Below are 115,343 nucleotides of genomic sequence, written 5' to 3'. Positions count from 1 at the left end.
CCAATACTCTCACACCATTTATCTTCTTCTTGCCCAACAACAGTTTCAATATACCGGTTGGGAACAAGCGTCCTCTCTTTATCTTTCTAAGGATCTGGTTAATATCCGGGATAGCCAGGGCGAAACCTACCATTTTCCCATTCTCTTCCGCTATAATACCAAAATCAGGATCCAGGATCATTTTCAGATCTTTCGCCAGGTATTCGAACTCCTTCTCTGTCATCGGCACAAAACCAAGGTTCTTATCCCAGGCGCTGTTATAGATCGCATGGATGTTCTTTACTTCCTCATCAAAATTTTTCAGATTGACACTGCGGAAGGTGATATTACGCCTGGTCAGTCTCTCCTTCAATACCGTCATCACACGAAAAGGCCGGTCGTTCATGTACTGGGGAATGATCTTCCATGCATACATGGTGATCTTTGTTCCCAGCCCCGCTTCTTCAATTAGTTTGACATAGTAGGGATAGTTATAGGTCATCATCACCACCGGCGGACCGTCAAATCCTTCTATCAGCAACCCGCAGGTTTCGTTGGTAGAGAAGTTCACAGGGCCGATCATGGTGCTGAACTTACGTTCCTTCAGCCATTTAGTGGCTGCGCTGAACAAAGCCTGGCTTACTTCACTGTCGTTGATACAATCGAAGAAACCAAAGAAGCCATCGTTCGTTTTATTGAAAATATTGTGGTTTGTATTGTCGATAGCTGCTATCCTGCCCACTATTTCATTGCCGCGGAAGGCAAGGAATGCCTGCAGCTTTGAATGTTCATGAAAAGGATGTTTTCCCGGAGTCAGAAGGTCACGTTGAGCAATAAACAACTCAGGTACATAGTTTTCATCGTTCCTGTACAGGTCGTGCGGGAAATCGATGAACTGCGCCAACTGTTTTTTAGAGGTGACCGCTTGAACGATCACTTTTGGTAAACCGTTGGTTTGTTGAGGAGCATGTACCGTTTGCTGAGATGTCGTCTGCAATGTTTCCATTTATATTTTTTGCTTTAAAGGTATACCCGCACGCGTGAATGTCTCCGTCAATTTATCTATCGCGGTCTCTATCTGAGAGAACGTGTGTGTCGACATCAGTGAGAACCTGATCAGCGTAGCGTCTGGCTGAACTGCCGGAGGCACTACCGGGTTCACGAATACGCCTTCATCCTGCAGCATGCGTGTGATGCGGAATACGCTTTCTTCGTTCCTGATATAGATCGGTATAACAGGTGTTTCTGATACGTTGCCGGTATCGAAACCTGCTTCCTTTAATAAGTTGCGTGCGTAGTTGGTATTATCCCACAGGCGCTGAATGTGCTCAGGTTCTGTCGTGATAAGATCAAGAGTGGCAATTACGCTGGCTGCAGCTGAAGGGGTCATGCTCGCGCTGAAGATCAGGGAACGTGCAGAGTGCTTCAGATATTCGATCACATCTTTGTCGCCGGCAATAAAGCCACCCAGAGACGCAAAAGACTTACTGAAAGTACCCATGATGACATCCACTTTGTCAGTAAGACCAAAATGAGACGCTGTACCGGCACCATTCACTCCAATTACTCCCAGACCGTGTGCATCATCTACCATGATACTGGCACCATAAGTGTCCGCCAGTGCTACTATTTCCGGCAGGCGGGCAATATCACCTTCCATACTGAACACGCCATCCACAACGATCAGACGGATAGAAGACTGTGGAAGTGCTGATAATTTAGCTTCCAGGTCCTCCATGTTGTTGTGGCGGTACTTGATCACTTTCGAAAAGGACAGACGGCTACCATCTATAATGGAGGCGTGGTCCAGTTCGTCCAGAATGATATAATCATTACGGCCGGTCAGGCTCGATAAAGCACCCTGGTTAGCCAGGAACCCCGTACTAAAACACAGAGCGGCTTCTTTGCCTACATATTCCGCCAGGCGACGTTCCAGTTCCAGGTGGAGGTCAAGGGTACCATTGAGGAACCTCGATCCTGCACAACCCGTACCGTACTTATCAATGGCACGTTTGGCGGCCTCTTTCACCTTGGGATGATTCGTCAGTCCCAGGTAGGAATTTGATCCGAACATTAACACTTTCTTACCGTCAATATCAACTTCAGTGTCCTGAGAAGAAGAGATCGGTCTAAAATAAGGGTAGATCCCTTTTTCCTTGGTAGTGTAAACTCTGGCCAATGAGGCTTCCTTTGCACGTAACAATTTGCTCATTCTGATATATCTTAAGCTGTTGTATAATCTTTCTACTTTATGCGAAAGTATAAGATTATTGTTCTGAAAACGTTTTCAGATCCAAATATATAAATTGAACACTAAAAATTTGCAAGTGAATCGTGACGGTAAGCGATAAGTCCCCCGCAAACAAGCAGTGTTTAATAAATATGTCAATCAAATTACGTAGTCCGGCATAAGACGGATTCCATAACTCTAACAGTATGCTAGTTGCGGTTTAAACATGTAGCTACGGGTTGTAACTAAACAATAGGTGATAAGAATACGAAGGTCTAACAGTATATCTAGTTGTGGTCTAAGGTAGATCATAAGCTGGTTTTACAAATATCAAACCAGAATGACGGCACCAAATTAGGAAAAATTTTCAATTAAAACCTAAAAACATTAGGGATTGACGTCAAAATATTACATATATACAACAAAGTGATAATTTCATCATCTGTGTTAGTAGTGGTCTATAGATATCGTTATATGATTGATTATTAATTATATTGGCATAAAAACAAAGCCATATTTATCACTTTCCGGTCCCTTCTTCCCCTCCCGTTAAACCCTTCCCGTTTCAGATAGTCTACCTATATGTACTCATAGTAGTGACAGTAAAGATAACCGGGACCTATATTCCCCCGCATTATCAGGTGAACCCGGGAGTATCCCAAAAAAATAAGTACATGAATATCCGAAACTACTTTACCGCATGCATCGTATGCCTGGGCATGACCTTAACAGTATCTGCCCAGGAACAACCCGAACAGGATTCTACCGGGCTACCGGGCGATAATTTCAGCTTGCAGGGTGCACTGGACCTGTTTAAACAGTCAGCATCTCCCGAAGCATTTGAAAAGCTCCTGAACTCTGCCAACAGCAAAGTGAATAACCTGGACCTCAATGAAGATGGCAACACCGATTATATCCGCATCGTCAATAAAAAAGAGAATGATGTACAGGTCTTTATCCTGCAGGCACTGGTTTCCTCCACAGAAAGCCAGGATATAGCGGTGATCGAACTGGAAAAGAAAGGCGATAATAACGCCATCGTCCAGATCGTGGGCGATCCTGATATCTATGGCGAATCTGTTATAGCCGAACCGGCAGAAGAAGAGGACAATGCGTTTAACTATCCCCCCACCAGCCATGGTCCTGCGGCTTCCTCACCCGAGGGTATCGTGGTGAACGTATGGCTATGGCCCTGTGTACGTTTCGTATATGCGCCTGCTTATGCGGTATGGGTATCTCCCTGGACATGGTATAGCCATCCGGTATGGTACCGTCCCTGGCGCCCCCTGCCCTGGTATGCATACAGGCCGGTACGTTACACCTATGCACGCAGATATGTCGTAGTACCGGTACACAGGATCCCGCCTGCCCGGGTCATTTATCGCCCCGTGAGGGTTACCTCCGTGACGGTTATTAACCGTAACAGGGTGGTAGTGAACAATTACCGTACTACCAGGAATGTGAACCGGTATACCCCTCAGCGGACTAACAGTGGCGGCCGACAGTATCAGTCCAATACCCCTGCAAGGGCTGACAGGGGCAGCGCCATCAACAGGGGTGAAAGAGCAGACCGGCGCGCAAGGGTCAGTGAAAACCGTCCCGGTGGAAGGAACGGCGGAAACAGAACAAGAAGTGGCCGCAGAAAAGCCGACAGGGGGAATTAGACTTCCCGTATCATCAACAGAAACTACTCATCATAGTAAGGGGCTTATAATATATTGTCTTACAACGATATATTATAAGCCCCCTTCCCTTTTTCAAACCCGCTCCCATCTTAAATTACGGCACACATATTGCATTATTAAACTATTCGTACATTCAACTTCGTTTATTAGTTATATACTAAACATTTTCGTCATGAAGATCAGCCAATCCCTACCTGTACTGTTCATATCCCTGTTACCGGTACTACATGCCAACGCTCAGGATTACTATCCACGGCAACAATTACAGGAACAACCTGACGAATGGGATAATGCCAGCTGGACTCCTCCCGACCAGGATTCCACCGGGCTGCCCGGCGACAACTTCAGCCTACAGGGCGCTCTTACCCTCTTTAAACAGGCCAATAGCCCGGAAGAATTTGAAAGGCTGCTGAACTCGCAACAGAACAAGGTCAACAACCTTGACCTGAACGGGGATGGCAACATCGATTACCTGCGGGTGATCAATAAAAAGCAAAACCAGGTACAACTCTTTATCATACAGGCACTGGTATCCAACCAGGAAAGCCAGGATGTGGCCGTTATCGAACTGGAAAAGACCGGTGAGAATACCGCCGTTATCCAGATAGCCGGCGACGAAGATATCTATGGCGAAACAACCCTGGCAGAGCCGGTTGAAATATCCGACAGCGTGTATTCTGCGGAGGATAATTCCTTCGATTATACACCTTCCCGCACACATGGTCCCGCTGCTGATGTCAATACCTCCAGGTTCGCTCCTGCAGGTGTCATCGTGAACGTGTGGTTCTGGCCCTGCGTACGTCGGGTATATGCGCCGGCCTATGTGGTATGGACCTCCCCCTGGTCATGGATCAATCCTCCCGGATGGTGGAGACCATGGCGCCCGATGCCGGTATACGCCTATCGTCCGGTATGCCACCACTACCAGTATGGATATGCATATGCTCCCGTAAGAAGGGTCATGCCTGCCCGTGGGATGTATTATCCTATCAGGACCTATTCCGGCTATGTTTACAACCGTAATCGCGTAATAGTGACCAATTACCGTTCCACCAGAGCTGACCGCGGCTCTTACCCCGCCAGGTACAATAGCGGCCGGTATAACGGCTATTACAGGAACAGCTATAACGGCGGCAGGAATTACAACAACGGTTACAGCAACGGTTACAATAACGGTTACCGCGACAATCGCTCCGGCAGGAATAATTATGGCTGGAATGGCAACAGACCGGATGGACGTCAGGGATACTACAATGACAACGGCCGCTCCCGCAACGATGGCCGGATAGACGGCAGCATCAGGGGGGGATACCCTCAGGGTGGCAGCAGACCAGGCAATAACCAGGGTGGCCCCTGGGGTGGTAACTCACAAGGCGGTGGAAGAAACGAAGGCGGTTCCCGCGGCAATGCCCCGGGCGGTAACTCCCAAACCGGTGGCCGAAACGAAGGAGGCTCCCGTGGCAATACCTGGGGCGGTAGATCACAAGATGGCGGCAGCTCCGATGCCGGTCGTGGCGGTTCCCGGAACAACAATGCAGAAGGAGGCAGAACCGGTGGTCCTTCCAATGGAAGAGCCGGTCGCACCAGAGGCAATTAATACACTATAGTTCCCTCATAGATTGCTTCTGTGTAGGATATATTCCCGCTTCTTCCATATCACTATACCGTCATTTCCATATCACTTTACCGTCATCTCTATATCGAATCGATATAGAGATGACGGTAAAGTGATATGGAAATGACGGTGTAGCGATATGGAGATATAGGAACCAAAGCGAATTCTCACCTAACATTAGGCCTCCGCATGCTCTTGATGGCCAGGAAAATGCTCACCAGTACAAGTACCCCACTCACAAAAAAAGGAGCGCCCGGAAAGAGGAATGGCGCACTATTCCCGGTAAAGTAAGCAAAGAGACTTCCCATCAGCGGCGGCGCTACGATCGTCGTAACACTCATCAGGCTGGTCAGTCCTCCCTGTAATGCACCCTGCTCCCCGGAAGAGATCTGCCCTGTGATAATACTCTGCAGAGCCGGACTGGCTATATTCCCCAGCGAATAAGGCACCAGTATCACGAACATCATCCACCCGCTGGTGGCAAAGGCAAACAGCAACAATCCCAGGCTGTAAAACGCCAGCCCGACATACAGGCTTTTTTTAGTACCGATGCGGGGAATGATCAGCCGGATCAGGCCCAGCTGTACTACAGCTACCAGCAGGCCGCTAAAGCCGAGGGAATACCCTACCCAGGCTTCATCCCAGCTGAACTTATGCATACCATAAAATGCCCAGGTGGTCTGTACTCCATTATTGGCGATATAGATCAGCACCAGGGTGGCTATCAGCCCGTATACGGCCGGATATTGCTTCATCTGGACCAATGAGCCTACCGGATTGGCATGCTTCCATTTAAAGGCCCGTCTGTTCGTTGCAGGTAATGACTCCGGCAGCGCCAGGTAGCCATACGCTACATTCAGCAGACTCAAAATACCGGCCGCGATAAAAGGCGCCCTGGGGCCCAACTGCCCTAAGCCACCTCCCATCAGCGGACCGAGGATAAAGCCCAGTCCGAAGGCGGCGCCAATGATACCGAAGTTCTGGGTCCGCTTCTCAGGCGCGCTGACATCTGCTATATAGGCCGCGGCGGTCGTAAAACTGGCGCCCATCACTCCGGAGATGATACGGCCGGCAAACAGCCACATGATGGTCGGGGCAAATGCCATAAAGAAATAATCCAGTCCGAAACCCAGTAACGACAACAACAATACAGGACGCCTGCCGTAACGGTCGCTCAGGTTACCCAGCACCGGCGCACAGACGAACTGCACAAGGGCATAGGCAAACGTCAGCCAGCCCCCGATAGCAGCAGCTTCTCCCATATTGCCATGGATCAGTTGTTCTATCAGTTTGGGTAGTACGGGAATGATGATGCCCAATCCTGTTACATCAATCAGCAGTGTAATAAAGATGAAAATGAGCGCTGAACGCGATTGCGCCGGCGAGACTATTTTTTGCATATCAGATGCCCTGTCGTTTATATAAAAAATGGCTGATGAAGAGAGCAGGAGACATCACGTTAACAGACGCCATGCCTCCTGCATATCATTGAACAATGTCCCGTATGCCTGTTTATATAGCCGCAACAGCTGGTATGGATGCTGCCACGCCAAATTGCTGGAAAGCAATTCGTTTTTCCACATGGTAGATCTCCTCTCCCGCTATTGCATTGATAATACAGGAATTGCGGTAAGCGCCCATTCCCAGATCAGGCGTTACAAAACCATGCGTGTGCAGTTCTGCATTCTGCACGAAGATCTCATCGCCATGAAGATCTATAGCATAGTTACGCTGTACATCAAACAACTGGTCTTCGCGTCGCATGATACGTTCACTGATGCCCTCCAGGAACGCCGGCTCCCGGTATTTGTAACCAGTAGCCAGGACCACGAAATCTGTTTCCTGGGTAAATGATTGTTGCTGCTGTACCTGTGTCATATCAAGCGTATAACTATTTCCGTTATAGACAATATCATTGAGCTGTACATTCGGGCGTAGCTGTATATGTGAGATATCCTTATCCACACTCATCTCATATAGAGCATCAAAGATCTGGTTGATGAGATCGTAGTTAATACCCTTGAAGAGTGGATTCTGTCTGGCAAGCAACTCCTGCCTGCTTTCTGCCGACATGCTGTAGAAATAATCCACGTATTCGGGTGAAGTCAGTTCCAGTGTAAGCTTTGAATACTCCATCGGGAAGAACCTGTCGGGGCGGGTGAACCAGTTTAACTGCATGCCGTTTTCCGCCAGTGGCAGGAGGTCAGCAAATACTTCTGCAGCACTCTGTCCGGAACCTATTACCGTCACAGAACGCTTCCCTCCTATCTTATCTTTATAGTTGAGATACTCCGATGTATGGATCACATCCGGCAGTATACCCTTCTTTGCAAATGCAGGCAGGTATGGTTGAGTACCGGTACCTAACACCAGCTTGCGGGCATAGTGCAGTTCCGTTTTACCAGTGAGGGTATGTACTGTACTCACTGCATACAATTGCCTGTCAGGCTCATATTGTATAGTAGTAACCTTATGAGAGAAACGGCATGATGACAATCTCTCTGCAGCCCATTTACAATAGGCATTGTATTCTTTCCGCAGGATAAAAAAGTCTTCCCTGATATAGAACTTATACAATCGTCCTGACTGTTTCATATAATTCAGGAAACTGTATTCACTGGTAGGATCAGCCATGGTTACAAGGTCGGCCATGAAGGGTACCTGTAAGGTGGCATTGTTTAACATCAGACCGGGATGCCAGTCGAAGCCCGGCGCCTGGTCAAAGAATACAGCATTGATCCTGCTTACAGGTTGCAATAAGGCAGCCAGGCTGAGATTGAAAGGGCCTATGCCGATGCCAATAATATCATATGTATGTGGAATATTCATATTATGCGATTTCTCTTGTATCGTAAAGTGTTTCCCTGTGCTGTCTTATGTAAGTGGCGCCGTGTGACTTGATGATGGATAATAGTTTTGCTACATCATCCGTAGTAGTAAGCGGGTTCAGTAAGGTGAACTTGAGATAAAAAGCACCGTTGATACGTGTACCTGCCAGCAAAGCTGCACCATCTTTCAGCATCTCTTTTTTGATATGCAGGTTCACTGCTGTAACATCTGTTTCATCAAGGCGGGCGGGGAAATAACGGAACACCAACGCACTGATGTCTGAATAACTTACCAGTTCCAGTTCTGTATCCTGGCTGATCATATCAGCTACCTTCGCCGTAGTATCGATGATCGTTTCCATATAACTGCCCAGTTTCTGTTTACCCATCAGGCGCAGTGTGAACCAGAGTTTCAATGCATCAAAACGGCGGGTGGTCTGGATAGATTTATTTACCTGATTAGGTAATCCGTCTTCATCATGTTCCTTCGGATTGAGATAATCCGCATGGTGCGTCAGCAGGTCTAGAGAACGTTTGCTCTTTACCAGGAAAGCGCTGCTACTAACAGGCTGGAAGAATGACTTATGATAATCCGCCGTTACAGAGTTAGCGAGTTCTATTCCTTTCAACAGATGACGGTATTTAGTAGTAAGTAATAATCCGCAGCCATAAGCAGCATCTACATGGAACCATAATTTATACCGCGCAGCCAGTTGTCCTATTTCTTCCAATGGATCAATATTGCCAAAATCAGTAGTGCCGGCAGTGCCTACTACCGCAATAGGGATATTGCCTTCCTCCAGTTCCTGCTGAATAGCTTCTTCCAGCAATGCCACATCCATGCGGTAACCTTTCACCGGTATACTGACTACAGATTGTTCACCGAGCCCCAGTAATGCAGCGTTCTTCTGAATACTGAAATGTCCTGTGGCGGCTACGAATATCCTGAAGCGGGAAGACTCCGCAGGTAATCCCTTCTGCTTGATATTATAACGCAGGCGTTCCTTTGCATAATGATCTCTGGCCAGTAACAATCCCATCAGGTTACTCTGTGTGCCACCACTAGTGAACACACCATCACTGTTGCTATCGAAACCGATCTCATTGCATGTCCATTCTATGAGACGTTGCTCTATCAATGTACCACCTGCACTCTGATCCCAGGTATCAAGGGAGGAGTTGATGGCAGAGATCAGGACTTCCGCAGCAATAGCAGGGATCACCACCGGACAGTTCAGGTGAGCGATGTATTGTGGCAAATGGAACGTCACTGCATGATCGGAATAGAGGCGCTCTACTTCTGAAAGCAGGCTGTCATAATCAGGCAACGGTGTATTGAGGTCTACCTGTTCGAATGCTGTCTTCAGCTGTGCAGGTGTAATACCGCTGAATGGTTTCCTGTTCTTCTCCAGGAACCGTACTACTGAGCCACTGGCCAGTGCTATCGCTTTACTGTATTCATTGGCAGTGCCTTCATAAAAGAGGTCACTGTATGGGTTCATGATCATCGTTAATAAATTGGGAATTTGGAATGCTTTGCAAATGCTGCCACCGGGTTCTTCAAGGTTCCTACAAACTGAAGACTGCCAACCGGATCGGCCAGATCTACCATGCGTTCATTGTTACAGATCTGCAAACGGTTCAGGCAGGAACGGATGAACTCAGGCGCAAAAAGATCGTGTTGTCTGAACTTCTCTTTTAATTCGGGAAAGGACGCCTGATAAGCCAGTATACAATCTGCTACCAGTTCCCAGAACTGCTCTTCCGGATACGCGCTGTGTTCAACGAGGATATGTGCAATGTAACGGAAGATGTAGTCAAATACATCTGTAAAAATGGAAAGGATCTTCACCTCTTCCGGCATATCCACCGCCAGGCGTTTTACTTCATCCGGCAATACTTTCTCTTTGCTGATAACACATACTTCTTCTGTGATATCTTTCATGATCGCTCTTACCGGTACATTATTTTCCATAATGAGGATCAGGTTTTCGCCATGCGGCATGAATACCATATCATGATAGTAGAAACAATGCAGGATGGGGCTCAGGTATGCATCCAGGTATCGTTGCAGCCAGGAAGCAGTATCCAGTCCGGAGGTACGGATCAGTTCCGGTAACAGGGCTTTGCCTTCACGATCGATGTGCAGGAGTGCTGCCATCGTCATCAGACCTTGTCCTTTTTTTAACATAGGAATAGGACTTTCCCGCCAGAGCGCGGCCAGCATCTTCTTATACGGACTGTCGTTCTTTTCCGCTTTTTCGTATAACAGATTACGATAGCCTACTGTAGCCACTTCTCCTAACAGAATGAATCCTTTTTCCTGCAGGTATTTATCATCTCCCAGTTCATCTCTCACCCACTGGGTAATACCGGGTGTGGTACGCATGTAATAGGGAGACAATCCACGCATGAATCCCATGTTCAGGATAGACAGTGCCACCTTCACATAGAAACGTTCAGGCTTGCTGATGTTGAAGAAGGTGCGGATGGATTGCTGTGCTAAATAAGTGTCATCACTCACGCCGAGGAAGATCATATTACGGGTGGCAATATCCGCAGCAAAGATGTGGTTCATCTTGTTATACCATTGCCAGGGATGTACAGGAAAATACACGTAGTCTGCAGGCTCTAATCCCAGATCCAGCAGTACCTTATTAAACCGGGTTAGTGTAGCAGCATCCAGTTCCTGTGCCAGTAGTGTATCATAAGGCAGTTCAGCGGTAGCAGTATAAGTGGCCCTGCTACGGTGACCAGCAATCCACAACAGGGAAACAGGCGCCGCTGCTTCCGGTGCATAGGCCCTGTAGTCTGCCGCATCAAAACCGATACGCCCGTTGTTGGCTACAAAAGAGGGATGCCCTTCCATCATGGCATGTTCAATTACCTGGTAGTCGGCATGGGCCAATGCCTCTGAATTGGGGCCTTCCTGTGCACGCATATATGCGCTACCATATAAGGTACTGCAGATCTCTTCCAGGTACTTGGGCAGGATGTCGGGACGGATACCAATTGTTTCACTGAATTCAGCGATGAAACTGGCGGAATCCAACGGCACACTTTTACCATCTTCCGATTTTTCTATTGACCCATTTTCTATGTACCAGTGGTCAAGGTGCAGGATTTTCGCGCGGAAGCGGTATTCAATACCCGGCATATCTGCGGTGAGCACGTAGTAACCCCAGCCATCTTTTGTATACAACTCCTTCGGCTGTATTAAAAGTTCATGGGCAAATTCGCTGATAATTTTGCGTACATGCAAAGCGTTCGCTTTGCTCCAGATTTCAGGGCGCAGGTGTGCGACTCCGCTCCCGGGAGACAGTGCTGATGAGGGATGCATTATAAAGTTTTTATTAGATCCTTAAAAATTGCGGTTAAATGGTACCGGCAGATTGTAATTGCCGTTCTCTTTCCAATGCAGAGTTATATTGCTCTCTGGTACAAAAGGCCAGATGAGCGGTTTTCTCAGGAAGATTGATAAGGTGATGATATTCGAAGCCAGCGCGTTTATTGAGCAGGTGGATCTTTTCATTTCTGGCATCGGGCTCCACGATCAGCCGCTCTACCTTTTCCTCACTGAACATGAAGTCCATCAATACAGTAAAGACATTCCAGGTAAAGTGCCTGACTGGTGTCTCCGCTGGCGCCATGAGAATATGAAAGCCATAGTCGCCTGTCTGTACATCATAATACTCTCCTATCCTGTCTTTAAATGCCCAATAGAATTCTACCAGGAAGGCCGGCCTGTCATTATAAAATCCCATGAAAGGCTGTATATGTTCCGTGCGGATAAGTTCACTGTACATATTCCTTACTTTTTCTACTGTGCTATTTTGTAATTGCCAGTAGACGGCGTAAGGTTTATTCACCCATTCATGTATAAACGGAACATCTGTATCCAGCTGTAATGGCCGGAGATGAAAATGACCGCAGGAAGGAATCAAACTATCAAAGCAGGTGCCGCTTTCCGGGCATAGAAAGGCCGGTATGTGGTCACCACATTTATTACGCTTCTGTTGCATAATCAAAATAGTATCTATCGGTTTTTCCGCAATAGACGGTCACAGGAACTGATGAACTGCGACCTGCTAAAATGGTTTTTAAAACGGGTTAAATAGGTGTCTTTTATTTCATTAGATCGTGGCGAAGCTATTTCAAAAAGCTAAGGGTAGTTGATCAAAGCGGGAATTTCTTTTACGCAAACGGGAATAACAAATACATGACAAAATAAAAAGCCGCCCTTTTTATAGAGCGGCTTTCTCCTTTGACTTATGTTGCTTTATGCTTTTTTCGCTTTTCCTAATCCGACTTTAAAATTATCCGGTGTGCCCGTTACCTTAATATTCATAAAACGGATCTTTTTATCCTTATCGCGGTACTCAATGGCATCTACCTGGTCAGGGTCCACTTCTTCCCTTTTCCGGCCAAAAAGGGACTGAAAGCCGACCTGTGTGACCATCTTCATTGGTATACGCATGTAATACTCCATTTTCATATCCAGCGACTGCTTACCAGAGATCTCCATGAAGCCCAGGGAAGAGTTGATATTCATCTTTGGAATTTCCAACACACCATTCTTCAGCGTCAGTTTATTCTTCAAAGTATCAAAGCGGATCATGTTCAGGTTCTTGTCTTTGAAATAACCTGCCATTGCCTGCATGGGTGCAAAGTTTACCAGGCTGCCATTGCGGATATCAAGGTCCAGCTGCGCCTCACAGTTATCGATGATAGGCGTAAGGTCAGGATGCATCTGTATACGGCTTCTGATCTGTCCATTAAGACGGCCCTTTACATTCTTGTTGATCACATAGTCCTGCCCGAAGTGATCGAGCTTCAGCATCAGTTTTTCAATATTTACGTCAAATGCTCTTATCCTGCTGCGGAAGTATATCTTTTTCGGATCAGTACCATTGAAATGACCTCTCATCCCTATCTGACCTTCTGCTATGCCCATACCCAGTGTATCGAGATACAGGTGCTGGTTGGCCTGCATGCGGATGTTGCTGGTAACGTTCTTCAGCCACAGGCGGTGATATTTTACCCTGCCGATATTGACAGTAGCGCGGAAGTCGATGAATGGTATATTGAAGATATTAAAGGCGCCGGAATGCGTAGTGTCCTTGACTACAGCACGGCCTGCGGCAGGCGCTGCCACAACGGTTTCTTCATCTTCATTAGCCGTCAGTTTATAATTGGTCAGCTGGTCAAGGTCGAGGTTGCGGGAAGTGAATTGCAGGAAGTTTTCCTTCTTGCGTCTCGTCGTATCTTTTCCCATGTACAGGCGCATGCTGATGTCAAAATCAGTCTTGCCGATACGGCCTGTAAGTGTATCGAGTTTCAGGAAATTATCAGATCCGACCTTCACGGTACCTTTAATACTATCCACCTTGATCTTATGTTCCTGCAACTCTCCTGATACATTCGCCAGCTTCACTTTGGCGAATTTGAAGATGGAGTCATAACGCAGGTCGGCCTTCGCACGTAACCATATACCGGAAGCAACTTCCTTCTGGTAGTCTTTAGGCACGTAATTGCGGCTGATAGGTCCCAGTACATCTTTCATTGCCAGGTGCTGCGATTTCAGGTCAAACGCTACCTGCGTCTTTCCCCTCATCACTTTATCAAACCAAAGCTGGTAGTTGATCACCCGACCACTGAAAAGGATATCGCTGCTGTCTATCATACCGCCGAAGTTCCGCAGTAACAAAGCTGTATCATTGATATTGAGTTCGGCGCCGAAATCATGGAAAGCATGCGGATATTCTTTGAAGCTGGCATAGAGTTTCTCCATCTTAAATCTGCCTTTAGGCAATGGAGCAGGATGCTGCAGTTCTTTTACAGATGTTTCCAGAGACAGTCCTATGTTAAATCCGTAGATCTCTTCCTTTGCTTTCTTTGCCACAGTTGAATCGTACGACAGCAGTTCTTTCAGGATCATCTTCTTACTACGGGCATTGAATATCACCTTTACCGGCTTTTCCTGCTGATGGAACAGGGCAGGAAGATCGCTCAGGGAGCCATTCATGGCAAAGTCGGAGTTACCAAAGTAGAAGGACAGTGTATCGAGCTTTACGAAACCGCCCTTCATATCTGCATGTAGGTTGAGGTTATGAATAATATGTGGGTAGTTGGGTATACGGAAGGTCAGGTTGGTCACTTTCAGTTCACTCTGGATGCCCTCTTTCAGCTTACCCATAGACACTTCCGGTACGGTCATGTCTACCAGCTCATTAAAGTCCATCTTCAGGTTGATGTGTCCCGTGAGACGCTGCAGGTCAGCTATACCGAGAAATGCGCCTATAAACTCCAGTTCCAGCTCAGAATTGATCTGCATGATCATTTTCGGATCGGTAAAGTCCTTCATGACAAAGTTGGCCTTGAAGGTACCTTTTTCAGGGCGGGCGCTGACACTGAGCAGGTGCAGTTCTGAGGTTTTCAGGGAATGTTCTGCACCATTTGTATAGAAGCCTTTGAAGCCCAGGGAATCGATCTTTTTATTGGCGGTGGCGTTCAGCAGCCAGCCGTTCTCACATCCGAAATTGATCTTTATCAGCGGCAGTTGGTCGCCGGAGAGTTTTCCCCTGATGATCCCATCGAAGTAAAGGCGGCCATCATAACGGAACTGCTTGAGTTGTTCTGCGACTGATGCCGGTGCAAAGGACAGTAACTGGCCGATATCAGGCCTGTCTCCCTTCACTTTGAAGTTGACGTTATTACCATGTTTCAGGTCTGCCGTACCGGTTACACTAAAGCTGGCAGCTTCCAGTTTCAGACCACCTTCTGACAGGCTGACGAACTGATGGTCCTGGTCATATGTCAGCTGCAGGTCCAGTTCTACTTTTTTATGCCGGAAGAGGGACGTATCTATCGGAGTGGTATAGTCGGCGATCATGCCTCCTTCCAGGTGGGCAAAGATGGTTACGTTATCCATACGGAAAGCGGTTTTTACTTTCCCGATATGCGCGTTGACGTGCTGGCCGCTTTGTTTATCGGAAAAATCAATGTCCAGGTCTTTCAGTACGATCTTTTTGATGTCCAGGTCGAGAGATGCAGATTCTGTGGCTGTTGTTGTGATGGTATCCTGTTGTATCCTGTTGGCCTCAACGATATTCAGTTTACCATTTACATCCCTTACCAGGTCGAGGTGACCCTTTTTGAGTACTATAACCTTGACGTTGTATTTCTGTCGAAGGATATCGGGCAGGCTGAATCCGACATACAACTTTTCAAGCTGGTACATGGGCCTGCCGGTTTGTTGTTTCGTAGCGAAAAACCGGACGTTTGTCAGTCCTATGGAGATGTAAGGAAAGTTCTGGAATGGGGAGATGGTACTACCTTCTATGACCAGCTCGCCGGGTAGCTGCTTATTTAACTCTTTGATTGCCAGATTAATAAGGCGCTGCTGTTGGGAATACAGTACCCCTATTGCAATTCCGGCCAGTATTATCAGGATAGTAATAGGTATTAAAACGATTCGGAAAATCCTCTTTCGCATCTTGCCCGTCATGGTGTTGAGACTTGTCTTAAAGTAATAATGACGGCAAAAATAGAAAGCACCCCTATAAAATAAAAATATTTTATATGTACTGTCTTTTTCCTGCGACGAATCAGTAAAAAATACCATAAAGAAGCCGAATACCACCATAACGGGAGAAGGGCATTGAGCTACCTTTGATACAGCTAAAACAACTATTATATGTGTGCAGCGAAATTCGACAACAAGCCTAACCTGATGGGCAGTATCTTACAGAACAGGTGTCCTGCCTGTCGTAAGGGGAAAATATTTAAATCTGATAATGCTTATAACCTGAAGCACTTTACCGAGATGAATGAACATTGCCCGGTGTGTGGGGAGGATTTTGAAAGAGAGATAGGGTTTTATTTTGGAACCGGCTATGTTAGTTATGCGCTGACGGTGGCGTTCAGTGTGGCGACGTTTATTGCGTGGTGGGTGTTTATTGGTTTTTCATTGTACGATAACCGGATGTTCTGGTGGCTGGGAATTAATGCGGTATTGCTGGTATTATTGCAACCGCCGATTATGCGGGTTTCAAGGACGATATGGTTGGCTTTTTTTGTGAGGTATAGGCCGGAAACGCGTACGTTGGCATAAGTGCGGCTTTGGCGCCTGCTATGCGTGTTTAAAGAAGGACTGCGAAACCCTCCATCTCAGGAGGCCGGCAGTCCTTTTTTTATTTCAGTTCATAATTGCATTTCGCTGTTCTACGATATACCGTAAAAAACTTTGTTCATCCCAGATGCGAACTTTCTCATAGATAAGCTTTTAGTAGGATGGCCCCTGGTTTGCCATGTATGGTAGCGAAAACGGAATACCGGACACAAATAACCATTTACGTAAACCAGTTTATCTTATGAAGAAAACCTGTCTTGCCTTAGGCTTGTTGATAGCCATGCTATCTGCCTGTACCAAAAAAGAAAACAATACAGAAACAACACCACCTCCTTCGGGATTGACAGCTGATGCAGTGCTGAAAGGCTCCCCCCTTGGCGATGTGGTAGGAAAAGTGACCGTTGGCTACCAGGGGTGGTTCACCGCTCCTGGCGATGGATCAGCCGTTGACCGGTGGACACACCAGAACCTGGACATGTGGCCCGATACAAGAGAGTATGCAGTGACTTATCAGACGCCATTCCCTGCCCTGGGGAACGGACAACCGGCGAAGATGTTCTCCTCTTATGACCAGTCTACCGTTGATGTGCATTTCAGGTGGATGCAGGAGAATGGTATTGACTGCGCTGCGCTGCAGCGGTTCACGGGCGAATTGTCTGATCCTCCATTTAAGTCGCAAAGGGATGGTATGGCGCGGAAAGTAAGGGCTGCTGCAGAAGCCAGCGGCAGAAAGTTTTATATCATGTATGATATCTCCGGCGATGCGGAGATGCAGAGCCGTCTGAAAGCAGACTGGATCAATACCATTAAAGGTAGCCTGGACCTGCTGTCCTCACCCGCTTATGCGAAACAGAACGGGAAACCGGTGGTGTGTATATTCGGCATGGGCTATAAGGGAGCGAAAGAACCAGGTGGTGGCGACTCTGCCGCCTGTATAGATGTAGTCAACTGGTTCAAAAGCCAGGGATGTTATGTTATTGGCAGTGTTCCTATGGACTGGCGTACGCCGAATGTATTTTCCCGCACCAACTTCATGAAGGTCTATGAATCGTTCAACATGCTGGCTCCCTGGGCAGTAGCCGCTCAGGTAGTGGCATCTTATCAGCCATGGATACAGGGCGATTATGATTACTGTGAATCTCACGGTATCGACTACCAGCCGATTGCTTATCCCGGCTTCTCTTTTCATAACAGCAATGCCGGCAGTCCTCTTAACGAGATCCCCAGAAATCATGGCGATTTCATGTGGGCGCAGGTAGCGGTGATGAAAAAAGTAGGCGCAAAAAGTCTGTATATCGCCATGTTCGACGAAATGAATGAGGGTACCGCCATATTTAAAGTGGCTGAAAATGCTTCACAAAGTCCTACAGGTACTACGTTTGTTAATCTTGACCAGGATGGCGTGGCTGTCTCTTCAGATTTCTACCTGCGCCTCGTACATGATGCGGGGAGAATGATTAAAGGTGAGATTCCCTACCAGGCCACTCACCCCACACCACATATCATAGGTGGAAAAGGTCCGCTGGCTGATGGCACCTACCGGATCATTAACCGTAACAGTAACCTGGCGCTGGATGCAAAAGGACAGGGTACTGTCAATCAGACACCAGTACAGCAATGGGCCTATAGCGGAGGCGTTAACCAGCAATGGACCATCACCAGTCTTGGCGGCGATCACTATAAGATTATCGGAGTACAGAGTGGGAAAGCGCTTGATGTAGCCGGACAGAGCCTGGATGACGGTGCTAAGGTACAGCTCTACGACTATAACAGCGGCGCCAATCAACAATGGATAATATCGCCCACTGCTGGCGGATATTACACGATACTGTGTGTACAAAGCGGTAAAGTGATAGAGGTGCCTGCATTATCCACCGTGGCGGGAACGCTTATTGAACAATATGGGCTCAACAACGGTACCAATCAGCAGTGGATCATCAGTGCTCCCTGAATTATAGTTAATACTGTAAAATAAGAAACATGTTAAACAGATTAAGTGTAACTTTTATACTGATATTTTCCTTCCTGCTGAGTGCCTGCACAAAGAAGCATACCAATCAGGATATCATGAACACCACATCAGATAATATTGCTTATGCTTTGGCTGCTGCAGGTAGCGGCACACCTGATGATAGCAACATCAGGTATTTCGGGCGCTGGGATGTTAGTGATAACAGCCGTTATACGAGCTATTGGGGTGGTGCTTACCTGAAGGTGAACTTTACAGGCACTACTGTCAAATTAAAGACCGGCAACACCAGTAATTTCTATGCCCGGATAGATAACGGACCATGGATCTCTTATAAGAATGTGGGTGGCGTCATCAATCTTACACCTATGCCGCTTACCAGCGGCACGCATACACTGGCGGTAGCACAGGGAAGAGACTATGACTATGTATTCAGTTTTATGGGATTGATACTCGATGCGGGCGCTGTTACCAGCAAACCATCTACCGGTGCTTATCTCATCGAATATATTGGCGATTCCATCACCGCAGGCTACCTGAATGATCAGGCAAATGTGTCTGACTATGCATGGATCTGTTCAGAAGCACTGGGTGCCGAACATACGCAGATTGCTTATCCCGGCATTGCACTGGTGAGCAGTCAGCGACATGGAATAGCCATGGATGCGCAATATTTCCGTTTGCAGCCACCGAATTATCCGTCCTCTCCTTCCTGGGATTTTTCGAAATACACACCGCAGGTGATAGTGCTCAATCTTGGCACGAACGACAGCGACTACGAAGATTCCGACAGCACCTTCCGGGATGTTTATGCTGGGCTGCTAGCGGGTATCCGTTCCAGGTTCCCTCAGGCAGAGATATTTGTTATGCGTACCTTTCTCGGTATACGTTCACAGCCTACTGTAGCCGCCGTGGAAAACCGTATCATCACGGGCGACAAAAAAGTGCATTACATCAATACAGCGGGATGGCTTACGCAGTCAACAGCCGATTATCTGCCGGATAATCTGCACCCAAGTGAAGCCGGACATATAAAAGCGGCCGCTTTACTGAAAGATGTGCTGGCGCCATATACGGGAGGTAGTCAGTCTATACCGGACGGCATTTACAATATCGTCAACAAGAACAGCAATTTAGCACTTGACGCCACCGGCCAATCGACCGCCAATGGGACGCCTATACAGCAATGGACAGCCAACAATGGCAGTAACCAACAATGGCAGATCAGGCACCTGGGTAATAATCAGTACCAGATCAGCGGTGTACAAAGTGGCAAAACGCTGGATATAACGGGGCAATCCATTTTAAATGGAGCAGGCCTGCAGTTGTACGACTATAATGGCGGTGATAATCAAAAGTGGACCATTACAGCACAAAAAGACGGTTACTATACCCTTACAGGCGTACAAAGCGGTAAGGTACTGGAAATAGGGGCACAATCAACAGCTCCGGGCGCCCGCGTAGCGCAGTATGCAAACAATGGAGGTGATCATCAGCTCTGGCTGTTTAAGCGTATTTAATGTATCATGTTGTATAATACACAAACGGAGGGGCAATTGTCCCTCCGTTTGTGTATGCAGGTATGCGAGTGAACGATCATACACTCTCATTCACGATATTTCGTGAATTTATGCAGGAACCTAAAATTGCGGCGAAACGTAACATTTCTATAGAAGCGCTTTTATTGTGACTATGTTTGTTCCGGAACATAGTGAACAAGTATGGAAAAAGCATATACTTCCAGACAACAGCGCGGGTATGATACACCTGACAGCCATTTCCTTATTAAAAGCCTCGAACAACAGCGAAGAGAACAGGCCGTCCTGCTGAAATTGAGTAGCATCATCGCCGGAGCAAAGAACAGACAGGACCTCCAGACAGTCATCACCGACCAATTACCCGGGCTTTTCGGAGGAAGATATTATACCCTTTGCCTGATCAATGAAGACGGCGTTACACATTCTCCATTCCTATATACAGCGGAAAACAGTATTCCTTACCGGGATGAAACACCCATCATCGTATCCGGTCATCCTGTCAATGACGGTATTTTTGACAAGGCTCTTGCGTCGGAAGAGCCGGTGCTTATAGACCTACAGACCGCCATAAAGGCCAATACCGTTCCCAGGTATGTTTACCGCTGGTTCAATGCCGGTATCAGTGAAATGTTGCTGGTAAAAATATCAGGAGGAGGTATGCCTGTAGGCGTGTTATATCTCTACGGAGAAAAGAAAGGCGCTTTCCAGGCAGATAAGTTCGGGTTGTTTAAATGTATAGCAGATATACTGGGTACAGGATTTCGCAATATCCTGCTCAATGAGACCATGGAGCGGCAACTCCGGGAAATAAGAAAGTACCAGGAGCAGACAGACGGAGATGTTCCCGGGTTCCAGGGCAATACCAAACAGGATAATGGTATCAAAGCCGTCATAGGCAACTCTCCTGGTATACAAAACATATTTGCTGTTATAGAGCGGGTCGCACCATCAGATTCGACCGTATTATTACAGGGTGAAACAGGTACCGGTAAAGAGGTGATCGCGAATGCGATACATGCTGCATCTCCCCGCGGGCATCACAGGATGATAAAAGTGAACTGTGCTGCATTACCTCCTGACCTCTTCGAAAGCGAACTGTTTGGTCACGAGAAAGGCGCATTTACAGGGGCCTTACAGCGAAGGATCGGCAAGTTTGAACAGGCGAACGATACAACCCTGTTCCTCGATGAAATAGGAGAAATACCACTGGAGTTCCAGGCAAAACTATTAAGGGTATTGCAGGAGAAAGAAATAGAACGTTTAGGGGGAAAAGGCGTCATCAAATTGAATGTGCGCATTATTGCCGCTACTAACCGTAATCTTGCAGCAGAAGTGAAAGCTGGTAATTTCCGGCAAGACCTGTACTACCGGCTGAATGTAGTGCCGCTATCAATACCTCCGCTGCGCAAGCGGAAGGAAGACATTCCCGTCCTGGTCACACATTTCGTCAACCATTATGCGAGCATATACGGCAAAAAAGCGCCTATCATAACAGACAAGGTAATGGAAAGCCTGATGTATCATGACTGGCCCGGAAATATCAGGGAACTGGAACACCTGCTGGAACGCTCCATACTGCTTAGTAAAAAAGAGGTCCTGCAGATAGATCTTCCCTGTGCACATTACGAAGCATCCTCTTCTGAAGAAGAAAGATTATTCAGCATAGTTCCCCTGGCAACCATGGAAAGGGACTATATCCTTAAAGTAGTCAGGCTTTGTAATGGAAGAATTGCAGGCCCTAATGGCGCCGCCGCGAAGTTACAGCTACCATCTACCACCCTCAATTCCAGGATGCAGAAATTAGGTATCAGAAAAGAGCATTTTAACATTCGCAGCACCCTCAGACAGGCAGATGCTATTTGAATACCTGTTTTATTCCCAGTCTTTTCATTTTGGAATAGAGTGTCTGTGCGGGAAGCCCTAATAACTCTGCGGCACCACCGGCACCAGATACTTTGCCTTTGCTGGCCTGCAGGGCACTAAGAATATGATCACGCTCCATTTCATCCATTGTTTTAAGTCTGCCTGTTTGTTCAACACCGGGAGCAGTAGCAGATGAAGACAGATCGAACGCCGGGATGTCTTTGCCTGTAGCCAGGAGCACATGACGCTCTATCAGGTGTTCTAATTCCCTGATATTTCCAGGCCAGTCATATGATATCAGCTGCCGCATGGCATTCTCTGTTATCTTTTCAACGCCTGCCCTGTTCTTCTCCGAATATTTCTTCAGAAAATAATCTGCCAGTAAGGGTATATCCCGCTTTCGATCACGTAAAGGAACCAGCTCGATCGGAAACACATTGAGCCTGTAATACAGGTCCAGCCTAAAGCGTCCTTCAGCTACTTCCTTTTCCAATTGCCTGTTCGTGGCCGCAATAACACGCACATCTATTTTAACCGGGACATCGCCTCCTATACGAACGACTTCTTTCTCCTGGAGTACTCTCAACAGTTTGACCTGTGCATCCGGCGACAGCTCTCCTACTTCATCCAGGAAGATCGTACCCTGGTGTGCCTGTTCAAACTTCCCTACCCTTCTCTGACCAGCGCCGGTAAAGGCGCCTTTCTCATGTCCAAACAGTTCGGTCTCGATCAGCGCAACAGGTAGCGCGGCACAATTCACCACCACCATAGGCAGCTCACTCCGAAGCGATAATCTGTGAATGGCTTTTGCTACCAGTTCCTTGCCCGTACCACTTTCTCCTGTGATTAATACGGAAGTATCTGCCGGTGCAACGATCCTTATCTTTTCAAGTATTTCCGCCGTGTGAGATCCGGTATCGTTTAAATGCGGACTGACATCAACTGTTTTCCGGAACTTTCTATCTTCGTCCCGATTGGTTTCCGTCTGTAATTTGTACCTGGCAATATCAAGCATAATAAACAGGTCCTTTTCCCGGAAGGGCTTTACCAGGAAGCCATGTGGACGGGTAAGTTTAGCCGCTTCCAGCGTCCGCTGGTTGGTATTCGCAGAGATATACAGAAAAGGGATATGCTGTTGCATCAATTCATTCCCCAGATCGATCCCTGAATAGTCGCCCTTCAATATAATATCTATCAGCACCCAATCCGGCTGATGCTGTTGTATCAGTTTCCGTGCTTTCTGAACAGACGATGCAATGCCGCAAACCTCATATCCAGCCTTCTTCAACATCTGCTGCAGATCATCGGCTACAATGAATTCATCTTCTACGACGAGTATTTTTCCTTTATTCGCCATCAGTTCAATATATATTTTCTGTTCTCCGGCGTAAATTCATGGTATGGGAAAGCCACGCCAATAAATACTCCCGGATGATTATTCAGGAGCGTGAACGAACCATCCAATTGCTCACTTAATCCCTGCATGAGACGCATCCCCAGTGAACTGCCTTCAAGCGCATCATTGAGATCTGTTATACCTATCCCATCATCGCTGACAGAGAGCCGGCAATTTTTATCATCTTCCATTTCCAGACATACAGTGATCGTACCCTTTCTTCCATCAGGAAATGCATATTTCAACGCATTGCTGATCGCCTCATTGAGAATAAGTCCCAAGGGCACTGCCTGTACAACTTCAAGTGCTATATGCCCGCAATCAACAATAAATCTGATATTATTCCCCTCTTCATGACTATCCTTTATATAACCGATCAGTTCCGGGATATACCAGCGCATATCGATCGTACCGGGATTATCCGTCTGATAAAGCCGCTGATGTATAAGGGACATGGAATACATACGTTGCTGACTATTCCTGATAGCATCAAGTGCATCTTTATTGTTAAGGTACCTGGATTGTGTATTCAGCAGACTGATAATAACCTGTAGGTTGTTTTTCACACGATGATGAATCTCCTTTAACAGCCACTCCTTATCATCTACCAGTTTCCTGAGGTCTTCATTCTGCCTGTTGATCTCATGCTGCTGGGTTTCCAACCTGATGTTCATCACCTTTTTATTTCTGTACCGGCTGTAGACAAGTCCGAGAAAAATGATCAGCAGGGCCACGCTGGCGATAATCGCATTCCTGATGATCTTTTCTTTTTGCAGGGAGGCTTCCTGTGCCTTACTTTTCTGTACCAGCAGTTTAATGTCATTGTCCTTCTTTTCTGTTTCAAACTGGAACTGTAGCTCTGCCAGTTGCCGGGACTGCACCATATTCCGGAGAGAATCAGATATAGATTTAAAGTTCCTGAAATGCGCCATTGCTGTTCCCAGCTTACCTGCAGCTGAATCTATCTGATAATAGAGATACTCCGCAGTAGCGCGTTTGGACTTTATCACAGGATAGCGGTCCTGCAGCCGGAACAGGGCATCCAGGTATTGTTGTCCCTCTCTGAAACGGCCGGCATTCACCAGGTAAGAGGCCATGGAAAACCGTAAGGCCTGCCTCATATTTTCATCAAAGTCTTCCTGGTCATACACCTTTCTTAGTTTGCGAAAATATATTTCACCTTGTGGCAGATCGTTTAATGCGATATAAATATGCAGCCGCAATATATCAAAGGCGCTTTCATCGTATACATCCAGTTCCGGAGAAATGGCTATTCCGGCGTTGATTGCTTTCAGCGCTTCGCCATAGGCTTTTGTTCTTGCCAGTACACGGGCAATGCTAGACTGTATATTCTGTACGGCAAATGAATCTTTATTGGCATAAGCGATCGGCAATGCTTTTTTGTAGCAGGCCATTGCCTGCTGATTGTTTTCAATAGACCAATAACAATCGCCAAGCCTGTTGTAAATGGTGGCCATTAATGATCCGCTATCTTTCAACTCCTCACCAATTTTTACCGCCAGCGTATTATAACGAAGTGACTCTCCGAAATTATCTGTCCGCACATAAACATACCCGATAAGTCCATAGACGCCCTGCAGGCGTTTATAGCCAACTTCCTGGTAGAGGGCCACTGCTTTTTTCAGATGGGTGAGTGCATTGGGATAGTCCTGCTTCAACTGGTACAGATCTCCTATAAATTCTCTCAGCTGTGCTTCTGACAGCTTTTCCCCCAGGCCCGCATAGATCTGCATCCCCTGCTCATAGAGTGCTATTTTACGGGACATATCGTTCCCGTCGTTACTGTAGGTGCCTCCCAGCTCGATCAATGCCTGGGCTTTCTCCCTGGCGGTACCCGCCTGACCAAGTATTTCCACTGCCTGAGCAGCCGGTGTTCTGGCCTGCACCCCTTGTCCCATTTCCCTGAACGTTTTGGCGCGTAATAATCTGCTTAAGCCAAGACCGCGTTTATATTGCTGCTGCGTGCTTATCCGTTCTATTTCAGCAGCCATATTCATAGCGCTGTCCATATCCGGAGGAAAAGACCCCGGCTTGTTCAGACAACGTTCTGCATGTTGCATCAGTGTACTGATCCTCGCTGTATCCGAAACTGCAGCCCGGCGATCATTATTTTGCCGGTTACATCCAACACCTGTTGTGGTTAAAAGGAATCCAATAAAGCTGGCAATAAAAATATAGTTACTCATACCCGTTCACTGTTGTAAGCCAGATGCAAATTTAGCCTTAAATAACTGAAGAGTTTTCCAGAAAGTCATTTCACTATTGTTAATCCTGCACATACTGGGCAAAATCTGCTACAGGCTTATCATTTCAGCCGGGCTATTCCTGTACGTACCAGCCACGGTACGGTGTTGGCAAGACAATATGAAAAGTATTTACTTATGGCTAAAAACTCATCCATCAGTCGGAAAGCGGTCCGGTCTGCTGAAACAGCATCAACCGCTACGACAGACTCCCGCCTACAGGAATTTTTCTGTGAAGAGATCAAAGATATTTATTGGGCTGAAAATCATATTGCCAAGGCCCTTCCCAAAATGAAAAAATCTGCTACGACACCCGAGTTGCAGATAGCATTTGAAGAGCACCTGCAAGCTACACTGGGACATATTAACCGCCTTGAGCAGGTATTTGACCTCCTGGGTAAACCTGCAAGAGGTAAAAAATGCGATGCAATTGAGGGCATTGTGCTGGAAGGTGAATCCATTATTTCCGATACGGAAGCAGGAACTGCTACCAGGGATGTAGGACTGATCCTCGCGGCACAGAAAGTAGAACATTATGAGATCGCCACTTATGGCGGACTCGCACAGCTGGCCAACACACTTGGCCTTACGGAAGTAGCCTCCCTGCTCGAAGCCACACTGGCAGAAGAAAAAGAGACAGATGCACTGCTGACACAAATAGCGGAAAATAACATCAACTACGAAGCGGCAGCAGAATAAGCCTTCCTCATCTGATAACCATAAAAAACTCAAAACAATGCCCGGGAAAAAGACTATCAAAGCTCTTGACGAGAATAAAAAAATTGAAAACCTATCCCCCGACATAGAAGACAGCACAGGTGAGATCATTACGACCAATACCGGCGTAAAGATCAATGATGATCATAATTCACTGAAGGCTGGCGATCGTGGTCCTACACTGATGGAGGATTTTATCTTCCGGGAAAAGATTACCCACTTTGATCATGAGCGTATTCCGGAGCGGGTCGTCCATGCACGTGGGTCCGGTGCACATGGTGTATTCAGGGTATATGAATCCATGGAAAAATATACGAAAGCCGGCTTCCTTACAGACCCTTCGCGGGAGACGCCGGTATTTGTGAGATTCTCTACTGTGGCAGGTTCCAGGGGATCTACAGACCTGGCCCGCGATGTAAGGGGATTTGCAACGAAGTTCTATACAGATGAAGGCATCTTCGACCTGGTAGGTAATAACATGCCGGTATTCTTTATACAGGACGCTTTGAAATTTCCGGACCTGGTACATGCCGTAAAACCGGAGCCACATAATGAAATACCACAGGCAGCATCTGCGCATGACACTTTCTGGGATTTCATCTCACTCATGCCGGAATCCACCCACATGGTGATGTGGCTGATGAGCGACCGTGCCATTCCGCGCAGCTTCCGCATGATGGAAGGATTTGGTGTGCACACCTTCCGGTTGGTGAATGCGGCCAACGAAAGCCATTTTGTGAAGTTCCACTGGAAACCTTTGCTTGGCGTACATTCGGTAGCCTGGGATGAAGCACAGAAGATCTCCGGTAAGGACCCTGACTTCCATCGTCGCGACCTCTGGGAGGCTATCGAAAGCGGTAACTTTCCTGAATGGGAATTAGGTGTGCAGATCGTGCCTGAAGCAGATGAACACAAGTTTGATTTCGATCTGCTCGACGCTACCAAGATCATCCCGGAAGAGCTGGTCCCGGTACAGCGCATCGGTAAAATGACGCTGAACCGCAATCCTGATAATTTCTTTGCAGAGACAGAACAGGCGGCATTCCATATCGGACATGTCGTACCAGGCATAGATTTCACCAACGATCCCCTGTTACAGGGTCGGCTCTTCTCCTATACCGATACACAACTGATACGGTTGGGAGGGCCCAATTTCCAGGAGATTCCCATCAATCGTCCTATCAACCCTGTACACAATAACCAGCGGGATGGATACATGCGGCAGACCATTAACAGGGGCAGGAGCAGCTATAGTCCTAATTCCCTTGGTGGAGGAGACCCGGCACAGGCGAAAGCGGCAGAAGGCGGATTCACTTCTTATACAGAAAAGATCAGTGCTGTTAAGATCAGGGAAAGAAGCCGTAGCTTCTTCGATCATTTCAGTCAGGCTACCCTTTTTTATAACAGTCAGTCAGACCCGGAAAAACAACATCTCATTGACGCGTTCCGCTTTGAACTGGGCAAAGTGGAAACGGTAGCTGTCAGACAACGCATGGTGGGCATTCTGACACAGGTAGATAAAGACCTGGCCACACAGGTGGCGCATGGCCTGGGACTGGAGGTGCCGGAAATGCCGGAAAAGCCCATTAATCACTCAGTACCTGCGGATGCTGACCCTGAAAGATATGAACCATTTCCACCTAAAGCACCCGTTCCGGATATCTCCGCAGCACTGAGTATGGCCAATACGGTAAAAAACAGCATCCATACCCGGAAAATAGCATTGCTGGCAGCTGATGGCGTGGATGCGGCGTCATTAACAACGGTTAAAAATGCACTGGAAGCAGCAGGCGCTATTACAGAAGTAGTAGCACCACATCTGGGAAGCATCCTTGCAGCAGATAATACATCAATACCCGTAGTCAGAAGTTTCCTGACCGCCGCTTCAGTCTTATATGATGCTGTATACGTTGCAGCAGGCGTGAGCAGTGTAGCAACACTGGAAGCAGATGCAGATGCGGTACATTTCCTGAATGAGGCGTACAGGCATTGTAAGGCCATTGCTGCACATACAGGCGCATTGCAGGTACTGGAAGCTACCTATTTCTTTAAAAAATTACCTGAGGATCTTTCGGAAGAATCAGCATTGATGGAAGGTGTTATAGTGGGTGAGGATACGGCTGCACTGTCGAAGACATTCATCAGTGCTATTGCGCAACATCGGTTCTGGGAGAGAGAGAAACCACGCAGAGTACCTGCCTGATCTTCGTTTTGATGGTGGATGGCAGCGGGTCCACACACCCGCTGCCCTTCATCAAGGTTCTTCAACAAAAATACAATCTGGGGCGTCACAAAAATGTTGATACTATGTTGATACTATAAAGACGGTTAAAATATTTCTGGTAGTTTATTTTTGTGATATCCTCGGAGGTGTATAATGCCCATCCACATAAAACATTGGTCTAAACAATTTTTAAGGGACTATTAAAGCAGCGATATATACCTGTAACCATCATCATCAAGGGCTTTCAAAATCACAATGCAAAATTAATAATGAAGTCAGGGAAAAAAATCCCGGAAAACAGGGGTTTTCCCAGGGAGGAGCTATTGATACTTTTACAGAAGAAAAATAATAAGAATATGTATCTCAAATAATTATATATTTCCGCCCTGATTTATGCCCATGAGAATACCTATACTTATCGTCCTATTTTGTATAACTGCCAGGTTATACGCCCAGACCCATTCTACAACGGGTACCAAACGCGGATCTTCCGACGAGGTATCTTCCGAACTATATATAAGGCTGGCCAGGAAACTCCCCCTGAGGGACACCGTGCAGGCGCTGAAGTATTTCAAACAGGCATTGCAGCTGGAAGAAGATCATAACAACAAAATCGGTATTGCACGCACTTACCTGGCTATAGGCGCCTGGTTCAATTCGATTAATAATTTCCCGGAGGCAGAAAAACACCTGCTCATTGCCAGAGAAGATATGCTGAAAGATACGAGCAGGGAAGGGCGTACGCTGCTGGCACAGATCAAGATCAACCTGGCAGAGGTATTGGGTAATAAGGGCCAGGCACAATTTCAGATGGAGGAATACCTGCAGACCATTCCCATACTGGAAAAACTGAACGCCATTCCGGAGTTAAATGCTACCTATCAAAGCCTGGGGGATATCTTCTTCAGTAAGTCACAGTATAAAACGGCGATCTCCTATTATTATAAAAGCCTTACCAGTTATGACGATCCTGCACGTTATAACGATCTGATAGCCAGCAGGCATTTAAGTCTGGCCAGCTGTATGTATCACCTGGACAGTCTGCAGAAGATGGAAACCCATCTGATGGCCGCCAAAGAAAAGCTGGACAAGACCGGTGTGGACTCCATTAGTATATGGGCCGACTACTATTATCACCAGGGATTGCTGGATGTGAAACATCAGTTATATCACCATGCAACAAACATGTTTTATAATGGTCTCACCATTGCCCGCAGACTTAACTACAATGTGGCTATCTGCAATAACATGTACTCACTGGCAAAACTTTTTGAAAGACAGGGACAATACGACAAGGCCATGAAGCTGATGGATGAATACGGGCGCCTGTCATTTACGCTGAAAGATTTCCCTTTCCGCTTAAATGCACTGGACCTGATGGCTGAGTTGTCATTCAAACAGCACTTTCCTGACGATGCATATAAATACCTGCGGCAATACATCATACTGGCCGACAGTCTGCAGGACTGGGAGATCACAGAAAAGATCCACGAGCTGGAAGCGCATTATCAGTCATCCGAAAAAGAGAACCGCATTTTGCAATTGCAGCATGAGAACGAACGGCAGGAATTTGCATTGCAGAAGAACCGGCTGCTGATATCGCTCATGGTGGTGATCATATTATCATTACTGGTAGTGGCGGCACTCAGTTACCTGTTTTACCGTAATGGCCGCAAGCTGCTGGAACAACAGCGGCAACTCCATGAATTTGAAGTAGAACGCATCCGCCAGGAACACAAGATATCCCTCCTCTCTGCCATGCTGGAAGGACAGGAGAAAGAACGTACCAGGCTGGCGCGTGACCTGCATGACGGATTGGGCGGACTATTGTCGGGGATTAAACTGGAACTGTCTACCGTGAGCCCTTCCCAGACTACGGTACACAGGCAATCAGTGGTACAGAATACCTTACAGCGCCTGGATGGTGCTATGGACGAACTGCGCCGTATTGCCCGTAGTATGATGCCAGAGATACTGATTAAATATGGTCTCGGAGAAGCCACGGTAGAATACTGCAGGGGACTGAAAAAGACCGGTACTGACAACATCATCTGCCAGGTGTTCAATTTCCAGGCAGATAAAATGGAACATACACGACAAGTGGTATTATACAGGATTATGCAGGAGCTGGTGAACAATGCCATCAAACATGCGGAAGCCTCACAGATACTTGTGTTACTACAGCAGACAGACAATACACTGTTCCTCACCGTGGAAGATGACGGAAAGGGCTTTGATACAACCGTAGGCAATAAACTCAAAGGGGCCGGACTGGCGAATATAGAAGCCCGCGTGGAATTCCTGGGCGGTAAGATCGATATCCAGTCAGAACCCGGCACCGGTACGGCCATTACCATTGAATGCGCGACATCCATTAATTAGTTACACTTAATTGAAAGAAGTTATGATCAAAGTAGTAGTGGTAGAAGATCACCCTATCATGGTAGAAGGACTGAAGAACATCCTCCGGAGTGATGCAGGCATAGAACTGAACGGCGATTACGGTGACGGTAAAAGTGTATTACAGGCACTGGAAAAAGGACAGCCTGATGTGATACTGATGGACGTGAACCTGCCGGACATCAGTGGTGTAACCCTTTGTGGCGAAGTGAAAAAGAAGTATGAAGATGTAAAGATCATTGCGCTGAGCATCCATGATGAGCAGCCTGTTATCCACAGCATGCTGCAGAACGGCGCGAGTGGTTATGTGCTGAAGAATGCGCTGGGCAATGAGATCATCCGGGCTATTTACGCCATTATGGATGGGGAGGAATACCTATGCAGCAGCACCAAGGAAGCACTGAAGAATGCCGATATGGAATTGCTGAAAGCAATACCACGTATTACCCGCAGGGAAAAGGAGATATTGCAGCTGATCGGTAAAGGTTTAACGACGATGCAGATAGCAGACCAGTTGTTCATCAGTACCCATACGGTGGAAAGCCACCGCAAGAACCTGATGGAGAAGTTCGGTGTGAATAACACTACTTCAGTGGTGAAGCTGGCATCAGAATACAAACTGCTCTAACCAGCTTCAGCTTCCAGGATCTCTAATCTGGCAGGATCTTTTACAGCGATATACTTACCGGAAATGGCAATAATGTCTTCCTGTATGAGCTCACTCATGATACGGAAGGCAGTTTCGTAGGTAGTACCGGTATAAGAAGCCAGGTCCTGTCGGCTGAGTGTCATATTAATATACCCCTCTTCGTTGGTACCGAACTTTTTCAGGAGGGCGAGCAGGGCATGCGCGATACGGCCCTTTACAGGCATATGTACGAGATTGCGCATATTCTTCTCTGACTCCTGCAACTCACTGGCATAGAACATCATAAGCGCATGCAGGAGCTCATGATTGACTTTGAGTGTAGCCTGGAAGAAGGCGAGGTCTATAAAACAGAGGTCCACCGTCTCAAGCGCAGTTGCTGATACGGGATAGACCATTTCACTGCCCACACCCCGGTGGCCGACAATGTCTCCTTCTTTTGCAAAGCGGACGATCAGCTCTTTTTCTTCGCCCCAATGCTTGTGCACCTTTACTTTGCCTGCATTCACGAAATAGATCCCATTCACCGGCTCTCCTTCCCGGAAGAGCATCTGACCTTTTTTTAACGTGAAACTTTGTCTGTGTACGGCAATGGCTGGTTTCCATGCAGGGATACACAACTTACATAACATACAGGATTGCAGGTCGCAACCATGTTTATCTTTCTTCATGCCTGTCGATTAATTGCTGCACCGCACCGGTCATGTCCTTCAGGTCCACCACTTTTCCCACCACAATTACTGCCGGATTCGACATGCCGGCATGCTGCGCTTTGAATACAATATCTTTAACTGTACCTGTTACCACTTTTTCCCTGTCAGTAGAACTGTTCTGGATAATGGCCACAGGCAGATTGCTTTTACCATACCCTGTAAATATATCCATAATAGCCTCCAGCTTACTCATCGCCATTAATATAATAATAGTGGCGGTAGAGCGGGCGGCCAGGTCTATATCTGCTGAGATCTCTCCAGTCAGGGTTGTACCCGTAGTGACCCAGAAGCTCTCTGTAATGCCCCTGGATGTGAGCGGTATCATCTGACCCGCAGGGCCTGCCAGTGCACTTGAGATACCAGGTACCACCTGTACCGGGATACCGGCTCCTTTAGCGGCGGCTATCTCTTCCGTAGCCCTGCCAAACACGAAAGGGTCTCCTCCCTTCAGCCTTACTACATGCCCGTGGCTCCGGGCATACGACACGATCAGGTGGTTGATCTCCAGCTGCGATAGTGAATGACATCCGTAACGCTTGCCGACGAACCGGACAACAGCCCCTGGTTTTGCGTAACTCAGTAACACCTCATTTACCAGGGCGTCATATAATATTACATCTGCCTGGCGTATAACGTTCACTGCCTTTAAAGTAATTAGTTCAGGATCCCCTGGTCCTGCTCCCACCAAAGATAAATATGCCATACGAGATATATTACAATAATATTTATATGAGTAAAATCATACGAACCACTATAAAATTAGAACTCTTATTGCTAATTTCATGATGCAGATCATAAAAAACGGCTCTTTTTACAACTTAAACAGGAAAATAGTTATCATATTAATTATTTAATCATATAAAGCCGTCTCAAATTTATCAACTCAAATCTTTGGCAATGAAAATTGTAATTATAGGCAATGGCATGGTTAGCTACAAGTTTTGTGAGAAAATACTCTCCAAATTGCCAGCCCGCTCTGCTGAGATCGTGGTTTTTGGAGAAGAACCCCGCCCTGCCTACGACCGTGTACATCTAAGCGAGTTTTTTGCTGGCAAAACAGCAGACGACCTCCTAATGGCGCCTGCCGACTGGTACGCTTCCAACCATATTACCCTTCACCTGGGCGATCCTGTTCAGCAGATCGACCGTACCAATAAAACAGTTCATTCATATAAAGGTATTACAGAAGCGTATGATTATCTCGTTATTGCTACTGGTTCTTCCGCTTTTGTACCTCCTATTCCCGGGGTGGATAAAAAAGGCGTATTTATTTACCGCACTATAGAAGACCTGGAACTGATGCAGGATTATGCCCCTAAAGCGAAAAGAGGGGTAGTGATTGGTGGTGGCCTGCTGGGTCTGGAGGCAGCTAAAGCACTGCTGGACCTGGGCATTTCCGATACCCATGTAATAGAGTTTGCGCCAAGGCTCATGCCCCGCCAGATCGATGAAAGCGGGTCCCGCATCCTGGAGCAGCAATTGAAACAGCTTGGTTTACAGATACATACGAATAAGAATACCAGTGAAGTACTGGGCGACGATACCATGACCGGCTTACGGTTCGCCGATGAAAGCATCCTGGAAGCCGACATGCTGGTTATTTCCGCCGGTATCAAACCAAGGGATGAACTGGCGAAGCTGAGTGGTCTGGAAACCGGTCACCGGGGTGGTATTGTGGTGAACGAACACTTACAAACCACTGATCCTGAGATATATGCCATCGGAGAATGTGCCCTCTATCATGGCATGATCTACGGTCTGGTAGCACCTGGCTATGAAATGGCGGAAGTGGTAGCCACTCATATTGCCGGCGAGGCACAGCAGAAAACCTTCACCGGTTTTGACATGAGCACGAAACTAAAACTGATAGGTGTAGACGTAGCCAGCTTCGGTGATCCTTTTGTATCTGCAGAAAGCAGCCGGAGTATCGTGTTTGAAGACACGATGAAAGGGGTTTACAAACGCATTAGCATCACTAATGATGGAAAGTACCTCTTAGGCGGTATCCTGATCGGAGATGCAGATGCTTATAATATGTTATTACAGACGGCCAAAAATAAGGTAGTTCTCCCTCCCAACCCTGAAGACGTGCTGCTGGGCTCCCGTGGGGGTAGCCAGGAGGCCGGTCCGGGCGTACTGGGTCTGCCGGACGATGCCATCATCTGTAGCTGCGAAAGCGTGAGCAAAGGCGCTATCTGCACCGCTGTGGAAGCTGGCAACGAAACACTGGACGCCATTAAGAAATGTACCAAGGCAGGCACCTGCTGCGGCGGTTGTACCCCGATGGTGAAAGACCTCATTACCGGCACTATGAAGGCGCAGGGTAAATATATCCGCAATGTGATCTGCGAACACTTTGCTTACTCCCGCCAGGAACTCTATGACCTGATTCGTATTAAAGACGTCCGCTCCTTCGATGAAGCACTGGACCACTACGGTCACGGCGATGGCTGTGAAGTATGTAAACCTGTTGTGGCATCTATCATGGCCAGTCTCTGGAATGATATGATCCTCGATAAAGGGAACGATGTGGTACAGGACTCCAATGACCGTTTCCTGGCTAATATCCAGAAAGGCGGTACTTACTCTGTAGTCCCCCGCATCCCCGGAGGGGAAATCACACCAGCCAGACTGCTGGTCATTGCACAGGTGGCCCTGAAATATAACCTGTATACCAAGATCACCGGCGGACAGCGTATCGATCTCTTCGGTGCTCACCTAAGCGATCTGCCGGATATCTGGGAAGAACTGATCGCGGCAGGTTTCGAAAGTGGTCATGCCTACGGAAAGGCCCTGCGTACAGTTAAGAGCTGCGTAGGTTCTACCTGGTGTCGCTTCGGGCTGCATGACAGTGTGAGCTTTGCTATACAGATAGAAGAACGCTACCGTGGTCTGCGTGCGCCGCACAAGATCAAATCTGCCGTATCCGGTTGTATCCGTGAATGTGCAGAAGCGCAGTCAAAAGACTTCGGCATCATTGCTACAGAAAAGGGTTGGAACCTGTATGTAGGCGGTAATGGCGGTTCCAAACCACAACATGCCATTCTGCTGGCGGCAGACCTGGACAGCGAAACCTGTATCCGTTACATCGACCGCTTCCTGATGTTCTACATCAAGACTGCCGATCCGCTGACGCGTACTGCTACATGGCTGAACAAGCTGGATGGAGGTATCACCTACCTGCGTAACGTAGTGATAAATGACAGCCTGGGAATAGCAGAAGAACTGGATAGAGAAATGCAGGCCCTTGTAGATAAATATAAATGCGAGTGGAAGGAAGTAGTAGAAAGTCCTGAACTGCGCAAGCGCTTCAATCACTTTGTGAATGCGCCAGGCGCAAAAGATCCGACCGTAAAATTTGACAACATGCGGGAACAGAAGAAAGCCGCAGAATGGAAATAAGCAAGAGATCCCATTAAAAGACATTCATCAATAAACAGATAACTTATGTCGACAGCCATTAGTACAAACACACAAACAACCGTAGAATGGTTCTATGCCTGTAACGTAATAGACGTTCCGCCTAACGGAGGAGTATGCGTAAAGTATGATGATGTACAAATTGCATTGTTCCGTTTCGCGAGGCGCGATGCCTGGTACGCTACCCAGAACATGTGCCCTCACCGTCAGCAGATGGCCCTCAGCCGCGGCATGACAGGCACACATGACGGCGAACCGAAAGTAGCCTGTCCGTTCCATAAAAAAACATTCTCCCTCGAAGATGGCCGTTGCCTGTCAGACGAGACAGAATGTTCCCTCACCACGTACCCTGTCAAAGTTGAGAACGACAAGGTGTACATAGGGATCATGCAGGAAGCATAATAACAGCAGCAGAGAGCGGGAATACTCTTATTGCTCACATTATCAACCAGAATGCATGAAACAATTGTTCTCAGCGGGTTTCTTTTACCTGCTCTGTATGTTTTTTTTGCGCACGTCAGCGCAGGCACAATTTACACTGGGCGCTCAACTCAGGACACGCACAGAATTAAAGGACGGCCAGGGGGCCCCACTGCCGCAAGGCTCCTCCCCTGCCTTTTTTACCTCCCAGCGCAGCCGCCTCTTTGCAGGCTTTAGCGGCTACCGTTTTAAACTGGGATTGACAGTACAGGATGTCCGCATATGGGGACAGGACGCATCCACCATTAACAAGACCACTACACAGGAGAACAATGGACTGATGTTGCACGAAGCCTGGGCCGAAATTATGCTGCTGGACACAGTAGTAAAGAACAAGCACCTAAGCCTCAAGATCGGTCGACAGGAAATTATTTATGACGATCACCGCCTGCTGGGAAACCTGGACTGGGCGCAACAAGGCCGCCGCCACGATGCAGCGGTACTGAAGTATGAAACAGGGCCGTATACTTTACACCTGGGCGCTGCATTCAATCAGAATAAAGAAAATGCAGCCGGTACAGTTTATAATCCCACTCCCCCGGGGAATTATGCCGCCACAACAAATGGTGGTACTATGTACAAAAGCCTGGAGTATCTGTATGGCGCAAGGAAACTATCCGCAGGAAGTATCTCTTTCCTGTTCCTGGCAGACCAGTTCTCCAAATTCCATCCGGACAGCACAGGCGTTAAGCTGTGGGACAAAGGCGTACATACCCGCATGACAACCGGACTATATTTTAACAACACGTTCAATAAGCTGACGCTGACTGCTGCAGGATATTACCAGTTCGGAACGAACGCCAATGCACAGGAGCTCAGCGCCGGATTATTGTCTGCCGCTTTTCAATACCAGCTGTGCAAGTCCTTCAGCGCAGGTCTGGGTGCTGACTATACCACCGGTGGCGTCAATGCAGCAGGCAAAAGCCATGCATTCGATCCGCTGTATGGCACACCACATAAATTCTGGGGATATATGGATTACTTCTATGTAGCCAGCGGCTTCGGTAACAGAGGCTTGCAGGATTACTACCTGAAGACAAAATATAAAGCGGGATCAAAGTTTCAGATGACGGGAGATGTACATGAGTTTTACAGTGCAAGCGATGTAGTGGTGAATGGCGCTTCACTCAGCCGGAAATTCGGCACCGAAGCTGATCTTGTGGCAATGTATGCGCTGACAAAGGTGATATCTTTTGAAGCAGGGTACAGCCATTTCTGGAATACTGCTTCATTGACGTCATCCACAGTTAAGAATATCTCCAATGCACAAAGCAACAGCAACTGGGCATATGTGTCGATCAATATCAGACCAGAGATGATTTTTAACAAGTAAACAACATTATTCAACCAGATCTTTTTCAACATGAATACGCAACAACCGCTTAATAAACTGCCTCTCTTTTCACTGAACTCGGTGCAGATGCGCACCTTTCACACCACCTGGCTGATGTTCTTTGTCTGCTTCTTTGGCTGGTTTGGCCTCGCGCCGCTGATGCCCACCATCAGGGAAGACCTCGGGCTGACGAAATCGCAGGTAGGTAATATCATTATTGCTTCCGTATCCAGTACTATTATCGCACGACTGATCATCGGTAAGTTGTGCGATACCTGGGGCCCACGCAAAACAGCTATACGGCTGTTGATCGCAGGTTCCCTGCCGGTATTCCTTGTAGGACTGGCGCATGATTATACAACGTTCCTGTTGTTCCGCCTTGCTATCGGTGTGATAGGCGCTTCTTTCGTTATCACACAGTTCCATACATCCATGATGTTTGCAGCGAATATAAAAGGGACTGCCAATGCCGTTACCGGCGGATGGGGTAACCTCGGTGGTGGTGTGACCAACATGGTAATGCCGCTCATCTTTGCTGCCATCGTAGGTTTCGGATATACCAAACATGAAGCATGGCGTTTTGCGATGATCGTACCAGGCATCATGATGCTGATAGTAGCATGGATGTACCACCGTTTTACCCAGGACACTCCTGCTGGTAATTTCGATGAGATCGACCGCAGCAATGCTGTGAAATCAAAGACCGACTGGACCATACTGGGCGACTGGCGCATCTGGGCACTGACAATGGCTTACGGGATGTGCTTTGGTATGGAGATCACATTTGATAACGTAGCATCCCTGCACTTCGTAGATACTTTTCACTTATCGCAGAGCAGCGCAGGTTTCTGGGCAGGCATCTTTGGTTTCATGAACATTTTTGCAAGAGCAATGGGCGGTATCATATCAGATAAGGTAGGTGCTAAATCAGGCATGAGAGGGAAAGGTATCCTACTGGCAATTGTATTACTGCTGGAAGGTATAGGACTGTTGCTGTTTGCACAGGCAGGTTCCCTGGCACTGGCCATCATATCCATGCTCAGCTTCGCACTATTCCTGAAAATGGCGAATGGCGCCACTTATGGTATTGTACCTTTTATCAATGAAAAAAATGTGGGACTGGTAAGTGGTATAGTAGGCGCCGGTGGTAACCTGGGAGGTATGCTGTTTGGCTTCCTCTTCAAGTCTGAAAGCATCACTTATGTGCAGGCATTCACTTATATCGGTTATATCGTGATAGCGGTATCGTTTATAGTAATGATCACAAGATTCATTAAGAAACCTGCTACAGAAACGGCCGCTGCCGGGAATGTAGCATTTGCTGAATAACAATGACAGGCAATCATCAACATAGTAAACTCCCTGCGGGCAGCTATCGTAGCACCTGCTGCTATTGCGGCGTAGGTTGCGGTATTGTTGTACACAGGGACAGGCAGGGAAAACTCAGCGTGGAAGGAGACAAAGACCATCCGGTGAACAAGGGCATGCTTTGCTCTAAAGGCATGAACCTGCATTACACCGTGATGGACACATCAGACAGGCTCTATTACCCGGAAATGCGCTACCACCGGCATATGTCAAGGCAGCGCGTTTCCTGGGATCAGGCACTGGAGCGTACCGCTGCAGTATTCAGACAGATGATAGCGCAGTACGGCCCTGAGTCAGTAGCCTTCTATGCCTCCGGTCAATGCCTGACAGAAGAGTATTATGTGGTGAATAAGCTGATCAAAGGATTCATTGGCAGTAACAACATAGACACCAACTCGCGCCTGTGTATGAGCAGCGCAGTAGCTGCCTATAAACTGTCTCTGGGTGAAGACAGCGTGCCTGGAAATTACGATGATATAGAACAGACAGATTGCATATTCGTAGCCGGCGCTAATCCAGCCTGGTGTCATCCGATACTGTGGCGCAGGATAGAAGCTGCAAAGGCGAAGAATCCTAACCTGAAGATCATTGTAAGTGATCCGCGTGTAACGCAAAGTTGCGCGATAGCGGATATCCACCTGCAATTGATGCCGGGTACCGATATCGTGTTACACCATGCTATCGGCAGGCTGTTGATAGAAGCCGGTCATACCGACCATAACTTCATCCAGCAACATACGGAAGGTTTTACGAAATACCGGGATACTGTCATGCAGCGCAGCATTAGCAGCGCAGCAGCGGTATGCGGTATTTCGGAACACCTGATCTATGAAGCAGCTGCCATGCTCGGAAAGGCAAAGGGGTTTATGACCATGTGGACCATGGGTCTGAACCAGAGTGCTGTAGGCGTCAACAAAAACCTGAGCCTTATTAATCTCAACCTCATCACCGGGAAGATCGGAAAGCCTGGCTGCGGACCATTCTCGCTGACCGGACAGCCCAATGCCATGGGTGGCCGTGAAGTAGGTGGTCTGTCCAATATGCTACCAGCACACCGTGTGCTTGACAATCCAGCACACCGCAAAGAAGTACAGGAATTCTGGGGTGGTACAACTATCTCCGACAAACCGGGACTCACCGCTACCGAAATGTTCGAAGCATTGAATGACGGCCGGCTGAAGGCGATCTGGATCATGTGTACCAATCCGCTGGTAAGCCTACCTGACGCACGTATGGCGGAAGCGGCTTTACAGAAGGCGAAGTTTGTAGTAGTACAGGAGATCTCTTCCAAACCGGAAACATTACGTTATGCAGATGTAGTGCTTCCTGCCGCGGCATGGACAGAAAAAGAAGGTACCATGACCAATGCAGAAAGGCGTATCACCTATCTGCAAAAGGTAAATGATGCACCAGGAGAAGCATTACCAGATGCAGAGATCATCTGCCGCTTTGCAAAGAAAATGGGCTACCATGGGTTTGATTATGAAAACCCGGCTGCCATCTATGCGGAACATTGCCGGCTCACTACAGGGACCAATATCGATGTCAGTGGTGTGAACTATGAGTTGCTGAAAGAAAAGAGATCCTTGCAATGGCCTTATCCTGCCGGTGCAACAGATCATGGTACACCAAGACTATTTACTGATCATAAATTTTATACTGCATCCACCAAAGCAATTATTCATTCTTTTCCTGATGATAACCGGTCAGCGCCACCTGATCCGCAGTGGCCACTCATCCTCACTACAGGCCGTATCCGCGACCAGTGGCATACGATGAGCAAGACCGGTAAAGTCAGCAAACTGAAACAACATATTCCATCACCACTGCTGGAGATCCATCCGGAGGATGCTATAGACAGAGCTATCCGGGAAGGAGATATTGTGGAGATCTCCAGTGAAAATGGTGTTGTGCGTGTAAAAGCACAATTAAGCAAATCCATCAAAAAAGGGGTGGTTTTCCTCCCCATGCACTGGGGTAAAATACTTGACAATGACCTGAACCGGGCTAACAATCTTACCAACCGGCTGGTGGACAAGATCTCTAAACAACCGGATCTGAAGTACACTGCCGTGCAGGTAAAACTGTACGAGAAGCCAGCACAGAAGATCGTTATTATTGGCGCAGGAGCAGGTGCCTGTGGCTTTGTAAAGGCTTACCGTGATATAAACACCACTGATACCATCACGGTATTCAGTAAAGAAGATCAGCCTTTTTATAACCGGGTGATGTTACCCGATTACATCAGCGGTACCCAGCAATGGGCGCAGCTGGTGAAGATGACAGACGAAGAAGAAAATCTGCTGGATATTACCCTGCACAGAGGCGTTAGTATTAATGAGATAGATCGTGAGCAGAAAACGGTAACAGACAGCAATGGCAATATACACGCATATGATGTACTCATAATGGCCATGGGTAGCCGTGCGGCCACCCTCAGGGATACGCCTTCGCTGGATGGTATCTTTACCATGCGTAACCGGCGGGATGCAGATGCATTCGTCCGGCATATTGATCCGGCAGCAGGAAAAGTGATGATCGTTGGTGGCGGGCTGCTGGGTATTGAATTAGCTGCTTCACTAAGAGAGATGGATATAGACGTGGCAGTTATACAACGTACGTCTAAACTGATGGACCGACAGCTGGATGCCCTGGGCAGCCAGCTGTTGTATGAAGAACTGACCGACCGTGGCATTGAGATCCTGTACAATGATGAGATAGAAAGATTCACTGGCCTGAACAAACTTGATGGCATAAGGCTGAAGAGCGGAAGACATGTGTCTTGTCAGGCCGTTGTGATGTCGATAGGAACCGTGCCTAATATCGAACTGGCCCGCGCTTCTCATCTGCTTTGCAAAAGAGGCGTGGTCGTAAATGAATACCTGCAAACCAGTGATCCCAGCATCTTTGCTATCGGAGAGATTGCAGAGTTCAACGGTACGCTGTATGGTATTACAGCCGCAGCAGAACAACAGGCCGCTGTGGTGGCCCGCTATATGGCGGGCGATCTGGCAGGTTATTACGAAGGATCATTGTTTATGAACATCCTGAAGATGCATGGCACTGATCTATGCTCGCTGGGTACAATAGAAACACCTGATGATCCTGCGTATGAAGAAGTAGTGTTCATTGATAAGTCAAAGCGGTATTACAAGAAATGTGTCATCCATAACGATCGGCTGGTAGGCGCTATCCTGATCGGCGACAAATCAGAGTTCCTGGAATTCAGGGACCTGATCTCCAATAAAATTGAGTTATCTGAAAAACGGCTGGAACTATTGCGCTCAGGCAAGAAAGCCACCCCGGTGATCGGTAAATTGGTATGTAGTTGCGGAGGTGTGGGAGAAGGCAATATCTGTGAGAAAATAAAAGAAGGCGCCCATACGCTGGACAGCCTATGCCAGGCGTCTGGCGCAGGAATGGGATGCGGCAGTTGCCGCCCGGAGATCAAAGCAATATTGGAGAAGGAACTGCCTTCCGGTAAAAAGGAAGAAGCAGTATTTATCATGCAAGCAGTTTAATATGATCAGACATACACAGACAGTGAGCATCAATTTTACGGGAGGGATCGTCTCTCCCGGACAACTGCTGACTATTCTGGATATTGCGGCAGCAGCCAGGGTAACCCAGGTAAAATTCGGTCTCAGGCAACAGCTGCTGATTGAGGTGCCCGGTAAATACCGGAAACAATTTGAAGAAGATTGTGCCCGCCAGCAGATCGTGTTCCATGCTTACGGAACTGCACCCAATATTACCAGCTCTTATCCGGCAGCTGGTATTTTCATTAGTGACAGCTGGTTAAGTGAAGGTTTCTATAAAGACGTATTTGCATTATTTGATTATATACCTACCCTGAAAGTGAATATCTGTGATAGTAAACAGACCTTCACTCCTTTCTTCTCAGGACATATCAACTGGATTGCGGCAGGCGCAGCGCATTACTGGCACCTGTTCATCCGCTTCCCGAAAAGTAGCCGCCTCTTTGCCTGGCCTGAGCTGGTCTATACGAACAATATCGGACAGTTAAGTCAATGCATTGAGTCTATCGTATATCAGCGCCCGACTATCAGTAATGACGAGTTATACGCGCTTGTGAAGAGCAAACTGGAATATGCCGGCCGGCCGGTAACAACCGAGTTGGAGTTGCCTCCCTTCCACCTGCCTTATTATGAAGGTTTCAACCGGCATGAGAATCATTACTGGCTGGGTATTTATCGCCGGGACGAAGAGTTTCCGCTGGAATTCCTGCAGAACGTCTGTAAGATCTGCCTGGAAACGCGCACAGGTCAGTTATATGCCACTTCGTGGAAATCCCTCATCATCAGGAATATAGCCCCCGAGCATAGAAGGCTGTGGGATTATATCCTCGGTAAATACGGGATTAACGTAAGGCATGCGGCCAATGAGCTGAACTGGCATGTGGAAGATAACAGTGAGGATGCCCTGATCATCAAAAGGCATATTATACGGCATTTTGACAATGCTGATGTCAGAACTTACGGACTATGTTTCAGCATCCGGATCAATCCGGGGAATAACTGCTTCGGCTCTATTGTGATCAACAAACAGGAGAGCAAAACCAAAAGCCGCCTGAAAGGTCATCAGCGCTTTGACATTCTTTATACGCAGGATTTTAACCCGAATTCAGGCACTTTACTACCCTACAGGACAGGAGTGGCCAAAGAGCACCTGGGCCCTTATATTACGTCCCTTTGCCGGGAATTTTATGAGAACAATGCTCTTACCGATCCCCTGCTGAATTATGTAGCTGGTCAGCAGACACTTATCAGCAGTACCCAACCGGAAAAAGAAGTGTATCAATGTACACACTGCCTGACCGTTTATGACGAATCTATTGGGGACCCCAGCCAGGGCGTTACACCCGGCACTTCTTTTCATGAGCTGCCGGAACAGTACTGTTGCTCACTCTGCGAAGCTTCATTAACAGACTTCACCCCTGTCACGGCCGCATCCCTGGGATGGCTGGCCGGTACGCAGGATTAACAATATATTTGCATTATTCGCATATGCACTACAGCAGGTAGTTACAGTGAAAAATGGCTATATTTTATCGCAAAAAGGTGTAATACGAACACTAAAACGTTATAGAACTATAGTTTTTCGTATTATTTTTGCAGCGCAAATCGCGTAAATAATTTAATATGTCTCCTAAATCGGCGCCTGACATCGTCTTAATCGGTGCGGGCATAATGAGTGCAACGCTTGGTGTATTGTTGAAAGAATTACAACCGGAACTAACCATTGAGATATTCGAAAGACTGGATATCATTGCAGGAGAAAGTTCGGATGCATGGAATAACGCAGGTACAGGGCATTCTGCCTTCTGCGAACTCAACTACACCCCCGAAAAGAATGGTAATATCGAGATTGGTAAAGCTATCAAGATTGCCGAATCCTTTGAGGTATCCAAGGAATTCTGGTCTTTCCTCGTACAGGAAGGATGCATAAAATCCCCGGAGACATTTATACAAAGCATTCCTCACATGAGCTTTGTATGGGGTGAAAACAACGTTCAATATCTGAAGAAACGCCAGCAATTGCTGGAAGCCAATAATTTATTCAAAGGCATGGAGTATTCAGAAGATCCTGCCGTCCTGAAACAATGGATCCCATTGGTAATGGAAGGAAGAGACGATTCTGAAAAAGTAGCGGCTACCCGTATGGAAGCTGGTACTGACATCAACTTCGGCGCCCTTACCCGTGCGCTCATCAACTACCTGCAGCAACAGGAAGGTGTACATGTACACCTGAAACATGAAGTACGCGACATCGCAAGAGAGGAAGATGGCAGGTGGTACCTGAAGGTGAAAAACCTGGAAACAGGCAAGAGAAGGAAACTACATACAAGATTTGTATTCATAGGCGCTGGTGGTGGTTCTCTGCCACTGTTGGAGAAATCAGACATTCCTGAAGGTAAAGGCTTCGGCGGCTTCCCTGTAAGCGGCCAGTGGCTGATCTGTAAAAACCCGGCTGTTATTGAAAAACATGCCGCGAAAGTATACGGTAAAGCATCTGTAGGTGCACCTCCAATGTCTGTGCCTCACCTGGATACACGTATGATAGATGGCCAAAAGGCCCTCCTGTTCGGACCTTATGCCGGCTTCTCCACCAAGTTCCTGAAAAATGGTTCCTGGCTCGATCTGCCAAGGTCTATCAAATTCAATAATATCCGTCCGATGATCGCTGCTGGTCTCGACAACCTTCCGCTCACCAAATATCTGATCGACCAGGTACGTCAGTCGCCCGAAGAAAGACTGGAAGCCTTACAGGCATTCCTGCCGGAAGCAAAGATAGAAGACTGGGAACTGGAAGTAGCAGGCCAACGTGTACAGGTGATCAAAAAAGACCCTACGCATGGGGGTATCCTGGAATTCGGTACGGAGGTAGTAAGTGCTTCAGACGGTTCTATTGCGGCCCTGCTGGGCGCTTCTCCGGGAGCTTCCACTGCAGTGTCCATTATGCTGGAATTACTGGAACGCTGCTTCCCTAAAATGCTGGCAACACCAGCATGGCAGAACAAGCTGAGACAGATGATCCCATCTTACGGACAAAAACTGGCTGAAAATCCTACGCTCCTGGAGCAGGTAAGAACCTGGTCAAACGCAGTATTGGCGCTGAAGAAATAAATAGCATTTACATACTGGTAATAAAAAAAATAGGGGATATGGAAATATCCCCTTTGTTTTAACCTTATCTTATTGTTTCTAAGAGACGTGTTTCAGGCTGTAAGACTTATGCCCTACAGGGTATTTTCACCAGCACCACCACATTCTTCTCCGGTTCCGCCAGTATTTCAAAAGTGCCGTCATGTAAGGCGGCGAAATACGACATCATATGACATATCGGCTGGTGTAATATCTCGTTATCCCCCCTCTCCGATGATTTGAAGGGAGACGAAAAGATATAATTAGCATAAAAAGTTCCCTTTACTTCAAAGTATCCGGACCCAAAAGTAAATACCATCTTCGGGATCTGATGGGTGGTTGAGTGCCGCTGCATCCAGAAAAAAAGGTTCAGGACCAACTGCCGCATCACGGTTTCGTCAATGTTCGCCTCCACAGGTATTTTACTATGCTGTAATTCAACGGCGGGAGACAGTAGATTGTTGTATGGCTCTTCACGTACCAGTTGCCCCAGAAAAAAATGCAAGTTGGTCATCTTTCGCTTCAGCTGGAAGGTTTTGTCCAGCATATGCTGTATGATCCGTATATTCTGCAACTGAAAATCAAGCTCTATCACCTGCGCTTTGATCGACTCTGCCTGACGGGTGATCTTGTTTCCCATTGCTTTCCCGTCGTACAGTACTATGAGTTCAACACTTGAAAGAATGCTTGCTACAATAGATTTCAATTCGTGAAAGATGTCTTCTATTAGCCGGCTGTCTTCAAGGAAATTTTGTGCTGACACAGAACTTTTCATGTAACGCTGTTTACAGGCATCCCTGAAGTTGACCCCGGCGTACCCTGACTACCGGAGTGTAAAAATAACACTTAACGCGATTCCTTTTCTATTAACATTCTTACTAATACAAGTAAAATATGCTATAAAAATTGTTAAAATGCGTTCTTATCTCCTCTTATAGTGTTAAATACAGTTAAAAATATAATTCGCAGATCTAGATACACTGACCAGTTTTCCATGTACCAGATATCATGTTCGATACGTTTACGCAAATGTAATTCATCAGTCACCTCACCGCGATACCCGTTCACCTGTGCCCAGCCAGTGATACCAGGTTTCAGGAAGTGACGGATCATATATTTCTGAATGACCGCTGAATATTCCTCTGTATGTTTCAGCATATGTGGACGTGGACCAACGATAGACATATCACCCAAAAACACGTTCAGGAACTGCGGCATCTCATCCAGATTTGTCTTACGCAATATACGCCCGATCTTCGTAAAACGACGGTCATTCCTTGTCGCCTGCTTGGAGTTAGCATCTTTGTTCACATACATACTTCTGAACTTCAAACAACGGAAGGTCTGATTGTTGCGCCCGGTACGATGCTGCACAAAGAATATAGGCCCTCTTGACTCTAACCTTATCAGCAACGCCAGTAGAGGTATGAGCCAGCTCAGAATAAAAAGCATTACGGCACCACTGAACACAATATCAAAAATACGTTTCCTTAACCGGTTGGCAATATCATCCAGCGGTTCTGCTCTCAATGATATGATAGGTATATTATCGAGGTAGTCTACATATATCTGGCGATTCACAAACATTCTGAAGTCAGGCACAAAACGGAAACGGATAAAATGACGTTCAGCTTCATGTGCCAGCGTATACAGATAAGGGAACTGCTCAGGCGATAAGGTAGAATAGATCTCCCTGATATTGTTTGACTGTGCATATGGAATGCAGTCTTTCAGTGTACCAATCACCGGGTACAAAGACAGTTCATGCACATTGTTGTATTCTTCAAAATACCCTTCAAAACGCAGGTTACTTTTGCGACCTACCAGGTTGTCCACCAGTTGTTTTGAGAGATCATTATAACCTACAATTACCACCTTGCGTTCGATCTCTTTACGGTGAATGATGTAGTTGGTAAGCATATAAAAGAAAAGCCTGTCCAGCAGCACAACCAGTACGAACAATGTCATATAGGTCACGATGAAGATCCTGTTAAACGCTTCTTTGTTCAGGAATACAAAAACCAGCAACAGCAGCAGGTATAACATGATACTCTGCAACAGCTTTTTGATGATTCTCTCTACAGACATCTGCTGGCTCATAAAATAAAGACCTGTTGTATACAGGGCTACAACCCACGCAATATTTGAGGCCAGCAGGAAAGTATCTCTATTCACACTTACCGGCACGCCATATTGCTGCAGCCAGTAAAGCGTAAAAAAGAAGAAGGCATTGAGGCAAATAAAATCCATTACAAGGATCTGAATGCTACATATTTTAAGATATCGGTCTAACATAAAATAAGGTTCAATGATGTTAACTAACTACCGCTTCCTCGAAACGAGACATTATTTTTCCTACAGACAAATGTGTTTCGGCATACACACGTCCGTTCCTTGCTATCGCCGGAGCATTGTCCTGCATAGCCCTGATAATGCCATCAGTAAGCGCCTGCTGATCTTCTGCCTTAACCAGTATGCCCATATTATGCTTGTCTACCAGTTCATACAGGCTGGTACCGCTATTGGCGGTGATCAGTGCCAACCCTCCTACCGCCAGGATAGTGGTCAGTTTGGATGGCATCACCAGGTCGCTTGCGTTGCCTTTCTGTATCACCAGGTGCACATCGGCCATATTGAGGAACTGATTGAATTTTTCAAATGGTTGCAGCGGAAAGAATATAACATTATCAAGACCTCTCCCTTCTGCTTCTGCTTTTAATTTCTCCTTGTAAGGACCGGAACCACAGATCAGGAATTTCAGTTGTTGATCACTCTTTAGTGTTTCGGCAGTATTTAGAATTGCTTCCAGCCCCTGCTTCTCTCCGATCGCACCTGAATACAACACGATCTTGTCATTGCTGTTAAAGCCGTATTCCGCCTTTAGTTTTACACGGTCTTCAATAGGATGGAACAAGGTCACGTCCACCCAGTTGGGGAAGAAGAAAATATCCTTGCCGGCTTTCTCCTGGATCCTGCGCATCATACCATCTGATATACTGCTCACCATGTCCGCGTTCTTAAAGATGTAGCGCTCCAATCCGAACAATGCTTTAATGAGCTTTGGAGATGAGATCATATTCAGGTCACGCGCCGCCTCTATCTGCATATCCTGTATGTGGTAGAAGAACTTCGCACCTTTGAATTTCTTATACAATACAGCCAGTAATCCCAGGTGAAATGGTGGCACCACCGTAATCACTACATGATACTTTTTACGGGGCAGCAATTGCAGTATTTTGAAGAAGGCAGATACGGCGAAAGAGAAGTCCAGCATGATACGTGTCTTGCCGGAAGGCTTTGCCGGCACATACTGCGGACAACGATATACTGTGATCTTTCCTCCCTGTCCGTTATTCTCTATCACTTCTTTCTTATACCAGTTCTTGTTCCTGTCATAAGGAGGTTGCACCTTCCACTCCGGATAATAAGGATAACTGGTAATGACAGTACAATCATATCCCTGTGCTGCCAGCCATTTGATCATTTCCCCATTATACTTACCTATTCCGGTGGGCTCCGGCGAGAAATTACCTCCAATCAATAGTAATCGCTTGGACATACCGCTATATAGATTTCTGTTTTTTGTTATCTCCACCTATCTGACACAAAAGCCAGTGGGTTACCTTTGAATATACCATTCTGTGCTACCGATGCTGTCACCACTGAACCTGCTGTGATCACTGTATCCGTTCCTATCGTAACACCCGGCCCGATGAATACACAAGCGCCTACCCAGCATCCATCCATCAGTGTAATGGGTGCATTACGGTAAGGCATGGCAGGATGCCTGAAATCGTGATTACCGCCACAGAGGAATGCACGCTGTGATATACACACGTTATTACCTATCACCAATGGTTCAAAATTGAGCAGGTAGACCTCTTCACCCAGCCATACATCATTACCTATCTCCAGTTTCCAGGGAAAATGGATGTTCACTCTTGGTTTGATCACCACACCACTTCCTACCTTTGCTCCAAACAGGCGCAATAGTCTGGCTTTGATGCCGGATGGCACAGGAAAGGCTGTCAGGAAGAACAGCATTTTGACAATGTACCAGCAGGTTTCCTTTAATTTACCGGCGCCGCGGTCCAGGCCTTCAGCAGCATTAAAGTCTTTTAAACGGACCTGTGACAGATAAAAGTTATCCATTGCTATCAGGAATTATTATAAACAAGTACTACATTCTTTTTTACCAGGAATCGATACATGCAAAGCCCCACGTAAGCACCCAGTGTATTCAGCAGAATATCATCCGCATCATATACACCGATCCTGAAGGCCAGTTGCATCAATTCGATACACCCGCTGAAAATAAATGCAGCGATTATCACTCTAATTTTATTGGCAGGTGTTCCTGACAATGCATCTGTAAGACCGCCGAATGGCATGAACAATATGATATTGCCCAGTAAATTCAGTAGAAAGAAAAGCCAGTATCTGATGGAATGACCAGCTTCAATAATGAAGTCATAAGTACTCTTCAGTGGCACCCATCTTGGCGGTGCATAGTGTTCTCCGCTACTCCTTGTTGGCTCCAGGAAAACGATATATAACAATGCTGCTATATAAACGATCAATGCAATTACAACAGTACTTCTCTTTACGCTCAGTCTCATCCCTATCTTAACCTGTTATTTCGTTTTAATTCATACATCTTGGCATCTACCAGGAAGCGGTACCAGAAGCCCTGCAGGAAATGCCATACAAGCCCTGCACCACCATCCAGGAAACCTAAGCGTATAAAGTAGCGGTAAATAAAATAAATGAAAGGACGTACAAACAAGGGTATCTTACTGTACACTTTCTCCTTGATCCATCTCTTGCGGGAAGACTGTTCACCGCTCAGTGATACATCCACATTATTCGCAGAGGTTGTTCCTTTTTCTATATCCAGCAGATCTTTCACTTCACGTGAAGCATAATTATTCTGCTTGTGTGTCCACCAGGTGAGGTCATTCAGGTTGTGGTCCACCATGTCATGTTGGAAAGCTTCCGTTTCTCCTTTCTCCAATACCACATGTTCATCCATAGCACGCTCTTCCAGCTTACCGGTACCTGTACGCCAGATACGCAGCAATCGATGCGGATAGAAGCCGCCACGTTTCATCCACTTATCCATGAAGATCACACGGCGTTTGATGATAAAACCTCCTGTCTCCGGCTTAGCCAGTGGCAGCTTTGTATTGATCTCATCTATCAGTTCATCCAGCAGGTATTCATCACAATCCATACGCATGGTCCACGTAGTAGTGATATTGCAATTGTCCAGCGCCCAGTTGAACTGGTCCGAGTGATTGCCCGGCCACGGTCTCTGAACAACTGTAGCCCCCAATGCGGTCGCTATTTCAACAGTGCGGTCAGTAGACATGCTGTCAATAATGATAATATTGTCTGACACGCGCTTCAGGTTCTGAATACAACGGGTAATATGTTTCTCCTCGTTATAGCTGAGGATGATAACTGTTAAAGAATTAGACACCCTGATTTATTTTGACTTATACAATTCGATATACTTGTTCACCAGCCGGCTTCTGTCGAAGTCGCGCTGCATCAGCGCTGGTGCGGCGGCAGACATAGTTGGCAGTCTGTCTCTTTCTGCATATACCTGCTCCAGTATTTCCTTAATATGCTGAGGATCGATGCCAGATATCCAACCTAGTTGATTATCTCTGATGTAAGTGCTTAATCCGACCATGTTGCTGATCAATACAGGTGTACCCATGGCCAGGGACTCTATGACGATGTTGGCGAAATTTTCATTGTAAGAGGTCAGTACCATCACATCATGATCGCGCAGTAACTTGAACTTAGCATCACCATACACCGGACCTACCCAGGTGATATGTTGATCTATGCCATATTCGCGCGTCAGCGCTTTCAACTGCTCCAGGTAATCCTCTTTATAAGGACCTGCTATCGTCAGTTCATAAGGGAAGCTGACCATGCTGAGTGCTTTGAACAATAGTTCCAGTCCTTTCTTCGGATCTATCCTGCTCAGAAAAACGAACTTAATCTTTGGCTGAACAGTCTTAGGTGCTACCGGACCTTCAGGCACTGTCACGAAGTTGAATATCTCCGCTACCTGTGAAGCAGGATACATCTTCTTTATCTCGTGTACTTCTGCAAGAGAAGTAGCGTGAAATTTCACTTTAGATAATAAAGGATCACCGACTACTTTCTGTATGATCTTCTTCTGGAAATTGTGATTCGTTTCCAGGATATAATCACTCAGCATTCCTCTCGGAGAAACTACAGGACGCACTCTTCTCACATAACATACCAGCAGGGTGAAGATGCTCACCAGGTTCCACCAGGAATGGATATGCACCGCATCATATTTTTTGATGTTCCTGTATAAATAACTGATCAGTGCCGGGGAAAAATGTGTATGATCTTTTGTTAAACGTTTAAAGTAGATCGTATCCACGCCATCTACCTGCTGTACTACGCCTTGCTGTACATTCAGCTCCTCTTTTCCATTAGCAGTTGTAGTCACTACAGTCACCTTATGTCCTTCCGCCACCAGTTGTTCGCACAGCGCCGAACTTGAATAGATAGGGCCGCCGTATACGTAAGCAGGTTTATAAGAAGGGATTACATGAAGGATGTTCATTCTGTTACTTTCTTTTAACAATTTGTCGGTTAATATTTACAATGTTGCTTAGTAGACGAATCCATCAGCCCTGCTGAAGTATTTCGCATCTTTGTCTATATCACTCACGGCCTTGGCAGGAACGCCGGCATATAATTTCCATTCTTCATCGAATGGTTTATTCAGTAAAGATTTTGCACCCAGTACAGAATAACCCGGTAATACCGCCCCACCGAGGATCACGACATTCGTACCTATAAAAGCATAGTCACCGATCACGATAGGCGCACTGTCCTGGCGGTTCTCATACACATTAATAGAGTGTGTAAGCAATTGTGACTGGTATCCGGCAATAGTGGTAAACTTTCCTATAGTGATGGAATTCGTACAATCTATATGATGGTTCTTGGTGATGGCTGCCCACTCTCCCATGATCAGTTCTGCTTTGCGCTCCGGCTGATGACGGAAGTGTTTGGAATTAGTATTGGTAGCAAAACCTGTCACCCAGTTTCCCCTGCCTATTTTAGCGTGTTCGCTCATCTGCATCAGGTCGAGGTTCACAGCTATCGTAAGATGATCAATGCGGCTGTTCTTCTCCATAACCAGCTTCCCGGGGAATACCCATGCCAGCCCTATGCGTGCAGTAGGATGAATTTTATATTTAAACCAGCTTTGTAATGCCAGGCGTTTTAAGCGCCAGGGTAAACACACTGTTATCAGTTTTAGGATCATCTGCTGATATATTAGTTCTTTGAATACATGGATAAATACGCCTTAATCATGATATCAGGAGAGAAACGTTTTACATTGACAAAACCCTGGTTAATTATAGCGTCTCTGGTTGCTTTATCAGATAATTTGAGGAACTCAGTAGCGAATGCCTGTGGCTGATGAGGATCTGCATGTAATGCCACGCCTCCGCTCACTTCCGGCATCGGCTCAATACTGCTGGCAACAACAGCCGCTCCGCAGGCTTGTGCCTCTATTACCGGCCATCCAAAGCCCTCAGAGAAAGAAGGAAAAATAAACGCATAACACCCGCTGTATAATGCCTTTAATGTAGCATGTGGTGGTTTCTTTACTGACACCAGCCTGTCCTGCAGTCCCAGTTTCACGGCATGTGCACGTAATGACTCTTCTATTTCATTGCCGGCATAACAGATCTTTCCTTTGTATTTATCACCCAATACATGCACCATATCCAGCAGCATCTTCCTGTTCTTGCGTTGCAGTTTGGAGCCGATGTGCAGAATATAAGGTTCATCTGCACGCAGGCCTGTATCTTTCAGTAAAGCCTCACTGTCTGCTTTGCTTACAGGAGAAAAATCGCCGTTGAAAGCATTATGGATCACCTGCCAGTTGGATGCGTCCTTTCCTTTTCCGGCGGCCAGCTCTTTCAGTTGGTTCAGCGTGAGGTGAGACACACAGGCAATTTTCTTTGCACTGATCAGGTTAGAAAGTATCCATTCCTGCATCACTTTACCAAAGGAAGAAGCAGGACAATAAGCATCTGCATGCCCACGCGCCCCCCTGATGGCTAATACATCATGGCAGGTAATGATCGTACGTTGCTTTGGCAGATGTTTAAGATAAAAAGCGTTCGAATGATCACAGATATGATACTGTGTATCCTTTGGCCTGAAAGCGTTTTTAAAACGAAGTACTAAAGGGAATAACATCCACTTGTCCACATATCCAAACCACTTGCCAATCCCGCCGGAAGTAGCTTTAAAAAAAGATCCAAAGAAGACTGTTGGCCGCCAGATCTCAGTTGTATTTCCGGCATCGTTTAAACCACTTTCCACCATACGGGCGAAACGTTCCATACTTTCCTGCCTGTCCTTCGGATAATTCCCTACTAAAACAATTCGCATATATATAGTCTCAATATTTATCTACTATGCTGTCGCTAACTTTTCCCGCCTGAACACTTTATTAAAGTCGGGCAGAGAGCCCATAAAAAGCGCACGTCCTATCGCAAAACTGTTGAACAGATAATACCCTCCCATTGACACGGCCAATGCTATAAAAAATCGTGCCACAGGATTCACAATAGAAAATTGCTCCAATGTAATGAACTGTATCGGTTGATGCAGGTACATAATGATCATCGACGCTGCACCAAATTCATTGAATGGCTTGCTGGCAACAGGGAACTTCGCTATGGTCTTCGCTATTTCTATCAGGCATATTACCACCACCATCGCGGAGAACAGCGTAACAAAAGGAATACCATAGCTACCTGTTTTCATATCATATGTATTGGCCGGATAGTAATAAGTGAATACCATTACAGCCGCCAGCAATACAAAGCATACCCATTTATATTTTCCAGGATCGCCCTGTACTCCTTTATACAGATAGCCCATGTAGAAGATGGGCAGCGCAGCCAGTACAACATCTGCATTCCATGGCAGGCCGGGGAAATGAGGTAAAAATCTATTGATGGCATAACTGATCACAAGACTCACCAGCATCAACAATCCAATGATTTTTTTACTCACTTTGTTCACGAGGAAATTCATCACCTGCTGTACCAGGAAGAAACAGGTCACATACCAGAACACTGCTACCCATCCTATCAGGAAGCGGCCTCCCAGTAAAGGTCTTACCAGACCTTTGACAATTGTTTCCTTACCCGTCAGTATCTCTTTAATTTCATATGGCACGTATATCAGGCAAAGGAATGCCACATAAGGCACTAATAAGTGAAATGATTTTTTTGTCAGATATTCTTTCCAGTCGGCAGAAGGTTTAAATAAAAAACCGCCTATAAAAAAGAATAGTGGCATATGAAAAAGGAACAGGTATCTGGCGATGCTGTTAGGGAATATATGCCCCGCCACTACTGTTAAAATACCGATACCTTTCAGGGTATCTATCCATCCTATTCTGGAGATATTTGTAGTATTACTCATGGTATGAAGTGGGATGGCGGCCTCTTAGCTGGCCAGATTAAACCTTCTGAAGAAAAATGATGTATAATTCAACCGCAGCATATTGAGCTTCCATCTGATGGTCTTTTCCTCTATTGTTGTACATAAGATGATGAAAAGAAGGATCAATACTACCTGTACGATCATATTCACATGAAAATACCGCAGCATCAGCATCAGGGGGTAGTGTAAGGCATAGGTGGCATAGCTGCCCTTCCCTACATAATTGAATATTTTATTCAGGATCCATACCGGCCATTTAAAAATAGCCTGTGCTGTTTCCGATTTACTAAAGAAGGTGATCATGTAAAATACGGCAGCCATCACCAGCCCCTTACAAATGAAGGCCAGCGTATTAGAGGAGAGAAAATGCCGGCCTGCTGTCAGGTACAATACACCACACGCAAAAACACCCGTAAACAACAAGTGATAGGTATGTCCTTTCAGGTATGTTCTGGATACCAGGTAACCTGATAACCAGATAATGAATGAACTGAAGAAAGCAAAATATGGTATAAAGAAGATCTTGTTAACAGCAAATGCGGCAATAGATAACACCAGCAGCACAGCATATTTCACCAGTATATTGATCTTGCCCAGATACTTCCGGTTGATAAGGTATACCAATGGGAAGAAGCAATAGAAGAAAAACTCAAACGACAATGACCATAGGGGGCCGTTAAATCCATAGGGAATGAACCAGGAGCCTTCTACAATATCCGCCGTCTGCAGGAAAAGTATGTTCCCCAGCATGTTCCAGGCACTGTAGTTCGGGAGATTGACCTGATGCATAACGAAACCCGAGATCAATGTAAAAAGCAGGGCTAATATATATACAGGCAATATTCTTTTGAACCGGCGGTAAATATACTCGTTGATCGTTTCAGGGCTGTCAGGTGCTTTATTCTTAAGGCTTAATCCGATAGAGAAGCCAGATAAAACAAAGAAGAACAGCACCGCTTCTTTATTATACTCAGAGATCCGGAACAATATATCATACCAGGTTTGTCCTTTATATACCTGGAGATAGTTGGCATTGATAAACAAAAAATGATGCAGGCAAACGATCATGGCGGCAAGCCCTCTCAGGCTGTCCAGCACGACGATTCTGCTACTCCCGGGGTTGGCATCGTGTTTCATCAGGAATCCGGTTTTTGTTGTGGTTATGTTATGTGTATGCGGAATATGTTAAACTGCCATCTCTCCCATATCTTCTGTTTCCGGTACTTCCTCTTCTTCATCATCACGCAATGATGCCATTAAAAGACCTCCCACCAGTGTTGCAAATCCAAGTGAGGTAGGCTGTCCCCATCCTCCCTGTGCTACCAGCAGGAAACCGTCACTCAGTAACATCCAGGGAAGGATGTCTCCTGTGCGCAATTTTTTGAACGATTCCAATGCCAGGCTGCCGGCCAATCCTATACGGATAAATACCAGCCCTAATCCTAAAATAGGTCCCAGTTCGCCTACTGCCCTGCCCCACTCACCTTCTGCTATCAGGAAGGTAAATCCACCCGTCAGCAGCATTGCACCTACGTTCGTTCCCATCCCGATACCATATCCCCACAGCGGCATATCTGAAGTAGCTGAGAAAGCGCCCAGCATCCCGCCCAGGTAACGGTCAAGAAATACACCTTCCATTCCACCTTCACTCTCATTCGCGTTTTCAAACCGCGCGGTAAATGCTTCAATAGCTCCCCCTACAATACTTGTCTGACTAAGCAGCGCTACCAACACCAGCAGACCGAGCACCGCTCCAAACATTCTACCGGCATATTTAGGGTTGCTGGAGCCTGCATACAGGCAGAACATCAACGTGATAATAATCTGAAAAAGCAATGCACGGCTGATAGAAAGAGGTATCGACATCAACAAGGCACCGGTGGCCCCGATCAATATCCAGCGATTGACCTTTTCATTACTCAGCCAGAAATAGAAGACGAAAGGCGCCAGAAAGCTGAAGAACAAAGTGGTTCCATTAGTAAATGAAAATGTTGCCGGCGGACGGAAAAAGCCTAAGGCCCCGCTAAACCCGGCGCCTCCTTCAGCATCGCCCACTCCTTTATTCACCCAGGCCGTCTGCGGACTGTAAAACTGTACTGCGATCAATACTACCATCGGTATGGCAATCATCACCATGGCCTTTCCCAGCTGTACTACATCTTTGCGGGTAAAGACGCTCCTTATGACGAACATCATTGGGAAGTGTATCAGGAGAATACGCGCTCCGTACGCTGCCACAAAAGGATTGCCATGCCCCACCGTAAGTGCGGCAATGAGTCCCAGCACACCGATGATTGTCATAAGGGAGAGTGAATATGCAGGGATGAGTATCTTCCGCTGTAGACAAACGATGATCAGCCACAACGCCACCGGGTCACGTACTACCAGCAATGGCGTAGCCAGGAATGGTAATATCCAGCGGCGTAACGCACCTTCAAACAACAACAGTAAAAAGTACGCCCATACCCCTTGCTTCAGCCGCAGCATCAACCTCTCTGAGTTGAATGCCGTGAGCTGCTGATAACGCAGGGCTGCTATTTCAGCTAAGCGGTCTGCTGCAACCTGACTTCTATTGGGAGACTGATTCATAATTTCCGGAAACATTTATAACAGGTGTTGCGGGCGTTGCTGCTGCCTTTGGCGGCATATTCAGGAAACGGCGTTCTACCAGTAAATAAAACACATATGCCAACAATACAGACACTGGTACGGCTACTAAAAGCATAAATAGCAAACGCATGTTGTCTGTCATCTGTATATTCAGTGTATAAAGATTGATCGCAGCCAATATCGGACTGTGGATCAGGTAAATACTATAGGAAAAAGCACCGAGTCCCACTGCCACCTTTCCATTCAGGAAACGTAACAACAATGAACGATCCTGCATAGCATGTTCCTTCAGTGTATAGAATACTATCACGGCGCTCACTGCCAGTCCTACCATCACTTCCGTAAAGGTCAGCGACAGGTTCAATGGTTTGCTTAGTGCCAGTAAGGCTACTACCAGCAATACCAGGCCACTCACAATCCAACCGTTGGCTACAAGACGCTTCACTTTTTCTGTTGTACCCCTCGTATCAAAAGCAACGATAGCGGCAGCCATTCCTATACCAAACAATCCCAGGTACCAGGGGTGTAACCACCAGAAGCTAACGCGGTGAGGCAATACCAGTTCAGGTAAAATGCCCACAACTACAGCTGCTGCAGTTGCTGCTCCTAACCCATAACGACGCCACAGTAACAATAATACCGGGAAGGTGAAATAGATTTGCCATTCTGTAGCCACACTCCACAGCGGCCCGTTTATTTTAAAGATCCAGTGCGTATGGATATTATGCACCAGTAAAAGATGTGTCACGATACTTTCCAGCTTCACAGGTAGTTTGGAATCCCATGCAGTATCATGCGGGGTTTGCATTAAGGGCAGTGCCCATATCAGCAGTAATGAAAGTAATAATGCGAAATAATAAGGCGGCAATATTCTGTGCGCACGCCTTCTGATATAAGTTTTGAAGCCTCCGCGCAGGTCCCTGTTCTCTGATAATGCTACCGGGATCGTCAGGCAAAAACCTGATAACACGATGAACACTGCAACGGAATAATGACCAAACTCCAGCAGGTATGTAAGCGGCTTAAATACACCGGTGAATTGTGTTTTTTCAATACCGTTGCCGGTAAAGAACACCGCGTGATAGAACGCCACGTATAGCGCACAGAGCCCTCTTATACCGTCTAAAAATTCAAGTCTTGGCCTTTTAATCATAGTTAGTGGGTCATTTATGCATGTATGATGGCTGTCGCCAGCTCCTGTCCGTAAACCTGCCATGGTCTGCTGCGGGCTTTCTCCATTGCCGCCAGTCCTGCTACCGGTATATTGTCCGGCTGATTCAGCAGCGCTGCTATTGCATTGTATAAAGCGTCAGTAGACCCGGCTTCTGCCAGCCAACCGTTCTTTCCATGTGTGATAAGATCCGGACCTGCCGTACGATCTGTCGTAATCACGGGAGTGCCCTGCGACATTGCCTCTGTAATTACCAGCCCAAATCCTTCAAACAGGGATGGGAACAACAGTACATCATGTGATCTCATCGTTTTGAGGATCTCCGCATGTGGCATACTGGGAATCCAGGTATGTTTAGTGAGGGCTGCATCCAGCGCCGGACAATCTTCCGTTACTTTCTTACCCACTACTGTCAGCGTTACTGCATTTCCCAATCGTTCTACCGCAGCAAAGAGATCAGCGATACCTTTACGTTGAGACAGCCCTCCGACGAACAATAACTTCAGCGGACGGCCAGAGATCTTCTCATAATCCCTGCTGCCTGTAACAGCCGGGAAACCATAAGGTATCACATCTACCGGCGCCAGTTTGCCGGGATAATCATTCAGTGTCTTCGCGGTAAAACTGCTCGCTACAAAGATCCTGTTAGCCAGTTTCAGCTCCTCATCCTTCCTGTCCAGTTTTGCCTGTGAAGCATTAAATCCTATCAGGGTATTCTTCCATTCCGGCCAGCGTTCCCTTTCAATGCCCAGCAGATGCCTGGAAGTACGCCAGTAACCGATAGGCAGGTCGTACAGACATTTTAGTCCCAGGCGGGTTGCTTCACGGAAAGTAAACATAGCCCCATCTTCATAAGCATATACAGCGTTCACTTCACGGGCTACTTTGTTCAGGCGGTTGGTGAGCCGTCTGTCCATGTTATGATACACCGCATCTACTGAGAACATGCCTTTCTCATGTCTTACCAGGCTTTTTAACCCGGCCTTTGCTGCCACCAGGCGGCCCAGTTCAAACCAGGGCCAGGTTTTGGTAAAAGGCTGCAAACGGGCTTCGAAACCGCGACGCCTGATCTCTGACAGGGGGCCTATTCCGCCGAGGCGGTCCAGTGTGCTCCCCGGAAATGAAGCAATTGCCGTATGAAACTCAGACAGGATATCTGCATCTGCCAGCCCCGCTACCGCAGCTCTGACATTCGCATTGCCTGTAGGATGAGATATGATGACCATTCTTAGTTTTGCTTATGTAATCCAAGTATATCGCCCCAGGCCAGACGTAATGCTGCTGCAGAGAACCTGTGCGCATACAATTCTTTCTGGGCCGTTTTTGTTACCAGGCCACTCCTGATATCTTTCGCAAAGGTCATTACAGCCGCTTTTGACTCTTCATAAGAAGAACCGGCTGGTATTACGCGTGTTGCCTGCGGGTCACAAGCGATGTCCGGAATGCCTCCCCTGTCGGTTGCCAGCCAGGGAAGTCCTGCACTCATCGCCTCCAGCAGGCTCACAGGCAGCCCTTCGGGGTGTGTAGACAACAACAGGTATACATCCAGTTGCGCTATCGCCTTTTTTAAGCCGTCCTCGCCCGCAAAAGGACCATGAAAACGTACATTGGGATAACGGTCAAAATATCCCGCAGGATATTGTTTTCCTTCCCCCCAGAGATGAAACTCTATATCTTTCAGATCTGCATCTTCACTCATCCGGCAAATCAGATCGATCCCTTTTTCAGGGATCAGGCGACCATAATAACCAAACCGTAGTTTGCCTGCCGGACCTTCTGTAAAAGGTACTTCCACATTCCTGGAAAATACCGGTATCACGTCTATCTGGCGGTTTAATACCACCTTCATATCACCGGCATTCCTGAAGGAGCAGGCAACAATGGTATTTGCGGCCTGCAATGTCTTCCTGTATTTCGCACCCCAGGTAGCCTGATCTTTCGCGTCGCCGGAAGTATGGTGATGATGTACCCACTTGTTGTAGGCAGGCAGCATACGGGAAAATAACCAAATGCTTTCTCCCTGTCCGTTAGTATATACGGCATCATACTGACGGTTGCTACGCAGTTTAATACCCAGTTGCAACATCCACAGTAAACGCTTATAGGAACGTCCATGTTTACCGAAGTACACCCAACGGCAGGTACGTTTGTAGAATGCTTCTGTTTCAGGTGTCATAGCAGCATTCAGCACCACCAGGTCTATTTCATTACCTGCTGCTGCCATCTGCCTGCAAAACTCCTGCAGGTGACTTTCTATCCCCCCTGTTTCCATCAACTGGGTAGTATAGACCAGTATCCTTTTTTTATCAGAAGCCTGCGCCATATACTCTTTCAATCTTATCCTTTGCAAATCCAACACGGTAAGACAATACGACGCCCAGGCGATACAGTTTCGCCATCAACGCAGCTTTAGCCCTGATCAGACGATACTTCATTTTACCGGATGCCTGTACAGCATTAGCGCCTTCTTTGATAGAGTCGGCCACCAGCTCCAGCAGGAATTGTCTTCTCTTTTCAAGCGCCTCTTTATTCACAGGAGAGCTGTCCATGTTGGTCCTTTCCAGGATCTCCTTATAGGAAATAATATCGATGAACTCCGCTACTGTTGCCAGACGCGGATCAGATGGATTCGGATGGATCAGTTTCACATTGGCCCCCATACCCAGGCATGGCAATGCGCAGTGGATCTTGGTGGTCAGTACCAATGAAGCCTTGCAATAGGTGGCCAGCAGGTGGTCCATATGCTTTTCGGAAACCCTGGCATATGATTCGATATCACCGGATGTATCTGGTGGATCGTGGGAGATCCTTACCAGTTTCTTACCGAGTAAGGTTTCCAGTTTATTGAATACAGCATCAGGTACCGGATGATCTACATTATCTACCAGCACCACATCTCCGTCAGGATTGTTGGTAACAGGACCGCGGGATTTTGCAGTAATGGTCAGGCAGCTGGAATAATAAGCAGGAATGCCCCAGCCCAGCAGCAGTTGTAATGTTTTTGTATCGCGGCAACCGATAGGCGCATGTTTTCTGAAATGTTCCCTTACGCCTGCATCCGCCAGCAAAGCAGAATTAGCGATGTGTACAGCTGCATATACAGGTGTGATATTATCTGGTGCAGGAAACTTCTTAAAGGAGTGCATGTACCAGCCATTGGCTATCAGCATTCCCTTTTCGTTACTTGCCAGGTCAGCCAGCGCTTCCCTGTCGGCTACCTTCGCGCCTTCAGGTAACAGATCTTTAGCGACCATTCCCTGAAGTACATCTCCGATATTGTTCCGAAGTAATCCTTCTACCTGATAGTAATAATTCATATAATATCCTTATTAAATTTCTGTAGGTAATGTTGAGTTGTTAGTCCTGCGGATCTTGATCAGCGTATAAGTAACGTTCATCGTTACCTGGATCAGTTGTATCATGATATTTAACGTCAATACCCCTCCCAGGGAAGACACATCAATGAATGTTACACCCAACGCTATCGAGGCAACACTAACAGGAATTGAAATGAATGGATTGATAGCCCAGCTTCTGCTTGTAAAAAGAGAAAAAGTGGAAGTAGAGATAATCCCGAGGCAACTGATAACAATCTTCAGCACCACCTCTTTTGTCAGCCCGGAATAATTGGGCCCGAGGATCATCAGGATCTGTGTAGAGAACAACCAGACAGTCAGAATGATACAGGCGCTCATAGCAAGCAGCCCTGCCTGGATCTGTAAGAAACGCCGCAATAACAGACCTGAGTTATTCGGCAACCGGGAAAACCTCGGTAAGATAAGGGTACCAAATAATATCGTAATAAAGCTAAGCGCCATCGATAGCCTATCCAACGCGCCCAGTTGCGCTACTCCTCTTGTAGTTCCGAAGATGGAGATCAGCCAGATGGTGATCTGTCCCGAAAGACATGTATAAATACCCATCGGCAGCAATCTTCTCACCATCTTCAGGATCTCTGTGCGGACCTGTGGATCCGGCTTCTGATGCCAGTCTGCATAACCGGCAGAGATCTTCCGGAGATTGAAGTTGCCCCATATCTGCGGAAGACCTGCAGCCAGGATGGCGACAAACGCCCATGGGAAAATAAAAATGGTCAGCGCGAGTAATACCAGCCTGCCAACATTCAGTATGACCGAATTCCTTTGCAGCGGACCAATATCCTGTCTCAGCTTAGGCGCTATCTGCAGCAAGGTGCCCGACAAGGCCATAAAGAAGGATGGAATAAGCGAGAGGATGATCAGGACGGACATCAGCCAGCTGGCATTGTGATGCCGCATCAGATAAAGCAGTACCGGTACGGATACCAGCAAACTGCCTACGGCGAATTTCCGCCTCAGATCCATTCCAGTGGCCATAACGGTACCCAATTTGGTACGGTCCAGCCAGACCTTCCCTCCCTGCGACATGACCCCGGTAGAGATACCCCCGTCAGCCAGTACCGTCATCGTACCCAGCATGGTATTGCCAAGGGTATACAACGCGTACTCTTCGGGTTCCAGCATACGTATCACAAGGATACCACTCACAAGACTGATAGCCTGTACAAACACCTGGGCAAAACCGGTCATGGTAACCAGTTTAACCCACTCTAATGTTTTGGCGTACTTCGGATTATTAGATAACTGATTAAAAACTTTTACTCGCATAACGCATTTCGGCAAAGCAAGCCCTTATCCTGCCAGTTGTTCCCACTGTGTTTTATTGTCCTTTCTGAATAACTCCACGTCGCAGGTCACCATCTCACTTACCAGTTCCTGCAGATCATACTTCGGTTCCCAACCTAATTTCGTCTTTGCTTTCGTCGGATCGCCTATCAGCAGTTCTACCTCAGTAGGACGGAAATACGCAGGATCCACAGCTAATACCTGTTTGCCTATTGGCAGAATATATTCTTTGTTGCGGCAGGCGCTTACATATGCTACTTCATCCACACCCTTACCTTCAAACTTCAGTTCAATACCCAGTTCGTTAAACGCCATACGTACAAATTCACGTACCGGCGTGGTGATACCTGTTGCAATCACATAATCCTCCGGTGTATCCTGTTGCAGAATTCTCCACATCGCCTCCACATAATCTTTTGCATGCCCCCAGTCGCGACGGGCATCCAGGTTACCTAAGTACAGTTTGTCCTGTAAACCTAATGCGATAGCAGCAACAGCACGAGTGATCTTACGAGTTACGAAAGTCTCGCCGCGCAGCGGGCTTTCGTGGTTGAACAGGATACCATTGCAGGCAAACATACCATATGCCTCCCTATAGTTCACCGTGATCCAGTATGCATATAACTTCGCTACAGCATAAGGGCTACGCGGATAGAAAGGAGTCGTTTCTCTCTGCGGTACTTCCTGTACCAGGCCATACAGTTCTGAAGTACTTGCCTGATAGATCTTTGTTTTCTTCTCCAGCTTTAAAATACGCAGTGCTTCCAGTAAGCGGAGGGTACCGATACCGTCTGCATTGGCAGTATATTCCGGTGTATCAAAACTCACTTTTACATGGCTCATTGCTGCGAGATTATAGATCTCGTCAGGCTGTGTTTCCTGGATGATACGGATCAGGTTAGTACTGTCGGTCATATCGCCGTAGTGCAGTTTGAAACGTACATTCTCAGCGTGAGGATCCTGATAAAGGTGATCGATCCTGTCAGTGTTCAACAATGAGGCACGGCGTTTTACACCGTGTACCATATACCCCTTTTCAAGCAGTAGTTCTGCCAGGTATGCGCCGTCCTGTCCATTTACACCGGTGATTAAAGCAACTTTCATACAAAATAATTTAATTAAGATAAGTGGGGAATATGATTAACTTCCGGAGAGCACGCTTACAGCCGGATGAGATACACCAATGCTGTAGCAGGTGAAACCGCTCTTCTCAAGATATACGTTATCATATATGTTCCTGCCGTCAAATACAACAGGCGCTTTCAATAATTGTTTTACACGTGTCCAGTCAGGCAGGCGGAACTCATTCCACTCTGTTACCAGCATTACAGCGTCAGCGCCTTCTGCAGCAGCATACATGTCGTTACACCATTTAACGCTTTCGCCCAGTGTTTTCTTCGCTTCATGCATCGCTACAGGGTCGAACACCTGTACATTCGCGCCGGCTTCCAGTAAGGACTCTATCAATACCAGGCTGGATGCTTCACGCATATCGTCAGTAGCTGGTTTGAAAGATAATCCCCATACTGCAAAGGTCTTACCTTTCAGCATACCATCGAAGTGCCTGTTGATCTTGCCGAACAACACTTTTTTCTGATCATTATTCACTGCTTCTACAGCTTCCAGGATACGTAATCCGTGGCCATACTCCTTACCTGTCTGCACCAGTGCTTTTACATCTTTAGGGAAGCAGGAACCACCATAACCGATACCTGGGTAGATAAAGGCGTTACCGATCCTGGCGTCGCTGCCAATACCTTTACGTACTTTATTCACATCAGCGCCTACCAGTTCGCACAGGTTGGCAATATCATTGATGAAGGAAATTTTTGTTGCCAGCATCGCATTTGCAGCATACTTGGTCATTTCTGCAGAAGCGATGTCCATGAAAATGATAGGACGACCATTCAGCAGGAATGGATGATACAGGCGCTCCAGCATTTCTTTCGCTCTGTCTGTATTCACACCCACCACGATACGGTCAGGTTTCAGGAAGTCCTGTACAGCAGCGCCTTCTTTCAGGAACTCAGGGTTAGAAGCCACATCATAGTCGATCAGTGCATTTCTGTTTAACATAGCCTGTTTAATCTCCCTGTTCACCTTCACAGCAGTACCTACCGGTACAGTGCTCTTTGTTACCACTACCAGGTAATCGGTCATATGTGTACCGATTTCTTTCGCAACCTGCAATACATATTGCAGATCGGCGCTGCCATCTTCACCGGGAGGTGTACCTACGGCAATGAAAGCGATGTCTGCACCGGGAATCACTTCAGCAAGGTTGGTGCTGAAAGCGAGACGGCCATTGTTGTAGTTGCGGGTAACGATCTCTTCGAGGCCCGGTTCATAAATAGGTAAAATACCTTTCTGAAGGTTATTGATCTTTTCGGCATTAACATCCACACAAACTACCTGCGTGCCTACTTCTGCGAGACAGGCACCGGTAACCAGCCCTACATATCCTGTTCCTATTACGATTGCTTTCATGTGTATTAAGATTGAGACGCTGTTTATAATTCTTTTTATAATGCAACCATGTGCTTCTTATGAAGGAAATCGGCATAAGCCTGTACCAGTCCTTCTTTCAGCTCCACGCTATGTTTCCATCCGAGTTTGTGCAGCTTTGACACATCCATCAGTTTACGTGGTGTACCATCCGGTTTGGAAGTATCAAAAACGATATCACCTTCATAACATACTACCTCTTTCACGGTTTCTGCCAGTTCACGTATGCTCAGGTCCTCCCCTGTTCCGATGTTCACCAGTTCTTTCTCATCATAATGCAGCATGAGGAATACACAGGCTGCTGCGAGATCGTCTGCAAAAAGGAATTCACGTTTTGGCGTACCACTTCCCCATACCGTAACGCTGGGTGCTTTGGCTTCCTTCGCTTCATGAAAGCGGCGGATCAATGCAGGCAGCACGTGTGAATTTTCAGGATGATAGTTGTCGCCGATACCATAAAGGTTAGTTGGCATCACACTGATATAGTTACAGCCATACTGATCGCGGTATGCTTCACATAATTTGATACCCGCTATTTTAGCAATCGCGTAAGGCTCGTTGGTTGGTTCCAGCGGGCCTGTCAGCAGACTGCTTTCCTGCAATGGCTGTGGGGCCATCTTAGGATAAATACAAGAGCTACCAAGAAACATGAGCTTTTTAACGCCATGTTTCCAGGCAGCATGGATGATGTTGGTTTCCATCATGAGGTTATCGTACAGGAATTCTGCACGATAAGTATTGTTGGCATGGATACCGCCTACTTTGGCAGCAGCCAGGAACACATAGTCCGGTTTCTCTTTGCTGAAAAATTCATTCACATCTGCCTGCGAGCGGAGGTCCAGTTCTGCGGAGCTTCTCGTTACCAGGTTCACATATCCCAGCGTCTTCAGTCTTCTGCTGATCGCACCGCCCACCATACCACGGTGACCGGCTATATAGATCTTATCGTTAAGTTGCATACGGTTGAATATTGTTTATAGCAGTTCAGGCCTGTTTTCCTTTACCCATTGGTGCAATTGTTTCACTTCCTGTCCCTTTCCTTTCTGTAAGATCAGCAGTACTTCGGGAGTATTCACCACCACCACATTTTCGACGCCAACTAATGCTACCAGTTTATCTTTTCCTATTACCATGCTGTTTACAGGATCGCTCTCTATAAATACGGCCTGGTGATTACTATAGCGGTAATGACTTGCCAGGGCTTCCGCCAGGGCTTCATAACCACCTACATCGCTCCATTGCATAGCGCTAGGCACTACTTTTACAATATTGCTTTTCTCCAGCACAGCATAGTCTATACTGTCTGAAGGAATGGCTTCCATTGCTGCCAGCGGAATAGAACCGGTCTCTCTCCAGATCAGTGCGGCTTCTGCTGCTGCTGCATAGATCTCAGGAGCATGTTCCAGCAGTTGCTGTAACAATACGCCTGCTTTACCACAGAAGATACCACTGTTCCATAAGTAGTCGCCGCTTTGCAACATTGCTTCCGCAGTCACTTTATTTGGCTTTTCCGTAAAACGTACTACATCATAACCGGTATACTGGATGTAACCATATCCTGTTTCGGGATAGGCTGGCTGTAATCCAATCGTTACCAGATGTCCTTCCGTAGCCAGTTCTCCGGCTTTCTTTATTGTTTCTGCGTACAGGTCAGGCGTACCTATGAGATGGTCTGCCGGCGTGATGAGGAGAATCGTTTCAGGGGGTGCGGAAAATGCCGCCAATGCAATTGCGGCAGCGGTATTACGCCCCACTGGCTCTTCCATCATCTGTACATGCTGAGCACCTGCTTCACCCAGTTGTTTGGACACCATTTCAGACTGCTGTTCATTTACGACAGCCATTACATGCTCACAGAAAGTACTGTTACGTACCCATGTGAGTTGTAATAAACTCTGTCCGTCAAATAACGGCAGCAGTTGCTTTGGCGTCTGTTTATTGGATAGCGGCCAGAGACGGGTTCCCGACCCTCCACATAATAATACGTGTAGCATAGTGTTCAGGCTTGATATATTAAATAGGATTTCCAACGCCCATTTTACCGGCGCCGGCATATTCTTTACCGTTAGTACTGAGCACCATCAGATCACTTGTTTTCACGGTAGCGATCAGCGAGAATCCCATGCTGTACAATACAGCTTTAACAGTATTCTTGCCTGTTTCCACTACCCTTCCATGCTGATGCATCAAAGGACCTGCGGTGATCCGGATCAGATCGTCCTCGTGTATCGGGAAACGTTCAACTTCCACGTCCTGATACTCACGCAGGAAACGTTTGATCAGATCGATCTCATGATCAGGAATGCTGGCGGGTTTACCCAACCAGTAAACGAAGTTTACGATACCACTTGTTTCACGCACGAGCGTCTTTTTGTCTTCCGGAATACGCACAAACACATACGACTTAAAAAGGGGCTCTTCCACAATCTTCTTTCTGTCACTCCACTGATGCGTTACCTTGTTTATTGGGCAGTATGTTTCAATCTGCTTACGAACAAGTGCATCCGCCACTTTTTTCTCCCATCTTGGTTTAGTGTAGACTGCATACCATGTGTGTGTCTTCTGTTCCATATCAGAGGATTTAAAAGTTAATAAAGCATGACTCATTATCAAGTAAAGTGGAAAGTACAAAGGCGGGAAAAGAGGAGGTAAAAAGTTGGCATAGCTTCGCCTCCTCAGTCACATGAGTAGTTTTCAATAGCAATAGTTTTCAATGAGTTCCGTCAGATTCGGTGACTGGCGGAATACATCTATTATTTAAAAATTTTAGTAAAACGTCCCTTCTTCACAGTACCATTTTTGTGGTCGTCTGTGTACCCATATCCGTAACCCTGTCCGCTGCCATAACCATAGCCTCCGCCATAACCATATGCATAACCGGGCAGTCCACGCATTTTCAGACCATTGAATACGATATTCAACTTGCCAAGGTCCCCTTGTTCATACAGATCTTCTACCATTTTCAGATTGAACTTCGGTGTCCTTTCATGACGTACCACATACAGCGTAGCATCAGCATATGGCGCTAGCAAACGTGCGTCAGTAACAGGCCCCACCGGAGCTGTGTCAATAATGATATAGTCAAATGAAGCTCTTAAAGTGGCCAGCAGATGTTCAAGTCTGCCATTCAAAATCAACTCGGTTGGATTTGGTGGTATCACACCTGCGGAAAGCAGGTACATGTATTCGTTATTCTCTATTGGCTGTTTTAAAATATCACTCAGTGAAGAATGGCCTGCCAGGTAATTACTGATACCCGGATGATGTGGCACATTCAGAATCTTACTTACTTTCGGTTTACGGAGGTCAAATTCCAGCAACACTACTTTCTTCTTTGTCAGTGAAAGGCTCAGTCCAAGGTTTACAGCAATGAAACTCTTTCCTTCACCGGAGATAGAAGAAGTGACCAGAATAGTTTTATTATCTCCATTAATACCGATATAAGATAAGGTAGTACGAAGCGCCCTGAATTGCTCTGCAACAGGCGTACGTCTTCCCTCTGTAATGGCAATACCACCACTCTTGTCGAACATAATCTCGGCAATGATCGGTGCAGAAGTCCCTTTTTCGATATCTGACCGGAACATTACTTTATTGTTCATCAGATCTTTCGCTGCAATGAAGCCTGCTACAGCGGCCAGACCCGCTATGATAGCCAACGCCATCACCATGGATTTCTTCGGACTGAAAGGGAAGGTATCTGCTTCAGCCAGATCAATAATACGGCTGTCGGAGATAGCGGCAGCATATTGTAATGCTGTCTCTTCACGCTTTTCCAGCAGGAAAGTATAGATGTTATTCTTGATAGCCTGTTGTCTGCTTACTTCCAGTAATGTCCTTTCTTTATTAGGTACACCCTGCAGCAGTGATCTGAAGCGTGCATTCTGGGCAGCCAGCTTTGCCCTTCCGGATTCCATGTTGGCACGCAAGCTCCGGATATTGTCCATGATAGCCGGTCTCAATCTTTCCTCCTGAGCATTCAGGCTTTCCAGCAGGGGACTATTCTCGCCGGTCGTTTTACGCAGTTTATCCTGCTGTAATTCCGTTTCCTGCAACCTGGTCAGCAGTCCCAGTAATGTCTGATCTGCAATACCGATAGTAGCAGGTACTACGTTGTCTTCAGAATGTTGTTTATTTTTAACATATTGCTCAACAGCATCCAGTGTTGACAATTGCATATCAGCTTCACTTAACTGCGCATCATTTTCCTTTACAGATGCCAGGAACAGTTTACTCTGCTCGCTGATATCAACAATTCCTTCTTCAGTTTTATAACGCTCGATCTGGCCTTCTACCTGGCTCAGTTCTGCTGTGATAATACGTAACCTGTCTTCCACAAATGACATCGTCTTGGATGCTGTCTTATTCTTATCATCGATAGATTCCGCATCGTATGTCCTCATCAGCTCATTCAGCATATCCATCCCCTTCTGAGGCACTGCATCAACGTACTCCAGTCTCAGTACATTTGCCTGTTTATTGGCAGGTGCAATTTTCAGATTGCCAAGAAATACGCCGGCCAGTGCCTTTTCACCCGCAATACGTATATACAGCTGTTTATCGTGCAGACTGGCAGGATTAAAACCAGGAGTAGGTGTTATTAATATACGTCCCCAGCGCGTGGTAGTTACTGTATCATTCAGCGGATAAGTTACGTCACCCATGGTGAGCTTCTGACCCTTATAATCATATTTCAGGTCCATCACGATGCCCTCCATCGGGTTAATCTGATCAGGATCAAGAAATTTGATCTGTACCGGTGCTCGTTTATACATAGACGCATCCCGGATAGTACCTCTTTCAAAGATCTCTCCATAGAGATTGAGGTTTCTTACAACAGCCTTTGCAAGGCTGCGAGACTTCAGTATTTCTATTTCGTTGTCTATTTTCTTACCTGATCCGAGAGGGTCCATCATTTCTATGATAGAGCTTTCTACGGCCCTGGCATCTTCCTTTATCAATAATGTAGAAGATATTTTATAGAGCGGAGTGGCATATTTCAGATAAACATAGGCTATAGAGAAAGAAATTATTGACGCAATCACAAATAAAGGCCAGTAAGGCTGATATTTATGCCTGATCATTTCCAGGAGGCCTGTATGTTCCTCTCGTTTTGTGCGCGTATTTAATACTTTCTGTTGCATGGCTCTCACACAAGTTTGTAGGATGAATTATTTAAGTAGCATCAACTTATTTTATTATCAACCGGTCCAGAATAATCACAAACAGTGAAATACTGCTTAGGATGATAGATATTGTCTGGCGGTTGCCACTTGCATTGACCACCCTTGCTTTGGTTGGTTCAACATACACTACGTCATTGGATTGCAAGTAATAATAAGGAGATGATAAGATGTCATCATTGTTCAGGTTGAGCCGTTTGATCACTCTTTGCCCTTCTACATCTCTGATTAACAGTACATTGTCTTTTTTACCGTAGATAGTAATATCACCTGCCACACCCAACGCTTCCATTATCGACATTCTTTCGTTATTGATAGCGAAAACACCTGGCCGGCTTACTTCACCAAGAACAGTTACACGATAATTGAGGAACCTCACACTTACTACCGGATCTCTCATGAGTTTTCTATTGTTCAACTCATCACGCAGATAGGTGGTCAGTTGTTCTTTTGTAAGACCTGCAGCTTTTACATGTCCAAGTACCGGATATTCAATAAATCCCTGCTCACTGACCAGATAACCTGTTACCTGGGTGCCACCTCCCGCAGCTCCGGTGGTTGCAGTACTTGGGGTGTTAAATACAATAGCATCCTCGGGGTTCATGCTACTCACAATAATTTGCAAAACGTCATTTTTTTGAATTACCGGCTCAAAATTTCCTTTCACGGGGGCAATAACAGTATCAGGAAGATTTTTGAAATAAACTGATTTCTGTGTACTGACACAAGATGTAAAAAAGAAACAGCAGATAAGGACCGGAACAACAAAGATATAACGCAAATAATCCTTCTTTAGAATCATCTTACCGTTTTAAATATTTAAAGGTTTTTCTTCCGCGCTTTCCGTACTACAATATTAGTTTATCAGGGTCGTCACGAACACTACTCAATACAGTAAAAAACGCCCCTATAACACAAACGTGCCTACTAATTAAAGTATATACTCTCACCCAAATAGCGTCATATCTTTAAACGAAAGCATTTGAAAAAAAATCCAAGAATTCGTAATTAAAAAGAAAGAATACAAACTATTTGACCAGATCTTCGAAATTAGTTCTGATTTTGTGGCAACATTAAGTTTTTGGTAAATCTTCTTCAGATGCTGGTTCACAGTGAAAACAGTCACAAAAAGCTTCTCTGCCATCTCCTTATATGAGTAGCCTTCCTTTAACAGGGCGAGCAATTCATATTCTCTTTTAGTCAGCTTATGTTTTATATCCTCCAGGGGGTCCTTGGCAATATAATTAATGAGTAAATGGGCCGCTTTAGGAGAAAGAGTGCCTCCTTCGCTGACAGCATCCATAATTGAATGATAGATCTCCATTAAACGGCTGGTCTTAATAATATAACCATTCGCGCCCTGGCGGATCGATTCAATTACATAATGTTTCCCATCGTGTCCCGACAGTACAATAAGCTTTGCTTCAGGGTAAACCCTTTTTATTTCCTGCATACCCTGTATGCCTGATTCCCCTGGTAATGAAATGTCCAGCAATATTACGTTTACCTCAGTCTCTTTAAATGGGAGGGCTCTAAACTCCTCCATTGACTTACAAGCAAATACGACCTTACACTCTTGAAAATCTTCTAAAAACTCCTTGTAATTGTTCAACTGGAAATAATTGTCTTCTATAATTCCAATATTGATCATAGGGGTAAAAAGTTAGCAAGGTTCATAATCGGTTCAATAAAAAAATATGGCATATAAAAGTTACTTACTGTTGCAAAAATAGTTCCAAAAACGAGAAATCATAAAGCATATACGCAAGTCATTGATTATTAAAACAATAAAGATAAAGCCATGTGCACTCTCAGTCCCACCTATTTTATAACACTAATTTATATATGATCTTTGAGTTAACTTTTTCGGAATATTATCACAGTTTTCAATCCAAAGGTAAAAATACATTTTAAAATTAAATACTCACTAGATAATTACTCCTTTATTAAGTATTTTGCTTTTCAATTGGAAGCGAACTGTGTAGTCAACACCTGTGGACATTCTCTACATATTGTTCGTCAGCCATTTATTAAAAGTTAGAACAATGAACTCCACGCATACTTCAGAGAGCAGCACATTACTGAGTACTGCCAGTAATGTACTGGCCATTACTGCTCATGAATTCAAGACACCACTGACCACCATCGCGTCTATCGTTGACCTACTTTCCATCAAGCTCCAGGCAGATCGTTATATGAATCCATTCTATGAACAACAGCTGTCCAGGATCACTTCAGAGATCTTTTCCCTGAATAATATGCTTGATGAGATGCTGACTATCAACAACATACTATCCGGCAACTTTGAAGCAAAGAAAGAACTACTCTATGTGGAAGAACAAATCCTTCCTTTAAAGGAGCAATTCCGTTCTCTTATGGACGATCGTAAAACATTGCAAATCACAATGTCCGGTACGCCCTGCAAAATACTGGCCAATTCTGGTCAGCTGACCAGAATATTTACAAATCTGGTTAGCAATGCTTTCAAATTTTCCCACGAAAAGGCACCGGCCATTCATTTGTCTTACCAGGAAAATACGCTTGTTATCACTGTTAGCGATGATGGTATAGGTATACCTGCCGAAGATCTGCCCCATTTGTTTCAACCTTATTACAGGGGAAGTAATACAAAGGGCATTGCCGGTACCGGATTAGGTCTTACTATTGTAAAAACATTTGTTGCTGCCAACGACGGAGATATTACAGTGAGCAGCGAGCCTGATAAGGGCACGGTTTTTACACTGGCTTTCAGGTACCCTGATACCTGCCAGTAAAATATACACATGAACGCCAGGATTCTTTTAATTGAAGACAAAGCCGGTCTTCTGGATACACTTAAAAGTCTGCTTGAACTGCACGACTACACCGTTATTACTGCCGGTAATGGAGAGGAAGGATTTGCAATGGCGATTCGCTACCTGCCAGATCTTGTGATCAGTGATATTTATATGCCAGTCATTAATGGCTATGAGTTGCTGGACAGATTTCGTGAACATCCCTCTCTGTGCAAAATTCCCGTGCTCATTACCAGTGGAAAAAAAGAAGACGACGAAATAACAAATGCCCTGCGAAAAGGTGCAGCAGGATATCTGGTCAAACCATTTGTATTTGTACATCTGCATGAGCAGATCAAAAAGGCACTGAAGAAAGAACGGTAATAACCATAACAATATGATAATATTGATTATCGTGACAATGGTGATCATGATTTTATTTCACAAGCATCACCGTTCCTCTGTATTCCTTCAGTTCATTACGACTGGTATTAAAAGAGCATACATATATAAATGCCTGTGAACTCTGCGGCATACCACTGTAATAACCATCCCATCCTCTCTTCGGATCATTTGTCTGAAAAACAAGACTTCCCCATCGGTTAAATATCTTTAGCTGATAGTTCGTTACTGCATCATATACTTTCGGACGGAAAAGATCATTATTCCCATCACCGTTTGGACTAAACGCAGATGGCATCACAACAAGACAATTTTGCCAGGGAGAAGTAATAGTCGCAGATCCTGTTTCAACACAGCCCCGGGCATCTTCAATTTCATAACGATAATTGCCTGTTTTCAGATTATGGTGCAGGCTATCCGGCTGCCACATATCTCCATCCACACGATACTTATAAGGACGTGTTCCTCCTTCCACTATCCACCTGATACTGCCATCATTCACTTCACTGCAGCTACAGGGCTCCACATCCACCTGCCTGATGACTAAAGGGTCCGGCTCCTTTATAAACACATTAAATGTATCTGAACATACCTGTTTATCTTTCACGATGAATACATAATTGCCAGGTACCAGGTTATCAAACTTGCTTCCCTCTCTTTCAATACCATTTATTGACAGGTCATAGGGTGGTATACCACCTGTAATGTTTAACGAGATGGCACTTTTATTATCACCAGCACAATTTGATAATGTAACATCTGTACCAGTAGCAAGGTCCGACTCCCCTACCGTCACAGCTGCTTTTGTTGTGACGCCATCTGCAGAAGTGATCTGCACTTCGTAATACCCTCCCGGCAAATTGGACACCTGCGGCGTATGGTAGTTGCCGGGTGTCCATAGATACGTATAGGGTCCGTCACCTCCTGTTACGCGTACGTTTACACTACCTGTAGAAGTGTTATTACAGGAAGCGGTGGCGGTAACTTCTGTTTTTAATATCTGGTTGATGGACGACAGGTTATCCATGAACACGACCACACCGTAACTGTTGACTGCACACTTCTCTTCCGGATAAGCATAAAATGAAATGAATTTATGAGATGCACGGGGTCTCAGTTCCGCCGTCCATCTATGCCATGTCGTATCCGTAAAACTACCGGATGTCCATAGCAGTTCAGATGTATCACCGGGCGTATTCCCACCAAAAATAGCGAGATTGCCATAACAGTGTTCATGGCCATAGATCTTACTGAAAGCAAGGTCAAAAGACAGGCTATAGATCTTCCCCTTTCGTAACGGAGAAGATAGCTCCTGCTCTATTCCTTCCCTGTAAACAGGTCCTGCCTGAAGACCAATAAAAGTCTTGCCGGCTTTTGCAATTTTGTGACAGCCATACACGCCTGGCAGTATATCCGGCGTATTAATAGCCACACGCCATCCCGGCGGCGCGGTCTTCACTCCTGGTTTCCCTTCAAGCGAAGAGTTCTGTAAAGTAAGATGCTGTGCAGATGCTACGTTAAATATAAAAGAGCATGGCAGCAGGATCATTAGTAATACACATATCCTTACAGCAGAATATGTGAGATAACAACATGGCGTTCCCCTGAGCCGTGTGTGGACGGCCTGGATAGTTAGCAACATAGGATTTAATAGTTAGGTCGTTCGGTCAATAAATTCGTTATTCCTGTTTTTTGTGATTAGCAACTCCAATGGAGTAAAAGTAGCCAGCCCGGCATTGTGTCTGATTTAATTCACAGGTACGGTGAGGAGGACATCGGGGATCCCCCGTTAATTAAATAAATTGGCTTGCTATTGCGTTCCGGTTTTAATAAAGATACCCGCTAAAGATACAATATGTTTTTCATTAATATAACGAACTCGATAGATTTTTATTACATCTAGTAAATTAATACTCAATATAGTAGCGCGCTCTACTGCACGAATAAAGGCATAGATCATTCTATGCCTTTATCAAGTACAGGTGACTTGATGATGTAGTTTAAACTACCCTTTTTTATGGAACAAGCAGATCATAGTTTAACCTATTGTCACTTGTTTTCATTGTTGCGCCTTTATGGTTCACGCTTGTTTTTATCTTTTTTGACCGGATGTTTTTTGTCTTTTGGTAAGATCACTTTAATAGTGTCATCCGCGGTCTTTTCACGGGTTATATCACGACTATAGTCATTCCCCATATTAGGACCTCCCTGTTCCAGACCGGTACTACCGATCGATCTATCCCTGACTGCCATAACGCTACGTTTTTGACGATTAAAAATGATTGTACTTACATTAACTGAGGCCCCAAAACCATGCCAGCAGGAGCAGGCGCAGCTATAGTACTCAACATTTTTTATATGTGAAAAATCTCTTAAAATTTAGCACCAGATTGATCATTTCTGTCTGTTTAACTAATTTTCCCGGATTTTAGTGGTAAATTGTATCAACGCAGATCGTTTACATCACCTATGCCAGAACTCTGCTAATACAGCCAACATCAAACGCCGTGTTAGTCAACAAAAGAAAAAACCTGTAAGTATGAAGGACAAGTTGCCTTATATCACTTCAACCTATTTCGTCTCCCTGATAAAAGCATATCTTCAGGGTCACAAAACAAAGCCCGAAATACTTGCAGAAACTGCCGATCTGCTTCCTCCCTCTGCCCATAACGAAGTCAGCCAACTGCTCACCGCTGCTGCACACCAGATGAATGATGCTTTCTATGCAGACATCGTAGATAGTATTCAACATACTTCCGGTACTGTTCCTACACGCAAAGGTCTTATCCATCATCTCGAAGCACTGCTGAAAGAAGAGATCACTGTGCAGGAACTGCTCGACTGGGCTACCTGGTATACCTTTGAAGAAGACCAGCTCAGTGCTGGTATTATGGATGATTTTGCTGTGGAATATTTCTGCCTGGACTTCTTACCTGTCTATCATGAAGAACTGACGGAAAATCAGTTTACAAAAGCATTACAGCTCTTTAAACAACAGGATCAAAATCCATTAAAAGAGAAGATCGCATTGACACTGCTGATAGAAAAAGAACAACAACATTTTCTTTATTTCCTACGTAGTTTTTTAGAACAACCGCAGCATATCGAAGCATTGGATTCTTACCTGATGAAGAAATTTGGTATGGATCATTTTAGTTTTCCGTATATGGCGGATCTGGTCGGGATGAGCGGACATCCGGAGAGAATGGAAGAGTTGTTGAAGAAGGCGATGTGCTAAATGAACAAAATGAACAATTGGTTTTAAAAGGAACTCTCTTAAAATTGCAAAGGCACTTCTTACGAAGTGCCTTCTCTTATCTAAGGAAGCAGCGAAGATGCGCGGAATTGCCTCCAGATCCACATCCACCTCGTCTTCCCTTTCTTATCTTGAATTTCTTTTTTCCATTGTGAAGATACAATCATTTAGACGAGTATGCAAAAAATAAGTCATAAAAATTCCACCTTATCGATTTGCCAGCGTTTTTTTATTGAGAAATCATTAGAGTTATTATATCTCGGTAGCATGGATTCATACAGAGTAAAACTCAATAATCCTAAAACTATTCTAAAGGAACTAAAGTACTGTCTGCAGGAGTTTGAAACAGGCCGTATTAAACACTTTCACACCCTTAAAGCTAAAGAAAAAGATAAAAAAGGTGCGATTGATGAAGCCATCAACTTATTAAGCGGAGATAAACCCAATTACCTGTTTTTTAAATCCATATCTCAAAAATACCTGGAACAATCGCTTAGAACAATTGACGAATTCAATTACAGGAAAGTGATTTTCAGTATTGAGATCCTTCTTAGCGAAAACGACCAGTATTTAGAAACTGTTATTGCTGAACTGGACTTACTTGTAACCGCCAATAATTCAACCATTATCTCACTTGAAAAGCTGGATTATACATTAAATATCTTGTTCAGTGAATTGATCAGCAATGGATTTTCAAAAGGATTTTTATTTAAGTTGGTATATGGAACATTTGTTATGTCATTAGGCGAGGGCAGTAATTTTAACGATCACTTCCAAAACTTCAAGACAAGAATATCGGATAGCAATGTTGAGCATACCGTAATATTCAGAGTTGATACTACCCACAAAGTTTATGACGCCATATCCACCATTTCAATTTCAAACCCCAAACTTTCACTATCAGATAACATCAATAATATTCGATTGAAAGGTATGCGCCAAAGAGAAGAACTGCCTTCCTTTAACGCCCCGGGTAATGCCAGAAAATTCATACATTGTCAGGTAACAGCAACAGATTATTTATCCGCACTAAAAAGAGCAAGAAGCGTTTTATCGGAGTATCTGGATGTGATAAACCTTGGCCTTTCAGATGAGTCTTTACAGATATATCACCGGGCGCTGGTAATAGATTCCCGCTCACCTCAAAATGGGAATTTTCAGCATAATGTACACATATTGGATGGCAAATACCGCGTAACCAAAGACCATTATTTGGAATTTACCAAAAAGCTTCCCGCAATTCTAAATGATCATCTCATCATCAATGAAACAAAAGAGAAAATAAAATCCGCCATTCGTTATCTGAGGTTGGGTAATCAATCCACCGAAGTTGAACATAAGTTTATAAATTATTGGATCGGATTGGAATACTTATTTTCAAACTACGAAAGCCAGCATACAATTAACAGGATAAAGGAACATTTTATAAATGCCCATTGCCTCGCTTACGTAAAAAGAAACGTACACAACTTAAAAAATGATATTATCCAACTGAGTACAACAGATCAAACTTTAGTCCCCACATATAATGTTTTCGATGACAGCTTTCTTAAAGAAGAATCCTTTTATAAAGAAGTTTTTACTAATCTTCTATCGAAATTTCCGCTACTGGCTTACCGCGGCATGAAACTCAAACAATGGTTCTTCAAAAACGGTAAAACCGGTAATGCCAAAGACTATATAAAAGCCCATAAAGAACACCTGGAAATTCATTTCACCAGAATCTACAGGCTTAGAAATGAAATTATACACGATGCCGCAACCAATACCAATAATGAACAGATAACATCAAACTTAAGATACTACCTGACCTTTATTCTCAACGAACTGATCGATTTTCTTTCGAAACCGACCACTGACCGGAAAAGTATTGAAGAATACTTCATATTAAATGAGATCAAACTGGGCAATATTGAGCAGAATGGCTATTTACTGGCAGATTTACTCAATGTAGATTGTTCGCTTGGGTTTATCTCCTCCTAACTCACCATCAAACTACATCCTCTCAACGCCGAATTATCCAACCGCCCCAGCACTTCAAAACTACCCTCCTCATGTAACCGCCCGATATCTTCTGTCGCTATAAATGCACAGGAATAAACATTAGCGAGATCAACCACATTGATCACTCCTGAAGCATGAGCCGTTGAAAACTGAAAAGGATCATTCTCATCTCTTACCAGCACTTTCATCCATGGCGGTGTGGTAAACAGTCCATCTCTGTGAGAATATGCCTGGGATAACAACTCCGTCATTCCATATTCTGTATGGATATGTTCACAACCTAATTTTTCCCTGAGGTAAGCATGCACCTGCTGCCGGGTCCATTCCTCACGACGTCCCTTCATGCCCCCGGTTTCCATCACAATGGTATTTTTCAGTTGAAGGGAATGATGCTCTGCAAAATCCAGCAAGCCAAAAGTAACACCGATCAGCAGGGTTTTCTGTCCGCTGGCTTCCAGCTCCCGGAGCCGGTCGGCCAATTTATCGTGCTCATACAGATAAAATCCGCTGGCGGGATGCCCGCTTCTTTTTACCATATCCTGCACCATGTAGACCAGGGAGGAATGCTGGCGTTCCAGGTAGGAAGGCAGTAATCCCAGTATCACAAAGTCGGAAACAGGACCGTATGAACGTTCAAACCCTGCCAGGAAACTGCGTTCATAGAGGGCGGCTTCTTTTACCAGGTGGCGGCTATTGATCGTTTGGGTCGTACCACTGCTTTCAAAGATCAGCTCCGGCGTGAAGGTACCGCAGGTAACGGTATGCGTTTTAAAGAACTGGATAGGCAGGAAAGGGATCTGCTCCAATGAGCGCACCTCCGACGGCCGTCTGCGCAGTGCATCCGTATAAGCCCGGTAAAGGGTATTTTCCCTGTACTGGTAATGGAACAGCTCCAGGGCTGCCGCTTCCAGCTCCTGCTCCTTCAATGTAAATAACGCTGCCGTATTAATGCCACTCATGTTCGCTTGCTTTAAACGCACAAATTTAGGGCATACGTAACAATCAAACCAGATTTTACGTTATACCGACAGTGGACCGGCGTACCTGTGCACATTAGCTATAGTAAAAAAAATAATGTAGGTTTGTTATATGAAGAAAATACTCGTTTTATCCCTGTTCGCATTGGCAGTTATATCCGGGTCTGGTTGCAGTAAGGACTCCATTGGCACCAAGCCGATGATCAGTTTTCTCTCCTACTCTTCCGACCCCGTTATCCCTTCCAACGGACTGGATGTTCACTTCCAGGTGAAGGACGGTGACGGAGATATTGAAAACAGCTTCAATTTCACCGCCATTTACGATTTCCAGCCAGAACCCGATACGGTATTTGCCTCCCGTAAAATGCCAAAACTGGATGCCCATAATGGAACAAACCTGACCGCAGAAGTAATTCTGCACCTGGAGCCGATAGACTTCCCCGGAAATACCACCGGTATTCCGAAAGACAGCGTGCATTATCTTGTATATATTACTGACAATGCCGGTCATATCAGCGATACCATCGCTACACCCAAAGTAGAGATCATCTACCAATAAAATACATAGCAGGGATCAGGAATGCGTATTACATGCACGTTCAATTCCTGATTCCTGATTATATTTGTTCCATGGACAAATTCCACGAACTCCGGAACAAGATCGCTACAGCCATCCTTGGTGGCGGCGAAGCACGCATCTCCTCCCAACATAAGAAAGGAAAACTTACAGCAAGGGAACGGTTACAACTCCTGATGGACGAAGGCTCCTTCGAAGAGCTGGACATGTTCGTACATAACCGTAACCGTGGTATGACTACTGACCAGGAACAGTTTCCCGGTGATGGCGTCGTAACCGGCTATGGTACGATCAACGGCCGTCTGACCTATGTCTTTTCGCAGGACTTTACCGTCTACGGCGGTAGTCTTTCGGAGCCCCATGCCCGTAAGATCTGTAAGATCATGGACCTCGCCATGCAGAACGGCGCTCCCGTGATTGGTTTAAACGACAGTGGCGGCGCCCGTATACAGGAGGGCGTAGTAAGCCTGGGGGGGTATGCGGATATCTTTTACCGTAATACCCGGGCTTCCGGCGTCATCCCGCAGATCTCCGCTATTATGGGACCCTGTGCCGGCGGTGCTGTATACTCCCCCGCCATCACAGATTTCATACTGATGGTAGAAGAGACCTCCTATATGTTCGTCACCGGGCCTAACGTCGTTAAGACGGTTACACATGAGGAAGTGACAGCAGAAGAACTGGGAGGTGCACATACCCATGCAGTGAAAAGCGGTGTCACCCATTTTTCCTGCACCAATGAGGTAGAATGCATCAACAACATACGGCAGCTACTCAGTTATGTGCCACAGAACTGTGAAGAAGATGCGCCCGTCTATCCATACGAACCGACCGACGAGATCCGCCCGGCACTGAACACAATTATTCCTGCCAGCTCCAATCAGCCATACGACATGAAAGATGTGATCAGTGAGCTGACGGATAAGGAGAGTTTCTTTGAAGTACATAAGGACTTTGCCGAAAATCTCATTGTGGGCTTTGCCCGCATTGCCGGAAGGAGTATAGGTATCGTCGCCAATCAGCCAGCCCATCTGGCAGGGGTACTGGATATACATGCCTCTGTAAAGGGCGCCCGTTTTACCCGCTTCTGCGATGCGTTCAACATCCCCTTGCTGGTGCTGGTAGATGTTCCGGGCTTCCTCCCCGGCACTGACCAGGAATGGAATGGTATCATCACCAACGGGGCTAAACTACTTTTCGCATTGAGTGAAGCCACTGTGCCGAAGATCACCGTTACAACCCGTAAAGCCTATGGTGGTGCTTACTGTGTAATGAACTCAAAACATATCGGTGCAGACCTCAACTTCGCTTTCCCACAGGCAGAGATAGCCGTAATGGGGCCTAAAGGCGCCGTAGAGATCATCTATAAAAAAGAAATAGATGCCGCTCCTGATCCGGAAGCCCGTACCAACGAGCTGGTGGCAGAATATACCGAACGCTTCGCCAATCCTTATCTGGCAGCAGAAAAAGGGTATATTGATGAAGTCATCGTACCGGACCAGGCCCGTATAAAATTGATTAAGGGATACGCCATGCTGGAAAACAAGGTGGTGACAATGCCCCGAAAGAAACATGGAAATATTCCGCTTTAACCAGGCATAAGAATCAGGAATTAATGTAATCTTAGGGCGTATAATTCCTAATTTCGCATTCCAATTTCTGATTCTTAATTTCCTAATGCCGATTGTTAATGCTTCGCGGTCTTTTTAATTTTATCATCTTCTCGTCTCTCTACGTAGCTTGCTGCGCCATACTCATGATATGGCAGACGAACACGCTGCTGCAGATCCGGGACATTAATGAGGCTTATTATTTCTTCGTTTTCTGCTCAACTATCTGCAGCTATAATTTCCATTGGTACCTGACTCCTGCAGATTATTCTACCTCTGAACGTATTCTCTGGGGTGCCCGTCATAAAACATTACAGCTGGTACTTTGTGCATTAGGAGCACTGGGAGCAGCTTACGGCTTCTGGTTGTTACGGGAACAATGGCTGCCACTGTCGGGGGCTGCCGTGCTTACCTTCCTGTATTCCGCACCTAAAGTGCCGCACCGGGCGTTTATATGGCTGAGAAAGATCGCCATAGGCAAAACCATATTCCTGACTGCAGTCTGGATCTATGTCACTACCCTGTTGCCGGTATTTATAGAAAAACAACCTTATTCGCCCACTATACTATTCCTTACCTTACACCGCTTCTTCCTCGTTTATGCTATCTGTATTCTGTTTGATTACCGGGACCTGGAGTCGGACAAAAAGGAAGGTATACGCTCTTTGATCACTATTCTGAGCGCATCAGGCCTTAAAAAGCTATATGTCAGTTCTCTGGTGCTTGCCGCCATCTTTGCACTGGTGCTTTTCCCGGTGGATGGCTGGATGCTGACCGCCGTTCTGCTGGCTCCGGTAGCAATAACAGCATTGCTTACACGATATGCCATCAGTAACCGTTCAGATCACTTCTACTATTTTGTACTGGATGGCATGGTAATGCTTTCCGCCCTGCTTCATTTTACTATAACGGCGTTATCATAACCAACACCCGTCTTGCTGTAAGCTGGCAAACACTTACTTTTGCAGCACAATTAATTTAACAGCAATGTCTAAAAAGCAAAAATCCATACTCAGTAAAGAGGCGCTTACGTTCCTGCGTAAATATCTCAATAATCCCTCCCCTACCGGGTTTGAGAAAGAAGGACAGAAATTGTGGCTGGAATATCTGCAGCCGTTTATAGACGAGTACTATGTGGACGCGTACGGCTCGGCAGTCGGTATCATCAACCCGAAAGCCCCGTTTAAAGTGGTGATTGAAGCACATGCTGATGAAATATCGTGGTTTGTCAATTATGTCTCTCCGGAGGGACTGATATACGTAATCCGCAATGGTGGCTCTGATCAGCAGATCGCACCGTCCAAACGCGTGAATATCCATACTGAGAACGGTACCGTAAAAGCCGTGTTCGGATGGCCCGCTATACATACCCGCCTGCGCAGTACCGAAGGCAAAGACCCTCAGCCGAAAGTGGAAAACATTTTCCTGGACTGTGGCGCCCGCAACCGTAAGGAAGTGGAAGACCTCGGTATCCATGTAGGGTGTGTGGTGACTTTTGAAGATGGTTTTGAAGAACTGAACTACGACTACTATATCTGCCGTGCTTTCGATAACCGCATCGGTGGCTTTATGATTGCTGAGGTAGCACGCATGCTGAAGGAAAAGAAACAGCAACTGCCATTCGGTCTGTATATTGTCAACGCTGTACAGGAAGAAGTAGGTCTCCGTGGTGCGGAAATGATTGCTAAAAGGATCAAGCCGGATGTGGCGATCATTACCGACGTAACACACGATACGACCACCCCGATGATCAACAAGAATATCGAAGGTGAGATCCGCTGTGGCAATGGTCCGAGTATTACGTATGGCCCCGCCGTACACAACATTCTCCGCGACCTGATCATCAAAACAGCCAAAAAGAACGATATCCCGCACCAGCTGCATGCCGTAAGCCGCAGTACCGGTACAGATACGGATGCGTTTGCTTACTCCAATGACGGCACCCCGTCTGCATTGATCAGCATCCCGCTGCGTTATATGCACACCACCGTGGAAATGATCAAAAAAGACGATGTGGAAAACACTATTCACCTGATTTATCAGACACTCCTGAACATTACACCAAAAACAAATTTCAAATACCTGTAAACCTATTGAAAGTCAGTCAATAAGAATTAATAATAACGCACAATTGAGCACATTTTCTAATTCTTATTTCCTGATTCCTAATTCAATTTTAATTTGTAGGTTTGCTCTCAAATTAGATTATTATGCAAGATGTGCAGATCCGTCACGACTGGTCTATTGAAGAAATAAAAGAGATCTATAATACTCCCTTGCTGGAACTGGTTTTCCGTGCTGCTTCCATACACAGACAAACGCAGGATACTGCAGAAGTACAGGTTTGTACGCTGCTGTCCATTAAAACAGGCGGTTGCTCGGAAGACTGTTCTTATTGCCCTCAGGCTGCCCGCTATAATACCGATATCAAAGTACATGGCCTTCTGAAAAAAGAAGAAGTGCTGGCATACGCCCAAAAGGCGAAAGATGCTGGTTCTACCCGCTTCTGCATGGGCGCTGCCTGGAGAGAAGTCAGGGATAACCGCGACTTTGACCGCGTATTGGATATGGTAAAAGGCGTGAATGAGCTGGGCATGGAGGTTTGTACTACCCTGGGTATGCTGACCGAAGAACAGGCACAGAAACTGGCGGATGCAGGTTTGCATGCCTACAACCACAACCTGGACACTTCCAGCGAGTACTATGAGTCTATCATCACCACCCGTACTTACGACGACCGTCTGCGTACCCTGGACAACGTCCGCAAAGCAGGTGTAAGCGTTTGCTGCGGTGGTATCATTGGTCTGGGAGAATCCCACGAAGACCGCATCGGTATGCTGCACACCCTGAGCAATATGGCTACCCATCCTGATTCCGTTCCTATCAACGCCCTGACCCGTGTAAAAGGAACGCCGCTGGAAAATATGCCGAAAGTTGCGTTCTGGGATATGGTACGTATGATCGCTACCACCCGTATCGTAATACCTAAAGCAATGGTACGTCTCAGTGCCGGCCGTGCTGAAATGAGCATTTCCGAGCAGGCCCTCTGCTTCATGGCAGGCGCAAACTCTATCTTCACCGGTGAGAAACTGCTGACTACGAACAATCCTTCCTTCGAAGAAGATCACATGATGTTTGAACTGTTAGGTCTGAAACCAAGAGAGGCTTTCAAAGATCAGGCAGTTGAAACTGAAACATTGAACTAATATTCATCTGAAATAAGAAAAGGGTGTTCTGGCCATGCCGGAACACCCTTTTTAGTTTGCTTTGATACCGTCTTGATACCGCTTTGATACCGCTAATCCTACGTTAATCCTACGTTTATAGACGTAGGATTAACGTAGGATTAGCGGTATCAAAGCGGTATCAAGACGGCAAAAAGAAGGGAATGTACAAATTAAGCTTTACACAGCTATTTCTCTTGTTTTGGCATTTCGTCCACCCACGTTTTGGCGTCCTGTGCACATGCTTTTCCGCCCTATGGACATCCTCCCAAACGGCACTTTCTTCTTTCCTAATATTGCATGGCGCCTCAGTTCTTTGACATATGAACCTTTAACAATGGCAAGCGCCTGTTACAGGAAATAAGCTACTCCCAGTGCATATCCTTTCATGCCCAGGCCGCAAATGCTTCCTACACAAACTGGAGCAATCATGCTTTTATGCCTGAACTCTTCCCGTGCATGGATATTGCTGATATGAATTTCCAGTACAGGCGTTTTGATAGCCGAAATAGCATCGCGAAGCGCCACGGAAGTGTGGGTATAACCGCCGGCATTCAGGAGAATACCATCATAGGAAAACCCTATTTCGTGCAGATGATTGATCATTTCGCCTTCAATATTGCTCTGGAAATAGGTCAGCTGTACATCGGGATACTGTGCTTTCAGTTTTTCGAAATAAGACTCAAAAGACTCATTTCCATAGATACCTGGCTCCCGCTTTCCGAGGAGATTTAAGTTAGGGCCGTTGATGATCGCTATCTGCATATGATTCTTGGTATTATTGTGGCAATGAACACTGCTGTGTGTTCTTCAGTTCTTATTTTTCCTCACTTCCCCAGCGGAAGGTATCCTGCTCTATTCCTGCCAGATCAAGCACCCGGTCTACAACAGTAGCAGCTACATCTTCCAGTGTTTTAGGAACGCTGTAGAAGGATGGTGTGGCGGGGCAAATAATGCCTCCTGCTTCTGTTACCGCCAGCATATTTTTGATATGCATCAGGTTATAAGGTGTTTCCCTTACCACACATATCAGCTTTCTTCTTTCCTTCAGCACTACATCTGCTGCGCGGGTGATCAGGTCATTGGAGATACCGGTAGCAATACGTCCCAGTGTACCCATTGAGCAGGGGCAGATGATCATGGTGTCAAACCTGCCGGAACCTGAAGCAAAAGGAGCGTGGAAGTCCTGCTGTGTATATGTTTTAAAAGGTAATTGCTTGTAGTCATCGGTGCCTAGCTCTGTTTCCCAAACGGTACGTGCATTGGTGGTCATCACCAGGGCTATCTGGTCTGTCTGTGCGGAAGCTGCCTGCAATTTGTTCAGTAACTGCCTGGCATAAATGGATCCGCTGGCACCTGTAACCGCTACTACTATACGATGTTTCATTCGCTCAATTCTTAGAGTACAAAGCTAGGGCAAAAAAAATACCGGCCATAGGCCGGTACTAAATTCTTTGGATAAATAGTCTGATTGCGTCCTTAGTTTGACTTGCTTACAAGGTCATCCATGGTAATCCCGCTGTGGCTTTCATCATAAATGCATTCCCCGTTACGGATCAGCAAAACCTGCGGCGATTCATGCGGTACATCAAAATCCGCTGCAATCCGGTTCGAAATGTCCCTGAATCTGATCAGGTCCAGGTAGTAGAATGAGATCTCCTGCGGAGCAGCTCCTCTTTCCAGCCTGGATTTAGCTACAGCGCTGATGGAACAACGTGTGCTGTGTTTGAAAATTACTACCGGCTTTGCTGCCGACGCTTCTCTGATCTCTGTTAACTGTTGCTCTGTAGTAAGTGGTATCCAGTTCATTAACAATCCTTCACGTTTACTCCGTGCGTTGCTTTACCAATTTTCATCGGACAACCTAATTTGTTCTGTGACGCACAGGAAGTTAAGAAAGCCGCAAAGATAAGGATAAGACAGGCGCCGCCCAAAACTTTCAGATAAGATGATTGCATAAAGGGATGTTTAGTTGAATAATGAAAATTCATAGGGAATGATGATATCACTTTTTTAATCGTCAATTTTTGACGTTACTTTGCAAATATAAAATTTATATTAAAGATTTTAGATATAATATCGTTCCTTTTCCCCTAGGTATAAATATAACGATAAAACGCAGGTATCTGGCTTAAAAGTATATGGCAAAAGTACATTTTATTGCGGTGGGCGGCAGTGTAATGCATCAGTTAGCTATCGCATTGAAAAACAAGGGTTACCAGGTAACCGGCAGTGATGATGAGATCTATGAACCAGCACTGGGCAATCTGCGTCAGGCTGGTATAGCTCCGGCTACCATGGGTTGGGATGATAACCGTATTACGGCCGACCTCGACGCGGTCATCCTGGGTATGCATGCCCGCGGAGATAATCCTGAGCTGATCAAGGCTAAAGAACTGGGCCTGAAGATCTATTCCTTCCCGGAATACATTTACCAGGAAAGCCAGCAGAAGAAAAGGGTCGTTGTAGGTGGCAGCCATGGCAAAACAACTACCACTGCCATGATCATGCATGTACTGCAGCAGTCAGGACAGGCATTTGACTACCTGGTAGGTGCACGTCTCGCGGGCTTCGCACAGTCTGTCAATATCACCGATGCTCCGGTGATCGTTTGTGAAGGAGACGAATACCCTGCTTCTGTCATTGAAAAGCGGCCTAAATTCCATTTCCTGCATCCTCATATTGCCGTACTGACTGGCATTGCCTGGGATCATATCAATGTGTTCCCCACATTCGATAACTACCTGGAGCAGTTTGCCATATTCCTCCGTACCATGAAGGCCGGCAATATTCTCATTTACAACAGCACCGATCCGGAACTGGTAAAATTGGTAAAGACAGAAGGTCTGCACCTGAAACTGGTTCCCTACGATATACCACAGCACCAGATCGTCAACGGTACTACTACCGTAACCTTTGGCGGCCAACAAGCCGTACTCGAAGTATTCGGCGATCACAACCTGCTGAATATGCATGCTGCCCGCCTGGTTTGTAATGAACTGGGTATCAGCGATGAGACCTTCCTGAAAGCTATCGCCACCTTCAAAGGCGCTGCCAAAAGGCTGGAACTGGTAGGCAAGAATGATCATTGTGCTATTTACCGCGACTTTGCACATGCACCGTCTAAGGTAATGGCTACCATCAACGCTCTGCAGTCACAATATCCGCAGCGCAGGCTGATAGCCGTACTGGAATTGCACACTTACAGCAGCCTGAATGCTGATTTTATGGTGCAGTACCAGGGTGTGATGGACAAAGCTGACGTACCCGTTGTATTTTACAGTAAACATGCACTGGAGATCAAACGGATGCCCGACCTGGCCCCTGACCTGGTGGCACAGGGCTTTGGCCGCAATGACCTGCAGATATTCACCCAAAGGGAACACCTGGTGGCATTCCTCGACAAACAGGACTACCAGAATGCGAACCTGCTCATGATGAGTTCGGGTGATTATGAAGGATTGGACGTAAATTCGCTGAAAAAGTATCTATAAAAATCAGACATGCCCACTTTGCAACTAAAAAGGCCCCTGGCCGTAATTGATCTGGAGACGACCGGCACCAATGTGGCTACGGACCGTATAATTGAAATTGCTATCATCAAGGTATTCCCTGACAAGAGTACCCAATCCAAGGTGAAAAGAATTCACCCCGGCATGCCTATTCCTGCATCCTCTACCGCTATTCACGGTATCAGCGATGAGGATGTGAAGGATTGTCCGACTTTCAAACAATGTGCGAATGAACTGCGCCAGTACCTCGACAATTGCGATCTGGCGGGTTATAATTCCAACCGTTTCGATATACCATTGCTGGTAGAAGAATTCCTGCGCACAGGCCTTGATTTTGACGTGAAAGACCGCAAATTCATTGACGTGCAGAAAATCTTCCACCTGATGGAAAAACGTACGCTCAGCGCCGCCTATAAGTTCTATTGCGATAAAAACCTGGAGAATGCCCACAGCGCTGAGGCAGATGCCCTGGCTACCTATGAGATACTGGAAGCACAGCTGTCCCGCTATGAGCAGCTGCAGGCTGAAGTAGCACCGCTGGCAGAATTCACGAAAGAAGACGACTACGTAGACTTCGCAAGACGTATGGTGATGCAGAATGGCCTGGAAGTATTCAATTTTGGTAAATATAAAGGAAGACCTGTAAGGGAAGTGCTGAAAATAGAACCTCAATACTATGATTGGATGATGAAAGCTGATTTTCCGCTGAATACCAAGCAGAAACTCACAGAAATTTACCATAGTATGATGTTAAAAAAGATTTAATATTTACAAAATCCTTCCATTATTTAGCGATTACACTAATTTCGCACTCCTAAAACAACACTTGCTAGATTGGAAAAGCTCGTCATCATTCCCACGTACAATGAGAAGGATAATATCCGTAACGTCATTGACGCGGTGTTTGCCCTGCAACAAGACTTTCATGTACTGATCGTGGACGATGGTTCGCCCGACGGCACGGGTAATATCGTAAGGAATATGCAGCAGTCCCATTCCGGCGAACTGTTCCTGGTAGAGAGAAGTGGTAAACAGGGATTAGGTACGGCCTACATCTTCGGTTTCAAATGGGCGCTGGAAAAAGGTTACCGGTACATCTTCGAGATGGATGCTGACTTTTCCCACAACCCTGCCGATCTGGTAAGGCTCTACGACGCCTGTGCGAAGGAAGGTGGCGACGTATCCGTAGGTTCCCGCTATGTAAAAGGTGGAAAAACGGAAAACTGGCCCTGGGATAGAGCTATCCTCTCCTATGGCGCCTCCATCTATGTACGCCTGGTTACCTGGATCAGGGTAAAAGATGCCACTGCCGGCTTTGTATGTTACAAAAGGCAGGTACTGGAGGCTATTAACCTGGATGCTATCCGTTTCGTAGGATATGCCTTCCAGATAGAAATGAAATTCACGGCCTGGAAGCTGGGCTTCAAAATAAAAGAAGTACCGATCACCTTTAAGGACCGTAAAGAAGGATATTCCAAAATGAGTAAGGGGATTATTAAAGAAGGGATACTGGGAGTACTCAAAATTCAATGGGAAAGCCTGTTCCGCAAGTATGAAAGACGCGTAAGAAATAGCGAATAAGCGGAAATGAAAAAAGCACTATTACAATTACACCTGTCAGTATTTCTGGCGGGTTTTACGGGTATATTAGGAAAACTGATCACGCTCAACGAAGGAATGCTTGTCTGGTATAGGCTTCTTTTCACTATCGTTACACTGTACATCCTTTTCCGGTGGAAAAAGATGCTGACAAAACTCTCCTTTAAACAGATCGTTCCCATCGGCCTCACAGGCATCGTAGTGGTATTGCACTGGTTGTTTTTCTATGCCAGTATCAAGTATTCGAACGTTTCTATCGGTGTGGTCTGTTTTGCGCTCACCAGCCTGTTCACCGCAGCGCTCGATCCGCTGATCAACCGGTACAAGGTGAATAAGGTTGAACTGTTGCTGAGCGGTATCACGCTTTGTGGTATTTTCCTCATCTTTCATTTCGACGTACAATATCGTACAGGCATCATACTGGGCATTATCTCTGCCCTCTTTGCAGCCTTGTTCACCATCTTCAACAAGCGTCTGATCACGAAATACGATACGCCGACTATTACATTCTATGAACTGTCTGTAGGCTGGCTGGCACTTACGCTGATCATGCCCTTGTACCTGCATTTCTTCCCCCAGCCTTTAAGCCTGCCTTCTTTTACAGATCTCAGTTACCTGCTGGTGCTGGCCTGGGCCTGTACCGTGTGCATGTATATGCTGATCATGACGGCGCTAACGAAAATCTCTCCTTTCACGGTGAACCTTACTTTCAACCTGGAGCCGGTGTACAGTATTGTGATGGCCTTCGCCCTCTTTCATGAGAACCGGGAACTGACCTACGCATTTTACCTCGGCCTTGCCTGTATTGTGTTGTCAGTAGTATTGCAGATGACAAGGGTAACGCGTACGCTGCGGCAAACTCATGCCTGATTTTGACCGTCTATCCGCAATTTCCATCTAAGTAATAGCGATTTTTATATTTTAGTCCACATGAAGCAAATCATGTGCGCAGCCGCATTTACCGGCCTCTCCTTACTAACTTTTGCGCAACAACCAGCGAAAAAGCCACTTGATCATTCAGTATATGACAGTTGGCAAAACATTGGCAGTAAAGCCATCAGCAATAACGGTCAATGGACCGTATATACCGTCACGCCACAGGAAGGTGATGCCACCCTCGTTATTTACAACAACCAGAATGGACAAAGGCTGGAAGTGCCTCGTGGCAGCAATCCGGTGATCACGGAAGACAGCCGTTATGCCATCTTCTCCATTAAAGCTCCTTTTGCCGTAGTGCGGCAGGCGAAGATCAAAAAGAAGAAGCCTGCAGACATGCCGAAAGATTCCCTGGGCATTGTTACGCTGGGCAGCAACGATGTCTATAAAGTACCGGCGGTAAGATCTTTCAGAACGCCTGAAAAAGGCAGCGGCGTAGTCGCCTATCTGAAGGAAAAACCACAGACAGACACCGCGAGTGGTCATTTGGTGATCTACTATCTTGATAAAAAATCCGCAGATACGATCCGGAACGTACAGGACTACATTTTCAGTAAACCGGGCAACCGCCTGCTGGCGGAGGTACTGGCCGATAAAAAGGATTCTCTGTCAAAGGCTGCAGTATTACTGTGGAATGTAGCTGCCCGCAAAGCGGATACCCTGAGCCGTGGGACAGCCCTCCGCACACAGTTTGTCTTCGACGAAACAGGTGAACAGGCCGCCTGGTGCAGCTCCCGCGACAGCGCCAAAGCATTACAGCAGTTCTATGCCATGTATTACTACCACGCGGGACAGGATAGCGGCGTTGTTACCGCTGATAGGAATACCCGTTCATTCCCGGCCAACTGGTCCGTCAGCCCCGATGGTAAGGTATGGTTTAGCCAGAACGGACAGCGACTGTTCTTTGGTACCGCCCCCATCAAACCACCAAAAGACACCAATATCGTAGACTTTGAAGTGGCGAAGGTGGATATCTGGAATTACCAGGATGAATACCTGCAACCCATGCAGCTGAAGAATGCAGACAAAGAACTGAAAAGAAGTTACCAGGCGGTATATTATCCCGGCCGTAAACAGGTGGTGCAACTGGCAGATATGGATATGGAAAGCATCGCCTTTGCCAGGGAAGGTAACAGCCCCTATGCAATTGGATACACCGACAGAGGCCAGCGTCTGGCTATGCAATGGACCGGCCATTCCCTGAAAACTGCTTACCTGGTGAACGTGGAAAATGGTAACCGCAAACTGTTGCAGGAAAACCTGGACAGTGTTGCCCGCATATCCCCCGGCGGCCACTATATTACCTGGTATAACCTGCAGCAGAAACAATGGTTTGCCTTTGAAACCACTACTGGTATTACCAGGAATATCACAGAGAAAATACCAGTTTCCCTTTCTGAAGAAGATGATGATCATCCGGACTTACCCGGTCCCTATGGCATGGCAGGATGGCTCGAAGAAGACAAGGCCGTTTACATTTACGACCGTTATGACATCTGGCAGGTAGACCCTGCCGGAAAGATCGCTCCGCAGATGATCACAGCAGGTGATGGCCGTCAGCAGAAATTGCGTTTCCGTTATACGAAGGTGGTAAAGGATGAACAGTTCTTTAAACCGGGTCAGCAACTGCTGTTGGAAACCTTCAACGAAACTACCAAAGAGAACGGTTTCTATACGGCCCCCTGTACGTTCAAAAAGGCGCCTTTAAAGCCCGAACTCATCGTCATGGGACCATATACTTTCGGCGACCCGGTAAGGGCTGAAAACGCCGGAAATTACCTTTTTACCAAAGCGAGTTATGTACAATCGCCTGATGTATATACCGGGCTTTCACTAGCCAAAGCGACACAGATCAGCCATATTAATCCGCAGCAGCAACAATACAACTGGGGTACCGCAACGCTGTTCCAATGGACAGCCTACAATGGCAAACCGGCGGAAGGCATCCTGTATAAACCAGAGGATTTTGACAGCACGAAAAAGTATCCTGTATTGCTGTATTTCTACGAGAAGCTGACAGATGGCCTGTACAACTACCAGCCGCCGTCCCCTACTCCTTCCAGACTGAATATTCCATTCTTTGTGAGCCGGGGTTACCTGGTGCTGGCGCCGGATATCACTTATGAAAATGGTTATCCCGGTCAGGGGGCCTACGACTATGTAGTCAGCGGCGCCCGCGCACTGGCGGCACATCCATGGGCAGATAGCCTGAATATGGGTATCCAGGGACAAAGCTGGGGTGGCTATCAGGTTGCCTACCTGATCACCCGCACCGGGCTTTTTAAAGCTGCCTGGGCAGGCGCACCGGTGGCCAATATGACCAGCGCCTATGGTGGCATCCGCTGGGAAAGCGGTATGAACCGTCAGTTCCAGTACGAACGCTCCCAGAGCCGCATCGGGGCTACACTGTGGGAAAAACCCGAGCTCTACATAGAAAACTCCCCTCTTTTCCACCTGCCTAAGGTAACAACGCCACTGGCTATTATGAGCAATGATGCAGATGGGGCAGTGCCCTGGTACCAGGGTATAGAACTGTTCACCGGCTTACGTCGCCTGGGTAAACAGGTATGGCTGCTGAATTATAACAATGAGGCCCATAACCTGGTGCAGCGCCAGAACCGTAAGGACATTCAGCGCCGCGAACAGCAGTTCTTTGACCATTTCCTGAAAAATGCCCCTGCTCCGGAGTGGATGGAAAAGGGCATACCTGCAACGGAAAAAGGTAAGAACTGGGGTTGGGAAACTATTGGAAACGGTCAGTAACATGCAACTGATTCGATAATACATCCGGATCTCACTGACAGAACAAAGAGAGAACAAGCAGAGAATAAGCAGAGAAGACGGAGAGAACAAGCAGAGAAGAAGCGACGGATCTTAGTGGACTTAAAACGCTAAAGTCAACTAAGTGCCGTCGCTTTTTCAATTACTGATTCCGGGCGACATCTACTACTTTAAGTAACCATCTATGAACACCTGATTTCCTGTCAGCATCACTCCGAAGTCCCTGCTCAACAGGCTTTCCTCCATTTTAGCTACTGCAACCATTTGTCTTTCAAGCTACTCAAATTATATTTTTTTATATACTTATAATCTTATAAGTTTGTATAGAAGAAATTGAAGACCTGATTCAGATTTTGTGGATGTTTTGAATATCTGATAACCTTATACATGTTCCTATGAATTTCCGTATCTATCAACCGGCAACTTCGCTGGCACCGTATGTTAAGCAGTATTATCATTTACAAAGCTCAAATAGTGGATTGATCAACCTGCCGCAGAACCTGTTCTCCCTGGGAGATCTCTACATGGTATTCCTGCAGGAAGGAGAAGTGATCTTCCAACCTACGCAACACGCTTCTTTTACTTTGCCTGAGGCTTCCGTTGTGGGTCATTTTACCTGTCATCATCAGATCAGGGTAAAAGGTCCTGTAAAAATGACCGTGATCCAGCTGAACGCCTATGGCTGTTACAGGCTGGCGGGTCTGAATATGTCTTCCTTCAACAACTACTTCCGTGATCTGCTGAAGCAGGACCGTGAGTGCTGGCAGGATCTGGCCAATAAAATTGCTACCGCTACAGATATCACCAAATTGGATGCTGTGCTGAATGACGGATTGACCAACATGATGTGCTCACAGGTACACAACCTGAAACAGGTTGATGTAATTGCAGATTACATCATTGACAACCAGGGCTATACGAATATAGACAGGCTGACGAGGAAGTTTAAGATATCCCGTCATACCCTGGAAAGGAAATTCATGGAAGTGATCGGACTGACGCCGCAGTTATTTGCCCGTATGCTCCGTTTCAGGGACGCTATGCGTCATATGCAGAAGATGACCGTGGAAGAGTGGCAGGCATTTATCACCAACAACGATTATTACGACCAGGCTTCATTTATACAGGATTTCCTCTTCTTCAAAGGAGAAGCACCGGTACTGAACCAGGAAACTGCTATTGCGCAAATGCCGGTAGCACGCCCTGTGGCCGTAGCGTAAAATGATTTTTGACTAAAAGAATGAAAAATAAGAGAGCCGCCTCGTTCACGGGACGGCTTTTTCATTTTAATCAATTTTCCTTTCTTTTGTAGCATCCATAAACCAGGACACAATCATATCATGCATAAACCCAGACACAATGCCGCCTACTGGCGGGAACAGCTCAACTTACAATCCCATGTGGAGGGAGGCTCCTTCCGGGAAACCTACCGTTCCTCCTGGGAGTTTCAACAATCCGCATTGCCACCGGCCATGAAGGGCAACCGCAATGCTTCCACCGCTATCTATTTCCTGTTGGAAGAAGGGCAGTTCTCCGCATTTCATCGCATCGCATCTGATGAGGTATGGCATTTCTATGATGGCCATTCCCTTGCCATCTATGACATTGATCCTGAAGGCGTGCTGACTGTGCACAAACTGGGCCTCAACCTCGAAACAGGTGAACAACCCCAGCTGGTGATCAAAGCAGGTCACTGGTTTGCATCGCGTACAGAGGTGCCCGGTGGATTTGCCCTTGTAGGCTGCACAGTGGCGCCTGGCTTCGATTTCACTGACTTTGAACTTGCAGGGAAAGATAGTCTGCAGGCAGTTTACCCACAACACAGTGAATTGATCGCCTCCCTGGTACACGGACACTGATAATGATAAGGATCAGTTATGGACTGTCAGCCATAAATATTATATTCGCTGAAGTCGTCGGGGTATTTACTATAGGAGTTGTAACTTATAATCAAAAGCACAACTATCTACCAACTGTATGTCGCGGGCCATGGCCCAACGTTTGTAGACTTTTGCATACATTACTAACTAATAAAAATCATGATCACTATGGACCTTGTTCTGCTATGGGCAATGGTCCACAGCAACTATCTCTTCTGTTATGAAAAGATTCTTTCGTTTCGTTTTTTTTCTATCCCTTGCTGTTTTACTGTTTTGGTTGGGCAAACAATTCGGCAGTAAAAGTGTAAATCAGAGCATTCTCTCTAATAGTCAGATCGTGCGCGAAATCGCTGAACTGGCCAGCCTTGAAGTGCAGGGCAATGCTACGATCAAACGCAGTAATATTACTGACGATGGAGAATGGACCTCCAATCTGAAAAAGGCATTCCTGGAGAACACCATCTGGGTATCTATCCCTTACCTGGCCAAATATGGCATCAATGCAGATGAGAAGAATTTCCGGATAACGGTGTCAGATAAGAAGATCACTATCAACCTGCCACAACCGAAACTGCTCAGTTATGAGCTGAAAGTGGACAAGATGGAGACTTCCAACAGGAAAGGCTGGCTACTGTTCCAGGACGATGAAACCTATACTGACGTGCAGAAAAAGCTGTACCAGACTTCCCGTGGACAGCTGGAAAACAACAACCTGTATATCAATCAGTCAAAAGAGAAACTCACCAAGATTATCAGGCAGTACTATGAGCCTTTCCTTCATGATCATGAGCTGGAGATCACCTTTGGCAGCAGTGCGCCGGTATTACTGAATTAATCGTTTTTAAAGGTTTCCGGGGCAGGTCCTGGTGTTATAGCACATAGGGATCTTTCCCGGAAACATTGATATACATATCTGCCGGAATGCCGGCAGACTGTACTTTCTGTGAGGTATACATGCTAGCTGTACCTATGCGGCATTATGGGCAATATACTTCACCAGGGAGCGTTTGGCAACGGGTAATAAGGTCTCGGTTACCGGAAATACGAGCTTGGTATCAATGCGGTATACTGCCGGGGTAGGCAGTTTCTTACGCTGCCGGATCAGGCTGGTTTTAATATGCTCACAGGTATTTACCAGGTCCTTGGTATAGGTATCGAGGTATTGTGTGTGAATACCCCGGTATTTTTCATCATGGCGTTCAAAAATACTCAATCTGTATTCATACACTATCACATCCTGATAGCGGCCATCACACAGGAATAAATATCCCTCCTGTGAATCCAGCGGTATCAGTCCCACGGGCGAGATATTCAGGCTTTCTTCCACAAATTCATAGATCTCTGTGCCTTCGCGGATAGCGCCGTTCATCTTCTGAATGGCATATTGGATAATGGTTTCCAGCTCCTGCATCAGTTCATCATCGGCGATCATCTGCTCATAAAGTAACTGCAGTCGTTCCATATTCACGGCAGTAAGGCGTTTGGGAAACTGCTGCTGCAGGAATTGTTTGTTTTCCCGGAAGGCTACCAGATTGTTATAGTGAAAGATGACATCTCCCAGCTGCGGGTACAGCTTGTTTTCATTGAAATAACGGTTTATTTGCTGCAGATAGGCCAACAAAGTGTACTTTTTCTGCTCAAAATCGATATAACCGTCTGCAAACCACGTTTCGCTCAGGCTACTCATACCAAAATAATTTAATGGATTATGTATATTAATTTACAAAAAATCAGCCAACTATCCATAAAACGGAAGTGGTAATTCCAGCCAGTGTTACCGGTATATTTACTTTATTAAATTATTTCCTGACGCGGTGTATTTATTGAACTTATTTGTTTATCTTCAATATTATTTTTCATTTTTTTAATTTTTTAGTCATGAACATTTACGTAGCCAACCTGCACTACAGGTTGAACGATGAAGACCTTCACCAGATATTTAGCGAATTTGGAGAGGTTACTTCCGCTAAAATTATCAAGGACCACGAGACTGGCCGTTCACGCGGTTTCGGATTCGTGGAAATGCCCAACCAGGAAGAAGGTAGCAAGGCTATGGATAGTTTGAACGGTACTGAAATCGAAGGCAAGCAACTGATGGTAAACGAAGCAAGACCTAAACAACCGAATAATAACTCAAGAGGTGGTGGATTCAATCGCGGTGGCGGCGGCGGATACGGCGGCGGCGGCGGTCGTGGTCGTTATTAATTCTGTTGGCCTAAGCTTATCTCGGTCAAGAAATTGAAAAAAGCTCCTGCAAAGGAGCTTTTTTTATGCTGGTATATTTTTGTTATCTGCGGATATTATAATTCCTGTATAAAAGACCAAACAAGGTTTTATCCCCAAAACACGAATGATGAATACAGGTGAGACGGATCATCTCTGTATTCATCATTCGCAATAAATATTCAAATGTGCTTATCTAAGCAAGCATCTGTTCTCCCTTAATAGCCCCTGTTCACATCAAAATTTTCCAGTTCCTGCGCTACTGCGCTCAGGAAAGTAGAACCCATTGCGCCATCCACGATACGGTGATCGTAGGACAGTGACAGGTACATCATATGACGGATAGCGATGGTATCACCGTAAGGCGATTCTATCACAACAGGACGTTTTTTGATCGCGCCTACTGCCAGGATAGCCACCTGCGGCTGGTTGATGATGGGTGTACCAGCCAGGCTGCCAAAGGTGCCTACGTTGGTCAGGGTGATGGTACCGTTCTGTGTATCATCAGGTTTCAGCCTGTTTTGACGGGCTGCATTGGCCAGTTGATTCACCTGGCGGGTTAGTCCCACCAGGTTCAGCATGTCGGCATTACGGATCACCGGAACGATCAGATTACCTGTAGGCAAAGCAGTTGCCATACCGATATTGATATCTTTCTTAACGATGATCTTATCACCGTCCAGTGAACTGTTTAACAGCGGGAACTTTTTGATGCATTTCACCATTGCTTCGATGAAGAGTGGTGTAAAAGTGATCTTCTCTCCTTCTCTTTTCTCAAAAGCTCCTTTCACCTGATCACGCCATTTCACCATATTGGTCACATCTGCCTCTGCGAAGCTGGTCACATGCGGGCTGGTATGTTTGCTACGCACCATATGCTCAGCGATCAGCTTACGCATACGGTCCATTTCAATGATCTCCACATTATTGCCATAGCTGGCAGTGCTCACCGGCGCAGCTGCAGGCTGTGAGTGTGAACCTACGCCATTGCTAACCGGAACAGCGGCAGGAGTTACTGCGGCTGCCGGACGGCTTACCGGCTGTTCTACAGGCGCCGGCGCTTCTGTTCTTTGTGGCGCTGGTGCAGTGGTAAGCCCCTTGTTTTTCGCCTCCACAAAAACTAATATATCTTTTTTGGTCACACGGCCTTCATTGCCGGTACCAGGTATTTTTTCCAGTTCAGCAAAGCTGATACCTTCCTGTTGTGCAATGGTCAGTACCAGCGGAGAGTAAAAACGGGCACCACTCGTTACGAACTGCGCCTCATAAGGAGCGCTCGTTGTTTCATGTTGCGGAACAGGCGCTTCTTCTCTTACAACGGCGGCAGGCGTTTCCTGTACTGCCACAGGGGCGACAGGAGCTGCTGTCGCGAAACCAGCGTCAACAGCGGTATTGATACGTGCAATGACAGTACCTACCGGTACTACATCATTTTCCGCGTAGAGTATCTCGGTAATTTCCCCATCGGCAATAGAAGGTACTTCGCTATCCACCTTATCCGTCGCAATTTCGAGCACGGTTTCATCAGTTTTTACATGATCTCCCGGCTTCTTATGCCAGCGTAATATGGTGGCTTCCATAATACTTTCCCCCATTTTGGGCATTACCAGTTCTACAATGGCCATAAAATTGTGTTTAGCGTTTTGGTACGGAAACAAAAGTAAGGTTTATACTATCAACTTCCTCAATTCATTCATTGCATAAGTTGCTGTCATCTGTATGTTATTCAGGCGGTCATAGCGCAACTGGTGCTTCACCGTCACCAGTTCCTTCGCACTGCCGGCAGCTATCCAGACAGTACCTACCGGCTTTTCCGGAGTGCCGCCATCAGGCCCCATGATACCTGATACCGCTATGATATAATCGGTTTTTAACTGCTGCAGGGCTCCTCTGGCCATTTCCCTTACCACTGCCTCGCTCACCGCACCGTTGGCCTGTAATGTTTCCTGTTTCACCCCCAGTAAACCACTTTTAATTTCGTTGGCATAACTAACTACACTGCCTTTATACCAGGCAGAACTTCCCGGCACCAGGGTAATATTGTGGGCAATGAACCCACCCGTACAGCTCTCTGCTGTACCGACCGTTTTCCCCTTTTCTTTCAGCAGTTTACCCAGCACTTCACCCATAGGAAGGTCCTCGTCTGTCACGGTAATATCCGCCAGCAGTTCCTTCATCTGGTGAAAATAGATGGACAATGCGGCTGCGGTGGATAATTTATCTGCGCCAAAAGCAGTGAGCCGCAGCTTCAGCAAACCGTAAGATGGCAGGTAGGCCAGCTTGATATGTGGAGGAAGGGATGCTTCAAAGTGTGTCAGTCTTTCCGCTATAAACGACTCTCCCATGCCTGAAGTCAGCAATGTCTGGTGTACAATTGCCGGCGTCTGGAAATATTCCTGTAAGCGTGGCAACACATGATCGGACATCAGTCCTTTCATTTCATGTGGCACGCCCGGCATGGACACATAGATCTTTTCGTCCTTTTCAAACCACATGCCCGGTGCAGTACCCCTGGTGTTATGCAGCACCGTGGCCACATCGGGTACCAGCGACTGGTCCACATTACGCTGTAAGGTGGGCAGGCCGCGGCTTTCAAAGAATTCCATTACCTGCAGATAGGTAGCTTCATCTCTTACCAGCTTTCCGCCAAAATATTCGCACAATACGGGTTTGGTAATATCGTCGGCTGTTGGTCCCAGTCCTCCCGTAATCAGTACAATGTCTGAAACCGCTCCTTCCCTGTCCAATGCTTCCAGGATGGCTTCCCTCACATCCCCGATGGCTACACGGCGGTGTACCCATATTCCCATCGCATTCAGTTGCTGCGCCATCCAGGCTGAATTAGTGTCTATCGTCTGTCCTATCAGTAATTCATCTCCGATCGTGATGATACTTGCTACTACCTTATCCGCTTGTATTGTCATGATTTACATGCTTTTCTCAAAAAAAGGAGCCAGGCGTTCCATCATCACCGGGGGCATCCCGTACCGTAATCTGGTATCTGCATGCAGGAATACCAGGGTGGTGACGCCTACGTTCAATAGCTCGCCCTTTTCATTGTATAGTTCTGTATGGAACCGGATCTTATGATCGACCGGCAATTCCTTCAATATAGTCTTCACTGTTATAAGATCATCGTAATAGGCCGGGCGAAGGTACTTTGAATTTAACTCTGCCACCGGCATGATGATGCCCTGTTTTTCCAGTTCAGCATAGGTAAAACCCAGCGTCCGGATGGCTTCTGCACGCCCTACTTCATAATATAATGCATAATTGCCGTAGTAAAGGTACCCCATCTGGTCCGTTTCTCCATAGCGTACGCGTATCTGTGTCGTCTGTGTGAACATATTATCAGTCTTGAGCCCTGGCGCCCGCATTTACCACAAAATGCATTCCGCGTTTTCCGGCAACACACGGGCACCAGGTGTTTAAATTATTTTCCAATCAGGTGGTCCAGGCTGTATTTGCCAGGTCCGGCGAACAATATCGCAGTGAAAGCAGCCAGGAACAGGATGCCCATTTCATTCTGCGACAATGGCGCATTCTTCATTACCACAAATACCACAATGATCATACAGAACACCAGCGGAACAGCAGCAAGGCGGGTCAGTAATCCGACAGCTACCAGCGCCGCACACAGGGTTTCTGCAAAAATGGTCAGGGACAGGGATATGGTTTGTCCTACATGCAGCGGATCAGGGAATTTGCCTACCATCTGGGAAAAACCCTTCAGTTTCGACAAACCATGTGTGAACATCAATGCGCCAAAAACCACGCGCAATACCAGCATAGCAAAGTTGACAGCGCCGGTATTCACACGCGATGTAAATAGTTTACTCATAGAGAAAATGGTTTAGGCCTGCAGATCTGCGTTACCTCCCGTCTGGCCGACAGGAATCATACAGGCACGTTTTTTAATTTTAAATGAACTGTTTACAGATTGCGCCAAAAATATGATTAATAATAAACAATTAAAACCTTGTTCCCCTCCCCCGCTATCTGCGTTCCGGTATTTGACCGGAGCAATTATTTTTCCTCCATAAACTGCACTGAAAACCAACGCATCCCGGTAAAGCAGGTGGTGGACGGACTGCCGTTTATACAAGTTGGTTTAATTCTTGCAAGTCAACACCTTAATTTCAGATCAGCACGGGCAAATCCGAAAGCAGGTTCCGCGTACCAGGTGCCGGTTATCCGGTTCCCGCCATGTCCCCTTGGGCCGGCGTATAGCTTAATTAAATCCAATAGCTATATTTGTTGCTGTTTTTGTCTCCCTCAAAGCAATATATTATTGATTCTGAATAGAAAATAATTTCTGTTGGGGATCCGTTTTAAACGCATATTTAAGATATAACAGGTTAAAAGCATGCAATTCATAAGAAAGTTTCTTGTTCCCGGACATTTGTACTTATTCCTGGCGTCTTTCTGTATCCTGGCTGCGCCTGTGTCAAAAGCACAGCAAACGCGCGTCTATACCGAGCCGGATAAAGTTTTCAAGGATGCCCAGCAACTTTTCCAGCAGGAAAAATATGCAGTGGCTATGCAATTGTTCCGGCAAACGATTGATAATATCAGCTATTTCCAGGAGACCAGCCGTAGCCTGGTAAAAACAGACGCCCAATATTATTATACCGTTTGTGCACTGAAACTGGGACAGGCCAATGCGGAAAAACTGGCGCTGGACTTCCTGGCCTTCTACAACAATAGCGCAAGGGAGCAGCTTGTCAGCTACCAGCTGGCGAAGTACTACTTCCATCAGAATAAGCTGAAAGAGGCCATCCCCCTGTACGAAAAAGCCAATATCGAAAACCTTTCCAACAGCGAGATCGCAGAAGCTAAGTTTGAACTGGCTTACTCCTATTTTAATGTGAAAGACTTCCAGAAGGCCCAGCCACTGTTCGGTTCCATCAGGGAGGTGCCCGGCAAATACTATGAGCCGGCCAACTATTACTATGGCTTCATCGCCTATTACAACCGGCAGTATAACGACGCCCTCACGAGCTTCCAACGTGTCGTGAGCGATCCTAAATACAGCACCATCGTTCCTTATTACATCGCAGAGATCTATTACTTCCAGAATAAAAAGGACCAGTTGATCAGCTATGCAGAGCCCCTTGTTAAAAAAGGAGGCCTTTATTATGATGCAGAACTGAAACAATTACTGGGTCAGGCCTATTTCGAAAGGAAAGACTATAAGAAAGCATTGCCTTATCTGCAGGAATTCCATGACAACGCTGAAGAAGTAAGGAAAGAAGATATTTACCAGCTGTCATACAGCTATTACCAGACGGGTAACTATAATAAAGCCATCGACGGTTTCAAACAGTTGAGCAGTGAGCAGGATTCCCTGGGACAGAACTCCATGTACCTGCTGGGCGATTGCTACCTGCGTACCAACCAGAAAGCCAATGCCCGCAATGCATTCGCCTTCTGCGCCCGCAACAGTGCCAACGCACAGCAACAGGAGATCTCCCGGTTCAACTATGGCAAACTGTCTTACGAACTGGGCTACCAGGATGCCGCTGTTACTGAACTCACCAGCTTCGTAAACACCTATCCACAGTCCTCTTACAACAAAGAGGCCCGTGAGATACTGGTGAACCTGTTCATGAACACCAACAACTACAATGATGCGCTGACCATCATTGAGGCCATGCCGGACAAATCACCAACGGTACTGAAGGCATATCAGAAAGTAGCCTATGGCCGCGCCACAGAACTGATCAATGACCAACAGCTGGCAGAAGCCGACCGCCTGCTGGATATTTCACTGAAGAATCCTTACGATAAAAACCTGACACAACTGGCCCATTTCTGGAAAGCGGAAATAGCCATGCGACAAAATAAAACAGATGCCGCCATCGGTCATCTGAACGTTTACCTCACCGGCGGTGTACCTGCCTCCGGCGAAGCCAATGCCCAGACAGCCAGCTATAACATGGGTTACAGCCTGCTGAAAAAAGAAGACTATACCCGCGCCCTCCAGCATTTTGAAGCAGCCCAGCGCACCACCGGTCCGAATGCATCACGTATCATCGCTGATGCGGCCCTCCGTAGTGCAGACTGTTATTATATGCTGAAAGACTATGGAAAGGCAATGGCGATGTACGATAAGATCATTGCCAACAACCAGGCGGGATCTGACTATGCTACCTATCAGAAAAGTATCATTCTCGGTATCCAGGGTAAAACAAATGAAAAGGTGGCCCTCCTGAAACAACTGGGCAGCAAATATCCTTCTTCAGGTTTTGGTAATGATGCTGACCTGGAAATTGCCAATACTTACCTGGCAGAGGAAAAATACAATGAGGCCATCCCTTACCTGGAAAACGTATTGCAGAAGCAGCCTAACGGACCCAATGCACCGCGTGCATTGCTAAAACTGGGTCTCTGCTATTTCAACAAGGATAACGATGACAAGGCGATCTCCTATTACCGCCAGGTGGTAGAGAAATACCCTAACTCTCCGGAAGCAAACGAAGCACTGGCCGCTGTAAAAGATATCTATGTAAGTCAGGGTAAAACTGATGCCTATATAGCGTTGCTGAGATCTACAGGCCAGTCCATCAGTGCATCTGCAGAAGACTCCCTGAGCTATGCAGCAGCAGAAACGAAGTTCAGTAATGGTGACTGTGCAGGCGCTACCACCGCCTTCAACAGCTACCTGCAGCGGTTCCCGAACGGGGCATTCGTATTACCGGCTAATTTCTATAAATCAGAATGTGCTTATAACAATAAGGATTATACAGGTGCATTGCCCGGTTATGAATTCGTACTGACAAAGAACAATAGCCTGTATGCAGAGCGTGCCGCTTTGCAGGCTGCCAATATCAACTTCTACCAGGTGAAGAACTATGAGAAATCCCGCACCTACTATTTGCAGCTGCAGGACCTCTCTACTACCAAGGAGAATACCTTCGCCGCCACCCGTGGATTGCTGCGCAGCAATTATCTCCTGAAACACTGGGATGAAGTGAACAGCTACGCAGAGATCCTGCTGTCCAGCAGTAATATCAGTACCGACGACCAGATCATCGGTCACGCTTACCTGGGACGTGCAGAGCAGGAACAGGGCAACTACGATGAAGCCATCAAAGAATATAAGATAGCTGCTGGGCTGACCAAGTCTGAAATAGGCGCTGAAGCCCGCTATAACCTGGCTTATTGCCTCCTGCAGAAAAATGATCTGGCAGGTGCAGAAAAAGCCGGTTTTGATGTAATAAAGAATACACCGGGATACGAAGTGTGGGTAGCGAAATCCTACATCCTCCTGGGTGATGTGTATACCCGTCAGAAAGACTATTTCAATGCAAAAGCTACCTTCCAGAGTATTGCAGAGAACTGTCCGATACCTGAGCTGAAACAGGAAGCGAAGGACAAACTGGCGAAAGTAGAAGCAGACGAAAGAGCTGCCTCTAAAATCAAATCCAATAAATAATTCCGAATTACGTTAGCATGAACGCTTATATCAAACATATTCACCGGTTCCTGGCAGTAGCAGGTTGCAGTGCGGCAGGTATACTGATGCATCAGCAGGCATACGCGCAGGAGAACCTGAAAGAAGAAACCATCGATATCATTTCCAATTACCGCCCTAAACTGCGGGATGCGGCCAAACTGAACCTGACAGCGTCTCTGCCAGGTTTCGATACTACCCGTCCGCGTTTGCAGTACCAGGTACCGGCCTTGAACCTTTATTTCATGTACCAGCCCATTCCGCTTAAACCGCTGGCGCTGGGGAAGGATTCACTGAGCCAGTTACAGAACAACTTTATCAAGGTAGGTTATGGTAACCTCAGCACACCATTGGTACAAGCGGGTTTTGGTACCGGCAGGCAGGAAAAATATAACTTCGGATTGTATGTAAACTATACCTCCTCCAAAGGAGATATCAAGAACCAGGACTACGGCGCATTCAATGTACTGGGTTCCGGCACTTACTTCACTCCTCTCTGGGAAGTGAATGGTAGTGTTGGTTATGATCGCAACCAGGTACATTATTATGGATATGATCATGCCACACTGGAATTCTCCAAAAACGATGTCAGACAAACATTCAACCAGTTCACCGCACAAGTGGGCGTGAAGAACAGGACACTGAATGACTGGGCCTTTAAATTCGAGCCAACCGCTAAATTCATCTACTTCAGCGATTCCTATAAACGTAAAGAGCCTACAGCCATTTTCAAGATCCCGGTGTCAAAGCAGCTGTTTGAGGATATTTACCTGAGAGCAGAAGGCATCTTTGACCTGTCATCTTTCAAAGAAGACGATCACAAGCAGATCAACAACAACGTAGTAGCCATTCATCCGGCACTGGAGATCATCAAGCCACGCTTTGTATTACATGCAGGTGTGAACCCTACCTGGACTAACAGCAAGTTCTACCTGCTGCCAGACATCGTGAACGAGTCACATATTATCTATAAGAAAGTGATCCTGAGCAGTGGATGGATCTCTTATGTGAACAAGAACAGCTACCGCGCCCTGGCCAACCAGAATCCGTTCATTGGCAGCTATGGTGAAGGTATCCTGAATACAAGAGTAGAAGAGAAATACACCGGTATCAAAGGAACGATCGGCAGCCACTTCAACTACAATACCAAGTTTGCCGCTGTTACCTGGCATAACATGCCGCTGTTCGTGAATGACAGCATTGACGGTAAAACCTTCTATACCAAAAATGAAGAAGAGCTGAAAGCCTTTAACCTTCACGCAGAAGTAGGTTACATCCAGGAAGAAAAGTTCCAGCTGAGATTAGCATTTGACTGGTTCAACTATAATAAACAAAAAACGGAGATCAAGCCCTGGGGCCTGATCCCTTTCCAGGCAGACGCTTTTGCACAGTACACCCTTGTTAAAAAGCTGCACCTGAATGCGAACCTGTATTACCTGGGTGGTACTTATTACCAGGTATTTGCTACGCAGGATTTCAATAAAACCAAGGGGAAATGGGACCTGAGCGCCGGTGCGAACTACGATATTGGTAAGAATTTCAACATCTGGGTGAACGCCAATAACCTGTTTAATTCCAAATACCAGCGCTGGTACGGATACCCTACCTATGGCCTGAATGTATTAGGAGGTGTGATGATTAAATTTTAAAATCGTAAAATTGCAGTCATAATCAAGGATTAAGGATCAGGAATTAAGATAATATATTACCCCATTCCTGATCCTTAACTCCGGATTTCCGTTCGAGAGAGTCATTTTATAATAAATAGGAATATCTACGTAATTGGTACTACAGCAATACATACAGGAAATTTTGTTCAGGCAGCACACCTGCTGTCTGCCCCAACTAGGCGTGTTCAAACTGACGCATACCCCGGCACGTTACGATGTTACCAATAAAACAATATCCCCTCCGGGAGAGATCATCACATTTGAGGAAACATTGACAAACGACGGAGGTCTGGTGGAATGGATCTCCCAGAAAGAGCTGTTGGTGCCTGCCATCGCGCAGCTTAAGATGGAAAAATATATAGACGAGTTCAAACAGCTCCTGAAAAAGGGCGAGCCGGTTGTAATACCTGGTGTAGGAAAACTGCACGCCAATACTGTGGGCAGGATATCCTTTGAACAGGAAGCGCCAGCCATTACCAGGGACATATTGCATGTCAGCCCGGTGATCAGGCAGGATGCCAGTCATAAGGTAACTGTAGGTACTAAAGAAGTAGTGAATAAACAGGTGGTGGATCACTTGACGGCATCACCGTCATCTTCCTCCGCTTCTTCTTCCACTCCAGCCGCCTCTCCGGTTCCTCCCGCAGCGGCTTTCAGCGAGGGAGTGAAACCTCCGCCTGCAACACCGGCGGCTACTCCTACTTCGGCAACAGAAGATTATGAATACGAGGGATATACCCGGGAAATACCCTCTAAGCTCCGCTGGCTGTGGATCGCTATCCCGATAGCGTCAGTGGTGACTGCTATTATTGTCTGGTATTCTGTTAACAAGAACAGGCCGGAGATCACAAGAGCAGAGGGTGCTCAGAATCCCGCTCCCGTTGAAGCAACGCCTGTACCTGCGCCACCGGCAACGGTGGACAGTTCCTCTCAGGCAGCTGCGGTGGCACCGGCTCCTGCAACGCCTGCTATGCTGGAATACGATGTTATTTTCCAGGTATTTCCGACAAGAAAAGCAGGGGAGAATATGTACAAGAAGCAGAAAGGTTGGGGCCAGCCAGTGGTATTGAGGGCCAGTCATGATTCATCAATATTTAAGCTAGGCGAACACTTCCAGACATCAATGTCCGATACCACAGCCATGAAGGATTCCGTGGCGAAGAAATACCGCGCAAAAGTCTTTTTGGAGCTGAGTAAGCACTGAAAGTAATCTAATAAATTATACGAAGCGGGGTAGCATTTCCAAATTGACGGAAATGCTACCCCGCCTCATTTTACCCACCATCAATAGGACAAGTACCTCCTGACAATAGGCAACAGACATCCCTGAGACAATCTCTCTCTTTCGTGGAAACTATAGCCAGCTCTGATCCTGAATTATTGGGGGAAACGTGTACCTGGAGCTATATATACACTAGATCTCTTTTGCAACGATCTCCAGCCCTTCTTCAAAACTATGGGGAGCAAAACCCAGCTCATTCACGGCCTTATCTATGACAAAACCTGTTTTAGCGGGGCGTTTGGCAGGCTGGGTGAAGCTTTTGGCGTCTACCTTTTCAAGAAGCTGTGTGTTCAGTTTAAAATAACCGGCAGTTTGTACTGCCATCTGATAGGGGGTCAGTGTTTCCTTGCCTGAGATATGGAATATGCCGGTGGCCTTTTTATCTGCTACCAGTTTGCATCCTACTGCAAGGTCCTGTACAAGCGTAGGTGTACGCCACTGGTCATCTACGACCTTCAGCTTCTTACCCTGCTCCAGGTTACTCTTTACCCAGGTGATAATGTTACTGCGTTTGGGGTCTGCTGCGACACCGTATACCAGTACCGTACGTACGATAGCCCACGGCAGCTTGCTGTTACGTACCATACTTTCTGCCGCCACCTTGCTCGAACCATAATAGCTGATGGGGTTGACTACATCCTCTTCTGCATAGGGTCCCTGTAAACCGTCAAATACAAAGTCGGTGGACAGGAAAATGAAGAAGGTGTTATGTTGTTCGGCAGCATGCAGTAAATAGCGGGTTGCCGCTACATTGGTATCCCAGCAGAGGTCTTTATTACGTTCACAGTCATCTACCTGGGTCATAGCAGCAGCATGGATGAGTATATCCGGCTTGTGCTTTTCCAACAGGTGCCGCACACTGGTGGCATCCCGCAGATTGGTAGCTTCGTAGGTATATCCCGTCTGCATGGGCAGGCGGTTAGGGCCTCTTCCGCTGGCTATTACCTGATACCGGCCATCCTCCAAAAAAATTGGAATAAGGTGCTGGCCCAATAATCCATTGCTTCCTGTGATTAATACCTTCATTTCTATGCCTTTTACTAAAATTACGAATTCAGTTTCAATTCCGAATTACCAATTACAGCGGAACAACAGGATTATACAGATTCTTATCTATAATCGCCGGACGCTGAGGTGGCAGGCGTAGTATATTCCAGCCAGGTCACACACTGTAAATGGCGGCTAAAAGGATGCTGCAATAAAAAAGACCGTATCGGTGTGATACGGCCTTTGACGTTAATTGGTCTATATATTTATTTAAAGCTCATACCCAGGTTATACATGGTAAATGCCCAGACATCGGCTGCTTCTTCGATCACTTTGGAAGTCGGTTTGCCGGCGCCATGGCCTGCCTGTGTTTCTATACGTATAAGCGTTGGGTTAGTACCGGCGTTAGCGGCCTGCAGGGTAGCTGCAAATTTAAAAGAGTGTGCTGGCACCACGCGGTCGTCGTGATCTGCTGTGGTGATCAGGGTAGCCGGATACTGCGTACCCGCCTTCAGGTTATGCAGCGGAGAGTACTTGTACAGGTAAGGGAATTGATCTGCCCTGGCACTTGTACCAAACTCGGTCACCCATGCCCAGCCAATGGTAAAGTTCTGGAAACGCAGCATATCCATCACTCCTACTGCTGGCAATGCCACCTTGAACAGGTCAGGACGCTGTGTCATACAGGCACCTATCAGCAATCCGCCGTTAGAGCCCCCACGGATAGCGAGTTTCGAAGGACTGGTATATTTAGACTTTACCAGGAATTCTGCTGCCGAGATAAAGTCGTCAAATACGTTCTGCTTTTTCTCCAGCATGCCAGCCTTATGCCAGGCCTCACCATATTCACTGCCACCCCTCAGCGACACTACAGCATAAATGCCACCCTGCTCCAGAAAGAATAGGTTGGAAACGCTGAATCCAGGTGTCATTGGAATATTGAAACCACCATAGCCGTAGAGCAGCACAGGGTTCTGGCCGTTCAGCTTAAGTCCTTTCTTATAAGACAGGAATACCGGCACCTTTGTACCATCCTTGCTGGTAAAGAAAAGCTGTTTGGTTTCATAATCCTCCTGACGGAATTTTGCTTCTGCTTTAGCGAAGAGACTTGACTTACCGGTGGTGATGTCATATCTATATATAGTGGCCGGCGCAACAAAGGAAGTAAAGGAATAGAATAATTCCTTGTCCTTAGCCGTCGCGCCAAAACCACTGGCAGTACCAATACCCGGAAGGGCAATCTGCCAATCCAGCTTACCATCATAGCTATATTGGGCTACCCTGGAAGAAGCATCTTTCAGGTAGGTGGCAAACAATCTTTTACCAGCGGTGCTTACGCCCTGTAATACTTCTTTCTGTTCAGGTATGATCAGTTTACGGCTGGCAGGGTTCTTCGGATCTACAAGCTCGACCTTATAGTTGGGCGCTCCCTCGTTGGTAAGGATCAGCAGTTTATCCCCATCATTATCGATCACGCCAGGTTCGAACTCGAAGCCTTTTACCAGCAGTTTGAATGCTTTCTGGTCGGGGTCCTGCAGGTCCCAGTAAGACAGCTGGTTGCCTGAGGTGCCTTCCGACTCATGCAGGATCAGGAAGCGTTCGTCTTCAGTAACATCTACTCCGAGGTTACGCAGGGGATGTTCCTTGTCCTCGTAGATCAGCACATCCTGGTCCTGGGAGGTACCGAGGCGGTGGTAGTATACTTTATGGAATTCGTTCTTTTTAGACAGTTTGTTCTCTTCTGTAGGCTTGTCGTACCGGCTGTAGTAAAAGCCGTCCTTCCTCCAGGAGATATTGCTGAACTTGATCCAGTCGATCGAGTCTTTCAGCAGCTGTTTGCTTTCCACATCCATTATAAAGGCCTGTTGCCAATCGGAACCCGCCTTGGCAATCTGGTAAGCCATATATTTCGCATCCTTTGAAAAGGCAATGCTGCCCAGGGCCACTGTACCAGCGTCGGAGAACTTGTTAGGGTCAATGAACACCTCGGGAGTACCTGTAAGGGATTTCTGGCGGTACAGCACAGATTGGTTCTGCAGCCCATCATTCTTATAAAAATAGTAATAGTCTCCTCTTTTAAACGGAGTGCCTATCTTCGGGTAGTTCCACAGCTCTTCAAGCCGCTTCCTGATGGCTCCATGAAAGGGGATCTTGTTAAGGTAATCGTTAGTAACGGCGTTCTCAGCCTTTACCCACGCTTTGGTTTCAGGGCTGTTATCATCTTCCAGCCAGCGATACGGATCGGCGACGATAGCACCATGGTAGTTATCTGTAACGTCTGTTTTATTGGTCTGTGGATAAATAATTCCTGTCTGTTGCGCTATTGCAGGTCCTGTTATCATAAATAAATACAAAATAGTAAAGATAGGACGTCTGAGTGTACATGTTTTCATTTGAACTATTTGGGTTTACATTTAAATTATATCTATGTATATTTTTTAAAAAATTTATTAGGTTGGTTAATTAAAAATGAAAATTTCGTGTAATTCATCAGAATACTATTAGAAAGAATACGCAAAATGTTATTTTTGTGCGCCACTTAGATATTTTCCTGGCAATTTATGCATAAGCAGCGTGATTTACAGGAAAAAAGGTAGAAGCAGGGGGGTGGAAAACAGGGAATGCAATATCACACGTTAGGGGTATACAGGAGGTGGTATGGAAGCTGAAGAGACACCGGATTCCCTGAAATCCACCATAAAAACGAAGAGAGGGAAATAAACATAACTATGAAAAAAGTTTCTAACATCGCAGTTCTTACATCAGGCGGAGACGCGCCTGGCATGAATGCCGCCGTTCGTGCAGTTGTAAGGACCGGAATTTACCATCAGTTAAATGTGTATGGTGTTATGTATGGCTACAGGGGAATGCTGAAGAATGAAATATTTCCCTTGGAGTCCAAATCTGTGGCTAATATCATTCAGCGCGGAGGTACCATTCTAAAGACCGCACGTTGTAAAGAGTTTTATGAAGCAGAAGGCAGACAGAAAGCCTACGAAAATCTCAAGAAACACAATATTGATGGTATCGTAGTTATCGGGGGTGATGGTTCCTTCAACGGCGCTTATAAAATGAGCCAGGAGTTTGACATTCCATGTATCGGTTTACCCGGCACTATTGACAAGGATATTGCAGGTACTGATTTTACCATTGGTTTTGATACGGCAGTGAACACTGCTGTGGATGCTATAGACAAGATCCGCGATACAGCTGATGCGCACGACCGTTTATTTGTTATAGAAGTAATGGGACGTGATGCAGGTTATATAGCCCTGCACAGTGGTATTTCCACTGGTGCTGAGCACATCATGACCCCGGAACACCTGATTGATGTACAGGATATCATTGAGGACCTGCAGACCAACGAGCGCCGCAGGAAGCTGGTGAATATCATTGTGGTGGCTGAAGGTTCCATCGCCGGCGGTGCTGAAGAAGTAGCCCGTCAGGTAAAAGCCAGCTGTCCGCAGCTGGATACACGCGTATGTATCCTCGGGCACATACAGCGTGGTGGCTCTCCCTCCTGCCAGGACCGCATCCTGGCCAGCCGTATGGGTTATGCAGCAGTAGAAGCACTGTTGAACGGTACTTCTAATGTAATGGTAGGCATTGTAAACAACAAAATCCAATATACCCCTCTGGAACAAGCTATCAAGGCTAAAGAACACCTTGATCCGGAATGGTTAAAGATGGTTAAAATACTTGCGAGTTAAAAAATAGAGCTATGAGTACAAAAGATTTATCACAATACGTACACAAACAGATGGATCATGAAGCTTCCCGTGCGCATTCCCAGCACAAAACCAAAATCGTGGCAACTGTCGGCCCGGCCTGCGATACCTATGAAGGCTTACTGGCACTAGTAAGAGCCGGCGTTAACGTGTTCCGTCTGAACTTTTCACATGGCTCCCACGAAGATAAACTGCGTATTATCCAGTATATCCGTCAGATCAACAAAACTGAGCCTTACAACGTAGCTATTCTCGCTGACCTGCAAGGCCCTAAACTGCGTGTTGGTGAGATCGAAAATAACGCATTACCACTGGTAGCCGGTCAGATCCTGACCTTCGTAAATGAGAAAGTGGTAGGTAATGCTGTAAAGATCTACGTTTCCTACGCAGACCTGCATAAAGACGTTAAACCAGGTCAGAAAATCCTCCTGGATGACGGTAAAATCGAAACTGTAGTAAGAGAGATCACTGCCGATGGCGAGATCAAAGCTGAAGTAACCCTGCCAGGTGTACTGTCTTCCAAAAAAGGCTTCAACCTGCCAGATACCAAAGTTTCCCTGCCGGCACTGACCGAAAAAGATATCGTGGACCTGGAATTCATCATCGATCACGATTGTGACTGGGTTGCCCTGTCATTCGTTAGACACGTAGATGACCTCCTGCTGATCCGCAAACGCCTGAAAGAACGCAATTCCAAAATGAAGGTGATCTCCAAGATCGAAAAACCTGAAGCCATTGCGAACCTGAAGGAAATCATCTGGGAAAGCGATGGCGTAATGATCGCTCGTGGTGACCTGGGTGTGGAACTGCCAGTTGAGCAGATCCCAATGATCCAGAAAGATATTATCCGTAAATGTATCCACCGTGCTAAGCCTGTAATCGTGGCTACGCAAATGATGGAAAGCATGATAGACCGTACCCGTCCTAACCGTAGTGAAATCACTGACGTAGCGAACGCGGTACTGGAAGGAGCTGATGCCGTAATGCTGAGTGGTGAGACCGCTACAGGTCAGTTCCCTGAGCTGGTGATCCAGACCATGAGAAAGATCATCGGTGAAGTAGAGAAAGAAGACATCATCTACAACCGTAACCTGATCCCTCACCGTCACTCTCCTACCTTCCTAAGCGATGCACTGTGTTACAACGCCTGTAAGATGGCAGAAGACCTGGATGCTGATGCGCTGATCGGTATGACCCAGAGCGGTTACACCGGTTTCATGCTGAGCAGCTACCGTCCACGCTCTCCACTGTTCATCTTCACCAAGGAAAAAACACTGGTAAATCAGCTGAGCCTGAGCTGGGGTGTACGCGCCTTCTTCTATGATGGCGAAGAA

The 115,343-nt window shown here is 46.4% G+C and carries 90 protein-coding genes (2 of these 90 only partly in view); 40 read left to right on the top strand and 50 right to left on the bottom strand.

The window, feature by feature from the left end:
- Together CLV42_RS14955 and spt are read right to left on the bottom strand one after the other, a co-directional pair.
- Positions 1-985 carry the 5' portion of a hypothetical protein gene (locus CLV42_RS14955; protein ID WP_211303458.1) on the bottom strand. Its footprint begins 203 nt before the window's first position, so 985 of the gene's 1,188 nt are visible here — the first part of the coding sequence; its start codon is at positions 983-985; the stop codon falls past the left edge of the window.
- Positions 986-2,191, bottom strand: coding sequence for a serine palmitoyltransferase (spt, locus tag CLV42_RS14950; RefSeq protein ID WP_106602723.1), 1,206 nt, complete (start codon positions 2,189-2,191; stop codon positions 986-988). It abuts the gene before it with no gap.
- Positions 2,192-2,883: 692 nt separating this feature from the next.
- Here spt and CLV42_RS14945 point away from each other — a divergent pair.
- Positions 2,884-3,873, top strand: a complete 990-nt coding sequence (locus CLV42_RS14945; protein WP_106602722.1) for a hypothetical protein — start codon at positions 2,884-2,886, stop codon at positions 3,871-3,873.
- Positions 3,874-4,066: 193 nt separating this feature from the next.
- Positions 4,067-5,491, top strand: a complete 1,425-nt coding sequence (locus tag CLV42_RS14940; protein ID WP_106602721.1) for a hypothetical protein — start codon at positions 4,067-4,069, stop codon at positions 5,489-5,491.
- Between the two features lie 185 nt (positions 5,492-5,676).
- On the opposite strand, the gene CLV42_RS14935 is transcribed toward CLV42_RS14940, so the two are convergent.
- From CLV42_RS14935 to CLV42_RS14910, 6 genes are all read right to left on the bottom strand, one after another.
- On the bottom strand, positions 5,677-6,909 hold the full coding sequence (locus CLV42_RS14935) for a TCR/Tet family MFS transporter (RefSeq protein WP_106602720.1): 1,233 nt from the start codon (positions 6,907-6,909) through the stop codon (positions 5,677-5,679).
- Positions 6,910-7,021: 112 nt separating this feature from the next.
- Positions 7,022-8,338 (bottom strand): lysine N(6)-hydroxylase/L-ornithine N(5)-oxygenase family protein, encoded by a 1,317-nt coding sequence (locus tag CLV42_RS14930; RefSeq protein ID WP_106602719.1) that lies wholly within the window; start codon positions 8,336-8,338, stop codon positions 7,022-7,024.
- A gap of 1 nt (position 8,339) precedes the next feature.
- On the bottom strand, positions 8,340-9,839 hold the full coding sequence (locus CLV42_RS14925; RefSeq protein WP_245901659.1) for a pyridoxal phosphate-dependent decarboxylase family protein: 1,500 nt from the start codon (positions 9,837-9,839) through the stop codon (positions 8,340-8,342).
- An 8-nt stretch (positions 9,840-9,847) separates the two neighbouring features.
- Positions 9,848-11,677, bottom strand: a complete 1,830-nt coding sequence (locus CLV42_RS14920; protein WP_106602717.1) for an IucA/IucC family protein — start codon at positions 11,675-11,677, stop codon at positions 9,848-9,850.
- A gap of 34 nt (positions 11,678-11,711) precedes the next feature.
- Positions 11,712-12,359 carry a GNAT family N-acetyltransferase gene (locus tag CLV42_RS14915; RefSeq protein ID WP_106602716.1) on the bottom strand — a complete coding sequence of 216 codons (648 nt, stop codon included), beginning with the start codon at positions 12,357-12,359 and terminating at the stop codon, positions 11,712-11,714.
- Between the two features lie 257 nt (positions 12,360-12,616).
- The gene (locus CLV42_RS14910) at positions 12,617-15,832 is read right to left on the bottom strand and encodes an AsmA family protein (RefSeq protein ID WP_245901658.1); all 3,216 of its coding nucleotides are present in this window, start codon (positions 15,830-15,832) and stop codon (positions 12,617-12,619) included.
- A gap of 201 nt (positions 15,833-16,033) precedes the next feature.
- Here CLV42_RS14910 and CLV42_RS14905 point away from each other — a divergent pair, with 201 nt between their 5' ends.
- The 4 genes from CLV42_RS14905 (at position 16,034) to CLV42_RS14890 (ending at position 21,838) form a co-directional block, all read left to right on the top strand.
- On the top strand, positions 16,034-16,450 hold the full coding sequence (locus CLV42_RS14905) for a DUF983 domain-containing protein (protein ID WP_106602715.1): 417 nt from the start codon (positions 16,034-16,036) through the stop codon (positions 16,448-16,450).
- Positions 16,451-16,709: 259 nt separating this feature from the next.
- Positions 16,710-18,419 (top strand): RICIN domain-containing protein, encoded by a 1,710-nt coding sequence (locus CLV42_RS14900; RefSeq protein ID WP_170117523.1) that lies wholly within the window; start codon positions 16,710-16,712, stop codon positions 18,417-18,419.
- 29 nt (positions 18,420-18,448) lie between these two features.
- Positions 18,449-19,957: an RICIN domain-containing protein gene (locus CLV42_RS14895; protein ID WP_106602713.1), complete on the top strand. Its 1,509-nt coding sequence runs from the start codon at positions 18,449-18,451 to the stop codon at positions 19,955-19,957.
- Positions 19,958-20,158: 201 nt separating this feature from the next.
- Entirely contained in the window at positions 20,159-21,838 is a 1,680-nt protein-coding gene (locus CLV42_RS14890; RefSeq protein ID WP_106602712.1) for a sigma-54-dependent Fis family transcriptional regulator, read from the top strand.
- On the opposite strand, the gene CLV42_RS14885 is transcribed toward CLV42_RS14890, so the two are convergent.
- Complete coding sequence (locus tag CLV42_RS14885; RefSeq protein ID WP_106602711.1) at positions 21,831-23,195, bottom strand: sigma-54-dependent transcriptional regulator; 1,365 nt, start codon at positions 23,193-23,195, stop codon at positions 21,831-21,833. The two genes, CLV42_RS14890 and CLV42_RS14885, sit on opposite strands and share 8 nt — an antisense overlap.
- A complete protein-coding gene (locus tag CLV42_RS14880; protein ID WP_106602710.1) occupies positions 23,195-25,441 on the bottom strand; it encodes a tetratricopeptide repeat-containing sensor histidine kinase in 2,247 nt (748 codons plus the stop codon). Before CLV42_RS14880 ends, CLV42_RS14885 begins: the two co-directional genes overlap by 1 nt.
- 195 nt (positions 25,442-25,636) lie before the next feature.
- Here CLV42_RS14880 and CLV42_RS14875 point away from each other — a divergent pair, with 195 nt between their 5' ends.
- The 4 genes from CLV42_RS14875 (at position 25,637) to CLV42_RS14860 (ending at position 31,467) form a co-directional block, all read left to right on the top strand.
- The gene (locus CLV42_RS14875; protein WP_106602709.1) at positions 25,637-26,197 is read left to right on the top strand and encodes a YciE/YciF ferroxidase family protein; all 561 of its coding nucleotides are present in this window, start codon (positions 25,637-25,639) and stop codon (positions 26,195-26,197) included.
- A gap of 37 nt (positions 26,198-26,234) precedes the next feature.
- The gene (locus CLV42_RS14870) at positions 26,235-28,418 is read left to right on the top strand and encodes a catalase (RefSeq protein ID WP_106602708.1); all 2,184 of its coding nucleotides are present in this window, start codon (positions 26,235-26,237) and stop codon (positions 28,416-28,418) included.
- 420 nt (positions 28,419-28,838) lie between these two features.
- Complete coding sequence (locus CLV42_RS14865) at positions 28,839-30,821, top strand: ATP-binding protein (protein WP_170117522.1); 1,983 nt, start codon at positions 28,839-28,841, stop codon at positions 30,819-30,821.
- Between the two features lie 22 nt (positions 30,822-30,843).
- Complete coding sequence (locus CLV42_RS14860) at positions 30,844-31,467, top strand: response regulator transcription factor (protein WP_089834170.1); 624 nt, start codon at positions 30,844-30,846, stop codon at positions 31,465-31,467.
- Here CLV42_RS14860 and CLV42_RS14855 read toward each other — a convergent pair.
- Positions 31,464-32,156, bottom strand: a complete 693-nt coding sequence (locus CLV42_RS14855; RefSeq protein WP_106602706.1) for a Crp/Fnr family transcriptional regulator — start codon at positions 32,154-32,156, stop codon at positions 31,464-31,466. The two genes, CLV42_RS14860 and CLV42_RS14855, sit on opposite strands and share 4 nt — an antisense overlap.
- Complete coding sequence (gene cobA / locus CLV42_RS14850) at positions 32,143-32,901, bottom strand: uroporphyrinogen-III C-methyltransferase (RefSeq protein ID WP_106602705.1); 759 nt, start codon at positions 32,899-32,901, stop codon at positions 32,143-32,145. The genes CLV42_RS14855 and cobA overlap by 14 nt, the downstream gene beginning before the upstream one ends.
- A 194-nt stretch (positions 32,902-33,095) precedes the next feature.
- On the opposite strand from cobA, the gene nirB reads away from it, so the two are divergent.
- The 7 genes from nirB (at position 33,096) to CLV42_RS14815 (ending at position 45,446) form a co-directional block, all read left to right on the top strand.
- Entirely contained in the window at positions 33,096-35,600 is a 2,505-nt protein-coding gene (nirB, locus tag CLV42_RS14845; RefSeq protein WP_106602704.1) for a nitrite reductase large subunit NirB, read from the top strand.
- Positions 35,601-35,645: 45 nt separating this feature from the next.
- Positions 35,646-36,020, top strand: a complete 375-nt coding sequence (nirD, locus tag CLV42_RS14840; protein ID WP_106602703.1) for a nitrite reductase small subunit NirD — start codon at positions 35,646-35,648, stop codon at positions 36,018-36,020.
- A 55-nt stretch (positions 36,021-36,075) separates the two neighbouring features.
- Positions 36,076-37,431 (top strand): alginate export family protein, encoded by a 1,356-nt coding sequence (locus tag CLV42_RS14835; protein ID WP_245901657.1) that lies wholly within the window; start codon positions 36,076-36,078, stop codon positions 37,429-37,431.
- 30 nt (positions 37,432-37,461) lie between these two features.
- Positions 37,462-38,760, top strand: coding sequence for an MFS transporter (locus tag CLV42_RS14830; RefSeq protein WP_106602702.1), 1,299 nt, complete (start codon positions 37,462-37,464; stop codon positions 38,758-38,760).
- A 2-nt stretch (positions 38,761-38,762) separates the two neighbouring features.
- Positions 38,763-42,320 carry a nitrate reductase gene (locus tag CLV42_RS14825; protein ID WP_106602701.1) on the top strand — a complete coding sequence of 1,186 codons (3,558 nt, stop codon included), beginning with the start codon at positions 38,763-38,765 and terminating at the stop codon, positions 42,318-42,320.
- Between the two features lies 1 nt (position 42,321).
- The gene (locus CLV42_RS14820; protein ID WP_106602700.1) at positions 42,322-43,803 is read left to right on the top strand and encodes a rubredoxin; all 1,482 of its coding nucleotides are present in this window, start codon (positions 42,322-42,324) and stop codon (positions 43,801-43,803) included.
- Between the two features lie 158 nt (positions 43,804-43,961).
- The gene (locus CLV42_RS14815; protein WP_106602699.1) at positions 43,962-45,446 is read left to right on the top strand and encodes a malate:quinone oxidoreductase; all 1,485 of its coding nucleotides are present in this window, start codon (positions 43,962-43,964) and stop codon (positions 45,444-45,446) included.
- A 106-nt stretch (positions 45,447-45,552) separates the two neighbouring features.
- Here the strand turns inward: CLV42_RS14815 and CLV42_RS14810 are convergent, their stop codons facing one another.
- From CLV42_RS14810 to CLV42_RS14690, 25 genes are all read right to left on the bottom strand, one after another.
- Positions 45,553-46,239, bottom strand: coding sequence for a histidine kinase (locus CLV42_RS14810; RefSeq protein ID WP_106602698.1), 687 nt, complete (start codon positions 46,237-46,239; stop codon positions 45,553-45,555).
- 134 nt (positions 46,240-46,373) lie between these two features.
- Positions 46,374-47,714, bottom strand: a complete 1,341-nt coding sequence (locus tag CLV42_RS14805) for an undecaprenyl-phosphate glucose phosphotransferase (RefSeq protein ID WP_170117521.1) — start codon at positions 47,712-47,714, stop codon at positions 46,374-46,376.
- Positions 47,715-47,778: 64 nt separating this feature from the next.
- Positions 47,779-49,023 carry a WcaI family glycosyltransferase gene (locus CLV42_RS14800; RefSeq protein WP_106602696.1) on the bottom strand — a complete coding sequence of 415 codons (1,245 nt, stop codon included), beginning with the start codon at positions 49,021-49,023 and terminating at the stop codon, positions 47,779-47,781.
- Positions 49,024-49,049: 26 nt separating this feature from the next.
- Complete coding sequence (locus tag CLV42_RS14795; RefSeq protein WP_106602695.1) at positions 49,050-49,616, bottom strand: WcaF family extracellular polysaccharide biosynthesis acetyltransferase; 567 nt, start codon at positions 49,614-49,616, stop codon at positions 49,050-49,052.
- Between the two features lie 5 nt (positions 49,617-49,621).
- Positions 49,622-50,083, bottom strand: coding sequence for a VanZ family protein (locus CLV42_RS14790; protein WP_106602694.1), 462 nt, complete (start codon positions 50,081-50,083; stop codon positions 49,622-49,624).
- Between the two features lie 2 nt (positions 50,084-50,085).
- Complete coding sequence (locus CLV42_RS14785) at positions 50,086-50,946, bottom strand: glycosyltransferase family 2 protein (protein WP_106602693.1); 861 nt, start codon at positions 50,944-50,946, stop codon at positions 50,086-50,088.
- A 6-nt stretch (positions 50,947-50,952) separates the two neighbouring features.
- Positions 50,953-52,080 carry an XrtY-associated glycosyltransferase XYAG1 gene (locus tag CLV42_RS14780; protein ID WP_106602692.1) on the bottom strand — a complete coding sequence of 376 codons (1,128 nt, stop codon included), beginning with the start codon at positions 52,078-52,080 and terminating at the stop codon, positions 50,953-50,955.
- Between the two features lie 48 nt (positions 52,081-52,128).
- Complete coding sequence (locus CLV42_RS14775) at positions 52,129-52,791, bottom strand: acyltransferase (protein ID WP_106602691.1); 663 nt, start codon at positions 52,789-52,791, stop codon at positions 52,129-52,131.
- Between the two features lie 11 nt (positions 52,792-52,802).
- Positions 52,803-53,933, bottom strand: coding sequence for a glycosyltransferase family 4 protein (locus CLV42_RS14770; RefSeq protein ID WP_106602690.1), 1,131 nt, complete (start codon positions 53,931-53,933; stop codon positions 52,803-52,805).
- Between the two features lie 24 nt (positions 53,934-53,957).
- Entirely contained in the window at positions 53,958-54,977 is a 1,020-nt protein-coding gene (locus CLV42_RS14765) for an acyltransferase family protein (protein ID WP_106602689.1), read from the bottom strand.
- Between the two features lie 24 nt (positions 54,978-55,001).
- A complete protein-coding gene (locus CLV42_RS14760) occupies positions 55,002-56,135 on the bottom strand; it encodes an acyltransferase family protein (protein WP_106602688.1) in 1,134 nt (377 codons plus the stop codon).
- A 48-nt stretch (positions 56,136-56,183) separates the two neighbouring features.
- Positions 56,184-57,587, bottom strand: coding sequence for a hypothetical protein (locus tag CLV42_RS14755; RefSeq protein ID WP_245901656.1), 1,404 nt, complete (start codon positions 57,585-57,587; stop codon positions 56,184-56,186).
- Positions 57,568-58,761 (bottom strand): acyltransferase family protein, encoded by a 1,194-nt coding sequence (locus CLV42_RS14750; RefSeq protein ID WP_170117520.1) that lies wholly within the window; start codon positions 58,759-58,761, stop codon positions 57,568-57,570. The genes CLV42_RS14755 and CLV42_RS14750 overlap by 20 nt, the downstream gene beginning before the upstream one ends.
- 14 nt (positions 58,762-58,775) lie before the next feature.
- Positions 58,776-60,005, bottom strand: a complete 1,230-nt coding sequence (locus CLV42_RS14745; protein ID WP_106602686.1) for a glycosyltransferase family 4 protein — start codon at positions 60,003-60,005, stop codon at positions 58,776-58,778.
- Between the two features lie 2 nt (positions 60,006-60,007).
- Entirely contained in the window at positions 60,008-61,129 is a 1,122-nt protein-coding gene (locus CLV42_RS14740; protein WP_146154389.1) for a glycosyltransferase family 4 protein, read from the bottom strand.
- The gene (locus CLV42_RS14735; RefSeq protein WP_106602684.1) at positions 61,086-62,096 is read right to left on the bottom strand and encodes a polysaccharide pyruvyl transferase family protein; all 1,011 of its coding nucleotides are present in this window, start codon (positions 62,094-62,096) and stop codon (positions 61,086-61,088) included. Before CLV42_RS14735 ends, CLV42_RS14740 begins: the two co-directional genes overlap by 44 nt.
- Before the next feature lie 12 nt (positions 62,097-62,108).
- Positions 62,109-63,347, bottom strand: coding sequence for a lipopolysaccharide biosynthesis protein (locus CLV42_RS14730; protein ID WP_245901655.1), 1,239 nt, complete (start codon positions 63,345-63,347; stop codon positions 62,109-62,111).
- Positions 63,348-63,449: 102 nt separating this feature from the next.
- The gene (gene gmd / locus CLV42_RS14725) at positions 63,450-64,547 is read right to left on the bottom strand and encodes a GDP-mannose 4,6-dehydratase (protein WP_106602682.1); all 1,098 of its coding nucleotides are present in this window, start codon (positions 64,545-64,547) and stop codon (positions 63,450-63,452) included.
- A gap of 36 nt (positions 64,548-64,583) precedes the next feature.
- Complete coding sequence (locus tag CLV42_RS14720; protein ID WP_106602681.1) at positions 64,584-65,930, bottom strand: UDP-glucose dehydrogenase family protein; 1,347 nt, start codon at positions 65,928-65,930, stop codon at positions 64,584-64,586.
- Positions 65,931-65,965: 35 nt separating this feature from the next.
- Positions 65,966-66,907: a GDP-L-fucose synthase gene (gene fcl, locus CLV42_RS14715; RefSeq protein ID WP_106602680.1), complete on the bottom strand. Its 942-nt coding sequence runs from the start codon at positions 66,905-66,907 to the stop codon at positions 65,966-65,968.
- A 15-nt stretch (positions 66,908-66,922) separates the two neighbouring features.
- Entirely contained in the window at positions 66,923-67,942 is a 1,020-nt protein-coding gene (locus CLV42_RS14710) for a mannose-1-phosphate guanylyltransferase (protein WP_170117519.1), read from the bottom strand.
- A 19-nt stretch (positions 67,943-67,961) separates the two neighbouring features.
- Positions 67,962-68,519 carry a UpxY family transcription antiterminator gene (locus CLV42_RS14705; protein ID WP_106602678.1) on the bottom strand — a complete coding sequence of 186 codons (558 nt, stop codon included), beginning with the start codon at positions 68,517-68,519 and terminating at the stop codon, positions 67,962-67,964.
- Positions 68,520-68,701: 182 nt separating this feature from the next.
- Entirely contained in the window at positions 68,702-71,092 is a 2,391-nt protein-coding gene (locus CLV42_RS14700; protein WP_106602677.1) for a GumC family protein, read from the bottom strand.
- Between the two features lie 46 nt (positions 71,093-71,138).
- Positions 71,139-71,933: a polysaccharide biosynthesis/export family protein gene (locus CLV42_RS14695; RefSeq protein ID WP_106602676.1), complete on the bottom strand. Its 795-nt coding sequence runs from the start codon at positions 71,931-71,933 to the stop codon at positions 71,139-71,141.
- Between the two features lie 144 nt (positions 71,934-72,077).
- A complete protein-coding gene (locus CLV42_RS14690) occupies positions 72,078-72,782 on the bottom strand; it encodes a response regulator (protein ID WP_106602675.1) in 705 nt (234 codons plus the stop codon).
- Positions 72,783-73,176: 394 nt separating this feature from the next.
- On the opposite strand from CLV42_RS14690, the gene CLV42_RS14685 reads away from it, so the two are divergent.
- Positions 73,177-73,905: a sensor histidine kinase gene (locus tag CLV42_RS14685; protein WP_106602674.1), complete on the top strand. Its 729-nt coding sequence runs from the start codon at positions 73,177-73,179 to the stop codon at positions 73,903-73,905.
- Positions 73,906-73,914: 9 nt separating this feature from the next.
- Complete coding sequence (locus CLV42_RS14680) at positions 73,915-74,289, top strand: response regulator (protein ID WP_106602673.1); 375 nt, start codon at positions 73,915-73,917, stop codon at positions 74,287-74,289.
- Positions 74,290-74,341: 52 nt separating this feature from the next.
- On the opposite strand, the gene CLV42_RS14675 is transcribed toward CLV42_RS14680, so the two are convergent.
- Both CLV42_RS14675 and CLV42_RS14670 read right to left on the bottom strand, forming a co-directional pair.
- Positions 74,342-75,856, bottom strand: a complete 1,515-nt coding sequence (locus CLV42_RS14675; protein WP_170117518.1) for a T9SS type B sorting domain-containing protein — start codon at positions 75,854-75,856, stop codon at positions 74,342-74,344.
- A 524-nt stretch (positions 75,857-76,380) separates the two neighbouring features.
- On the bottom strand, positions 76,381-76,560 hold the full coding sequence (locus CLV42_RS14670) for a hypothetical protein (protein WP_106602671.1): 180 nt from the start codon (positions 76,558-76,560) through the stop codon (positions 76,381-76,383).
- Between the two features lie 286 nt (positions 76,561-76,846).
- Between CLV42_RS14670 and CLV42_RS14665 the strand changes: the two genes are divergently transcribed.
- The gene (locus CLV42_RS14665) at positions 76,847-77,545 is read left to right on the top strand and encodes a hypothetical protein (protein WP_106602670.1); all 699 of its coding nucleotides are present in this window, start codon (positions 76,847-76,849) and stop codon (positions 77,543-77,545) included.
- Positions 77,546-77,830: 285 nt separating this feature from the next.
- Positions 77,831-79,546, top strand: a complete 1,716-nt coding sequence (locus CLV42_RS14660) for a hypothetical protein (RefSeq protein WP_106602669.1) — start codon at positions 77,831-77,833, stop codon at positions 79,544-79,546.
- Here CLV42_RS14660 and CLV42_RS14655 read toward each other — a convergent pair.
- Positions 79,543-80,526, bottom strand: coding sequence for a LuxE/PaaK family acyltransferase (locus CLV42_RS14655; protein WP_106602668.1), 984 nt, complete (start codon positions 80,524-80,526; stop codon positions 79,543-79,545). The genes CLV42_RS14660 and CLV42_RS14655 overlap by 4 nt on opposite strands.
- A gap of 130 nt (positions 80,527-80,656) precedes the next feature.
- Here CLV42_RS14655 and CLV42_RS14650 point away from each other — a divergent pair, with 130 nt between their 5' ends.
- The 5 genes from CLV42_RS14650 to bioB all read left to right on the top strand — a co-directional run bounded on the left by CLV42_RS14650 (position 80,657) and on the right by bioB (position 85,937).
- Positions 80,657-81,103 (top strand): hypothetical protein, encoded by a 447-nt coding sequence (locus CLV42_RS14650; protein WP_106602667.1) that lies wholly within the window; start codon positions 80,657-80,659, stop codon positions 81,101-81,103.
- A 71-nt stretch (positions 81,104-81,174) separates the two neighbouring features.
- Positions 81,175-82,713, top strand: a complete 1,539-nt coding sequence (locus CLV42_RS14645) for an acyl-CoA carboxylase subunit beta (protein ID WP_106602886.1) — start codon at positions 81,175-81,177, stop codon at positions 82,711-82,713.
- Positions 82,714-82,811: 98 nt separating this feature from the next.
- Positions 82,812-83,654: a UbiA family prenyltransferase gene (locus CLV42_RS14640; protein WP_106602666.1), complete on the top strand. Its 843-nt coding sequence runs from the start codon at positions 82,812-82,814 to the stop codon at positions 83,652-83,654.
- Between the two features lie 64 nt (positions 83,655-83,718).
- On the top strand, positions 83,719-84,819 hold the full coding sequence (locus tag CLV42_RS14635; protein WP_106602665.1) for a M42 family metallopeptidase: 1,101 nt from the start codon (positions 83,719-83,721) through the stop codon (positions 84,817-84,819).
- Positions 84,820-84,941: 122 nt separating this feature from the next.
- Positions 84,942-85,937, top strand: a complete 996-nt coding sequence (bioB, locus tag CLV42_RS14630; RefSeq protein WP_106602664.1) for a biotin synthase BioB — start codon at positions 84,942-84,944, stop codon at positions 85,935-85,937.
- A 369-nt stretch (positions 85,938-86,306) separates the two neighbouring features.
- Here bioB and aroQ read toward each other — a convergent pair whose 3' ends face one another.
- From aroQ to ytxJ, 3 genes are all read right to left on the bottom strand, one after another.
- On the bottom strand, positions 86,307-86,720 hold the full coding sequence (gene aroQ / locus CLV42_RS14625) for a type II 3-dehydroquinate dehydratase (protein WP_106602663.1): 414 nt from the start codon (positions 86,718-86,720) through the stop codon (positions 86,307-86,309).
- Positions 86,721-86,772: 52 nt separating this feature from the next.
- On the bottom strand, positions 86,773-87,342 hold the full coding sequence (locus CLV42_RS14620; RefSeq protein WP_106602662.1) for a UbiX family flavin prenyltransferase: 570 nt from the start codon (positions 87,340-87,342) through the stop codon (positions 86,773-86,775).
- Between the two features lie 92 nt (positions 87,343-87,434).
- Entirely contained in the window at positions 87,435-87,764 is a 330-nt protein-coding gene (gene ytxJ / locus CLV42_RS14615; protein ID WP_089832944.1) for a bacillithiol system redox-active protein YtxJ, read from the bottom strand.
- A gap of 332 nt (positions 87,765-88,096) precedes the next feature.
- Between ytxJ and CLV42_RS14610 the strand changes: the two genes are divergently transcribed.
- From CLV42_RS14610 to CLV42_RS14575, 8 genes are all read left to right on the top strand, one after another.
- Positions 88,097-89,449 carry a UDP-N-acetylmuramate--L-alanine ligase gene (locus tag CLV42_RS14610; protein ID WP_106602661.1) on the top strand — a complete coding sequence of 451 codons (1,353 nt, stop codon included), beginning with the start codon at positions 88,097-88,099 and terminating at the stop codon, positions 89,447-89,449.
- 9 nt (positions 89,450-89,458) lie between these two features.
- Complete coding sequence (locus CLV42_RS14605) at positions 89,459-90,232, top strand: 3'-5' exonuclease (protein WP_106602660.1); 774 nt, start codon at positions 89,459-89,461, stop codon at positions 90,230-90,232.
- A 69-nt stretch (positions 90,233-90,301) separates the two neighbouring features.
- Positions 90,302-91,048 carry a polyprenol monophosphomannose synthase gene (locus tag CLV42_RS14600; RefSeq protein ID WP_106602659.1) on the top strand — a complete coding sequence of 249 codons (747 nt, stop codon included), beginning with the start codon at positions 90,302-90,304 and terminating at the stop codon, positions 91,046-91,048.
- 6 nt (positions 91,049-91,054) lie between these two features.
- On the top strand, positions 91,055-91,936 hold the full coding sequence (locus CLV42_RS14595; RefSeq protein WP_106602658.1) for a DMT family transporter: 882 nt from the start codon (positions 91,055-91,057) through the stop codon (positions 91,934-91,936).
- Between the two features lie 60 nt (positions 91,937-91,996).
- Complete coding sequence (locus CLV42_RS14590) at positions 91,997-94,765, top strand: alpha/beta hydrolase family protein (protein ID WP_245901653.1); 2,769 nt, start codon at positions 91,997-91,999, stop codon at positions 94,763-94,765.
- A 413-nt stretch (positions 94,766-95,178) separates the two neighbouring features.
- Entirely contained in the window at positions 95,179-96,003 is an 825-nt protein-coding gene (locus CLV42_RS14585) for a helix-turn-helix domain-containing protein (protein ID WP_106602657.1), read from the top strand.
- Positions 96,004-96,123: 120 nt separating this feature from the next.
- The gene (locus CLV42_RS14580) at positions 96,124-96,642 is read left to right on the top strand and encodes a cupin domain-containing protein (protein WP_106602656.1); all 519 of its coding nucleotides are present in this window, start codon (positions 96,124-96,126) and stop codon (positions 96,640-96,642) included.
- Positions 96,643-96,883: 241 nt separating this feature from the next.
- Positions 96,884-97,498 (top strand): DUF4230 domain-containing protein, encoded by a 615-nt coding sequence (locus CLV42_RS14575; protein WP_106602655.1) that lies wholly within the window; start codon positions 96,884-96,886, stop codon positions 97,496-97,498.
- Between the two features lie 132 nt (positions 97,499-97,630).
- Here CLV42_RS14575 and CLV42_RS14570 read toward each other — a convergent pair whose 3' ends face one another.
- On the bottom strand, positions 97,631-98,350 hold the full coding sequence (locus tag CLV42_RS14570; protein WP_106602654.1) for a hypothetical protein: 720 nt from the start codon (positions 98,348-98,350) through the stop codon (positions 97,631-97,633).
- A gap of 191 nt (positions 98,351-98,541) precedes the next feature.
- Here CLV42_RS14570 and CLV42_RS14565 point away from each other — a divergent pair, with 191 nt between their 5' ends.
- Positions 98,542-98,868 carry an RNA recognition motif domain-containing protein gene (locus CLV42_RS14565; protein ID WP_089832925.1) on the top strand — a complete coding sequence of 109 codons (327 nt, stop codon included), beginning with the start codon at positions 98,542-98,544 and terminating at the stop codon, positions 98,866-98,868.
- A 236-nt stretch (positions 98,869-99,104) separates the two neighbouring features.
- Here the strand turns inward: CLV42_RS14565 and CLV42_RS14560 are convergent, their stop codons facing one another.
- From CLV42_RS14560 to CLV42_RS14545, 4 genes are all read right to left on the bottom strand, one after another.
- Positions 99,105-100,511 (bottom strand): dihydrolipoamide acetyltransferase family protein, encoded by a 1,407-nt coding sequence (locus tag CLV42_RS14560; RefSeq protein WP_106602653.1) that lies wholly within the window; start codon positions 100,509-100,511, stop codon positions 99,105-99,107.
- Between the two features lie 42 nt (positions 100,512-100,553).
- A complete protein-coding gene (locus CLV42_RS14555) occupies positions 100,554-101,810 on the bottom strand; it encodes a CinA family nicotinamide mononucleotide deamidase-related protein (protein WP_106602652.1) in 1,257 nt (418 codons plus the stop codon).
- Positions 101,811-101,813: 3 nt separating this feature from the next.
- The gene (locus CLV42_RS14550; RefSeq protein ID WP_106602884.1) at positions 101,814-102,233 is read right to left on the bottom strand and encodes an acyl-CoA thioesterase; all 420 of its coding nucleotides are present in this window, start codon (positions 102,231-102,233) and stop codon (positions 101,814-101,816) included.
- A gap of 86 nt (positions 102,234-102,319) precedes the next feature.
- Positions 102,320-102,727, bottom strand: a complete 408-nt coding sequence (locus tag CLV42_RS14545) for a DoxX family protein (RefSeq protein ID WP_106602651.1) — start codon at positions 102,725-102,727, stop codon at positions 102,320-102,322.
- A 525-nt stretch (positions 102,728-103,252) separates the two neighbouring features.
- On the opposite strand from CLV42_RS14545, the gene CLV42_RS14535 reads away from it, so the two are divergent.
- The 3 genes from CLV42_RS14535 to CLV42_RS14525 all read left to right on the top strand — a co-directional run bounded on the left by CLV42_RS14535 (position 103,253) and on the right by CLV42_RS14525 (position 109,216).
- Positions 103,253-106,324: a tetratricopeptide repeat protein gene (locus tag CLV42_RS14535; RefSeq protein WP_106602649.1), complete on the top strand. Its 3,072-nt coding sequence runs from the start codon at positions 103,253-103,255 to the stop codon at positions 106,322-106,324.
- A 17-nt stretch (positions 106,325-106,341) separates the two neighbouring features.
- Positions 106,342-107,991 (top strand): TonB-dependent receptor, encoded by a 1,650-nt coding sequence (locus CLV42_RS14530; RefSeq protein WP_106602648.1) that lies wholly within the window; start codon positions 106,342-106,344, stop codon positions 107,989-107,991.
- 133 nt (positions 107,992-108,124) lie between these two features.
- Positions 108,125-109,216, top strand: coding sequence for an HU domain-containing protein (locus CLV42_RS14525; RefSeq protein WP_106602647.1), 1,092 nt, complete (start codon positions 108,125-108,127; stop codon positions 109,214-109,216).
- A gap of 210 nt (positions 109,217-109,426) precedes the next feature.
- On the opposite strand, the gene CLV42_RS14520 is transcribed toward CLV42_RS14525, so the two are convergent.
- Together CLV42_RS14520 and CLV42_RS14515 are read right to left on the bottom strand one after the other, a co-directional pair.
- Positions 109,427-110,320, bottom strand: coding sequence for an SDR family oxidoreductase (locus tag CLV42_RS14520; protein WP_106602646.1), 894 nt, complete (start codon positions 110,318-110,320; stop codon positions 109,427-109,429).
- A gap of 227 nt (positions 110,321-110,547) precedes the next feature.
- Entirely contained in the window at positions 110,548-112,623 is a 2,076-nt protein-coding gene (locus CLV42_RS14515) for a prolyl oligopeptidase family serine peptidase (RefSeq protein WP_245901652.1), read from the bottom strand.
- Positions 112,624-113,010: 387 nt separating this feature from the next.
- On the opposite strand from CLV42_RS14515, the gene pfkA reads away from it, so the two are divergent.
- Positions 113,011-113,991 carry a 6-phosphofructokinase gene (gene pfkA, locus CLV42_RS14510; protein WP_089832908.1) on the top strand — a complete coding sequence of 327 codons (981 nt, stop codon included), beginning with the start codon at positions 113,011-113,013 and terminating at the stop codon, positions 113,989-113,991.
- A gap of 11 nt (positions 113,992-114,002) precedes the next feature.
- Positions 114,003-115,343 carry the 5' portion of a pyruvate kinase gene (gene pyk, locus CLV42_RS14505; protein ID WP_211303457.1) on the top strand. The gene runs 150 nt beyond the window's last position, so only the first 1,341 of its 1,491 coding nucleotides appear in the window; it begins with the start codon at positions 114,003-114,005; its stop codon lies off the right edge, out of view.

The sequence above is a fragment of the Chitinophaga ginsengisoli genome (assembly GCF_003014595.1).
Classification (GTDB): domain Bacteria; phylum Bacteroidota; class Bacteroidia; order Chitinophagales; family Chitinophagaceae; genus Chitinophaga; species Chitinophaga ginsengisoli.
This window is presented reverse-complemented; position numbering and strand designations above follow the sequence as displayed.

Excerpts from the sequence above, each read along its gene's own strand:
- CLV42_RS14635 (WP_106602665.1), top strand. The coding sequence starts at position 83,719 with ATGTCTAAAAAGCAAAAATCCATACTCAGTAAAGAGGCGCTTACGTTC.
- CLV42_RS14575 (WP_106602655.1), top strand. The coding sequence starts at position 96,884 with ATGAAAAGATTCTTTCGTTTCGTTTTTTTTCTATCCCTTGCTGTTTTA.
- CLV42_RS14650 (WP_106602667.1), top strand. The coding sequence starts at position 80,657 with ATGAAGAAAATACTCGTTTTATCCCTGTTCGCATTGGCAGTTATATCC.
- ytxJ (WP_089832944.1), bottom strand. The coding sequence starts at position 87,764 with ATGAACTGGATACCACTTACTACAGAGCAACAGTTAACAGAGATCAGA.
- CLV42_RS14835 (WP_245901657.1), top strand. The coding sequence starts at position 36,076 with ATGAAACAATTGTTCTCAGCGGGTTTCTTTTACCTGCTCTGTATGTTT.
- CLV42_RS14880 (WP_106602710.1), bottom strand. The coding sequence starts at position 25,441 with ATGAGTAACTATATTTTTATTGCCAGCTTTATTGGATTCCTTTTAACC.
- CLV42_RS14800 (WP_106602696.1), bottom strand. The coding sequence starts at position 49,023 with ATGTCCAAGCGATTACTATTGATTGGAGGTAATTTCTCGCCGGAGCCC.
- CLV42_RS14945 (WP_106602722.1), top strand. The coding sequence starts at position 2,884 with ATGAATATCCGAAACTACTTTACCGCATGCATCGTATGCCTGGGCATG.
- CLV42_RS14685 (WP_106602674.1), top strand. The coding sequence starts at position 73,177 with ATGAACTCCACGCATACTTCAGAGAGCAGCACATTACTGAGTACTGCC.
- CLV42_RS14515 (WP_245901652.1), bottom strand. The coding sequence starts at position 112,623 with ATGATAACAGGACCTGCAATAGCGCAACAGACAGGAATTATTTATCCA.
- CLV42_RS14765 (WP_106602689.1), bottom strand. The coding sequence starts at position 54,977 with ATGAGTAATACTACAAATATCTCCAGAATAGGATGGATAGATACCCTG.
- CLV42_RS14940 (WP_106602721.1), top strand. The coding sequence starts at position 4,067 with ATGAAGATCAGCCAATCCCTACCTGTACTGTTCATATCCCTGTTACCG.
- CLV42_RS14670 (WP_106602671.1), bottom strand. The coding sequence starts at position 76,560 with ATGGCAGTCAGGGATAGATCGATCGGTAGTACCGGTCTGGAACAGGGA.
- gmd (WP_106602682.1), bottom strand. The coding sequence starts at position 64,547 with ATGAAAGTTGCTTTAATCACCGGTGTAAATGGACAGGACGGCGCATAC.
- CLV42_RS14710 (WP_170117519.1), bottom strand. The coding sequence starts at position 67,942 with ATGCTACACGTATTATTATGTGGAGGGTCGGGAACCCGTCTCTGGCCG.
- CLV42_RS14565 (WP_089832925.1), top strand. The coding sequence starts at position 98,542 with ATGAACATTTACGTAGCCAACCTGCACTACAGGTTGAACGATGAAGAC.
- fcl (WP_106602680.1), bottom strand. The coding sequence starts at position 66,907 with ATGCAACTTAACGATAAGATCTATATAGCCGGTCACCGTGGTATGGTG.
- CLV42_RS14555 (WP_106602652.1), bottom strand. The coding sequence starts at position 101,810 with ATGACAATACAAGCGGATAAGGTAGTAGCAAGTATCATCACGATCGGA.
- CLV42_RS14585 (WP_106602657.1), top strand. The coding sequence starts at position 95,179 with ATGAATTTCCGTATCTATCAACCGGCAACTTCGCTGGCACCGTATGTT.
- CLV42_RS14895 (WP_106602713.1), top strand. The coding sequence starts at position 18,449 with ATGTTAAACAGATTAAGTGTAACTTTTATACTGATATTTTCCTTCCTG.
- CLV42_RS14570 (WP_106602654.1), bottom strand. The coding sequence starts at position 98,350 with ATGAGTAGCCTGAGCGAAACGTGGTTTGCAGACGGTTATATCGATTTT.
- CLV42_RS14645 (WP_106602886.1), top strand. The coding sequence starts at position 81,175 with ATGGACAAATTCCACGAACTCCGGAACAAGATCGCTACAGCCATCCTT.
- CLV42_RS14865 (WP_170117522.1), top strand. The coding sequence starts at position 28,839 with ATGAGAATACCTATACTTATCGTCCTATTTTGTATAACTGCCAGGTTA.
- CLV42_RS14925 (WP_245901659.1), bottom strand. The coding sequence starts at position 9,839 with ATGAACCCATACAGTGACCTCTTTTATGAAGGCACTGCCAATGAATAC.
- CLV42_RS14890 (WP_106602712.1), top strand. The coding sequence starts at position 20,159 with ATGGAAAAAGCATATACTTCCAGACAACAGCGCGGGTATGATACACCT.
- CLV42_RS14545 (WP_106602651.1), bottom strand. The coding sequence starts at position 102,727 with ATGAGTAAACTATTTACATCGCGTGTGAATACCGGCGCTGTCAACTTT.
- nirD (WP_106602703.1), top strand. The coding sequence starts at position 35,646 with ATGTCGACAGCCATTAGTACAAACACACAAACAACCGTAGAATGGTTC.
- CLV42_RS14660 (WP_106602669.1), top strand. The coding sequence starts at position 77,831 with ATGGATTCATACAGAGTAAAACTCAATAATCCTAAAACTATTCTAAAG.
- CLV42_RS14530 (WP_106602648.1), top strand. The coding sequence starts at position 106,342 with ATGAACGCTTATATCAAACATATTCACCGGTTCCTGGCAGTAGCAGGT.
- CLV42_RS14825 (WP_106602701.1), top strand. The coding sequence starts at position 38,763 with ATGACAGGCAATCATCAACATAGTAAACTCCCTGCGGGCAGCTATCGT.
- CLV42_RS14680 (WP_106602673.1), top strand. The coding sequence starts at position 73,915 with ATGAACGCCAGGATTCTTTTAATTGAAGACAAAGCCGGTCTTCTGGAT.
- CLV42_RS14745 (WP_106602686.1), bottom strand. The coding sequence starts at position 60,005 with ATGGTCATCATATCTCATCCTACAGGCAATGCGAATGTCAGAGCTGCG.
- CLV42_RS14860 (WP_089834170.1), top strand. The coding sequence starts at position 30,844 with ATGATCAAAGTAGTAGTGGTAGAAGATCACCCTATCATGGTAGAAGGA.
- CLV42_RS14695 (WP_106602676.1), bottom strand. The coding sequence starts at position 71,933 with ATGATTCTAAAGAAGGATTATTTGCGTTATATCTTTGTTGTTCCGGTC.
- CLV42_RS14735 (WP_106602684.1), bottom strand. The coding sequence starts at position 62,096 with ATGAATTATTACTATCAGGTAGAAGGATTACTTCGGAACAATATCGGA.
- CLV42_RS14620 (WP_106602662.1), bottom strand. The coding sequence starts at position 87,342 with ATGAAACATCGTATAGTAGTAGCGGTTACAGGTGCCAGCGGATCCATT.
- CLV42_RS14815 (WP_106602699.1), top strand. The coding sequence starts at position 43,962 with ATGTCTCCTAAATCGGCGCCTGACATCGTCTTAATCGGTGCGGGCATA.
- CLV42_RS14755 (WP_245901656.1), bottom strand. The coding sequence starts at position 57,587 with ATGAATCAGTCTCCCAATAGAAGTCAGGTTGCAGCAGACCGCTTAGCT.
- CLV42_RS14720 (WP_106602681.1), bottom strand. The coding sequence starts at position 65,930 with ATGAAAGCAATCGTAATAGGAACAGGATATGTAGGGCTGGTTACCGGT.
- CLV42_RS14920 (WP_106602717.1), bottom strand. The coding sequence starts at position 11,677 with ATGCATCCCTCATCAGCACTGTCTCCCGGGAGCGGAGTCGCACACCTG.
- CLV42_RS14770 (WP_106602690.1), bottom strand. The coding sequence starts at position 53,933 with ATGCGAATTGTTTTAGTAGGGAATTATCCGAAGGACAGGCAGGAAAGT.
- spt (WP_106602723.1), bottom strand. The coding sequence starts at position 2,191 with ATGAGCAAATTGTTACGTGCAAAGGAAGCCTCATTGGCCAGAGTTTAC.
- CLV42_RS14520 (WP_106602646.1), bottom strand. The coding sequence starts at position 110,320 with ATGAAGGTATTAATCACAGGAAGCAATGGATTATTGGGCCAGCACCTT.
- CLV42_RS14760 (WP_106602688.1), bottom strand. The coding sequence starts at position 56,135 with ATGAAACACGATGCCAACCCCGGGAGTAGCAGAATCGTCGTGCTGGAC.
- CLV42_RS14780 (WP_106602692.1), bottom strand. The coding sequence starts at position 52,080 with ATGAACATCCTTCATGTAATCCCTTCTTATAAACCTGCTTACGTATAC.
- CLV42_RS14935 (WP_106602720.1), bottom strand. The coding sequence starts at position 6,909 with ATGCAAAAAATAGTCTCGCCGGCGCAATCGCGTTCAGCGCTCATTTTC.
- CLV42_RS14855 (WP_106602706.1), bottom strand. The coding sequence starts at position 32,156 with ATGAAGAAAGATAAACATGGTTGCGACCTGCAATCCTGTATGTTATGT.
- CLV42_RS14535 (WP_106602649.1), top strand. The coding sequence starts at position 103,253 with ATGCAATTCATAAGAAAGTTTCTTGTTCCCGGACATTTGTACTTATTC.
- CLV42_RS14915 (WP_106602716.1), bottom strand. The coding sequence starts at position 12,359 with ATGCAACAGAAGCGTAATAAATGTGGTGACCACATACCGGCCTTTCTA.
- CLV42_RS14690 (WP_106602675.1), bottom strand. The coding sequence starts at position 72,782 with ATGATCAATATTGGAATTATAGAAGACAATTATTTCCAGTTGAACAAT.
- CLV42_RS14730 (WP_245901655.1), bottom strand. The coding sequence starts at position 63,347 with ATGACCGGTTTTGCCCAGGTGTTTGTACAGGCTATCAGTCTTGTGAGT.
- CLV42_RS14705 (WP_106602678.1), bottom strand. The coding sequence starts at position 68,519 with ATGGAACAGAAGACACACACATGGTATGCAGTCTACACTAAACCAAGA.
- CLV42_RS14870 (WP_106602708.1), top strand. The coding sequence starts at position 26,235 with ATGCCCGGGAAAAAGACTATCAAAGCTCTTGACGAGAATAAAAAAATT.
- CLV42_RS14930 (WP_106602719.1), bottom strand. The coding sequence starts at position 8,338 with ATGAATATTCCACATACATATGATATTATTGGCATCGGCATAGGCCCT.
- CLV42_RS14790 (WP_106602694.1), bottom strand. The coding sequence starts at position 50,083 with ATGAGACTGAGCGTAAAGAGAAGTACTGTTGTAATTGCATTGATCGTT.
- CLV42_RS14885 (WP_106602711.1), bottom strand. The coding sequence starts at position 23,195 with ATGGCGAATAAAGGAAAAATACTCGTCGTAGAAGATGAATTCATTGTA.
- CLV42_RS14700 (WP_106602677.1), bottom strand. The coding sequence starts at position 71,092 with ATGCAACAGAAAGTATTAAATACGCGCACAAAACGAGAGGAACATACA.
- CLV42_RS14820 (WP_106602700.1), top strand. The coding sequence starts at position 42,322 with ATGATCAGACATACACAGACAGTGAGCATCAATTTTACGGGAGGGATC.
- CLV42_RS14675 (WP_170117518.1), bottom strand. The coding sequence starts at position 75,856 with ATGATCCTGCTGCCATGCTCTTTTATATTTAACGTAGCATCTGCACAG.
- nirB (WP_106602704.1), top strand. The coding sequence starts at position 33,096 with ATGAAAATTGTAATTATAGGCAATGGCATGGTTAGCTACAAGTTTTGT.
- CLV42_RS14560 (WP_106602653.1), bottom strand. The coding sequence starts at position 100,511 with ATGGCCATTGTAGAACTGGTAATGCCCAAAATGGGGGAAAGTATTATG.
- CLV42_RS14550 (WP_106602884.1), bottom strand. The coding sequence starts at position 102,233 with ATGTTCACACAGACGACACAGATACGCGTACGCTATGGAGAAACGGAC.
- CLV42_RS14610 (WP_106602661.1), top strand. The coding sequence starts at position 88,097 with ATGGCAAAAGTACATTTTATTGCGGTGGGCGGCAGTGTAATGCATCAG.
- CLV42_RS14665 (WP_106602670.1), top strand. The coding sequence starts at position 76,847 with ATGAAGGACAAGTTGCCTTATATCACTTCAACCTATTTCGTCTCCCTG.
- CLV42_RS14655 (WP_106602668.1), bottom strand. The coding sequence starts at position 80,526 with ATGAGTGGCATTAATACGGCAGCGTTATTTACATTGAAGGAGCAGGAG.
- CLV42_RS14750 (WP_170117520.1), bottom strand. The coding sequence starts at position 58,761 with ATGATTAAAAGGCCAAGACTTGAATTTTTAGACGGTATAAGAGGGCTC.
- CLV42_RS14910 (WP_245901658.1), bottom strand. The coding sequence starts at position 15,832 with ATGCGAAAGAGGATTTTCCGAATCGTTTTAATACCTATTACTATCCTG.
- CLV42_RS14595 (WP_106602658.1), top strand. The coding sequence starts at position 91,055 with ATGAAAAAAGCACTATTACAATTACACCTGTCAGTATTTCTGGCGGGT.
- CLV42_RS14810 (WP_106602698.1), bottom strand. The coding sequence starts at position 46,239 with ATGAAAAGTTCTGTGTCAGCACAAAATTTCCTTGAAGACAGCCGGCTA.
- CLV42_RS14805 (WP_170117521.1), bottom strand. The coding sequence starts at position 47,714 with ATGGATTTTATTTGCCTCAATGCCTTCTTCTTTTTTACGCTTTACTGG.
- cobA (WP_106602705.1), bottom strand. The coding sequence starts at position 32,901 with ATGGCATATTTATCTTTGGTGGGAGCAGGACCAGGGGATCCTGAACTA.
- CLV42_RS14905 (WP_106602715.1), top strand. The coding sequence starts at position 16,034 with ATGTGTGCAGCGAAATTCGACAACAAGCCTAACCTGATGGGCAGTATC.
- bioB (WP_106602664.1), top strand. The coding sequence starts at position 84,942 with ATGCAAGATGTGCAGATCCGTCACGACTGGTCTATTGAAGAAATAAAA.
- CLV42_RS14580 (WP_106602656.1), top strand. The coding sequence starts at position 96,124 with ATGCATAAACCCAGACACAATGCCGCCTACTGGCGGGAACAGCTCAAC.
- CLV42_RS14640 (WP_106602666.1), top strand. The coding sequence starts at position 82,812 with ATGCTTCGCGGTCTTTTTAATTTTATCATCTTCTCGTCTCTCTACGTA.
- CLV42_RS14775 (WP_106602691.1), bottom strand. The coding sequence starts at position 52,791 with ATGATCCTAAAACTGATAACAGTGTGTTTACCCTGGCGCTTAAAACGC.
- aroQ (WP_106602663.1), bottom strand. The coding sequence starts at position 86,720 with ATGCAGATAGCGATCATCAACGGCCCTAACTTAAATCTCCTCGGAAAG.
- CLV42_RS14795 (WP_106602695.1), bottom strand. The coding sequence starts at position 49,616 with ATGGATAACTTTTATCTGTCACAGGTCCGTTTAAAAGACTTTAATGCT.
- CLV42_RS14830 (WP_106602702.1), top strand. The coding sequence starts at position 37,462 with ATGAATACGCAACAACCGCTTAATAAACTGCCTCTCTTTTCACTGAAC.
- CLV42_RS14605 (WP_106602660.1), top strand. The coding sequence starts at position 89,459 with ATGCCCACTTTGCAACTAAAAAGGCCCCTGGCCGTAATTGATCTGGAG.
- CLV42_RS14590 (WP_245901653.1), top strand. The coding sequence starts at position 91,997 with ATGAAGCAAATCATGTGCGCAGCCGCATTTACCGGCCTCTCCTTACTA.
- CLV42_RS14900 (WP_170117523.1), top strand. The coding sequence starts at position 16,710 with ATGAAGAAAACCTGTCTTGCCTTAGGCTTGTTGATAGCCATGCTATCT.
- CLV42_RS14875 (WP_106602709.1), top strand. The coding sequence starts at position 25,637 with ATGGCTAAAAACTCATCCATCAGTCGGAAAGCGGTCCGGTCTGCTGAA.
- pfkA (WP_089832908.1), top strand. The coding sequence starts at position 113,011 with ATGAAAAAAGTTTCTAACATCGCAGTTCTTACATCAGGCGGAGACGCG.